Source organism: Ramlibacter henchirensis (genome assembly GCF_004682015.1).
Taxonomy (GTDB): Bacteria; Pseudomonadota; Gammaproteobacteria; order Burkholderiales; family Burkholderiaceae_C; genus Ramlibacter; species Ramlibacter henchirensis.
Genome location: NZ_SMLM01000001.1, coordinates 1,990,840 through 2,097,067, shown reverse-complemented (window position 1 = coordinate 2,097,067; position 106,228 = coordinate 1,990,840). Strand labels below are relative to the sequence as shown.

Below are 106,228 nucleotides of genomic sequence, written 5' to 3'. Positions count from 1 at the left end.
GCGCGCCATCGCGATGTTCAGCAAGCTGCGCGTGTGGGACACGGAGCAGAACAACGGCGTGCTGATCTACCTGCTGCTGGCCGAGCACGCGATCGAGGTCGTCGCCGATCGCGGCCTTGCGAACAAGGTCGATCCGGACACCTGGCAGGCCATCGTGCGCCGCATGGGCGAGGCGTTCCGTCAGGGCCAGTTCGAGGACGGGCTCACGCAGGCGCTCGAGGAGGTGTCGGCCCTGCTGGTCGAACACTTCCCCCTGCGCCCGGGCCAGGTGGACCCCAACGAGCTGCCGGACGAGCCGGTGCTCGGCTGACGAGGGCCTCGCACCAGGCCGCAGAAATAAAAAAGCCCCGCACAAGGCGGGGCTCGAAGGGCGCTGGTTTTTCTTAGCGCTTGTCTGGTGCGATCTGTCTTACTTCTTCTGCCTGTACTTGCGCAGCGCCGCGATCTGCGCGGCCATCACGGCCAGCTCCGACTGCGCCTTGGCGATGTCGATCTCGCTGTGGGCGTTCTTCAGGGCCTCTTCGGCGGCGCGGCGCGCTTCGTTGGCCTTTTCTTCGTCCAGGTCCTTGCCGCGGATGGCGGTGTCGGACAGCACGGTGACGCGATTGGGCTGCACCTCCAGGATGCCGCCGGCCACGAACACGAACTCCTCGCCGCCGTCTGCCTTTTCGATGCGCACCGAGCCGGGCCGCACGCGCGTGATCAGCGGCGTGTGGCGCGGGTAGATGCCGAGCTCGCCGGCTTCGCCGGGCAGCGCGACGAAGCGCGCCTCGCCGGAGAAGATCGACTCCTCGGCGCTCACCACGTCGACGTGAATAGTATGGGTGCTATCGACCACGTTCTTTCCTAGTCAGTCGAGGACAGAGCAACTCGCTTCGCTGCGTTGGTCTGTCCCCGAAGTCACTTCGGTGCTCGAAGCTGCCCGCTTTACGCGGCCAGCTTCTTCGCCTTCTCGAAGGCCTCGTCGATGGTGCCGACCATGTAGAAGGCCTGCTCGGGCAGGTGGTCGCACTCGCCGGCCACGATCATCTTGAAGCCGCGGATGGTCTCGGACAGCGGCACGTACTTGCCGGGCGAGCCGGTGAACACCTCGGCGACGTGGAAGGGCTGCGACAGGAAGCGCTGGATCTTGCGCGCGCGGGCCACGGCCAGCTTGTCCTCGGGCGAGAGTTCGTCCATGCCCAGGATCGCGATGATGTCGCGCAGTTCCTTGTAGCGCTGCAGGGTGGCCTGCACGGCGCGGGTGGTGGTGTAGTGGTCCTCGCCCACGACGTTGGGATCCACCTGGCGGCTGGTGGAGTCCAGCGGGTCCACCGCGGGATAGATGCCCAGCGCGGCGATGTCACGCGACAGCACGACGGTGGCATCCAGGTGCGCGAAGGTCGTCGCGGGCGACGGGTCGGTCAGGTCGTCGGCGGGCACGTACACGGCCTGGATCGAGGTGATCGAGCCGACCTTGGTGGACGTGATGCGCTCCTGCAGGCGGCCCATCTCCTCGGCCAGCGTCGGCTGGTAGCCCACGGCGGAAGGCATGCGGCCCAGCAGGGCGGACACTTCCGTGCCGGCCAGCGTGTAGCGGTAGATGTTGTCCACGAAGAACAGCACGTCGCGGCCTTCGTCGCGGAACGATTCGGCGATGGTCAGGCCGGTCAGCGCCACGCGCAGGCGGTTGCCCGGGGGCTCGTTCATCTGGCCGTACACCATGGCCACTTTCGATTCGGCCAAGTTGTCCAGCTTCACGACGCCCGAGTCGGCCATCTCGTGATAGAAGTCGTTGCCCTCGCGGGTGCGCTCACCCACGCCGGCGAACACCGACAGGCCCGAGTGCGCCTTGGCGATGTTGTTGATCAACTCCATCATGTTCACGGTCTTGCCCACGCCGGCGCCGCCGAACAGGCCCACCTTGCCGCCCTTGGCGAACGGGCAGATCAGGTCGATCACCTTGATGCCGGTTTCCAGCAGCTCCTGCGAGGGCGACAGCTCGTCGTACGCCGGCGCGCGGCGGTGGATCGGCATGCTGACCGCGCCGTCGACCGGGCCACGCTCGTCGATCGGGTTGCCCAGCACGTCCATGATGCGGCCCAGCGTGGCCTTGCCCACGGGCACCGTGATCGGCGCGCCGGTGTTGTAGACCATCGAACCGCGGCGCAGGCCGTCGGAGGAACCCAGCGCAATGGTGCGCACCACGCCGTCGCCCAGCTGCTGCTGCACTTCCAGCGTCAGCGCCGTGCCTTGCATCTTCAGCGCGTCGTACACGCGCGGCATCGCTTCGCGCGGGAACTCGACGTCCACGACGGCGCCGATGCATTGAACGATTTTTCCCTGGACGCTTGCGTTCACTTGAGTGTTCTCTTGAGCCATTCTTTGCTCCGGAAATTGTTTAAACGGCGGCGGCGCCGGACACGATCTCGGAGAGTTCCTTCGTGATCGCTGCCTGGCGCGTCTTGTTGTAGACCAGCTTGAGCTCGGATATGAGGTTGCCGGCGTTGTCCGTCGCGGCCTTCATGGCCACCATGCGGGCGGACTGCTCGGACGCCATGTTCTCGGCCACGGCCTGGTAGACCAGCGCCTCCACATAGCGAAGCAGCAGGTCGTCGATGACGGTCTTGGCGTCGGGCTCGTAGATGTAGTCCCAGCCGTGCTCGTGCGAGCCGCTGGCCTTGCTCTCGGCCTCCATCTTGGCGGCCGACAGCGGCAGCAGCGTCTCGACCACCGGCTCCTGCTTCATCGTGTTGATGAACTTGGTGTAGCAGAGGTACACGGCATTGAGCTTGCCCTCGGCGTACTGGTCCAGCAGCACCTTCACCGGGCCGATCAGGCGCTCGAGGTGGGGCGTGTCACCGAGCTGGGTGACGTGCGAGACCACCTGGGCGCCGATGCGGTTCATGAAACCCAGGCCCTTGTTGCCGATGGCCACGACCTGCGTTTTCACGCCCTGGTCCTGCAGCTCGCGCAGCTTGGTGGTGACCGCGCGCAGCACGTTGGTGTTCAGGCCGCCGCACAGCCCCTTGTCGGTGGACACCACGATGAAGCCCGCCGCCTTCACGTCGTTGGACTTCATGAAGGCGTGGGTGTACTCGGGGTTGGCCTTGCCGAGGTTGGAGGCGATGTTGCGGACCTTGTCGCTGTAGGGCCGGGCCGCGCGCATGCGGTCCTGCGCCTTGCGCATCTTGGAGGCGGCGACCATCTCCATGGCCTTGGTGATCTTCTTGGTGTTCTCCACCGACTTGATCTTGCCGCGAATCTCTTTTCCTGCAGCCACAGCTTTTCCTTGGAGTGGACTTAAGCGAAGGTCTTCTTGAACGCTTCGATGGCCTTGGCCAGTTCGGCCTCGGCATCCTTGTCCATGGCCTTGCTGGTGTCGAGCTTCTGGATCAGGCCGGAGTGCTTGTCCTTCAGCCAGGCGTGCAGCCCGGATTCGAAGGCCAGCACCTTCTTGACGTCGATGTCGTCGATGTAGCCCTTGTTCACCGCGAACAGCGAGGCGGCCATCAGCGAGATGGGCAGCGGGCTGTACTGCGGCTGCTTGAGCAGCTCGGTCACGCGCGCGCCGCGATCCAGCTGCTTGCGCGTCGCGGCATCCAGGTCGGAAGCGAACTGCGCGAAGGCGGCCAGCTCACGGTACTGCGCCAGGTCGGTACGGATACCGCCGGACAGGCCCTTGACCAGCTTGGTCTGGGCGGCGCCGCCCACGCGCGACACCGAGATGCCCGCGTTGATGGCGGGACGGATGCCGGCGTTGAACAGCGACGTCTCCAGGAAGATCTGGCCGTCGGTGATCGAGATGACGTTGGTCGGAACGAACGCGGACACGTCGCCGGCCTGCGTCTCGATGATCGGCAGCGCGGTCAGCGAACCGGTCTTGCCCTTGACCTCGCCCTTGGTGAACGCCTCGACATAGTCGGCGTTCACGCGCGCGGCGCGCTCCAGCAGGCGGCTGTGGAGATAGAACACGTCGCCGGGGTAGGCTTCGCGGCCCGGCGGGCGGCGCAGCAGCAGCGACACCTGGCGGTACGCGACGGCCTGCTTGGACAGGTCGTCGTAGATGATCAGGGCGTCCTGGCCGCGATCGCGGAAGTACTCGCCCATCGTGCAGCCGGCGTACGCGGAGACGTACTGCATGGCGGCCGACTCGGAAGCCGACGCGGCCACGACGATCGTGTAGTCCATCGCGCCGTTCTGCTCCAGCGCGCGCACGATGTTCTTGATCGTGGACGCCTTCTGCCCGATGGCAACGTACACGCAGGTCATGTTCTGACCCTTCTGGTTGATGATCGTGTCCACGGCCACGGCGGACTTGCCGGTCTGGCGGTCGCCGATGATCAGCTCGCGCTGGCCACGGCCGATGGGCACCATCGAGTCGATGGATTTCAGGCCGGTCTGCACCGGCTGGTCGACCGACTTGCGCGCGATCACGCCCGGCGCGACCTTCTCGATCACGTCCGTCATCCTGGCGTTGATCGGGCCCTTGCCGTCGATCGGCTGCCCCAGGGCGTTGACGACGCGTCCGATCAGCTCGGGGCCGACGGGCACTTCCAGGATGCGGCCCGTGCACTTGACGGTGTCGCCTTCGGAGATGTGCTCGTACTCGCCCAGGATCACGGCGCCGACCGAGTCGCGCTCGAGGTTCAGCGCCAGGCCGAACGTGGGCACGCCTTCCTTGGTGGCGGGGAATTCCAGCATCTCGCCGGCCATCGCATCGGACAGGCCGTGGATGCGGACGATGCCGTCGGTCACGGAGATCACCGTGCCCTGGTTGCGGATGTCGGCGCTGGCGGCCAGGCCTTCGATCCGGCTCTTGATCAGTTCGCTAATTTCTGCGGGATTGAGCTGCATGACTCGTTCCTTTGTGTCCTGGGGGGCGGGGACGGCTTATGCCGTCAGCGCGACTTTCATTTGCTCGAGGCGGGCCTTGACCGAGGTGTCCAGCACCTCGTCGCCGACCACCACGCGGATGCCGCCGATGAGGGACGAATCCTCCTGCACCGTGACATTGAGACGGCGGCCGAAGCGGCGTTCCAGCGTCTGCGCCACCTCGCCCAGGCGCTCGGCCGGGATCGGGAAGGCGCTGTAGACCACCGCGTCGGACGCGCCGCTCTGCGCATTCTTCATCGCGCGGAACTGCGCGGCGATCTCCGGCAGCGCGCCCAGGCGGCCGTTCTGGATCACGGTGCGCAGGAAGTTCTGCGCCGGCTGCGGCAGCGGCTCGCGCACGACGCCGCAGATCAGGTCGAACACCTGGCGGTCCGTGACCTTGGGGTTGCCGGCGTACTGCAGCAGCTGCGGATTGCCGGCCACGGCGGCCAGCGCGTCGAGCCACTGCGACGTGCCGTTCAGGTCGGCTTGCGACGACTTGAACAGGGCCTCGGCGTACGGGCGGGCGATGGTGGCGAGTTCGGCCATTCGTCTTCCCTCTACAGCTCGGTCTTGAGGCGGTTGAGCAGCTCGGCGTGCACGCCGGCGTTGACTTCCTTGCGCAGGATCTGCTCGGCGCCCTTGACCGCCAGCGCGGCGACCTGTTCGCGCAGGGCCTCGCGGGCCTGCACGGTCTGCTGCTCGGCCTCGGCGCGGGCGGCGGCGACGATCTTGTTGCCTTCCTCGGTGGCGCGGCCCTTGGCCTCTTCGATGATGGCCTGGGCGCGGCGCTCGGCATCGGCCAGCAGGGCGGCGATCTGGTTGCGCGACTTGGCCAGCTCCTCGTCGACCTTCGCATTGGCGGCGGCGAGTTCGGACTTGGCGCGGTCCGCGGCGGCCAGACCCTCGGCGATCTTGTTCGCGCGTTCGTCGAGCGCGGCGGCGATCGGTGGCCACACGTACTTCATCGTGAACCCGACCAGGATCAGGAACACGATGATCTGAATGATGAGGGTACCGGTGATGCTCACTGTTTCATCCTTGCCCGGGCGCGCGCGGCGCCCGGAACGGGTTGACGGAAGAAATCGCGATCAGCGCGCGGCCAGCTGGCCCAGGAACGGGTTGGCGGTGGCGAACCACAGCGCGATACCCGTGCCGATGATGAAGGCCGCGTCGATCAGGCCGGCCAGCAGGAACATCTTCGTCTGCAGCTCGTTCATCAGCTCGGGCTGACGGGCCGCCGACTCGAGGTACTTGCTGCCCATCACGCCGATGCCGATGCAGGCGCCGATGGCGCCCAGGCCGATGATCAGGCCGGCGGCGAGCGCGACGAAGCTGATGACTTGTTCCATTGAGAGACTCCTAAGGACTTTTGGTTGAGGAAAGGGAAAGAGGGAAAACCGGATCAGTGCGCGTCGTGGGCCTGGCCGACGTAGACCAGCGTCAGCATCATGAAGACGAAGGCCTGCAGCGTGATGATCAGGATGTGGAAGATGGCCCACGCCGAGCCGGCGATGATGTGGCCGATGGCCAGGCCGATGCCGGTGGCGGTGAGCGACCAGGCGCCGCCCATCAGCGCGATCAGCAGGAAGATCAGTTCGCCGGCGTACATGTTGCCGAACAGTCGCATGCCGTGCGAGACGGTCTTGGCGACGAACTCGATGACCTGCATCAGGAAGTTGAACGGCCACAGCAGCGGGTGGCTGCCGAAGGGCGCGGTGAAAAGCTCGTGCACCCAGCCGCCCAGGCCCTTGATCTTCACGTTGTAGAACAGGCAGACCAGCAGCACGGAGATGGAGAGGCCCATCGTGACGGACAGGTCGGCCGTCGGCACGACGCGCATGTAGGCATGGTGCGGATCGTGGCCGGTGGCGCCGTAGAAGCGGGCCCAGAGCTCGGGGATCAGGTCGACCGGCAGCAGGTCCATCGCGTTCATCATGAAGATCCAGACGAACACGGTCAGCGCGAGCGGCGCGACGAACTTGCGGCTGTTGGCGTTGTGCACGATGCCCTTGGCCTGCGAGTCCACCATCTCCACCAGGATCTCCACCGCGGCCTGGAAGCGGCCGGGCACGCCCGCCGTTGCCTTGCGCGCCGCCTTCCAGAGCAGCAGGCAGCAGATCACGCCCAACGTGATCGCCCAGAACAGCGAATCCCAGTTGAAGACGCTGAAGTCGACGACGTTCTTGGGCGGGTGGTTCTGCAGGAAGGTCAGGTGATGGACGATGTACTCGCCAGCGGTCGGTCCGTGTTCGGCAGCCATGTGTCTTGAGCCCGTTTCTTCCTAGTTCACTTTCGGGTGCGCCTGCGCGGTGCGAACGCCAGCGCGACCCAGTACACCTTCATCGCGAGCACCAGCCCGACCAGCAGCGCCGGCCAGCTGAGATCGCGAACCAGCCCTGGCGCAGCCATCAGCATGGCCACCGTCAAGGCGATCTTGACCATCTCCCACAGCAGGAACCCGAAGGCCGCCGTGCCCGCGTTGACGGAGGAGAACCGGCCGGTCAGGCCTCGCGCGAAGACGGCCGCGGGAATCGCCACGGCCAGCGCGCCATAACCGGCGGACCACCCAACGCTTGACTTGCCGGTGACGGTCCAGGCCACGAGTGCCGCGGCCAGGCCCACCACCGCCTGCCCCCCGACCACCCACCAGGGGGAAACCGGCGGATGTTCTTCGCGCAGCCTTCGCGCCTCCTCGGCGCTCAGCGGCTTGATCGGGGGTTGCTCGTCCTCCGACATTTCAGGAAGCGGGGCGACTGTTTTTCTCATCCAAAACGGCCCCGGCTTTCGGCCCTGAAATTTCACAAAGCCACTGATTATAAGTAGAAACCACGAGCCCGAGACCACGGGAGACAATCGCGGCATGAACGACACCGCCCACCTGCCCGACCTGCCCTGTTACCTCAACGGAGAGTTCAGCAAGCTGCGCGATGCACGCATCAGCGTGCTGGACCGCGGCTTCATCTTCGGCGACGGTGTCTACGAGGTCGTGCCCGTGTACCGCGGCCGTCCCTTCCGCTTCGCCGAGCACATGGCGCGGTTGGACCGCAGCCTGGGCGAGCTTCGCATTTCGAATCCGATGCCGCATGAGCAGTGGCGCGCGCTCGTGCAGGAGCTGGTGGACCGCTACGCGCGCATGAAGGGCGCGCCCGCTGCCGAGACCGACCAGATCGTCTACCTGCAGGTCACGCGCGGCGTGGCCATGCGCGACCACGTCATGCCCAAGGGCATCACGCCGACCGTGTTCGCGATGACCAACCAGCTGTACATCTACCCGGCCGAGGTGCGCGAGCGCGGCATCGCCTGCGTCACGGCCGAGGACTTCCGCTGGAAGAAGGCGCACGTCAAGAGCATCAGCCTGGCGGGCGCCGTGCTCGCCCGTCAGCTCAGCGCCGACGAGGATGCCGTCGAGACGGTGATGTTCCGCGACGGATTCCTCTCCGAAGGCTCCGGCTCCAACATCTGGGTCGTGAAGGACGGCGAGGTGCTGGGCCCGCCCACGGACAACCTGGTGCTCGAAGGCATCCGCTACGGCGTGATCGGCGAGCTGTGCCGGCAGCACGGCATCCCGTTCACCTTGCGTCGCATTACGCGTGAAGAGGTGCTGGCGGCCGACGAGATCCTCGTGTCCTCGGCCACCAAGGAAGTGCTGCCCTGCACCGTGCTGGACGGCAAGCCGGTTGGAAACGGCCGCCCCGGCCCTATCTACCAGAAGCTCTACGCCGGCTACCAGCGGGCGAAACAGGCCGCCTGACCATGACCACCCCCAAGCCCAACCCCGCTCAAGACCCGCGCAAGGAATCGCTCATCGAGTACCCCTCGCGGTTCCCGATCAAGGTGATGGGCGCGAAGGCCGAAGGCTTCGTGCACGCCGTGACCATGGTCGCCAAGCAATTCGATCCGACATTCGACGCTTCCACCGTCGAGCTGCGCGACAGCAAGGCCGGCAACTACCTCGGCATCACCATCACCATCACCGCCACCAGCCGCGAGCAGCTCGACGAGCTGTACCGCACGCTCTCGACCCATCCGATGGTCAAGGTCGTGCTGTAGGGCCCGGCATGCAGCAGCGCATGCTCGGTCGGGTCGCGTACGAGCCCACCTACCGGGCGATGCAGGAGTTCACCGCCGCGCGGCATGAGGGCACGCCCGACGAGCTCTGGCTGTGCGAGCACCCGCCCGTGTTCACGCAAGGACTGGCCGGAAAGGCCGAACACGTTCTCAATCCGGGCGCGATTCCCGTGGTGCAGACCAACCGCGGCGGGCAGGTCACGTACCACGGCCCCGGCCAGGTCGTGGCCTACCCGCTCGTCGACCTGCGCCGCCGCGGCTACTTCGTCAAGGAATACGTCTATCGGCTCGAGGAAGCGGTGATCCGCGCGCTGGCCGAATTCGGCGTCACGGGCCATCGCGTCGCGGGCGCGCCGGGCATCTATGTGCGACTGGCCGATCCGTCCTCGCACCAGGCCTTGCAGGGGCCGCGCGCACCCGGCCATGAATTCGACGGCCTCGGCAAGATCGCAGCCCTCGGAGTGAAGGTAAGCCGGCACTGCACCTACCACGGTGTCGCGCTGAACGTGGCCATGGACCTGGAACCCTTCTCGCGCATCCACCCTTGCGGCTACGCCGGGCTGGAAACAGTGGACCTTTCTACAATCGGCGTGTCCACCCCCTGGAACGAAGCGGCACAGGTCCTGGGCCAGAAGCTCACCGCCCTGCTCGCCTGAGGAAGGTCAATGAGCTCCAACCCCGTCGTGCGCGAGGCGCAATCCGTCGAGAACTACCAGGCCGGCGCCAAGCAGAAGGCCGCCGCCAAGCTCTCGCGCATCCCCGTCAAGGTGGAGCCGGGCGAGGTGCTCAAGAAGCCCGAGTGGATCCGCGTGCGGGCCGGCTCGCCCACGACGCGCTTCTACGAGATCAAGCAGATCCTGCGCGAGAGCAACCTGCACACGGTGTGCGAGGAAGCGTCCTGCCCCAACATCGGCGAATGCTTCGGCAAGGGCACGGCGACGTTCATGATCATGGGCGACAAGTGCACCCGCCGCTGCCCGTTCTGCGACGTGGGCCACGGCCGGCCCGACCCGCTGGACGTCCACGAGCCGGAGAACCTGGCCCGCACCATCGCGCGCCTGAAACTGAAATACGTGGTGATCACCAGCGTCGACCGCGACGACCTGCGCGACGGCGGCGCCGGCCACTTCGTCGACTGCATCCGCAAGACGCGCGAGCTCTCGCCCGGAACCACGATCGAGGTGCTCGTGCCCGACTTCCGCGGCCGCGACGACCGCGCGCTGGAGATCCTCAAGGCCGCGCCGCCCGACGTGATGAACCACAACCTGGAGACCATCCCGCGCCTGTACAAGGAAGCGCGGCCCGGCTCGGACTACCGGTTCAGCCTCAACCTGCTGAAGAAATTCAAGGCGCTGTTCCCGCACATCCCGACCAAGAGCGGCCTGATGGTCGGCCTGGGCGAGACGGACGAGGAGATCCTCGAGGTGATGCGCGACATGCGCGCGCACGGCATCGACATGCTCACCATCGGCCAGTACCTCGCGCCCACGCTGTCGCACCTTCCGGTGCGCCGCTACGTGCACCCGGACACCTTCAGGATGTTCGAGGCGAAGGCGCGCGAGATGGGCTTCAGCCACGCCGCCGTCGGCGCGATGGTGCGTTCCAGCTACCACGCCGACCAGCAGGCGCACGCGGCCGGCGTGACCGCCGCCTGAAGCCATGAGCGCCCGCAACGACGAAGTGCCGTCGTTGCACGACAGCCGTCCCGCTCAAGCTCGCCGCATGTCCGCCAATGTCTACGCGCTGGGCGCCATCGCCCTGTGGGCCGGCCTCGCATCGCTGGGGCTCGCGCTCAAGCACCTGCCGCCATTCCTGCTCACCGGCATCGCGCTGGTGATCGGCAGCGTGCCGGCCTGGCCGCTGCTGCGGCAGTGGAAGGTTCCGCCGGCCACCCTGGCGCTGGGCGTGTGCGGCCTGTTCGGCTATCACTTCCTGCTGTTCATCGCGTTGCGCGTCGCGCCGCCCGTCGAAGCGAACCTGGTGAACTACCTCTGGCCGCTGTTCATCGTGGTGCTGGCCCCGGTGTTCCTGCCCGGGCTCTCGCTGCGCGCCGGCCATGTGCTGGGGGCGTTGATGGGTTTCGCCGGCGCGGCGATCGCGATCCTGGGCTCGGGCAGCGCCTCGGGCACCTGGTCCTGGGGCTACCTGCCTGCCTTGGGAGCAGCCTTCATGTGGGCGAGCTATTCGCTGCTCACGCGCCGCTTGGCGGCGTTCCCGACGGCCGCGGTCGGCCTGTTCGGGCTGGTGTCGGGCCTGCTCGCGCTGGCTTGCCACGTGCTTCTGGAGCCCGCGGCCACGATCAGCTCGAGCGACTGGGTCCTGCTCGCCGTGATGGGCCTGGGTCCCCTGGGCGCCGCGTTCTTCCTCTGGGACCGCGCGCTCAAGCGGGGCGACGCACGGCAAATCGGCGTGCTGAGCTACATCACGCCGCTGGCCTCGACGGCCTTGCTGCTGCTGGTCACCGGCCGTGGTTTGAGCTGGAACATCGCGCTCGCGGCCGCGCTGATCGTCGGCGGCGCGGTGGTGGGGACGCGCACGCGCGAAGCGCCGGCACAGGCCAGCGCCGCTTGACTTCCACAAGGACCGGAGCCGCTTGCCGGCTCACCAGCGCGGCGTCAACGTGAAGCGCGCGCTCAGCGTCTCGCCCGGTTCCAGCCGCGCCCCACCCAACGCCTCCGGGCCATACCGGTCCATCAGGTTGAGCCAATCGGTGCACTGGCTTACCGGCTCGGCGCAGAAGTAGTCTAAGCCGCGCTGGCAGTACAGGACGAAGTGGTCCAGCGGCGCCTCCGCCTGCATCACCAGGCTGCGCTCCGGTCCGTGCGCGTCGGCCGGCCATTCGATGCAGGCCTCGCGCGACCAGCCGGTGAAGTTGTTGTCCGTGTGCAGGTCCGCAAGGCGCACCCCTCGCCGCAGCTGCCGCACCTCCTCCGTCTCGGCGAGCCGCGTGGGCATGACCTCCTCGTCCGCTTCCCACATCGCCTGCGCGGCCGCGGTCAGGCGCGTGCCGGGCTCGTGCGGGAAGTAGGGATGGTGGCCGATGCCCGCCGGCATCGCCGCCGTGTCCTCGTTGGTCAGTGCCATGCGCACCATCAGGCTGTCGGGCCGAAGGTCGAACGTCTGGCGTGCGGTGAAGCGCCAGGGCCAGGCCGGTCCGGCCGGCACGTCCAGCGTCAGCACGGCGCGTGAACTGCCGGCCGATTCGACTCGCCACGGCCGCTGCCAGCCGATGCCGTGCAGCGGGTGCGGCGAGTCTTCGGCCGGATGGTTGGGCGGGAAGCGGATCTCGCGGCCTTCGAACGTGGCTCGTCCGTTGCGGATGCGGTTGCAGAAGGGCACCAGCGGGAAGCTGGCCATTGCGAGCGGATGGCGCTCGGCGAGTCCTTCGGCGCCGGCGGGCCGCAGCCAATCCAGTTCGCGAAGGGCGGCTCGCTCGTGCCAGCGGCGGCGGAAACTGGCGATCGAGCCGCCGACGTCGGGGGCCAGCGCGAGATGAAGCTCACCGGCTTGCAGCTCGAGCACGGTAGCGGCCCCCATTGCCGGGGCCGCGCGTTCGGAGATGGGGACTTTCACCGCGCGCATTGTTCCGTCGGCCCCCGATGGCCTCAAGCTGAGCGGGCTGTCGCGTTCGCGCTGAGCGCCTGCGCGTGATTTTTGCAGTCCGTGAGTCTCAGCCATTGGTAGATTCCCAACAGGCTTCGCCCACGTCCGGCTGACGGACGCACGCGCATGGCGATAGCGCCGCCCCGCGCGGTCGCACGCGCGGCAGTCCTACACCCCGCCCGGCGCTGTCCCGCCTAGAGTCGCCGCGACCCGGCACAAAACGAACAGCTTGAACACCATGGCCGCCCGCGACCGGACCCCGCCCCCACCCGCGCGGCGCGCCTGGGTCCGGCGGCATCCCTGGTGGACGTTGTCGCTGGTGCTGCTGATGGCGATGGTGGCGTCGGTTGCCGTGCCCGCGTTCTATGTGATGTCGCAGGTGCCGCTCACGCCCACCATCGGCGACCTCAAGAAGCAGCAGGCCGAACATCCCAGCGTGCTGCTGACCTCGGATGGCCAGGAGCTGGCCGTGTACCGCAAGGCCAACCGCGTGTGGGTGCCGCTGCGCGACATCTCGCCGCACGTCACCGCCGCATTGCTGGCCGTCGAGGACCAGCGTTTCTACCTGCATCGCGGGCTCGACCTGCGGCGCACGGCCGCCGCCGCGTGGAACAGCCTCAACGGCCGCCTGCAAGGCGGCTCGACCATCACGCAGCAGCTCGCGCGCAACCTCTACCCGGAAGAGATCGGCCGCGCTCCGACGATCGAGCGCAAGGTCAAGGAGGCGATCACCGCGCTCAAGATAGAACAGGCCTACCGCAAGGACGAGATCCTGGAGATCTACCTCAACACGGTCCCGTTCCTCTACAACACGTACGGCATCGAGATGGCCGCGCGGACCTACTTCGACAAGAACGCGCGCGACCTCGACGTGCTGGAGAGCGCCACGCTGGTCGGGATGCTCAAGGGCACGACCTACTACAACCCGGTGCTCAATCCGCAGCGCGCGCAGCAGCGCCGCAACATCGTCCTCGCGCAACTCGCGCGGCACGGCAAGCTGGATCCAGCGCAGCTGGACGAGCTTCGGGGCCGTCCCCTGCAGCTGAATTTCGAACGGCAGGATGAACAGCTCGGCCCCGCGCCCCACCTCGCGGTGCTGATGCGCCGCTGGCTGATCGAGTGGGCCGACCGCAGGGGCTACAACGTCTACGCCGACGGCCTGGTGGTGCGCACGACCATCGACTCGCGGGCGCAGGCGTTGGCGCAGCAGGCGCTGAACGCGCAGGCCGAGAGGCTGCAGAAACTGGCGGACACGGCCCTGAACGGCCGCAACGGCTGGAACGCCCGCCGCGACCTGGTCGATGCCTTCATCCGCGAGTCGCAGCAGTTCAAGGCGGCGCGCGAGGCGGGCGCTTCCGAGACGGAGGCGCTGGCCAGGCTGCGCGCCGATGCGGCGTACATGCAGGCGCTGCGCGATGAGAAGACGCGGCTGCAGGCCGGCCTCGTGGCGATGGAGCCCGGCACCGGCTATGTGCGCGCGTGGGTCGGCAGCCGCGACTTCGCGCTGGACCAGTTCGACCACGTGCAGCAGGCGCGGCGGCAGCCCGGCTCGACGTTCAAGCCCTTCGTGTATGGGGCCGCTTTCGAACTCGGCGCACGCGCCACCGACCAGTTGATGGACAACCCGGTCGACATCCCCGACGGCCAGGGCCGCATCTGGCGGCCCAAGGACATCAGCCAGCCCACCGGCGAACCCATTGCGCTGAGGGACGCGCTCGCGTTGTCGAAGAACACGATCACCGCGCAGCTGATGCAGTACGTCGGTGCGGCGAAGGTCGCGCAGCTCGCGCAGGCCATGGGCGTGCGCGACAGCCGGCTGGAGGAAGTGCCCTCGATCGGCCTGGGCACCAGCCTCGTCTCGCTGCGCGAGATCACGGCCGCGTACGCCACGATCGCCAACGGCGGCCAGTACGTTGCGCCGGCGCTCGTGCTGCAGGTGGAGGACCGCAAGGGCAAGGTGCTCGAGGCCTTCCGTCCCGCCGCGCCGGAACCGGCGCTGAACCCGGCCGCCAACGCGGTGCTGCTGGACGCGCTGCGTGCCGCCATCGATCGCGGCACCGGTTCGCCCATCCGCGCCCGCTACAAGTTGCAAGGCGAGCTGGCCGGCAAGACCGGCACGACGCAGGAGAACACCGACGGCTGGTTCGTCCTGGCCCATCCCCGGCTGGTGACGGGCGCCTGGGTGGGATTCAACGACAGCCGCATCAGCATGCAGGACCCGTGGGGCCAGGGCTCGCGCAGCGCGCTGCCGATGGTGGGCGAATACATGCAGGCCCTGGTGCGCGCGCGCCTGGTCGATCCGAAGGCGAAGTTCCCGAAGTCACCGGAGCTGCCGCCCGACAACGGCACCGGGTGGGGCAGCCTGTTCCCGCCGCCGCCCGAACTGCAGCCGCCTCAGCCGGTCATGCCGGCGAGCGGCTCGCCCCTGCCGCCGGAGTACGGGGTAAGCGTGGGTGGCGGCTCGCTGGGCTTTCCTGCGCAGCCGGCCATCGTGGTGGCGCCGCCGCGTTCGCAACCGCCGCCAGAGGTGCTGGCGATGCCGCCGCAACGCGCGATCGTCGTGGCGCCTCCGCGGGGTGAGCCGAGCGGCGCCGCACCGGCACCGGTGCTGCCCTCCACTGGCAGCGCGGAACGGGGCTACTGACCGAGCAGCTTGCCCGGCTCTTCGGACGCGAGCACTTCCTTCGCCCAGCCTTCGAGCCGGCGCGTGTCGGCCCGCAGCACTTCCTGCTTGACCGCCAGGATCTGCGCCGGGTGCATGGAGAAGGTGCGCAGGCCCAGTCCCAGCAGCAGCCGCGTGAAGCTGATGTCACCCGCCATCTCGCCGCACACGCTGACGCCCTTGCCCTGCGCGTTGCACTCGGCGATCGTCTGCGCCACGAGCTGCAGCACCGCGGGGTGCAGCGGGTCGTACAGGTGCGCCACGGATTCGTCGGCCCGGTCGATCGCCAGCGTGTACTGGATCAGGTCGTTGGTGCCGATGGACAGGAAATCGAAGTAGCGCAGGAAGGTGCGCAGCGACAGCGCGGCCGCGGGGATCTCGATCATCGCGCCCACCTGCATCGGACCGTAGGCCACGCCCCGGTTGTCCAGCTCTGCGCGCGCGAAGTCCAGCAGCGAGAGCGTCTGGCGGATCTCGCTGGCGTGCGCCAGCATCGGGATCAGCAGGTTGACCTTGCCGTACGCCGCCGCGCGCAGCACGGCGCGCAGCTGGGTGAGGAACATCGCCGGGTCGGCCAGGCTCCAGCGGATGGCACGAAGGCCCAGCGCCGGATTCAGGTGGGCTTCCTCGCGCTGCACGTCGTCCAGCGGCTTGTCGGCTCCCACGTCGATGGTGCGGATGGTGACCGGCAGGCCCTGCATGCCTTCGACCGCGCGCCGGTACGCCTCGTACTGCTCGTCCTCGTCCGGCAGCCGGCCCCTGCGGTTCATGAACAGGAACTCGCTGCGGAACAGGCCGACGCCCACCGCGCCGGCCTCGAGCGCCGTGGGCGCGTCTTCCGGCATCTCGATGTTGGCCAGCAGTTCGACCTTGTGGCCGTCGATCGTGACGGCCGGCGTGTGGCGCAGGCGCGCGAGGCGGCCGCGCTCCAGCTCGGCCTGGCGCTGCTTGAAGCCGTATTCCGCCAGGATGATGGGCGAGGGATCGACGATGAGCACGCCGTCGTCGCCGTCGATGATCACCCAGTCGTCCTGCCGCACCAGCTGGCTGGCGCTGCGCGCGCCCACCACCGCCGGGATGTCCATGCTGCGCGCGACGATCGCCGTGTGCGAGTTGCGGCCGCCGACGTCGGTGACGAAGCCGGCGAACACGCTCTGCTTGAACTGCAGCATGTCGGCCGGCGACAGGTCGTGCGCCACCAGCACCAGCGGCACGTCGACGCTGTCGTCCAGCAGCAGGTCCTGCTGGCTCTTGCGCCGCGGCGTCGGCGCGACCGGCGAGGCCACGCCCTTCATGTAGCGCAGGATGCGTTCGGCCACCTGCTCGAGGTCGGCCTTGCGCTCGCGCAGGTACTCGTCCTCCATCTCGTCGAACTGGCGCGAGAGCTGCTCGAGCTGCGTCGTCAGCGCCCATTCGGCGTTGTAGAGGCGCTCGCGGATCCAGTACTTGACGCCGGTAATCAGGTCCTCGTCCTGCAGCAGCATCAGGTGCACGTCCAGCAGCGCGGAGAGCTCGTGCGGCGCCTCCTTCCCCATCTGCACGATGGTGTGCTGCAGGCGGTGGATCTCGTCGATCACCGCATTGCGCCCTTCGCGCAGGCGCGTGACCTCGGCGTCGACCTGCGCCGGGTCGATGAAGTAGTGCGCCACGTCCACGCGGCCGCCCATCAGCACCGCGCGGCCGATGGCGATGCCGCGCGCGACGGGGAGGCCGTGGATGGCGAAGGTCATCGTTCCGCTGCCCGGCCGCCCGAAGGCGGAACGCGGCCCCCTCGGGGCTGAGGCCCGCGGCCCCAAGCCTGCATGCGCAGGCTTGGACGGGCCGAAAAGGCGCAGACTCTGGCTGCGCCGCGGCCTGCAAGGCCAGCGAGCCACACGAAGTGGGGGAGCGTGGGGGTCCTCATTCGCCTTCCCCGAACTTGTCTTCGATAAGGGTCAAGAGCGCATTCATCGCCTCCTGCTCCCGCTCGCCTTCCGTCTCCAGCACGACTTCGCTGCCCACGCCCGCGGCCAGCATCATCACGCCCATGATGCTCTTGGCATTGACGCGCCGGTCGCCCTTGGACATCCAGACCTCGCAGGGATAGGTGCCGGCCAGCTTGGTGAGCTTGGCCGAGGCGCGGGCGTGCAGGCCCAGCTTATTGCTGATGGTCGTTTTCGTCCGGATCATGGCTGCGGCGGGGCTGGTTCTGCGGCGCGGTGACGGCCACCTGCATCACGCCCTGGGTGCCGCCGATCACGGCGCGCGAGACCAGCGCATCGAGAGGCTCATGGCGATAGCTCACCGTGCGCAGCAGCATCGGCAGGTTCACGCCGGTGATCAGGCGCGACGTCACGCCGTCCACCAGCTTCTGAGCGACGTTGCTCGGCGTCGCCCCGAAGATGTCGGTGAGCACGAGCACGCCCTTGACGCCGGGCGCCTGCGTGAGCTGCTGCATCGCGATGCGCGCCGTGGCCAGCGTCTCCTCGGGCGACAGGTTCGGCTGCACGTCGATGGCCGCCACCGACGAAGCGCAATCCGGGAACACGTGCAGCGCGCACTGCCGCAGCGCATGCGCGAGCGGTGCGTGGCCGATGATCAGGATCGCGTTCATGGCGAGGCGGGGCGGGGGTCCGTTCGATTATCGCGGCTCCCCATCAGGAACCACGCATACGACGCCGCGCTGCAGGCCAGGAACACCGCCATCGCGCCACGAAACGACGCCACGACCGACCACCCCATCGCACCGAACCCGTCGACCAGCAGCCCGATGCCCCACTGCATTACGAACACGCCCAGGAAGATGACCAGGTTGTAGGCGGACAACGCCCGGCCGGCCAGCGCCGCGGGGAAGGCCATGCCCACGGCCGGCTGGGCCAGTGACACGAAGGTGGTGGACATGCAGAACAGCGCCAGGGCGGCAGCCCCGGCGGCCGGGCCGGCCAGCACGATGCCGGCCAGCACCAGCAGGTGCCAGGGCACGCCCCAGGCGATCAGCCGGTCGGTGTCGACGCCGCGGCGCGCCAGGTACGGGTTGAGCATGCCCCAGGTCCAGAAGGTGACCAGCATGGCCAGGTTGATCGTGAACAGGCCCGCCGCCGAGGCCACCGGCTCGTAACCGGCGACGCGCACCATCCACGGGCCGGCCCAGAGCGTCTGCACCGCGATCATCCCGCCGTAGGTGAAGAAGCCCAGGGGCGTCATGCGACGGAAGTACGGGTTGCGCCAGACCTCGGCGTAGGAACCCTTCGAGGACCCGGTAGGCGCGGGCGCCGCCTGCCACCCCGGCACGCGCCAAGCGATCACGGCCATGGCCAGCGCCGTCAGGACCGCCAGGCCCCAGAACAGCGGCCGCCAGCCGACCACCGGCACCAGCCACTGCACGGGCAGCGTGGAGGCCAGCATGCCGAACGACCCGGTCATCAGCATCCACGAGTTGGCACGCAGCTGCGCGCCCGGCGTCAGCCAGCGGCGAAAGCCGGTGAGCGGCGCCATCAGGCAGGCGCTGACACCCACGCCGCAAAGCACGCGAGCGGCCAGCAGCGCCGGGAAGCTGGTCGCCATCGAGAACGCGACGCAGCCCAGCACCGCGATCAGCAGGAACGCCAGGATCACCTTCTTGGGCCCGTGCCGGTCGAGCCAGTTGCCCAGCGGCAGCTGGGTTGCCGCGAAGCCGAAGAAATAGCCGCCGGCCAGCAAGCCCAGGTCACGCGCCGTGAGGCCGAATTCGGGGGTGAGCGTCGGCGCCAGGGTCGCTGTGACGGCTCGAACGAGCGCGGAGAAGAAATAGGCGAACGCGAATGCCAGGAAGACCACGATCGCGCCGCGGCGCGACAGCAGGGTGTCGGCCAAAGCGGCGCCTGCCGGGGCGGTCGCGGTTCGGTCGGCCGGGCGGCTCATGGGAGCTTCAGTCCTTCGAAGAACGGCTGCAGCTGGTCGGGCTGGGGATCGTCGGCATACACGACGGCCTGGTAGACATGGCGGCCGCGCGCGAAGTAGGCCGCCTCGCCGCGCACCAGCGAACCGTTGGCGCGGCGGCCTTGCGCGCTCACCCGCTGCGACGAAGGCAGCGGGTCCGCTCCCGGCGGCACGAAGGACCGCGCCCGCGAGCCCTCCGCCTTCATGTTGGCCAGCGTCGCGCGGTTCCACTGGGTCAGCACCTCTTCGGCCGCCGACGGCTCGGCCAGCTCGGCTTGAAGGACCGCGAAAGTGGCGCCTCCGGTATCGCAGCCGACCACGGACAGCTCGACTTCAAGCCCAGCCATCGGGACGCGGCGCGCGCCCTTGTCCGGCTTGCACGGCAGCATCGCTTTCAGGCCGGAAGGTTCGGCGCGCACTTCGCGCCAGTTGAACGTGGGGCTGCAGCCGGTGGCCGCCGCGAGCAGCAGCAGGAGCGCTGCACAGGAACGGTGCATCGGCCGATCATACGGTCGGTTCCATCGGAGAATGAGGGCATGACATCGCTCGACGGCATCCGCATCCTCGACCTCTCGCGCGTGCTCGCCGGCCCCTGGTGCACGCAGACACTGGCGGACCTGGGCGCGGACGTGATCAAGGTCGAGCGCCCCGGCAGCGGCGACGACACGCGCAGCTGGGGCCCGCCCTTCCTGCAGGATGCCCAGGGCCGCGACACGCGCGAAGCGGCCTACTACCTGGGCACCAACCGGAACAAGCGGTCCCTGACCTGCGACATCGCCCAGCCCGCCGGGCAGGCGCTGGTGTGCGAACTCGCAAAGCACTGCCACGTCTTCGTCGAGAACTTCAAGGTCGGCGACATGGCGCGCTATGGCCTCGACTACGCCTCGATGCGCGAGTTGAACCCGAAGCTCGTCTATTGCAGCGTCACCGGCTTCGGCCAGACCGGCCCCTACCGCGAGCGTGCCGGCTACGACTACGCCGTGCAGGGCATGGGCGGCCTGATGAGCATCACCGGCGAGCGCGACGACCTCGGCGGCGGACCGCAGAAGGTGGGCGTGGCGGTCGCCGACCTGTTCACCGGCATGTACGCCAGCGTCGCGATCCTGGCGGCGCTGCGCCACGCGGAGCGCACCGGCGAGGGCCAGCACGTCGACATGGCGCTGCTGGACACGCAGGTCGCGATGCTGGCGAACCTGGGCGCCAACTACCTGGTCAGCGGCAAGGTGCCCGGGCGAGCGGGCAATGCGCACCAGAACATCGTGCCGTACCAGGTGTTCGAGGTCGCGCCCGCCGACGACGGGCACAAGGACTTCCTGATCCTCGCAGTCGGCAACGACAGCCAGTTCGCCAAGTTCTGCGAGGTGGCGGGCCGGCCGGAACTGGCGCGCGACGAGCGTTTCGCTCGCAACCAGGATCGCGTGCGGAACCGGGCGGTGCTGGTGCCGATGCTGGAAGCGGTGATGAAGACGCGGCCGAAGGCGCAGTGGCTGCCGGCGCTCGAGGCGGCCAAGGTGCCGTGCGGCGCGATCAACAACCTGGCCGAGGTGTTCGCCGATCCGCATGTGCGCGAGCGCGGCATGGTCGACGAGTGGGAGCATCCGCTCTCGCCCGGGCTGCGGCTGGTGGGCAGCCCGATCAAGCTGAGCGCGACGCCGGTAAGGCACGAGATGCCGCCGCCACTGCTGGGGCAGCACACGGACGAAGTCCTGGCCGTCGTGCTCGGCTGGGATGCCGCGCGCATCGGGGCGTTGCGGCAGGAAGGGGTGATCTGACATGGCGGACTTCGTGCTGGTCCATGGCGCGTGGCATGGCGGATGGTGCTGGCGGCGGGTCGTGGAAGCGCTCGCCCGCGAGGGCCACCGCGCTCACGCGGTGACGCTCACGGGCGTCGGCGAACGGGCCCACCTGCTCTCGCCCGCGATCACGCTGGAGACGCACATCGAGGACGTCCGGGCCGCGATCGAGGTGGAGGAGATGGACCAGGTCGTGCTCGCCGTCCACTCCTACGCCGGGATGATCGGCACCGCGATCGCCGACCGGTTCGGCGCCCGGCTGCGCCACCTGGTGTACGTGGACGCGGTCGTTCCGCGCCCGGGCGAGAGCTGGGGCAGCACGCATTCGCGCGCCGTGCGCGAGGCGCGGCTCGCGTCCGCCGAGGCTTCCGAGGACTACGCCCTACCCGCGCCCGACCCGAACAACTACGGCCTGAAGGGCGCCGACTACGAATGGGTCAAGCGCAGGCTCACGGCCCATCCGGGCCACTGCTACGACGCGCCGCTGGATTTCGATCCCTCCCGCGTCGCGGCCGTCCCGCGCACCTTCGTCAGCTGCATCCAGCCGCCGCTGCCCACCATCGACGCCATCCGGCCGCGCGTGACCGACCCGAAACTCTGGGGCGGCGAGTGGCACCGGGGCGGCGGCGCGCAGGTCGTCGAGCTGCCCACCGGCCACGACCCGATGGTGACCCTGCCGGCGGAGCTGACGCAGATCCTGCTGCGCTGCGCCTGAGCACTGCAGAGAAACCTTCCGCGGGCGGCGAGATCACACCCGCACGTACACTCCGAAAGTCATGAAGAAAGCTCTGATCGGCGCCATGGTCGCTGCCGCACTGGCGGTGGGCGCCGCCGTGGTGTGGACCACCGGGATCGAAAAAGCGCCGACCTCCACCTTCGTCCTGCTCGACGGTTCGAAGCGGACCACCGACGACCTGAAGGGCCGCGTGACGCTGGTGAATTTCTGGGCCACCAGCTGCGTCACCTGCGTCGGCGAGATGCCCAAGATCGCCGCCACCCACGACAAGTACAAGGCCCGCGGCTACGACACACTGGCAGTGGCGATGAGCTACGACCCGCCGAGCTACGTGGTGAACTTCGCCCAGACGCGCAAACTGCCCTTCCAGGTGGCGATCGACAACACCGGCGCGGTGGCCAAGGCCTGGGGCGACGTGCAGCTGACGCCCACGACGTACATCGTCAACAAGCGGGGCGAGATCGTGAAGCGCTACGTGGGGGAACCGGACTTCGCGGAGCTGCACCAGCTGATCGAGAAGCTGCTCGCGGAAACCTGAGCGAGAGCGACACCCCGGAAACGAAAAGCCCCGCGTGCGGGGCTTTCTTTCATGCGTCCCGGGAAGGGCTCACTGGTCCTTGCGGAAGTTGTCGTGGCAGTTCTTGCAGCTGCCGGAATTCGAACCCCAGGCGGCCTTGAGGTTGTCGAGGCTGCCGGTCTTGGCCGCGGCGGCGATCTTGCCCACCTCGGACACGGCCCTTTCGTGGGCCTGCTTGAACTTGGCCTCTTCCTGCCAGATCTCCGGCTTCGCGCGCGTCTCGCCCTTGTCGGTGCCCGGCGTGAAAGCGGACCAGGGCAAGGTGGAGACGAGCTGGATCACATCGGCGTGGCGCGAAGCGGCCGTGGCGTCGAACGGCGCCTTGCCGGTGGCCATGGCGCCCAGCGCGCCGTAGTGCGCCCCCATCACGCGCAGCGCGCCCTGGCGGTACTTGATGGCGTCCTCGGGCTTCTGGAACGAGACCTGCGCCAGGGCAGGTACGGCGACGGCCGCAGCGGCCGCAAGGGTCAGGGAAGCGATCAGTCTCATTGCTTTTCTCCGATCAAGAGGAACTGGGCGGGTGCTGCCAGCCTCGCGTTTGTACCAAAAGTTGTGCTCGGCACTGGCCCTAGGGAATGTACGGACCCGCGGCCCAACCGCCGATTCCACGCACAATCTGCGCCGCAAAGGAGAAGAACACATGGCATCCACGGTACGCGTCTGGGACCTGCCGACCCGCCTCTTTCACTGGGCGCTGGTGGCCTGCGTGATCGGGCTGGCGATCACGGCGTACTCGGAGACCGGCCTCGACTGGCATGCGCGGCTGGGCTACACGGTGTGCGCCCTCCTGCTCTTCCGTCTGGTGTGGGGCTTCATCGGCGGGCGCTGGTCGCGTTTCGCCTCCTTCCTGTACTCGCCGGCGAGCGTGGTGGCCTACCTGCGCGGGCGCTCGCATCCGGACCACCTGGTGGGCCACAACCCGCTGGGCGCGGGCTCGGTTTTCGCGATGCTCGCGTTCCTGATCGCGCAGGTGGGGACCGGGCTCGTAAGCGACGACGAGAGTGCGTTCACGGGGCCTCTGAACCGCTTCGTCAGCACGAGCAAGGGGCTGGCGGCCACCTGGTACCACAAGCGGGTCGGGCAGTGGATCCTGCTGGCGCTCGTGGTTCTGCACATCGTCGCGGTGCTGTACTACCTCTTCAGGAAGCGCGAGAACCTGGTTCGCGCCATGGTGGCGGGCGACAAGCAGGTGCCCGCGCCGGCGCAGCCTTCTCGGGATGACGCCGCTTCGCGCGGGCTCGCGCTGGCGGTGTTCGCCGCCTGCGCCAGCTTCGTCTGGTGGATCGTCAAGTAGCACCTGCTGAGGTTGAACCGCGCGGCGGCCTGTCGCTAAACTGGCCGGCCCGACATTTCCAAACACTGCATTGATCACGGCCGAGTTACCGGTCATCGAGCTGATGACCCCCAGCACCGCGCACGAGCTGGACGCCACCCGGGACATCTTCCGGGAATACGCGAGAGGTCTGGGCGTGGACCTTTGTTTCCAGGGATTCGAAGAGGAGCTGGCCTCGCTGCCGGGCGACTACGCCGCGCCGCGCGGCGCCCTGCTGCTGGCCAAGGTGGACGGCGCCGTCGCCGGCTGCTGCGCGCTGCGTCCGCTGGATTCGAGCGACTATCCCGGCGCCGCCGAGATGAAGCGGCTGTACGTCCGCAAGGCCTTCCGCGGCTTCGGCTTGGGGCGGCAACTGGCGGAAGCGGTGCTGGACGTCGCACGCCGCGAGGGCTACGACTGCGTGCTGCTGGACACGCTGGACGACATGGAAGCCGCGCGTGCGCTGTACGACGACTTGGGCTTCGAGGCGATCGAGCCGTACTACCACAACCCCATTCCGGGGGCGCACTACCTGAAGGTGGACCTGTAGCTCGCGCTCCCTCTCCCCGGAGGGAGAGGGGAAGTAAATCAGCCGCGCGTCTGGGCCAGCAGTGTCTCCGCGTCACTCACCTCGAACTTGCCCGGCGCTTCCACGTTCAGGCTGGCGACCTTGCCATCCTTGACCAGCATCGAATAGCGCGCGCTGCGCACGCCCATGCCCCGGGCGGACAGGTCCATCGTGAGGCCGGTGGCCTTGGCGAACTCGGCGCTGCCGTCGGCCAGCATGCGGACCTTGCCGCCGCTCTTCTGGTCGCGCGCCCAGGCGCCCATCACGAACGCGTCGTTGACGCTCACGCACCAGATCTCATCCACGCCGGCCTTCTTCAGGTCGTCGAACTTCTGGATGTAGCCGGGCACGTGCTTGGCCGAGCAGGTGGGCGTGAACGCGCCCGGCAGCGCGAACAGCGCGATGGTCTTTCCGGCGGTGGCTTCCTTCACCTTCACCGGATTCGGCCCGATGCTGCAGCCGTTGCCTTCGACTTCCGAATACTCCTGCAGCGTGACGTCCGGCAGCGGGTCTCCGACCTTGATCATGGCGATCTCCTCGTTGGGGGTGGCTGAAAAAAACAAACGGCCCACATTGTGGGCCGTTTGAGAGGCTGCATGCAGAGGCGGGATTAAACCGTCTCGGCCTTCTGGACCAGGCGGGTCGCGACCCAGTTCTTGGTCTTGGAGATCGGCCGGCTTTCGGTGATCTCGATCAGGTCGCCCACATGGAACTCGCCAGTTTCGTCATGGGCGTGGTACTTGCTGGACTTGGCAACGATCTTGCCGTAGAGCTCGTGCTTCACACGACGCTCCACCAGCACCGTCACGGTCTTGGCGCGCTTGTCGCTCACCACCTTGCCGACGAGGGTGCGCTTGAGGGAGGGTCTGGCTTCCGTCATGTTCACTCCTTGTTCGACTTGGCGGCGGATTCCGCGCGCTTCTGGACCAGGAGGGTCTTGGCGCGGGCGATGTCGCGGCGCGTGACGCGCAGCGAGGCGGTGTTGCTGAGCTGTTGCGTCGCCTTCTGCATGCGCAGCCCGAAGTGGGCGCGCTGCAGCGACTTGACCTCTTCCTCGAGGCCGGCAACGTCTTTCTGGCGCAGGTCGGCAGCTTTGGTCATGAGGTCTCTCCTTAGGCGCCGATCATGCGGGACACGAACGTGGTGCGCAGGGGCAGCTTGGCCGCGGCCAGCTTGAACGCCTCGCGCGCCAGTTCCTCGGGCACGCCCACGATCTCGTACAGCACCTTGCCCGGCTGGATCTCGGCGACGTAGTACTCGGGGTTGCCCTTGCCGTTGCCCATGCGGACTTCGGCCGGCTTCTGGCTGATCGGCTTGTCGGGGAACACGCGGATCCAGATGCGGCCGCCACGCTTGACGTGACGGGAAATCGCGCGGCGCGCGGCCTCGATCTGGCGCGCCGTGAGGCGGCCGCGGTCGGTGGACTTGAGGCCGAAGTCACCGAACGCCACGGTGTTGCCACGCGTCGCGATGCCGGTGTTGCGGCCCTTCTGCTCTTTGCGGAATTTCCGGCGAGCGGGTTGCAGCATGTTTACTCTCCTTTACCGTCGGTCGCGGGAGCGGCCGGCGCGGCGCTGACCTTGCGGGGCACGCGCTTAACGGTGGTTTTCGGCGCTTCCGCGCCTCCAGTGGCTTCCTGCGGCTTGTCGCTGCCGTCTGCGGGGGCGGCATTGCTGGTGCCGGCGCCGGCACCGCCGCGAGGACCACGCGACGGACGGCGATCACCGCCGGGGCCGCCACGGCGGTCGCCGTCGCGGCGCGGACCGCGCGGACCGCGGCGCTCTTCGCCCTCGGGACGCGGCGTGCTGTCCAGGGACGGCGCGTCGCTGCGACCCAGGGTGTCGCCCTTGTAGACCCACACCTTGACGCCGATGACGCCGTAGGTGGTCTTGGCTTCGGAGAAGCCGTAGTCGATGTCGGCGCGCAGCGTATGCAGCGGCACGCGGCCTTCGCGGTACCACTCGGTGCGCGCGATCTCGATGCCGTTCAGGCGGCCCGACGACATGATCTTGATGCCCTGCGCGCCCAGGCGCATCGCGTTCTGCATCGCGCGCTTCATCGCGCGGCGGAACATGATGCGCTTCTCGAGCTGCTGGGTGATGCTGTCGGCGATCAGCTGGGCATCGACTTCCGGCTTGCGCACTTCCTCGATGTTCACCGCGACCGGCACGCCCAGGCGGGTGGCGAGTTCCTTCTTCAGGTTCTCGATGTCCTCGCCCTTCTTGCCGATCACCACGCCCGGGCGGGCGGAGTAGATCGTGATGCGCGCGTTCTTGGCCGGGCGCTCGATCAGCACGCGCGAGACCGCGGCGTTCTTCAGCTTGGACTTCAGGTAGTCGCGGACCTTGATGTCCTCGGCCAGCATGCCGGCGAAGTCGCGGTTGTTCGCGTACCAGCGGCTGCCCCAGTTGCGGCTTACCGAAAGACGGAAGCCGGTCGGATGGATTTTCTGTCCCATATCTTTCGCCTGCGCCTTAGTTGCCGACCGTCACGTACACATGGCACGTCGGCTTGCTGATGCGGTTGCCGCGGCCCTTGGCGCGCGCGGTGAAGCGCTTGAGCGTGGCGCCCTGCTCCACGTAGATGGTCTTGACCTTCAGCTCGTCGATGTCGGCGCCGTCGTTGTGCTCGGCGTTCGCGATCGCGGACTCCAGCACTTTCTTGACGATGCCGGCGGCTTTCTTCTGGGTGAATTCCAGGATGTTGAGGGCCTGGTCCACCTTCTTGCCGCGGATCAGGTCGGCCACCAGCCGGCCCTTGTCGACCGACAGGCGGACGCCACGGAGGACTGCACGGGTTTCCATGTTGTCTGCTCCTTACTTCTTCTGGACTTTCTTGTCCGCGGGGTGACCCTTGAAGGTGCGCGTCAGGGCGAACTCGCCCAGCTTGTGGCCCACCATCTGGTCGGTGATGTAGACCGGCACGTGCTGCTTGCCGTTGTGCACGGCGATCGTCAGCCCGATGAACTCGGGCAGGATCATGGAGCGGCGCGACCAGGTCTTGATCGGCTTCTTGTCCTTGGTGGAGACGGCCTTGTCGACCTTGGCCACCAGGTGGTGGTCCACGAACGGACCCTTCTTGAGAGAACGCGTCATCTGTGCGACCCCTTACTTCTTGCGGCGCGCGACGATGAACGTCTGCGTGCGCTTGTTGTTGCGCGTGCGGTAACCCTTGGTCAGGTTGCCCCACGGATCCACCGGCGGCTTGCCCGTGCCGGTGCGGCCTTCGCCGCCGCCGTGCGGGTGGTCGATCGGGTTCATCGCGACGCCGCGCACCGTCGGGCGGATACCCATGTGGCGCTTGACGCCGGCCTTGCCCAGCTGGCGCAGGCTGTGTTCCTCGTTGGCGACCTCGCCGATGGTGGCGCGGCACTCGATGTGGATCCTGCGGACCTCACCGGAGCGCATGCGGACCTGGGCATAGGTGCCTTCGCGGGCCAGCAGCGTGGCCGACGTGCCGGCCGAACGCGCCATCTGCGCGCCCTTGCCCGGCTGCAGCTCGATGCAGTGGATGGTCGAACCCACCGGGATGTTGCGGATCGGCAGCGTGTTGCCCACGCGGATCGGGGCCTCCGAGCCGCTCACCAGCTGCGCGCCGACATCCAGCCCGCGCGGGGCGATGATGTAGCGGCGCTCGCCGTCGGCGTACACCACCAGGGCGATGTGGGCCGTGCGGTTCGGGTCGTACTCGATGCGCTCCACCTTGGCCGGGATGCCGTCCTTGTTGCGGCGGAAATCGACGACGCGGTAGTGGTGCTTGTGGCCACCGCCCTTGTGGCGGGTGGTGATGTGGCCGTTGTTGTTGCGGCCGGCCTTCTGGAACTGCTTCTCGAGCAGGGGCGCGTAGGCCTCACCCTTGTACAGGTGATCGCGCGTGACCTTGACCACGGCACGCTGGCCGGGCGAGGTCGGTTTCATCTTGACGACTGCCATGGTTTACGCAGCCTCCCCGGAGAGGTTGAGCTCCTGGCCCGGCTTGAGCGTCACGTAGGCCTTGCGAACGTTGTCGCGGCGGCCCACCGAGCGGCCGAAGCGCTTGGTCTTGCCCTTGGTGTTGACGACGGAGACGCCCTGGACCTCGACCTTGAACATCAGTTCGACGGCGGCCTTGATCTCGGGCTTGGTGGCGTTCTGCAGCACCTTGAAGGTCACCGCGTTGGTCTTGTCGGCCACGTGCGTCGCCTTCTCGGAGACCACGGGAGCGACCAGGACCTGCATCAGGCGGCCTTCGTCGAACTTGCGTTCGGCGGGAGTGGGGTTCACACGGCTCATGCGAACATCTCCTTGAGCTTGTCCATGGCGCCCTTGGTGACCAGCACCTTCTTGAAGTGCACCAGCGACAGCGGATCGGCGTAACGCGGCTCGACCACGAGCACGTTCGCCAGGTTGCGGGAAGCGAGGTACAGGTTCTCGTCGACCTCGTCGGCGATCACCAGCACCGATTCAAGGTTCATGGCCTTGAACTTGGCGGCCAGCTGCTTGGTCTTGGGCGAATCGACCTTGATGGAGTCCACCACGGCGACGCGGCCCTCGCGGGCGAGCTGGGAGAAGATGGACGCCATGCCGGCGCGGTACATCTTCTTGTTGATCTTCTGGGTGAAGTTCTCTTCCGGGCTGTTCGGGAAGATGCGGCCGCCCCCGCGCCACAGCGGCGACGAGGTCATGCCGGCGCGGGCGCGGCCCGTGCCCTTCTGCTTGAACGGCTTCTTGGTCGAGTGCTTGACCATCTGCCGGTCCTTCTGGGCGCGCGTGCCCTGGCGGGCGTTGGCCTGGAAGGCGACGACGATCTGGTGGACCAGGTCCTCGTTGTATTCACGGCCGAACACGGTCTCGGGCGCATCCACCTTGGACGCGGCCTGGCCCTGCTCGTTCAGGAGTTCGAGTTGCATAGTACTTCGCTCCTGTTACTTGGAAGCAGCCTTCGGCTGCGCGGCGGCCTTTGGCTTGGCCTTGACTGCCGGGCGCACGGTGACGAAACCGCCCTTGGCGCCGGGAACCGCGCCCTTCAGCAGGAGCAGCTGGCGCGCTTCGTCGATGCGGATGACGTCCAGGTTCTGGGTGGTGACGGTCTCGTCGCCCATGTGGCCGGTCATCTTCTTGCCCGGGAACACGCGGCCCGGGTCCTGGGCCATGGAGATCGAGCCCGGCACGTTGTGCGAACGGCTGTTGCCGTGCGACGCGCGCTGCGAGCTGAAGTTGTGGCGCTTGATCGTGCCGGCGAAGCCCTTGCCGATCGAGGTGCCCTGCACGTCGACCTTCTGGCCCACGGAGAACAGCTCGGTCACCGGCAGCGTGGCGCCCGCGGCGTACTTGCCGGCGGCCTCGGCCGTGACGTGGAATTCCCTGATGATCTCGCCGGGCTCGACGCTCGCCTTGCCGAGGTGGCCCGCCAGCGGCTTGGTCACGCGCGACGCCTTGCGCTTGCCGAACGTGACCTGCAGGGCCACGTAGCCGTCGTTCTCTTGGGTCTTGACCTGGGTGACGCGGTTGCCCGACACGTCGACCACCGTGACGGGAACAGCGTCCCCGTCATCGGTGAACAGGCGCATCATGCCCACCTTGCGGCCCAGCAACCCGAGGGAGTTGCTCTGACTCATGTTGTTGCTCCGTTGCTTGCGCCGCAGCCGCTGCAATTGGCTTCTGCGTTTGACGTCCTTCGCGGGAAGAACGGCACAAGAAGGTTGATGAAAGCCTCGCCAAAAAAGGCGAAGCCGCAAATTATAGCCCGCCCCCGGCATTGCTGCCAAGGGCGGGCACTGGCTCAGCTTCTTGTCGCGGTTACTGCAGCTTGATCTCGACGTCCACGCCGGCCGGCAGGTCGAGCTTCATCAGCGCGTCCACGGTCTTGTCGGTCGGGTCGACGATGTCCATCAGGCGCTGGTGCGTGCGGATCTCGAACTGGTCGCGCGAGCTCTTGTTGACGTGCGGCGAGCGCAGGATGTCGAAGCGCTTCATGCGTGTCGGCAGGGGCACCGGGCCCTTGACGATGGCGCCGGTGCGCTTGGCGGTGTCGACGATCTCGGCGGCGGACTGGTCGATCAGCTTGTAATCGAACGCCTTGAGGCGGATGCGGATCTTCTGTTGGGCGGTGGCCATGCTTGTTCCTAATCAGTTGGGGTCAGAGCACATCGCTTCGCGAGTGATCTGACCCCAAAGCTTCATTCCATGATCTTCGCAACGACGCCCGCACCGACGGTCTTGCCGCCTTCGCGGATGGCAAAGCGCAGGCCTTCTTCCATGGCGATCGGCGCGATCAGCTTGACGGTGATCGTCACGTTGTCGCCGGGCATCACCATCTCCTTGTCCTTGGGCAGCTCGATGGCGCCCGTCACGTCCGTCGTGCGGAAGTAGAACTGGGGACGGTAGTTGTTGAAGAACGGCGTGTGGCGCCCGCCCTCGTCCTTCGAGAGCACGTACACCTCGGCGGTGAAGTGCGTGTGCGGCTTGATCGAGCCGGGCTTGCACAGCACCTGGCCGCGCTCGACTTCCTCGCGCTTGGTGCCGCGCAGCAGGATGCCCACGTTGTCGCCGGCCTGGCCCTGGTCCAGGAGCTTGCGGAACATCTCCACGCCGGTGCAGGTGGTCTTGAGCGTGGCCTTCAGGCCCACGATCTCGATTTCCTCGCCGACCTTGATGATGCCGCGCTCCACGCGGCCCGTCACCACGGTGCCGCGCCCGGAGATGGAGAACACGTCTTCCACCGGCATCAGGAACGCACCGTCGATGGCGCGCTCGGGCGTGGGGATGTAGGTGTCCAGTGCCTCGGCCAGCTTCATGATGGCGCCTTCGCCCAGCTCGCCCTTGTCGCCTTCCATGGCCAGCTTGGCGCTGCCCTTGATGATCGGGGTGTCGTCACCGGGAAAGTCGTACTTGGACAGCAACTCGCGCACTTCCATCTCCACCAGCTCCAGCAGCTCGGCGTCGTCCACCATGTCGCACTTGTTCAGGAACACGATGATGTAGGGCACGCCCACCTGGCGGGCCAGCAGGATGTGCTCGCGCGTCTGGGGCATCGGGCCGTCGGCGGCCGAGCACACCAGGATGGCGCCGTCCATCTGGGCGGCGCCGGTGATCATGTTCTTGACGTAGTCGGCGTGGCCCGGGCAGTCCACGTGCGCGTAGTGGCGGTTGGCCGTCTCGTACTCCACGTGCGCGGTGTTGATCGTGATGCCGCGCGCCTTTTCTTCCGGAGCCGCGTCGATCTGGTCGTAGGCCTTGGCTTCGCCGCCGAACTTGCTCGACAGCACCGTCGTGATCGCCGCCGTCAGCGTGGTCTTGCCGTGGTCCACGTGGCCGATCGTGCCGACGTTCACGTGCGGCTTGGTGCGCTCGAATTTACCTTTTGCCATGTCTGTTCCTTAGAAAGAGCAATGCCCGTGTCACTGGTTTAACGTCTGCACCGCACTACCGGTTCCGCGCCACGGGCAACGCGGGGTGTTCGGTCGCAGACGAATTCGAAAAACGTACGCAGAAAACGCAGAGATCACGCAGAAAACGCCGAAGTCTTTGTTGCTTCCGCGCTTTCTGCGTTCTTCCCGCGTTTTCTGCGTACGGCTGTTCGCCGCCTTACTTGGCGCGAGCGGCGACGATCGCCTCGGCCACGTTCTTCGGAGCCTCGCTGTAGTGCTTGAACTCCATGGTGTAAGTGGCGCGGCCCTGCGACATCGAGCGCAGCGTGGTCGAGTAGCCGAACATCTCGGACAGCGGCACCTCGGCCTTGATGGCCTTGCCGCCGCCGGGCATGTCGTCCATGCCCTGCACCATGCCGCGGCGGGACGACAGGTCGCCCATCACGTTGCCGGCGTATTCCTCGGGCGTCTCGACTTCCACGGCCATCATCGGCTCGAGGATGACCGGGCTGGCCTTCCGGGCGCCTTCCTTGAAGCCGAAGATGGCGGCCATCTTGAACGCCTGCTCCGACGAGTCCACGTCGTGGTACGAACCGAAGTGCAGCGTCACCTTGACGTCCACCACCGGGTAGCCCGCCAGCACGCCGGTATTGAGCGCTTCGATGACGCCCTTTTCAACCGCCGGGATGTACTCGCGCGGCACCACGCCACCCTTGATGGCGTCGACGAACTCGAAGCCCTTGCCGGCCTCGTTCGGTTCCAGCTTGAAGACGACGTGGCCGTACTGGCCCTTGCCGCCGGACTGGCGCACGAACTTGCCTTCGGCCTCGGGCACCGCCTTGCGGATGGTTTCACGGTAGGCCACCTGCGGCTTGCCCACGTTGGCTTCCACGCCGAACTCCCGCTTCATGCGGTCGACGATGATCTCCAGGTGCAGCTCGCCCATGCCGCCGATGATGGTCTGGCCGGACTCTTCGTCGGTGTTGACGCGGAACGACGGATCCTCGGCAGCCAGTCGCTGCAGGGCGACGCCCATCTTCTCCTGGTCGGCCTTGGTCTTGGGTTCGACGGCCTGGCGGATCACCGGCTCGGGGAACACCATGCGCTCCAGCGTGACGATGGAGGTCGGGTCGCACAGGGTTTCGCCCGTGGTGACTTCCTTCAGGCCCACGCAGGCGGCGATGTCGCCGGCGCGGATCTCCTCGACTTCCTGGCGGTTGTTGGCGTGCATCTGCACGATGCGGCCGATGCGCTCCTTCTTGCCGCGCACGGGGTTGTAGACGCTGTCACCCTTGGACAGCACGCCCGAGTACACGCGCACGAACGTCAGCTGGCCCACGAACGGGTCGGTCATCAGCTTGAACGCCAGCGCCGAGAACTTCTCGTTGTCGTCGGCCTTGCGGGTGGTGGGCTGCTCGTCCTCGTCCATGCCCTTGACCGGGGGAATGTCCACGGGGGAAGGCATCAGTTCGATGACGGCGTCCAGCATGCGCTGCACGCCCTTGTTCTTGAAGGCGGTGCCGCACAGCATCGGCTGGATCTCGCCGGCGATGGTGCGCGTGCGCAGGCCCAGCGTGATCTCCTGTTCCGTCAGGTCGCCTTCCTCGAGGTACTTGTTCATCAGTTCCTCGGAAGCTTCGGCGGCCGCCTCGACCATCTTCTCGCGCCATTCCTTGGCGGTCTCCACCAGGTTGGCCGGGATTTCCTCGAAGGTGAACTTCATGCCCTGGGACGCCTCGTCCCAGATGATGGCCTTCATCTTGCGCAGGTCGACCACGCCCGTGAAGTTCTCCTCGGCGCCGATCGGGATGACGATGGGCACCGGGTTGGCTTTCAGGCGCAGCTTCATCTGATCGTAGACCTTGAAGAAGTTGGCGCCGGTGCGGTCCATCTTGTTGACGAACGCCAGGCGCGGCACCTTGTACTTGTTGGCCTGGCGCCAGACCGTCTCGGACTGCGGCTGCACACCGCCCACGGCACAGTACACCATGCAGGCGCCGTCCAGCACGCGCATGGAACGCTCCACCTCGATGGTGAAGTCCACGTGGCCGGGGGTGTCGATGATGTTGATGCGGTGCTCGGGAAAGGACATGTCCATGCCCTTCCAGAAGCAGGTGGTGGCGGCCGACGTGATCGTGATGCCGCGCTCCTGCTCCTGCTCCATCCAGTCCATGGTCGCGGCGCCATCGTGCACTTCGCCGATCTTGTGGTTCACGCCGGTGTAGAACAGGATGCGCTCGGTGGTCGTGGTCTTGCCGGCGTCGATGTGCGCCGAGATCCCGATGTTGCGATAGCGCTCAATGGGCGTTTTGCGGGCCATGATGATCTTTCCTTGAAAACGGACAGGGCCCGCTCGTGGCGGGCCCGTTCCTCAGATGGGGACGGTTGTTAGAAGCGGAAGTGGCTGAAGGCCTTGTTGGCCTCGGCCATGCGGTGCACTTCGTCCCGCTTCTTCATGGCGCCGCCACGACCTTCCGTGGCTTCCATGAGTTCGTTGGCCAGGCGCAGGGCCATCGACTTCTCGCCGCGCTTCTTCGCGGCCTCCTTGAGCCAGCGCATCGACAGCGCCAGGCGCCGCACCGGGCGCACTTCCACCGGCACCTGGTAGTTGGCGCCGCCGACGCGGCGGGACTTCACCTCGACCATCGGCTTGACGTTGTTGATGGCCATGGTGAACGCCTCGACCGGGTCACGGCCGGGGTTCTTCTTCTCGATCTGCTCGAGCGCGCCGTAGACGATGCGCTCGGCGACCGCCTTCTTGCCGCCTTGCATGATGACGTTCATGAACTTGGCGAGCTCGACATTGCCGTACTTGGGATCCGGCAGGATTTCACGCTTAGGGACTTCGCGACGACGTGGCATTTCTATTCACCTCTCAATTGCTTCAGCTGGCTGGTCCCTTCCGGGGGCCTGGGGAGCCAAATCGGGCTTCCCGCTTACTCGACCCGACAGCGGGTCACTACGCTTCGATTCGCCTGCCGAGCGAATGAAGCACCGACAAACGAAAAACTCTTTAGGCCTTCTTCGGGCGCTTGGCGCCGTACTTGGAGCGGGCCTGCTTGCGATCCTTGACGCCCTGCAGGTCCAGCGAGCCGCGCACGATGTGGTAGCGCACGCCCGGCAGGTCCTTGACGCGGCCGCCGCGCACGAGCACCACCGAGTGCTCCTGCAGGTTGTGGCCTTCGCCGCCGATGTAGGAGATGACCTCGAAGCCGTTGGTCAGGCGCACCTTGGCGACCTTGCGCAGCGCCGAGTTCGGCTTCTTCGGCGTCGTGGTGTACACACGGGTGCACACGCCCCGGCGCTGGGGGCTGTTCTGCATCGCGGGCGACTTGGATTTGGTCTTTTCGACCTCCCGCCCCTGACGCACCAGTTGGTTGATGGTTGGCATTGAAGAAAAACGTCCCTAAACGTCTGAAAAAAGGCGCGGCGCAAGAGCGTGCGGCGCGCGCGTGAATTTCCCCGCCCCAATCGCGGGAAAGCCCGCCAGTATAGCCCGCAGCGGGTCTTCCCGCAACGCTCGGCGGTGCGCCGAAGGCAGCGGCGGGGAGCGAAGGCCCTTACGGCCGGGCTACTTCACCCACAGCCGCACGGCGTCCCAGGCCCGGCCGACCACGCCGGCCTGCCCCACCGCCTCGAGGGCGACCAGCGGCACCTCGGTGACGGGCCTGTCGCCGGCGAGCACCTTCAGCGTGCCGATCTGCTGGCCCTTGGTGAACGGCGCGACGAGCGGATCCGGCCGCGCCACCGCCGTCTTCAGCTGGGTCGCCGTTCCAGCAGGGACCGCCACGACCAGCGGCTGCGGCCGGCCGAGCTTCACCTGGTTGGCCGTGCCCTTCCAGACCTCCGGCGTCACGACGGCCTGGTTCGCGTCGAACAGCTTGATGCCTTCCCACGCTGTGAAGCCCCAGTTCAGCAGCTTCTGCGATTCGTTGGCCCGCACGTTCTCGCTGCTGGTGCCCAGCACGATCGACAGCAGGCGGCGCCCCGGCAGGTTGGGGAAATCGCGCTTGGCCGTCGCGACGAGGCAGTAGCCCGCGGCTTCGGTGTGGCCCGTCTTCAGTCCGTCGACCGTGGGATCGCGGAACAGCAGCATGTTGCGGTTGGTGTCGTTGGCTGTCGGCGTGCCCTGGAACCGGTACTTGCGGATCGAGTAGTAGCTGACGAAGTCGGGGAAGTCCTGGATCAGCCGTCCGGCGAGGATGCTCAGGTCGCGCGCGGTCGTGGTGTGGCCGGGCGCCGTCAGGCCTTCGGGATTCTTGAACGAGGTGGACTTCATGCCGAGGGCCTTGGCCTGCTCGTTCATCAGCTCCACGAAGCGCTCCACCGTTCCGCCGACGCCTTCAGCCAGTGCGACGGTGGCGTCGTTGCCCGACTGGACGATCATGCCCTTGATCAGGTCTTCCACCGGCACCTGCATGCTGGGGTCGATGAACATGCGCGAGCCCGGCATCTTCCAGGCGCGCACGCTCACGGGCAGCGTCTGCTGCAGCCTGATCTTCTTCGCGCGCAGCGCGTCGAACACCAAGTACGCCGACATCAGCTTGGTGAGCGAAGCGGGCTCCACCGGCGAGTCGATCTCGCGGCCGGCCAGAACCTGGTTGGCGCTCAGGTCCACCAGCAGGTAGCTGCGGGCGGCGATCTCGGGAGGTTGCGGCGCCTGGGCGCCGGCGGCGAAGCAAAGGAGGGCGAGCAAGGGCGCGGCGAGCGCCTTGGCAAGTCGATTCATCGTGGAGGGGACCGGGTTCAGGAACGGAGGTGGCGCGCCACCAGGGTTTTCAAAAGCGGCAATTGTCCGTGAAAGAAGTGCCCGCCCCCCGGGACGACGGTGACCGGAAGTGACTGAGGCCGCGCCCAGTCCATGACGGATTGCAACGGCACCGTGTCGTCCTGCTCGCCGTGGACCACCAGCGTGCGCTCGTGCGCGTCCTGCGGCAGCGTGGAGACGGAAAAACGCGACGCCGCCGTGCCCACCAGGATGACCTTGCGCACCTCGCGGGCGCTCCAGAGCGCCTCCACCACGCGGCTCGTGACGAACGCGCCGAAGGAGAAGCCGGCCAGCGCGATCGGGCCTTCCGGCGCGATCGCCTCCACCAAGGCACGCATGTCTTCGGTCTCGCCGCGGCCTTCGTCGTGCACCCCGGCGCTCGCGCCGACGCCGCGGAAGTTGAACCGCACCGCGCTCCAGCCGCATTGCACGAAAGCGCGCGCGAGCGTCTGCACCACCTTGTTGTCCATGGTGCCGCCGAACAGCGGATGTGGATGCGCGATGAAGGCGACGCCCGCGGCGGCTTGCCCGGGATCGTCCCGCAGCACTTCGATCGCCCCGGCGGCGCCCTGCACTTGCAGCCGCTGCGTCTGCGAATTCATTGCGGCGGCGGTCAGCGACCGAGGTGCGGCGGCGTGAGCAGGCGTTCGACCACGCGGCCGTTCTTCAGGTGCGACTCGACGATCTCGTCGATGTCCTCCTGGTCCACATAGGTGTACCAGACGGCTTCGGGGTAGACCACGGCGACCGGGCCGGCCGCACAGCGGTCCAGGCAGCCGGCCTTGTTCACGCGCACCTTGCCGGGGCCCGCCAGCCCCTGCGCCTTGACCTGCGACTTGCAGCGGTCGAATGCGGCCTGCGCGTTGTGGTCGGCGCAGCAGTTCTCGCCGTTCTCGCGTTTGTTCAGGCAGAAGAAGATGTGGCGCTCGAAGTAGGAGGGCCGGTCCGGGGAACTCATTGCGGGATTCTAGGCCGCGGCTCCGAGGAGGAGACCCGCACCAGCACATAGGCCAGTGCCACGTAAGGCCACAGCCATCCCAGCCACTGCACCAGCCCATGGAAGCGGATGAAGCGGCCCTGCTCCCAGGTCTGCAACGTCTGCGTGAAGTACGCGCTGGCGGGCGCCTGGTTCAGGAGAGTCAGGTGCACCACCAGCGCCAGCAGCACGAGCGCGGCGCAGCCCCGGCGCGGCAGGGGCAGCAGCACGAAAGCGAGGGCGAGCCCGGTGAGCAGGCCCAGTCGCACCGGAAGACTCAGCCACGCCCACGCGTGCGCCGGGCCCCAGCTCAGCGCCGCGGACAGCGCGGTGGCGCCGATCCCCATCGCCACGAGGAATGCGGCGAAGATCGCGCGCCGCGGAACCGAGCTCATGACGGAATACGCCAGCAGGCAGGGCGCGAGGACGCCCAGCGCCACGCAAAGCAGCTCGCTCCCCTGGACCAGCGGCTGCAGTTCCACATCGCGCACCGGCAGCCATTCGAGGAACGGCGTGTCCATCAGCCATTCCGCCACCGCGGCCTCCAGCCGCTCGAAGACCTGGCCCAGGCCGAGCGGAACCGCGGCGGGAAAGAGCAATGCGATCGGCCACAGCGCCAGCAGCACCAGCGCGCCGCGCGCCTCCTCGACGAACCAGCGCAGGCGAAACCGGCTCCAGTGGTCGACCGCACCGAGCTTCTCGAGCGCGCCCGCAAGCGCGGCTCCGAGCAAGGTGCCCAGCGCGTTCAGGCCGAAATCCAGGTTGGACGGCACTCGCGACGGCAGGTAGGTCTGCAGGGCCTCCATGCAGAAGGCGAGCGCGGTGCCTCCCAGCGTTGCGAAAGCGATCGCGCCCCAGCTGCGCGTTGCGTCCGGCGTTTCCACCCTGCGCAGCACCGAAAGCCCGAGCAGGAATCCGAGCGGCAGGTAACCCGCGGTATTCGCGGCGAGGTCGAAGCCGGTCCAGTACCGCGGCCAGGGGCTGGAGAGAAAGGCGAAGGCCGAGATGCCCTGGTCTCGCCAGTCGTCGAACGGGTAGAGGCTCGCATAGACGATCAGCGCCGCATACGCCTGCGCGAGCGGCCATGCCGAGGTCTTGCGTGCCGTCATCCCGGCGGCCTCAGAACGGCTTGACGACCACCAGCACCACCGCGGCCAGCAACAGCAGCACCGGCAGTTCGTTGAACCAGCGGTACCAGCGATGGCTTCGCGCGGGACCACCGGCGGCGAACTTGCGCAGCATGACCGCGCACGCATGGTGATAGCCGATCACGAGCAGCACCACCGCGAGCTTCGCGTGCATCCAGCCGCTGCCGCGCCCGATGCCGTAACCGAGCCAGAGCCACAGGCCGAACGCAAGCGCCGGCACCGCCAAGAGGGTCGTGAAGCGAAGGAGCTTGCGCGCCATGAGCAGCAGCCGGTCGCGTTCGGCGCCGGAGCCCGGCGCCACCATCGCGAGGTTCACGTAGATGCGGGGAAGGTAGAAAAGCCCCGCGAACCAGCTGGCGACGAAGACGATGTGGAGGGCTTTGACCCAGAGCATGGCGCGAGAGTGTACGGAAGGGTTCCCCTGAGCCCGGCCGTGGCGCGCACAAAAAAAACCCCGGCCCAATGGCCGGGGTAGGAAGCCTTTTTGCTGTCACACATTAAGGCGCCCGCTCAGGGAGGAAAAGCGGGGGACGGCAAGCCGCCCGGGGCGTAATCTAACAAACCCCGCTACCCCTTTCAAGCTGGCCGCCGTTTCGCTCCCGGATGCGTTATCCGCGACACGTCGTGCGCCCCCGCGCGCAACACGCGACCTTCGCAGGGCAAAACGGCACAATTCCCTCCATGGTCCTGCACGCCCCCTACCCCCACGGCCGCCCGCGGCGCCTGCGCCGCGACGAGTTCACTCGCAACCTAGTTCGCGAGAACGCCCTCACGGCCCACGACCTGATCTATCCCGTGTTCGTGCTCGATGGCGCCAGGCGCCGCGAGGCCGTCGCCTCCATGCCCGGCGTGGAGCGACTCAGTCTGGACCTGCTGCTGCCCGTGGCCGAGGAATGCGTGAAGCTCGGGATTCCCGCGCTGGCGCTGTTCCCGGTGATCGATCCTTCGCTGAAGGCGCCCGATGGCCGTGAGGCCTGCAACCCCGAAGGCCTGGTGCCGCGCGTGGTGCGTGGCCTGAAGCAGCGCTTCCCGACGCTGGGCGTGATGACCGATGTGGCGCTCGATCCGTACACCAGCCACGGCCAGGACGGCCTGCTCGACGAGACCGGCTACATCCTCAACGACGAGACGGTGGAGGTGCTCACGCGCCAGGCGCTGGTCCAGGCCGAGGCCGGCGTGGACATCGTCGCGCCCAGCGACATGATGGACGGCCGCATCGGCGCGATCCGCAAGGCGCTGGAGTCGCGCGGCGCGATCCACACCCGCATCATGGCCTACAGCGCCAAGTACGCGAGCGCGTTCTACGGCCCGTTCCGCGATGCCGTGGGATCGGCCGGGAACCTGGGCAAGAGCGACAAGAAGGTCTACCAGATGGATCCGGCCAACAGCGACGAGGCCCTGCGCGAGGTCGCGATGGACATCGCCGAAGGCGCCGACATGGTGATGGTCAAGCCCGGCATGCCGTACCTGGACATCGTGCGCCGCGTGAAGGACGAATTCCGCATGCCCACCTTCGTCTACCAGGTGTCCGGCGAGTACGCGATGCTGCAGGCGGCCGTGCAGAACGGCTGGCTCGCGGGCGAAGCCGTGATGATGGAAAGCCTGCTTGCGTTCAAGCGCGCCGGGGCCGACGGCGTGCTGACCTATTTCGCGCTGGAAGCGGCGCGGCGACTGCGCGCCTGAGGGACAAGGCGGCGGATGCACATCGTCGAATTCACACGCGGCACGCTTCGCTTCCTCGACGAGGTGCCGGCCCAGGCGCCGGCCGACGGCTTCATCTGGATCTATCTCGACCGCGAGGAGCTCGCCGGAGAACTGCCCCGCGTGCAGGGGGCGGCAGCGCGACTGGGCGGCTCGCCGCTGCTGGACCTGCACGTGAAGGACCTCGCCAACCGCGCGCATCCTTCCCACTACGACTACACGTCCATCTACGACTTGGTGGTGTTCCGGCGTCTGGCCACCGCGGAGGAAGTCGACCGCGAACTGCAGGAACATCCCGCGGAGACACCGTCCGCCCTCGTGAGCTTCCATCGCATCCGCACGCGCGCGGTCTGTTTCGTCGTGTTCGACCGGCTGCTGATCACCGTTCATCCGCAGGACTGCTTCACGGCGAGGTCCTTCATCGCGCGCTACCTGTCCGATGCCGTGCAGGCCGAGAACCACGCCGGCGGCCGCAGCCGCCTGCCGTTCAGCCCGTCCGACCTGATGCTGCGCATGGTGAACGTCATGGTCGACAGCTACCTGGAACTGCGCAAGCAGCTGAGCGCGGAGATGGACGACTGGCAGCTGGAGCTGCTGCGCCCCGGCGCCGATTTCCGCGGCTGGAGTGCGCTGATGGTTGCGCGCCGCGAGCTGCACCTGCTCGAGGACCTCTGCGAGGAGCAGAACGACGCGATGCAGGAATGGCTGGACACCGCGCGCGAGCAGCCGCCGGCCCACCTCTCCCAGGCCGAGCGGGACAGCCTGATGGCCCGCGCGCGCGACGTGATCGAGCACATCCAGCGCGTGGTGCACCAGGTGCGCCGCATGGAAGAGGGCGCCGAGAGCGTGGTGCAGATCCACTTCTCCGCGCAGAGCAACCGGACCAACAACACCATGCGCGCGCTCACCGCGCTGACGGCCATCTTCCTGCCGCTGAACCTGATCACGGGCATCTTCGGCATGAACTTCGAGTTCATGCCCCTGCTGCGCAACCCGGCCGGTTTCTGGGTGACGGCGTCCACGATGCTCGCGGTCGTGGCTTCCCTGAGCCTGTTGTTCTGGCGCAGGCGCTACCTGGAACGCAGCGAACGGTGATGCGCCGGCCGGTGCGCATCGGCTGCGCCGGATGGCAGCTTCCGCTGGCCGTGCAAGCGGCCTTTCCGCCCGGCGACAGCCACCTGCGGCGTTATTCCGCCGTGTTCGGCGCCAGCGAGATCAACTCCTCCTTCCACCGGCCGCACCGCCGATCCACCTACGAGCGGTGGGCCGACAGCGTGCCCGAAGGCTTCGCGTTCTCGGTCAAGGTGCCCAAGGCGATCACGCATGAACGGCGGCTCGTGGACTGCGATGCGCTGCTGCGGGAGTTCTTCGGGCAGTGCGCGGGCCTCGGGGACCGGATGCGTTGCGTGCTGGTGCAATTGCCGCCCAGCCTGGCTTTCGACGCAGCGGTCGCGGATGGATTCTTCAGCGCGCTCGCGGACTGCTTCGGCGGCACGGTGGCCCTGGAGCCACGCCATGGCAGCTGGTTCAACGCCGAAGTCGACGAGTGGCTGGCCGAACGCCGCGTCTCGCGCGTGCTGGCCGACCCCGTGCGGCACGATGCCGGCCGCAGGCCCGGCGGATGGACTCAGCTCGTGTACCTGCGGCTGCACGGTTCGCCGCGCACCTACTACTCGTCGTATGCCGACGACGTGTTGCGACCGCTGGCCGATCGCATCACGCTCGAAGTGCAGGCCGGGCGCGAGGTCTGGTGCATCTTCGACAACACGGCCGGGCAGGCGGCGGCCGGCGACGCGCTGCGGCTGCGCGGCTTTCTCGGTCAGACGTAAGGCGGCTGCAGGCCTTCGTTGTCGAGGACGCGACGCACCGCCGGCCGCTCGAGCATCCTCAGGAGGTAAGGACCCAGGTACGCGCGCTCCCGTGCGCGGCCGCTGTCGAAGTTGCGCGTCCAGCGGCACAGCGTGAACACATAGGCATCGAGTGCCGTGTAGTGCTCGCCCATGAACCAAGGCCCGCCGCTGCGCGCCAGTTCGGCATCGAGCTGGTCGAGCAGGGTCCAGATCCTTTCCTTCGCACGCCGCCGCACCTGCGCCGCGCCGGCTGCGTTGCCTTCGTCGACCCAGCGTTCCGGATAGAAGTAGACGATCAGCGTCGCCTGCAGCGTGTTGGTGAGCCATGCGAGCCACTTGTAGAAGTGGCTGCGCTCGGTGCTTCCAACAGGCGGCGCAAGCCGCGACTGCGGATGCGAATCGCACAGGTGCAGCACGATCGCCGCCGTCTCGTACAGCACGAGATCGCCTTCCACCAGCACCGGGATCAAGCCATTCGGGTTGAGACGCAGGTAGTCCGGCTGCTTGTGCGCATCGGCCATCCGGTCGACGTGCACGCGCTCGTACGGAACGCCGATCTCCTCCAGCACGATGTGCGGCACCATGGCCGCGGTGGCCGGGTAATGGTGCAGCCGGATCATGGCTGCTGCAGCCCGAACAGGCCCGCCGCGTTGGCCCACGCCAGCTTGCGGGCGACGTCCGCGGGCAGGTCGCCGAGCCAGGTGCGGTAGGCGGCCATGAGCTGGTCGTAGTACTGCCAGCGCTGGTTGATCCAAGTGTCCGAGCCGATGACGAAGCGGTCCGGGTACTTCAGCAGGAGCCGGCGCCAATCGGGGCAGAGCTTGCCCGACTCGCAGGTGAGCCCCGGCCGGTAGGACAGCTCACCCACCAGCAGCGGGTACCTGGCCATCAGCTCGTCGACCCGCGCCACCGGCGCGCCGCCGATGCCCGTGTGTGCCCAGATCAGCCGCACGCGCTGACCCCGCGACGCGGTGTGCGCCATCAGCAGGTCCACCGCCTTGTCGTCGATGTGCGCGAGCACCGCCAGCTGCCGCTCCTCCGCGAGCTGCATCAGCTTGCGCGCGACCGGGCCGTCGGCATTGGCGCTGTCGTACAGGTGGAACTCGCCGATGCCGCGGAACGGCCCGGAGCCGGTGCCGCGCGCCAGCTCGCTCTGCACCATCGTGTAGATGCTCTCATCGCGGAACCAGTTGCCGTAATCCTCGCGGTTGCGGTACAGGCGTACGAAGGGCACGACCGTCACGCCCGCCGCACGCGTCTGGGCCGAGCCGGCCAGCGCATGCGTGCCGTCGTTCGGCCGCGAGTTGGCGATGATGCCGCGCACGCCGTTGCGCTGCATGCGCGCGAGCACGTCGCCCAGCGGGTGCGGACCCTGCGCCGCCTCTTCGTTGTAGTGCAGGTGCGCGTCGAACAGCGGTCCGGTGTAGTCGGCCGCTAGCGCCCAGGCGGCGGAAAGTGCGAGCGCCGCCAGCGCCGTCGTTCTCGCGAACAGGCGCCGCACGTCAGCCGGCAAGGTGCTGGGCGAAGAACGCCAGCGAACGCTCGCGCGCCTGCTTTGCCGCGGGCTCGTTCCACGAGCCCCGCTGGTCGCAGTTGAAGCCGTGGTCCGCCGCGTAGACGTGGACCTCGACTTCGGGATGCGCCTTGCGGAAAGCCTCCACGCCCACCAGCGGAATGAAGTGGTCCCGTTCGCCGAAGTGCGCGAGCACCGGCACCTTGGGCCGCCGCGCGGACTCGTCCGGCGTGGTCATGCCGCCGCCGTAGTAGCAGACCGCGGCCGACAGGCCGTCCAGCGTGCAGGCCGCGCGCCAGGACAGCAGGCCGCCCCAGCAGTAGCCGACGATGCCGACCTTGCCCGCCTGCGCGGCATGCTGGATGGCGGCCTGGATGTCCTGCATCACGCCTGGCGCGGGCAGCGCTTCCGCCGCGGCCTTGAGCGCGCGGCCGGCGCCCATGTCATCTTCCGAATAGCCCAGCTCCACGCCCGGCTTGAGCCGGTGGAAGGTGGAAGGCGCCACCGCGAGGTAGCCCTCCTTCGCGTAGCCGTCGGCCACCGAACGGATGTGGGAGTTGACGCCGAAGATCTCCTGCAGCACCACGACTGCACCCTTGGCCTTGGCCGCGGGCTGCGCCACATACGCCGGGAAAACGAAGCCATCGGCGGCCTTCAGGTCCACGAAAGCACCCATTCCTTGTCTCCTTGTCAGTTGATAGACCGCAGCTTGCGCTCGAGGAAGTCCAGGCGGTCCTGGCCCCAGAAGATCTCGCCGTGGACCACGTAGCTTGGCGCACCGAAGACGCCGGCGTCAATCGCGGCCTGCGTGTTCGCCTCGTAGGTCTGCTGCACGCTCGCGTCGCGGCTCTGCTCCAGCCGCGCGGCCGGCAGGCCGCATTCGGCGAGCAGTTCGCCCAGCACCTGCGCGCTGGCGATGTCGCGCTCCTGCCGCCACACCGCGCCGAAGACTGCGCCACAGAGCTTGAACGCTGCATCCGCACCATCCGCGCCTTCCACCGCGGCGATCAGGCGATTGGCATCGTCGGCGGCCACCGGGAAATGCTTCGGCTGCACGTTCAACGGAATGTCCAGGAATTGCGAGAAGCGCCTGAGCTCGACCAGCCGGTAGGCCTGCCGCTGCGGCGCGCGCTTGGGCAGCGGCAAGCCGCCGCTGACGGGAAAAACCTTGCCGTAGTCGGCCGGCCGCACCCGCACCTGCGCGCCGGCCTCGCGCGCCATGCGCACGAAACGATCGTGGCCGAGGTAGGTCCACGGGCTCTGCGCGGTGAAGTAGTAGTCGATGGCGGCCGCCATGGAGTCTCCTGTCCTTTGTTCTAATCGGCCGTTATCGTAGTCGTCCAGCGGCAAGGAGGTGCAGGTGGAACGGGTGGTCCTGATCACGGGTGCGAGCCGGGGCATCGGCGCGGCGACGGCACGGCTCGCGGCGGCGCGGGGCTGGTCGGTCGCGGTCAACTACACGGCGAACGAAGAAGCAGCGCAACAGGTGGTGGAAGCGGTGAAAGCCGCCGGCCGCCGCGCGACCGCGGTGCAGGCCGACGTCGCCGATGAGCGCCAGGTCGTGCGCATGTTCGAGCAGGTCGATTCGCAGCTCGGCCGGCTGACGGATCTCGTGAACAACGCCGGCGTCGTCGACGTCGCCGCGCGCGTCGACGAGATGAGCGGCGAGCGCCTCCAGCGCATGTTCGGCATCAACGTGATCGGCTCGATTCTCTGCGCACGCGAGGCGGTCCGCAGGATGAGCACACGGCACGGCGGAAGCGGCGGCGCGATCGTCAACGTCTCCAGCGCGGCGTCGCGGCTGGGTTCGCCCGCGCAGTACGTGGACTACGCCGCGGCCAAGGGCGCCATCGATGCGTTCACGCTGGGCCTGGCCAAGGAAGTGGCCGCGGAAGGCATCCGCGTGAACGCCGTGCGGCCGGGCCTCATCGAGACCGACATCCATGCTTCGGGCGGCATCCCCGACCGCGTGAAGCAGCTCGCGCACCACGTCCCCATGCAGCGCGGAGGCACCGCCGACGAAGTGGCGCAAGCGATCGTCTGGCTGCTCTCGCCCGAAGCGAGCTACACGACCATGAGCCTGCTCGACGTGTCGGGAGGGCGGTGATGGCGATCCGCTGGTACTGGGAAGACCTGCAGCCGGGCAGCGTGCGCGATCTCGGCAGCATCACGCCCACGGCGCAGGAGATCCGCGACTTCGCCGCCAAGTTCGATCCGCAGCCGTTCCACCTGGATGAAGAGGCGGGCCGCCGATCGGTGTTCGGCGGCCTGTGCGCCAGCGGCTGGCACACCTGCTCGATGGCCATGCGGCTGACCGTCGACAACTTCCTGCGTGAATCCAGCAGCATGGGCTCGCCCGGGCTGGAGAACATCCGCTGGATGAAGCCGGTCTACCCGGGCGACACGCTGACGCTCAAGCACCGCACGCTGGAATCGCGGCCGCTCAACAGCCGGCCCGAGATCGGCCTGGTGCGGGCCGTCTGGGAGATGTTCAACCAGCGCGGCGAGCAGGTGCTGCACATGGAAGGCTACGGCATGTTCAAGCGCCGCACGCCCGCCGCGCCCGCCGCGCCCGCCTCGACCTGAGAGCGCGGGCCGTCTCGCGGCGCTCGCCGTGGAAGTGCTGTTCCCGGCGCTCGCGGGCTGAACGCCGCGACAGCGCTCACGGAGCAACGCGCGACTGCAGCAGCCATTGGCTGATGTCCGCGGCCGCCGCATCCGTGGCTTCGGTCAGCGCCCGCACGCCGCCCGAGGCGTCCTGCGTCGGTGCCACGCCCTGCACCGCGATGCTGCGCTGCCCCAGCAGGCGCTCGCCGCCGGGGGTGCTGGCGAGAAGCGTGGCGCGCAGGCGGATGACGCCGCGGCTGTTGGTGGGCGAGTCGAACACATGGGCGAACTCTTCGAGCTCCATGCGCAGCAGGTAGAGCGCCTGCCCGGTTTCGCGGGTGAGCGTGGCGCTTTCGTCGAGGTTGAGCACCGGACGCTCGCGCCCGAGCTGCTGGCGCAGGCGCTGGCGCACCAGCTGCGGGGGCGGCGCGCTCCAGCGCGATTGCGAATAGGCGCGCAGCTGGTGGTCGTCCGCGTACGCGAGCCGGTACAGCACCGCGGAGCCTTCCAGCGCACCCGAGGCCTCGATCTCCGGCACCACCAGCGCGATGCGCGGGCCCGGCCGCTCGATCGGGGGCGTGATCGGCGGCAGCGGGCCCATGTCGAACAATGAGGGGCGCACCGGGCGGTCGACGATGTTGGCGCAGCCGGCCAGCACGGCCATCGACAGCACCGTGGCCGCGCCGCGCAAGAAGCGGCTCATCGGCTGCCTCCCGGGGCCGTGAAGCCCTGCTCGCCCGGGCCGGGGTCGATGCGGCCCGTGCCGAAGATCAGGGACTGCGGGTTGTCGTTGATGGCGTTCACCGTGCGGCTGAGCTGGCGCACCGCGCGCGACGTGTCGTCGCTCACCTGGTTCAGGCGCGGCAGCGTGGCGGTGTTGAAGGAATCGGCCGCGCGCGACAGCGCTTCCGTGCCTTCGGCCAGCCGGTCCATCGGCCCGTTCTGCGCATTGAGCCGTTGCGCCGTGCGGTTGATCTCCGCGAACGTGGAGCGGGCCGCGTCCGACGTTTCGCGCAAGGATGCAAGCGCGGCGTCGCTGCGGCGCACCAGCGACGGGATGTCGACCCGCTGCGGGCCGAACTGCGCCGTGAGCGTCGCGTCCAGGTTCTTGCTCAAGGCGGTGATGCTGGCGGCGGCCTGGGTCACGCTGTCCAGCGTGCTGGCCACCTTCTTCTCGTTGGTCTCGGACACGATGCGGTTGACCCGCGTGGTGATCTGCTCGACCTGGTCGAGGATCGCTTCGCCGCGCGATGCAAGCTTCGCCAGCAGCCCCGGGCGCAAGGGGATGCGCGGCGGCACTTCGTCGTTCGGCTCGAGCAGCGCAGAAGGCTGGCCGCTGTCGTCCAGCTGCACGAACGCCAGGCCCGTGACGCCCTGAAACGAGAGCGTCGCGAAGGTCTCGCGCGTGATCGGCGTGCCTTCCTCGATGTTCATCCGCACCAGCACGTTGCCCTGGTTCTTCGCATCGAAGCCGATGGCGGTGACCTTGCCGACGTCGACCCCGCGATAGCGCACCGGCGCCTGCTCCTGCAGGCCGGTGACCGACTCGCGGGTCGAGATCTCGTACGCGTGGCGCTCGCCGCCTTCGCGGGTCAGCCAGGCCCCCAGCAGCAGCAGCAGGGCGGCCAGGGCCAGGACGAAGAGGCCGGCGGCGAGGGCGTGGGCTCTGTTTTCCATAGCGGTTCGGCTCCTAGACGGCGAACGGGTGCTCGCGCAGAAGTTCCATGGCGCGCTGCCCGCGCTGCCCAAGGAAGAAATCATGCACAAACGGATGCTGGAACGCGATCACTTCCTTCGGCCGGCCGCTCACGATCACCTTGCGGTCGGCCAGCACCGCGATGCGAGTGGACAGCTCGAAGAGCGTATCGAGATCGTGGGTCACCATGATCACGGTCAATGCCAGGTCGCGGTGAAGCGCGCGCAGCAGCGTGACGAAGCCGTCGGAACTCTCCGGGTCGAGGCCCGCCGTCGGTTCATCCAGCAGCAGCAGCGGCGGGTCCATGATCAGAGCGCGCGCCAGCGCCACCCGCTTGATCATGCCGCCGGAGAGGTCGGCCGGCATCTTGGACGCGTCCTCGGGCTGGAGGCCCACCATCTGCAGCTTGACCATCGCGGCCTCGCGCACCAGCGGCCGGGGCAGCGTGCGCAGTTCCATGAGCGGGAACGCGACGTTCTCCAGCACGGTGAACGCGGAGAACAGCGCGCCGTGCTGGAACAGCATGCCGATGCGGCTGGCGGCGCCTCGACGGCCCAGCTGCTCGACCGGGCGTCCGAGCACCCGGATCTCGCCCGCGGCGGGCCGCTCCAGGCCCAGGATCTGCCGCAGCAGCACCGTCTTGCCCGTGCCCGAGCCTCCCACCAGCGACACCACCTCGCCGCGGTGCACGGTGAAATCCAGGTTGTCGTGGACGACGAAACGGCGGCCCGGCAGCTCGAACTCGGTGCGAAGGCCGCGGATCTCCACCATGGGCTGACCCTCCTCGGGCAGCACCGGCACGGGCGCCATCAGAAGCCCACCTCCTGGAAGGCCACCGCGAACAGGGCGTCGACCAGGATCACGACCGTGATCGACGTGACCACCGAGGCGGTGGTGCCCCGCCCGAGGCTCTGGGTGTTGGGCTCGACCTGCAGGCCGTAGTGGCAGCCGATCAACGCAATCAAGAGGCCGAACACCACCGACTTCGAAGTGGCCAGCACCAGGTTGCCGAGCTGCACCGCCTCGGGCAGTGCGTTCAGGAAGTACGTGGGCGTGATGCCCAGCGAGACGTCGGCGGCCAGCATGCCGCCGGCCAAGGCGGACAGCGTCGTCCACACGCTCACGAGCGGCATGGCGATGGCGAGCGCCATCGCGCGCGGCAGCACCAGCCGGAAGCTGTGCGAGATGCCCATCACGCTCATCGCGTCGAGCTCATCGGTCACGCGCATCACGCCGATCTGCGCGGTGATCGACGACCCCGAGCGGCCCGCCACCAGGATGGCCGCCAGCATCGGCCCCAGCTCGCGGATGAGCGCGACACCGAGGATGTTGACGATGTACGCGTCGGCGCCGAACTGGCGCAACTGCTTGGCGGTCAGGTAGGCGAGCACCACGCCGATCAGGAAGCCGACCAGCGCCGTGATGGGCAAGGCCGTCGCGCCGATGTGGTACAGGTGGCCGGAGAAATCGCGCCAGGGACCTTCGTGCGGCGCGCGCGCAAGCCGCAGGGCGTCGATCGCCAGCTGGCCGGTCAGCCGCACGAAACCGCGCAGCTGGTTGGTTTTCTCCAGCACCGCTTCGCCCAGCGCGAGATAGCGGCCGCGCCAGTCGCGCCGCTCGCGCCGCGGCGGTGCGGCGGCGAACTGCTCGACGCGCTGCAGCACCGCGCTGTGCGCCGGCAACAGCTGCAACTGGGGCGGCCGCCGGCCGCCCCAGTGGTCCCAGAGCAGCTGGGCGCCGACGTGATCCAGCTGTTCGGCCCCGCGCAGGTCCCAGGCGGCGCCTGGGCCGAAGCGCGCCAGGCTCTTGCGCAATTGCTCGAGCAGGCCCGGCCGGGCGAACTGCGCGGCCGTCCACTGGCCCAGCACCCTCGCCTTCGCGCCGCCCCCGGCGGGGGTTTCGAGGCGGGGCGTCGTGGCTTCCTGCATGAGTTACTTGGGAACTTGCAATGCTAAGGCAGTCCCTCTTGGAACGGGGCTGCGCCGGGGCCGAATGGCGGCCCTTCCGGCGCCGCCGTAGACTGGCAGGTTCCGAGACCCCGCTCCAGAACGACCATGAACGCACCCGATTCCACCCGCACCGCCGGCGCCGTGACCTCGATCGACCACTGGATCGACGGCCGCGTGGTCCCCGGCCAGAGCGGCCGCAGCGCCGACGTCTTCAACCCCGCCACCGGCCAGGTCACCGGCAAGGTGGCACTGGCCAGCAGCGCCGAAGTCGCCAGGGCCGTGGCCAGCGCGCAGGCCGCCTTCCCGGCCTGGGCCGACACGCCGCCGATCCGCCGCGCGCGCGTGATGTTCAAGTTCCTGGAGCTGCTCAACAAGCACCGCGACGAGCTGGCCCGCGCCATCACCGCCGAACACGGCAAGGTCTTCACCGACGCCCAGGGCGAGGTCACGCGCGGCATTGACATCGTCGAGTTCGCCTGCGGCATCCCGCAGTTGCTCAAGGGCCAGTACACCGACCAGGTCTCCACCGGCATCGACAACTGGACGATGCGCCAGCCGCTGGGCGTGGTGGCGGGCATCACGCCGTTCAACTTCCCCTGCATGGTTCCGATGTGGATGTACCCGGTGGCCATCGCGGCGGGCAACTGCTTCGTGCTCAAGCCCAGCCCGCTGGACCCGACGCCTTCGCTCATGATGGCCAGGCTGCTGAAGGAAGCGGGTCTCCCCGACGGCGTGTTCAGCGTCGTGCAGGGCGACAAGGACGCGGTCGACGCGCTGCTGGAGCACCCGGACGTCAAGGCGATCTCCTTCGTGGGGTCCACCACCATCGCGCAGAAGATCTACGAGACCGGCGCGCGCCACGGCAAGCGCGTGCAGGCACTGGGCGGCGCCAAGAACCACATGGTGGTCATGCCTGACGCCGACCTCGACCAGGCGGTGGATGCGCTGATCGGCTCGGCCTTCGGCTCGGCCGGCGAGCGCTGCATGGCGATCTCGCTGGGCGTGCTGGTGGGCGAGGCGGCCGACAAGATCCTGCCGCTGCTGGCCAAGCGGACCCAGCAGCTGAAGATCAAGAACGGCACCGAGATGGACGCCGAGATGGGGCCGATCGTGAGCAAGGTGGCGCACGAGCGCATCGCCGGCTACATCGGCCACGGCGTCAACGAGGGCGCCAAGCTGGTGGTGGATGGGCGGTCGTTCCAGGGCGCGAAGGCCGGCGCCGGCTGCGACAACGGTTTCTGGATGGGCGGCACGCTGTTCGACAACGTCACGCCGGACATGAAGATCTACAAGGAAGAGATCTTCGGCCCGGTGCTCGGTTGCGTCCGCGTCAAGGACCTCGCGGCCGCGGTGCAGCTGATCAACTCGCACGAGTACGGCAACGGCGTGTCGCTGTTCACGCGAGACGGCAACACGGCGCGCGAGTTCTCGCGGCGCGTGCAGGTGGGCATGGTGGGCGTGAACGTCCCGATCCCGGTGCCGATGGCGTGGCACGGCTTCGGCGGCTGGAAGAAGAGCCTGTTCGGCGACATGCACGCGTACGGCGAGGAAGGCGTGCGCTTCTACACCAAGCAGAAGTCGATCATGCAGCGCTGGCCGGAGAGCATCGGGAAAGGTGCGGAGTTCGTGATGCCCACGGCAAAGTAAGCTGAGCGGGTGAGCGACACCACCTTCGACTACATCATCATCGGCGCCGGCACGGCCGGCTGCCTGCTGGCCAACCGCCTCTCGCGCGATCCTTCCAAGCGCGTGCTGCTGATCGAAGCCGGCAGCAAGGACGACTACCACTGGATCCACATCCCGGTGGGCTACCTGTACTGCATCGGCAACCCGCGCACCGACTGGCTGTACAGGACCGAGCCCGACGAAGGCCTCAACGGCCGCCAGCTGCGCTACCCGCGCGGCAAGACGCTGGGTGGCTGCTCCAGCATCAACGGGATGATCTACATGCGCGGCCAGTCGCGCGACTACGACCACTGGGCCGAGGTCACCGGGGACGCCAACTGGCGCTGGCAGCACGTCCTGCCCTTCTTCAGGAAGCACGAGGACTACTACAAGGGCGAGGACGAGGTGCACGGCGTCGGGGGCGAGTGGCGCGTGGAGCGCCAGCGCCTGCGCTGGGACATCCTGGACGCCTTTGCCCAGGCGGCGCAGCAGGCCGGCATCCCGCACACCGAGGACTTCAACCGCGGCGACAACGAAGGCGTGGGCTACTTCCAGGTCAACCAGCGCCGCGGCTGGCGCTGGAACACGGCCAAGGCCTTCCTGCGGCCGATCTGCTACGGGCGCCCGAATTTCGAGATGTGGACCAACGCTCACGTGAAACGGCTGCACATCGTGCGCGGCGCCGATGGCGCGCTGCGTTGCGAGGGCGCGGAAGTCTGGACGGGCAACGAACTCGTGCAGGCGCGTGCCAGCTCCGAGGTGCTGCTCTGCGCGGGGAGCATCGGCTCACCGCAGTTGCTGCAGCTGTCGGGCATCGGGCCCGGCGCGCTGCTGCAGCGGCATGGCATCGAGGTGCTCCAGGACCTGCCGGGCGTGGGCGAGAACCTGCAGGACCACCTGCAGATCCGCGCGGTGTTCAAGGTGCAGGGCGTCAAGACGCTCAACACGCTGGCCAACAGCTGGCACGGCAAGGCGCGCATCGGCCTGCAGTACGCGCTGATGCGCAGCGGCCCGATGAGCATGGCGCCTTCGCAGCTGGGCGCGTTCACGCGCAGCTCGCCGGACAAGCCCTACCCGGATCTCGAATACCACGTGCAGCCGCTCAGCCTGGATGCTTTCGGCGAGCCGCTGCACCCGTTCAACGCGTTCACCGCGAGCGTCTGCAACCTGAATCCCACGAGCCGCGGCTTCGTTCGCATCCGCAGCCCGCGCTTCGAGGACGCGCCCGCCATCGCGCCCAACTACCTGAGCACGCCGCAGGACCGCCACGTCGCGGCGCAGTCGCTGCGCCTGACCCGCCGCATCTGCGCCCAACCCGCGCTGGCGAAGTTCAAGCCCGAGGAGTGGCGTCCCGGCGTGCAGTACCAGAGCGACGAGGAACTGGCGCGCCTCGCCGGCGACATCGCCACGACGATCTTCCATCCGGTCGGCACGACGAGGATGGGACGCGACGACGATCCGATGGCGGTGCTGGACTCGCGCATGCTCGTGCGCGGCGTGGCGGGGCTGCGTGTCGTCGATGCCGGCGCGATGCCCACGATCACCAGCGGCAACACCAACTCGCCCACGCTGATGATGGCGGAGAAGGCCGCCGAGTGGGTGCTGGGTGAAGCGCGGGTCTAGAAGCTGCGGCCGACGCGCAGCGTGACGTCGCGCGTGGAGAGTTCGGGCTGCCGCACCGTGGTGCCCGCCAACGGCGCGCCGCCGCGCGACACGCCCACGGCCTTGCTGGCCGGCTGCCACAGGCCGCTCCACTCGAGGCCCCATTCCCACGGCGAATCCGCCGGCGAGGCGAGCAGCCGCGCAACCAGCATCCGCTTGCGCGCGCCCTCGAAGTGCGTCCTGTCGAGCACGCCGTAGAAGTCCACGTCCAGGCGGTGCCAGACGCTCACGCGGGCTTCGGCTTCGACGCGCGCGTTCCATCCGCTCGCGGGCGCAAGTTGCGGACTGCGCCAGCGCAGGCCTGCCATCGCCGCGGTGGAGACTTCATCGAGCCCGCCGGCGATCGGCGTGCTTTCGATCACGCGCCGGTTGGCCAGCAAGCCCAGCGTGAGCCAGCCCTCGCCCCAAGGCGCCGGCGCATGCGGACGCCACATCAGGTCGGCGCCCGATTCGCCCTGGCGCGTGCGGGTGGTCAGCGGCACGCCCGCCTGGGTCTGCCCGTCGTAATCGAGGTCGCCCCCGATGAACGTGCCCCGCAGACCGAGGGCGCCGCCATCCGCGAGCGGGCGCACGGCCTGCAGCTGCAGCTGAAGCATGGGGCCGCGTTCGGTCAGCAGCCTCGCGCCCGAGGGCGCGGTCTCGATCAGCCTGCGGTAGGTCAGGCCCAGCGAGCCGGTGAGCGCCGGCTCGGAGGGCACCGTGAGTTGCGCCTGAACCTGGAGGGCCGCCAAGCCGATCGCCGCAATTGCTAACGAACGGCTCAGCGCGGGAATGCGAAAGGATTCAGTTCCTGCGGGTGGCTGCACTGGCCTCTCCCCTGATGCGGCAGCTCGTCTCGTGCGCGGCTGCGGTGGGAGCCGATCCAGTTCTCGCTTGCATGAACCCTGATGTAAAACCGGCCCTCGAAGGGCCTCGGGGCACTATAGCATCGGGGCCCGCTTAGCTCGGCCGCTCGCGAGGCTGTAGTGCGTAGTGCAGCTGAGCCATTGCATGCGATGTCGTTTGCGTGCGCCTGTGTCTGGGCCGGGAAAATCCCGATGCACTGAGCAGGTGCGCAAGCCTACAGTGCCACCACTCGCTGGCGGACACAGTCCGCCAACAGGGGCGAGGGTCCGAGGAGACAAAACAGAACACCACAACGATTGCTGCGGCATCGAAGATGCATTGAAAAGGGCGCCGGCTCACCCCGGCGCCCTTTGTTTTTGTGCGGCCGCACCAGCTCATGCGTCCGCAGGCCGCATTACGGCGTGCGCGACAATCCGCGCAATGGAATTGCTGTGGATGGCGGTCGCCTCGCTGCTGGCCGGTTTTGTGGATGCCATCGTGGGCGGCGGCGGCCTCATCCTCGTGCCGGCGCTCTTCGCCCTCCTCCCCAACGCGCATCCCGCCACCCTGCTGGGGATCAACAAGAGCGCCGCGGTCTGGGGCACGGCCATCGCGGCAGTGCAGTTCAGCCGCCGCGTCACGCTGCATTTGCATGCGATGGTGCCGGCCGCGTTCTGCGGGCTGGTCGGCGCCTTTGCTGGCGCCTGGGCGGTGACGGTGATCTCGCCGGGCTTCCTGCGCAAGCTGCTGCCCTTCGTGCTGCTGGCCGTTCTGGCCTACACGTTCATCAAGAAGCACCTGGGCCAGCACCACGCACCCACGCTGTCGCATCGCGCCGAGGCGCTGGCAGCGGGCGGCATCGGCCTCGTGCTGGGCTTCTACGACGGCTTCTTCGGGCCGGGCACCGGCAGCTTCCTCGTCTTCCTGTTCGTGCGCTGGCTGGGCTACGACTTCCTGCATGCGTCGGCCTCGGCCAAGCTGGTCAACACGGCGACCAACTTCGCCGCGCTGAGCCTCTTCGCATGGAAGGGCCACGTGTGGTGGAACTACGCGCTGGCGCTGGCCGTCGCCAACATCGCCGGCAGCGTCATCGGCGCGCGGCTGGCGCTTCGGCACGGGGCCGGTTTCGTGCGCGTGATGTTCCTGATCGTCGTGACCGCCCTCATCCTGAAGACGGGCTACGACGCTTTCGTGCGCTGAGCCGTGACGCGGCTCCCATAATGGCGCGATGGATGACATCGTCCGCCAAGCGATCGCCAAGTGGCCCAACGTGCCGCACTGCTACGGCTGGCTGGGGCTGGACGCGCGCGGCAGCTGGTACATGCGCGACGACCGCGTGCAGGCCGCGGGCCCGTTCCCGCACGCCAAGGGCGCGGTGCTGCGTCACGCCAAGCTGATCGACTTCATCCACCGCAACTACGAACGCGATGACGCAGGCTGCTGGTTCTTCCAGAACGGGCCACAGCGCGTGTACGTGGAGCTCGAGGCCGCGCCGTGGGTCCTGCGGCTCGCGGGCGATGGGCAGGTGGAGACGCACACGCAGCGGCGCGTGCAGGTGGAGCGCACCTTGGTCGACGAACAGGGGCGCCTCTTCGCCGAAACCGATGCCGGTCTCGGTCTCGTGCACACGCTCGACATGCACGTCGCGGCCGAATGGGTCGACTCGGGGCGGTGGCAGCCAGAGACCATTGCGGCGCGCGAACTGCCCGAGCGATTCGGCTTCGTGCCCAGCCCGGCGGCGGCGAAACCAGGCACCCACGCGGCCGCCGCGCGCTGACAACAAAAAAGCCGGTCAGCGACCGGCTTCTTCGTCGGGCCACGTGAAGGTCACTTCACCGTGCCGACCATGTACTCCACCGCAGCGCTCAGGTCCGCATCCGAAGCGGTGCTGCCGCCGCGCGGCGGCATCGCGCCCTTGCCCTTCACCACCGACTGCACCAGCGTCGGGACGCCTTGCGCCAGGCGCGGCGCCCAAGCGGCCTTGTCGCCCAGCTTCGGCGCGTTGGCCACTCCCGCGGCATGGCAGGCGAAGCAGGCCTGCTTGTAGATGGCCTCGCCGGCGCCACCGCCCGCAGCGGCGGCTTGCGGCGCGGCAGCGCCGGGCGCCGCGGCGACCACCTGCGGTGCGGCAGCAGGCGGCGCGGCCGGAGCGGCGGAAGAGCCGGGGGCTCCTGCAGCGCCCGCCGCTGCAGTGGCGGGCGCCGGCGCTGCATCGGCCGCGGCCTGCACCTGGGCACGCTGCGGCTCGGCGAAGTTGGCACCGGCGGCATTCGCCATGAAGGCCACGGCGCGGGCAACCTCCACGTCCTCGTGCTCGCCTCCGGCCTGCGGCGGCATGCCGCCCTTGCCCTTGAGTGCCGACGTCACCAGTGCCTCGAAGCCGGTGCGGATGCGAGCGCCCCAGGCGCCCTGGTCCCCGAACTTCGGCGCGCCGGCCACGGCCTGGTCGTGGCAAGCCGCGCACTGCGCCTTGTAGACCTCGGTGCCGGGCTTGAGCGGACGGTTGGCGTCGCGGATCTCGACGGTTCCGACCTTGCGGATGCGCTCGGTCACGCCGCGCTCCACGTCTTGCGCCGTGACACCGCCGAGCGCATAGGTCTCGATCTGCGTCGTGCCGGCCGGCTTGTTCTCCGCGACCACGTAGGCCACGAAGCCCATGATGATCAGCACCGGGACCACGAACGACAGCAACACGGCCAGCAGCAACTGCTTGGGGGTCTTGATTGGGCCTGTGTGGGCTTCTTCGTGCGTGCTCTCGCTCATGGCATCCTCAGGAAATATTCTGCGCGGGGCGGGTCAAAACAACCTTTGATTATAGGCCGTCGCCTCTGGCGCTCCTCTGCGCGAGCCGGTGCGCGGCCGTGCCGGAAGGGCCGGCGCCCGCGATGGGCGATAATGCGCGCCTCCCTCGAAGCGGCTGTAGCTCAGTGGATAGAGTATTGGCCTCCGAAGCCAAGGGTCGTGGGTTCGATCCCCGCCAGCCGCGCCAGATCCAGTTCGCCACCTGCGGGTGGCGTTCTTCTTTCCGCAGTTCCCTTCTCGCCACACCTTCTCATGCCGGGCGTAGCCCGTTGGAGCCATGCGACCGCTGCGCGGGCATCCGAAGCCTCAAGAATGACTTCATCGGCTGCGACCTTGCGGCCATGGAGTGACGAATGCATCTCTGGAAGTACTGCCTGCGCGCCGTGGCCGCAGCTTGTGTCACGCTGGTTCTCGCGGGCTGTGGAGGTGGCGGCGCAAGCGACGCCGCTGCGGGCGCGAACGTTGCGGCGGCGGCGATCACCAGCGGCAGCCCCCCGCCGGCGCGCGGCGACGCAATGAGCGGCACAGCAAACGGCGGGGCTACGCAAGGCGAATCGGCTGAGGGCGACACAAACGCGACGCCGCCTGCGCCTGCCGAACCGACGCGCCGCCCCGACGTCGCAACCGCGTCGATGGACGACATCGCCGCCTGGAACGCCGCCTGCGAGACCGACGCCTGCCGCATCGCGCTGCCCGCGCGCAGCGGCCGCAGCCTGAACTGGTGGGGCACGGACCCGCGCCTGATCGAGCAGACCAACGAGACCTGCGGACCGCAGCCGGATTGCCGCGTCCCCGACGGCGACCTGCTGGTGTGGAACTTCGACTGCTCGCCGCAGCCGTCCTGCCGCATCCGGCTGAGCCGGGCTTATTGAGCGACGGCTGCGCCGGACTCGGGTTCGATGCCCACGATGTCCGCGACCTGCTCGCGCAACCAGGTCACGCCGGTGTCACTCGCGGCGCCGGGCGACCAGCACAGCAGAGACTGGTAGCGCGGCAGCTCGAACGGCACTTCGCGGATGCACAGCTGCTCGGCGTAGTGCAATGCGACGCGGCGGCCCAGCACCGCGGCATGGTCGCTGTGCAGCAGCTGGTGGACGATCTGCCCGAAGCTGCTGACCGCGACCTGCGCGAGGCGCGCATGGCCTGACCGGCGCAGCGTCTCGTCGATCGTGTCGTCCAGCGTCGACGTGCCGTAGCCCAGGAAGACCTGGGGCGTCGAGCAGAAGGTATCCAGCGTGAGCGGCTCGCTTGCTTGCGGATGGGCGCGGCGCACGACGTGGACGTAGTGGTCCTCATAGAGCACTTGCGTCTCGATGTCGCGAGGCCGGTGGATGCGAGCGACCACGGCCAGATCCAGTTCACGTCGGTGGAGATGCTCCGCGAGCGACCATAGGCCCGGCGGCACCCAGTGAATGCGGGCCTGCGACCCCGCGTCGACCAACCTTCGTGAAAGCTCCGGCAACACGAGCCGGCTCGCGTGGTCCGATCCAGCGACGCGGAACACGCGCTGGCTGCGCGCCGGATCGAACCGGTCGCCTTCCAGCAGGCCGGCGATGTCGGCCAGCACCTTCGCGACCTGAGGACCGAGCGCATGCGCGCGCGCCGTGGGCACGATACCGTGCGACGTGCGCGTGAAAAGCGGATCGCCGAACACCTCGCGCAGGCGGTTGAGGGATGCGCTGACCGCCGGCTGGCTGAGGAACAAACGCCCCGCCGCGCGCGAGACGCTGCGCTCGCGCATCAGCGCGTCGAAGGTGCGCAGCATGGCGACGTCGAGGCTGCGGATATCACGCTGGGGCATGGCTCATATCCAAACGTTCAAATTGCATGCGGCGCGCCGCCGTTGCAACATGGGCGGTACCAACGACAGGAGACAAGTATGCAGCTCAGCAGGAGGCAGTGGATGGCCGCCGCCGGCGCAGGCCTCGCGGCGTGGTCGCTCCCGGGCCTGGCACAAAGCCCCCCGTTCCCCAGCCGCCCCGTTCGCATCGTGCCGTTCGGCACGGCCGGCGGACCAATCGACACGCTGGCGCGCGTCTACGGCGACAAGCTCGCTTCGCGCTGGGGGCAGCCCGCCGTCGTCGAACCGCGCCCGGGCGCCAGCGGCATCCTCGCCGCCGACCTGGTGGCGAAGGCGACGCCCGATGGACACACGGTGCTGATGACCTTGCCGCTCACGCACGTGAACGCCGCCATCCTGCAGCCCAAGCTGCCGTACGACCCGGTCAAGGACTTCACGCCGCTCTCGATGCTGGCGACCGGCGGCCCGATGCTCGTGGCGCGTGCCGACGCGCCGTACAGCAACGTTCGCGAGTTCGTCGAGCATGCGAAGAAGCAGCCGCGCGGCATGACATACGGAACCTGGGGCACGGGCTCCACTGCACACCTGTTCTGCGAACTGCTGCGGCGGCAGACGGGCACCAACCTGATCCACGCCGCCTACAAGTCCGAATCGTCGGCTCACAACGACCTGTTCGGCGGCGTGCTGGACTTCGCGTGGGCCAACCCTTCGAGCGCGCGCAACCACACACAGGGCGGCAAGATGAAGGTGCTGGGCATCACCGGCACCAGCCGCGTGTCCACCATGCCGCAGGTGCCCACCTTCAAGGAACAGGGCTTCCAGGGCTTCGACATCGACAGCTGGATCGGCGTGTACGGCCCGGCGCGGCTGCCCGATCCCGTGGTGCAGGCCTGGGTGACCGCTCTTCGGGAGATCACGCAGATGCCGGACATCCAGGCGCGCCTGACCGGCTACGGCTTTGAGCCGCTGGGCAACACGCCCGCCCAGTTCGTCGAGCGCTACCGCGCGGACTACCCGCGCATGGTGGAGTTGATCAAGGCCGCCGGCGTGACGGCCGATTGAGTGATCGCATGAACGACATCGCTTCCGGCGCGCCGCGGCGCGTCATCCCGATCGAGATCGACAGCGGCACGGCCTACGGCAAACCGGCCCCGGCGCATCGCAAGGACCTCACCGAGGTTGGCCCGGGCACGCCCATGGGCGAGCTGCTGCGGCGCTACTGGCACCCGGTGGGCCTTTCATCCGACGCGACGGACACGCCGCGGCAGGTCCGCGTGCTGGGCGAGGAGCTGATCCTGTTCCGCGACAAGACCGGACGGCCCGGGCTCGTCTATCCGCACTGCGCTCATCGCGGCTCTTCGCTGTTCTACGGCAAGGTGGAAGAGCGCGGGATCCGCTGCTGCTACCACGGCTGGCTGTTCGACGTGCAGGGCCGCTGCGTGGAGCAGCCGTGCGAGCCGCAAGGCGGCCGCGCGCGCGACAAGGTGCGCCAGCCCTGGTACCCCGTGCAGGAGCTGTACGGACTGGTGTGGGCCTACATGGGCCCGCCGGATCGCAAGCCGGTGCTGCCGCGCTACGAATGCCTGGAGAAGCTCGAGGACGGCGAATTCCTCGAAGCCAACGCCAACAGCATCGGCGGCGGGGGGCCGCAGATCATTCCCTGCAACTGGCTGCAGCACTACGAGAACCTGGTGGATCCCTTCCACGTGGTCATCCTGCATTCGTCTTTCAGCGGCACGCAGTTCGTGGAGCAGATGACGCTGATGCCGCAGGTCCAATGGGAAGTGCAGCCGCACAGCGTGCGGACGATCTCGGTACGCAAGATGCCCGACGGCAAGACCTTCCGCCGCATCAGCGAAGCAGGCCTGCCGACGTTGCGCGTGATCCCCAGTCCGCGCGTGGGGCGCTACGGCCCGGTCGAATCGCTCGGCTGGGTGCTGCCCATCGACGACCACCACTTCCGCATCTACGTGGTCGGCCGCGTTCGCGAGCAGGGCGAACTCACGCGCATGCGTTCGCGGCTGAACGGCAAGCTGTGGGAGGAGCTCTCCGCAGAGGAGCACCAGCAGTTCCCCGGCGACTACGAGGCGATGGTGAGCCAGGGCGCGATCGCCAGGCACTCCGAAGAGCACCTGGCCACGAGCGACCGCGGCATCGTGATGCTGCGCCGGCTGCTGCAGCAGCAGCTGGAGGTCGTGGCAGCGGGCGGCGACCCTGCCGGCGTGTTCTTCGATCCGGATGCGCCGCCGGTGGTGTTCACTGCCGGCAACTTCCTCGAGGACTGACCCCCCGCCTTCGCCTAGATCGCGCCCGCGGCGGCCGTGACGCCCTTGAGCGGTGCATTCGAGGAAGACTGCGTCGTCAGCGCAGCGTGGCCGTCGCGGCCATGGTGAGCCAGCCTTCGTGGTCCTGCGCCCAGAGGCGCACCGAACGTCCATCCTCAGAAGGCCGTGCGTTGACGTGGAAGGGATGCAGGTCGAAGGTGGGCCGGGTGGCGCGGAACCGGAACGACGCCACGTCGGCATCGGGCTGCTCGCGCCGCAGCAGGTCCATCAGCAGCGTGGCGATCAGCGGACCGTGCACGATGAGCCCGGGGTAGCCCTCCACCTCGGTGACGTAGCGGCGGTCGTAGTGGATGCGATGCCCGTTGAACGTCAGCGCCGAATAGCGGAACAGCAGCACGTCGTCGGGCACGATCTCGCGCCGCCACGCGGGCGAGTCCTGCGGCTTCTGCGGCGGCGGCTCGACGTCGCCCGGCTTGCGCGCCTCGCGGTAGACGATGTCGTGGTGCTCGGTCAGCGCGGGGGCGGCCGAGCCATTGCAGAACACCTCGTGCCGCACCGTCACGAACACCAGCGGCCCGGTGCGGCCGGCCTTCTGCGTTACGTCTTCGATGGTGGACCGGCGCTCGACCGCATCGCCGATGCGGATGGGTGAGTGAAACTGGAATCGGCCCGCGGCCCACATGCGCCTGGGCAGCGGAACGGGCGGCAGGAATCCGCCGCGCTTCGCGTGCCCGTCTTCGCCGATCTCGGATTGCCTGTGGCGCGGCAGGAAGTAGAGCCAGTGCCACAGCGGCGGCAAGGGTGCGCCGGGTTCTGCGGCCGGCTCGCGATCGAGCGTCGCGTTCAGCTGCATCACCGGCGTGGGATGGATCGCGTCGCGGACCGTCTCTGTCCTGCCGACCCACTCACGCCAGACCTGCTCGTCTGCCGCCATTTGCACCTCCGCGTCGAGCCACCAATGAAAACGCCCACCAAGGTGGGCGTTCGGATTTGGTTGCGCGGGCAAGATTTGAACTTGCGACCTTTGGGTTATGAGCCCAACGAGCTACCAGGCTGCTCCACCGCGCGTCAGAGAGGGAAGATTATAGGCTATTGCGCGTTGTTCTGCTCGCCGGCGGGAGCCTCGGTGGGCTCGGGACGGTCGACCAGTTCGACGAGCGCCATCGGCGCGTTGTCGCCGACGCGAAAGCCCATCTTCAAGATGCGCGTGTAGCCGCCCGGACGGGCCTTGTAGCGCGGGCCCAGTTCGGTGAACAGCTTGGCGACGATGTCGCGATCGCGCAGGCGGTCGAACGCCAGCCGCTTGTTGGCCAGCGTCGGCTCCTTGCCAAGCGTGATCATGGGCTCGACCACGCGGCGCAGTTCCTTCGCCTTGGGCACGGTGGTCTTGATCACCTCGTGCTCGATCAGCGAATTCATCATGTTGCGCAGCATGGCGAGGCGGTGCTCGCTGGTGCGATTGAGTTTGCGAAGGCCGTGGCCGTGACGCATGGTGATTTCCTTTCGTTATCTAAAAGGCGGCCGGATCAGGTACCGCCAGTTTCACCAAGGGCGAAGCTGCGAAGCAGCCTCGTTTTCCTCTGCTTAACGCTTGTCGAGGCCGGCCGGGGGCCAGCTCTCGAGCTTCATGCCGAGCGTGAGCCCGCGCGAAGCCAGCACTTCCTTGATCTCGTTGAGCGACTTGCGGCCCAGGTTCGGGGTCTTGAGCAGCTCGTTTTCGGTGCGCTGGATCAGGTCGCCGATGTAGTAGATGTTCTCGGCTTTCAGGCAGTTGGCCGAGCGGACGGTGAGTTCCAGCTCGTCCACCGGGCGCAGCAGGATCGGGTCGAACTGCTGCGAGCTGCGCTGCACCGGCTGGTCGAAGGCGGCCAGTTCGCTGCCCTCGAGCTGCGCGAACACGGCCAGCTGCTCGACCAGGATCTTGGCCGAGGCGCGCACCGCGTCTTCGGCGGTGATGGCGCCGTTGGTCTCGATCTCGACGACCAGCTTGTCCAGGTCGGTGCGCTGCTCCACGCGCGCGCTCTCAACCGTGTAGCTCACGCGCTTGACCGGCGAGAACGAGGCGTCCAGCACGATCCGGCCGATGGACTTGGTCGGCTCGTCGGCGTAGCGGCGCATCGTGCCCGGCACGTAGCCGCGGCCCTTCTCGACCTTGATCTGCATGTCGATCTTGCCGCCCTGCGAGAGGTGGGCGATGACATGGTCGGGATTGATGATCTCGACGTCGTGCGGCGTCTGGATGTCGGCGGCGGTGACCACGCCCTCGCCGTCCTTGCGCAGCGACAGTGTGACCTCGTCGCGGTTGTGCAGCTTGAAGACCACGCCCTTGAGGTTCAGCAGGATGCTGACCACGTCTTCCTGGACGCCGTCGATCGACGAGTACTCGTGAAGCACACCGGCGATGGTGACTTCGGTTGCCGCATACCCGACCATCGAGGAGAGCAGCACGCGGCGCAGGGCGTTGCCCAGCGTGTGGCCGTAACCGCGCTCGAACGGCTCCAGCGTCACCTTGGCCCGGTTGGGGCCAAGCTGTTCCACGTTGATGGCTTTGGGTTTCAGCAGGTTGGTTTGCATGCAGGACTTCCTCTCAATACCCCCGGCTCGTTACACCGGTAAGGCTGGTGAAGTCCCCGGTTGCGGTGCCCCGCAACAAGGGAACGAAAAATCTTCGAAGGACGAGGCTGCACGGCAGCCTCGTTTTCCTTTTGGGTGCTCGCTTTAACGCGAGTACAGCTCAACGATCAGCGATTCGTTGATGTCGGCGCCGAATTCGTCGCGGTCCGGCACCTTCTTGAACGTGCCTTCGGCCTTGTCGGCGTTGACTTCCACCCATGCCGGGATGCCGACTTGCTGCGCCAGCTGCAGTGCCTCGACCACGCGGTTCTGCTTCTTGGACTTGTCGCGCACGGCGACCACGTCGCCCGCCTTGACCAGGAACGACGGGATGTTGACCGGCTGGCCGTTGACCGTGATCGCCTTGTGGCTGACCAGCTGGCGCGCTTCGGCGCGGGTGGAGCCGAAGCCCATGCGATAGACCACGTTGTCCAGGCGGCACTCGAGCAGGAACAGCAGGTTCGCGCCGGAGTTGCCCTTGCGGCGGTTGGCCTCTTCGAAGTAGCGGCGGAACTGCTTTTCCAGCACGCCGTACATGCGCTTGACCTTCTGCTTCTCGCGCAGCTGCAGGCCGAAGTCGCTGGTGCGCTGGCCCGAGGTGCGGCCATGCTGGCCGGGCTTGGAGTCGAACTTGGCCTTGTCGCTGATCGAGCGGCGGGCGCTCTTGAGGAACAGGTCCGTGCCTTCGCGGCGGGAGAGTTTGGCCTTGGGGCCGAGATAACGTGCCACTTGTCTTTCCTTTGCTTCATCTGCCGCGGCCTGTTGCCGCGGGAGCCATCAGCCGTGGGCTGGTGGCAGTGGGCTTGGTTGAACGAAAACCTTAGATCCGGCGGCGCTTCTGCGGGCGGCAGCCGTTGTGCGGCACCGGCGTCACGTCGGAGATCGACGTGATGCGGATGCCCAACGCGGCCAGCGCGCGCACCGAGGACTCGCGACCCGGGCCGGGACCCTTGATCTCGACGTCCAGGTTCTTGATGCCCTGCTCGATCGCGGCGCGGCCGGCCACTTCCGAGGCCACCTGGGCGGCGAACGGCGTGGACTTGCGCGAGCCCTTGAAGCCCTGGCCGCCGGAAGACGCCCAGGAGAGCGCGTTGCCCTGGCGGTCGGTGATCGTGATGATGGTGTTGTTGAAGGACGCGTGCACGTGCGCGACGCCGTCGGACACGTTCTTGCGGACCTTCTTGCGCACTCGCTGCGCGGCGTTGTTGACGGGAGCCTTGGCCATGTCTGTTCTCTTTCCCGGTTATTTCTTGAGCGCCTGCGCAGCCTTGCGCGGACCCTTGCGGGTGCGGGCGTTGGTGCGCGTGCGCTGGCCGCGCAGCGGCAGGCCGCGGCGGTGGCGGAAGCCCCGGTAGCAGCCGATGTCCATCAGACGCTTGATGTTCATCGTGGTCTCGCGGCGCAGGTCGCCCTCGATCGTGATCTTGCCGATCTGGTCGCGGATCTTCTCGAGGTCGGCGTCCGACAGGTCCTTGACCTTCTTGGAATACGCAATGCCGCAGGCCTCGCAGATCTTGCGGGCGCGGGTGCGGCCGATGCCGAAGATGGCCGTCAGACCGATCTCGGCGTGCTGGTGCGGCGGAATGTTGATGCCGGCGATACGTGCCATGTCTTTTCCTTAACCTGTCCTGTTGGCTCAGCCCTGGCGCTGCTTGTGGCGCGGATCGGTGCAGATCACGCGCACGACGCCCTTGCGGCGGATGATCTTGCAGTTGCGGCAGATCTTCTTGACGGAAGCCGAAACTCTCATTTGTCTTTCTCCTAAAGCTTTCCCCGCGCCTTACTTGGCCCGGAACACGATGCGTGCCCTGGACAAGTCGTAGGGCGTCAATTCAACGGTGACCTTGTCACCCGGCAGGATGCGGATGTAGTGCATGCGCATCTTTCCGGAGATGTGCCCGAGCACCACGTGCCCGTTTTCCAGCTTCACCCGGAAGGTGGCGTTGGGAAGGTTTTCGACCACCTCCCCCTGCATCTGGATCACGTCGTCCTTGGCCATCTCCCGTCAACCGCCGAGTGAAGTCTTGAAGTTCGCCTTCTTCAGCAGCGACTCGTACTGCTGGCTCATCATGTAGTTCTGCACCTGGGCCATGAAGTCCATCGTGACCACCACGATGATCAGCAGCGAGGTGCCCCCGAAATAGAACGGCACGTTGTATTTCAGGATCAGGAACTCGGGCAGCAGGCACACGATGGTGATGTACACCGCACCGGCCAGCGTCAGGCGCAGCAGGATCTTGTCGATGTAGCGCGCCGTCTGGTCGCCCGGGCGGATGCCCGGGATGAAGGCGCCGCTCTTCTTCAGGTTGTCGGCGGTCTCGCGGCTGTTGAACACGAGCGCCGTGTAGAAGAAGCAGAAGAACACGATCGCGGCCGCGTACAGCATCACGTAGATCGGCTGGCCCGGCGAAAGGGTCGAGGCCAGGTCCCGCAGCCAGCGCATGGAATCGCCGGTCGAGAACCAGCTCACCACCGTGGCGGGCAGCAGGATGATCGACGACGCGAAGATCGGCGGGATCACGCCGGCCATGTTCAGCTTCAGCGGCAGGTGCGACGACTGGCCGCCGTAGACCTTGTTGCCGACCTGTCGCCGCGCGTAGTTGACCAGGATCTTTCTCTGCCCCCGCTCGATGAACACCACAGCGTAGGTGACCAGCCCGACGACGACCACGATGAAGATGGCGATCAGGATGCTCATCGCACCCGTGCGCACCAGCTCCAGCAGGCCGCCGATGGCGCTGGGCAGTCCCGCGGCGATGCCGGCGAAGATCAGGATCGAGATGCCGTTGCCCAGCCCGCGCTCGGTGATCTGTTCGCCCAGCCACATCAGGAACATGGTGCCGGCCGTGAGGCTGACCACCGCGGTCATGCGGAAGCCGAAGCCCGGCTGGATCACCAGGCCCGGCGAGCCTTCCAGCGCCAGCGCGATGCCCAGCGACTGGAAAAGAGCCAGGCCCAGGGTGCCGTAGCGCGTGTACTGCGTGATCTTGCGGCGGCCGGCCTCGCCCTCCTTCTTCAGCTGCTCGAACGTGGGGACCACGTACGTGAGCAGCTGCATGATGATGGAGGCCGAGATGTACGGCATGATCCCCAGCGCGAACACCGTGAACCGCGACAGAGCGCCACCCGAGAACATGTTGAACAGGCTCAGGATGCCGCCCTGCTGGCCCTTGAACAGCTGCTGGAGCTGTCCCGGGTCGATGCCGGGCACGGGGATGTGCGCGCCGATGCGGTAGACCACCAGCGCGAGCAGCAGGAAGACCAGCCGCCGGCGCAGGTCGCCGAACTTGCCGGTCTTCGCGAGTTGGGCTGCGTTCGTCGCCAACTTCGTGCTTCCGTTCGTGCGCGTCAGGCCAGGCTGCCGCCAGCCGCCTCGATGGCGGCCTTGGCCCCGGCGGTCGCGCCGATGCCGGTCAGCTTGACGGCGCGCTTGAGCTCGCCGGACTTGATGACCTTGACGTTCTTGATCATTTCGCCGACCAGGCCGGCCTGCTTCAGCGTGAGCAGGTCGACTTCTGCCGCGCCCAGCTTCTCCAGCGAGGTCAGCGTGACCTCACCGTTGAACTTGAGCGACTGCGACTTGAAGCCGCGCTTGGGCAGGCGGCGCTGCAGCGGCATCTGGCCGCCTTCGAAGCCGACCTTGTGATAGCCGCCGGCGCGGGACTTCTGGCCCTTGTGGCCGCGGCCCGCGGTCTTGCCCAGGCCCGAGCCGATGCCGCGTCCGACGCGGCGGCGCGCCTTGCGGGCGCCCGGGGCGGACTTGAGGTTGTTCAGTTCCATGTCAGAGCACCTTCACCAGGTAGCTGATCTTGTTGATCATCCCGCGCACCGCCGGCGTGTCCTGCAGCTCGGAGACCGAGTTGAGCTTGCGCAGGCCCAGACCGCGCACCGTGGCGCGATGCGATTCCTTGGTGCCGATGGGGCTGCGCACCAGCTGCACCTTGACCGTGTTTTGTTGGGTCGCCATGTCGTTCGTTCCTTCGCTCAGGCGGCGAACAGGTCTTCGACCGACTTGCCGCGCTTGGCCGCCACTTCCGAGGGTGTGGTGGAGTTCTTCAGCGCGTCGAGGGTCGCCCGGACCATGTTGTACGGGTTGGTCGAACCATGGCTCTTGGCCACGATGTCGGTGATGCCCATGACTTCGAACACCGCGCGCATCGGGCCGCCGGCGATGATGCCGGTGCCCTTGGGGGCCGGCGCCATGATCACGTGCGCGGCGCCGTGGCGGCCGACCACGTTGTGGTGCAGCGTGCCGTTCTTGAGCGACACCTTGCGCATGTTGCGGCGGGCCTCTTCCATGGCCTTCTGCACGGCCGCGGGCACTTCCTTGGACTTGCCCTTGCCCATGCCGACGCGGCCGTCGCCATCGCCCACGACGGTCAGCGCGGCGAAACCGAGAATCCGGCCGCCCTTGACCACCTTGGTGACGCGGTTCACCGCGATCATCTTTTCCCTGAGGCCGTCCTCCGGACCCTCAGCCTGCCGGTTCGCTTGAATCTTTGCCATGTTCAGTATCCGTGTCCGTTAGAACTGCAGGCCCGCTTCACGGGCGGCATCGGCCAGCGCCTTGACGCGGCCGTGGTAGGCAAAGCCCGAGCGGTCGAATGCGACCTGCTCGACGCCCGCGGCCTTGGCGCGCTCGGCGATCAGCTTGCCCACGCGCTGGGCCGCGGCGGTGTTGCCGCCCTTGCCCGAGCCGCCCAGCTCCTTGCGCAGGTCGGCCTGGGCCGTCGACGCGGCGGCCAGGACCTTGCTGCCGTCGTCGGAGATGACCTGGGCGTAGATGTGCAGGTTCGTGCGGTTGATCGTCAGCCGGGCAACGCCCTGCGTGGCGATGCGGATGCGGGTCTGGCGGGACCGGCGGAGGCGCTGCTCTTTCTTGTTCAACATCGTCCGCTCCTTACTTCTTCTTGGTTTCCTTGATCACGATCTTCTCGTCCGCGTAACGGATCCCCTTGCCCTTGTAAGGCTCGGGCGGACGGATGGCTCGGATCTCGGCGGCAACCTGGCCGACCTTCTGGCGGTCGGCGCCCTTGACCACGATCTCGGTGGGCGCCGGCGTCTGCACGGTGATGCCCGCGGGCATGTCCTTGTTGACGGGGTGCGAATAGCCCACCGACAGGTTCAGCTTGGCGCCCTGCGCGGTGGCCTTGTAGCCCACGCCCACCAGGCTCAGCTTCTTCTCGAAGCCCTTGGTGACGCCCAGCACCATGTTGTTCACCAGCTGACGCATGGTGCCGCTCATGGCGTTGGCTTCGCGCGATTCGTCGGCCGGCTCGAACGACAGCTTGCCGTCCTTGCTGCTCACCTTGACCAGCGCGTTCTGCGCGAGCGACAGCGTGCCGCCCGTGCCCTTGACGCTGATCTGGTCGTCCTTGATCTGCACGTCCACGCCCTGCGGGACGGCGACCGGCATCTTTCCTACTCGGGACATTTCCTGTTCCTTCCCTTTAGGCCACGTAGCACAGCACTTCGCCGCCCACGCCGCTGGCGCGCGCCTTGCGGTCGGTCATCACGCCCTTGGGGGTGGTGACGATGGCGACGCCCAGGCCGTTCTGCACCTGCGGAATGGCGTTGCGGCCCTTGTAGATGCGCAGGCCGGGGCGGCTGACGCGCTCGATGCGCTCGATGACGGGACGGCCGGCGTAGTACTTCAGCGAGATCTCGAGCTCGCTCTTGTTGCCGTCCTTCTTGACCTCGAAACCGTCGATGTAGCCCTCGTCCTTCAGGACCTGGGCGATCGCGACCTTGAGGTTGGACGCCGGCACGCTCACCGACGGCTTGGCCACCATCTGCGCGTTGCGGATGCGGGTCAGCAGGTCGGCGATGGGATCACTCATGCTCATGTCTTGTCTCTCCTCGCCGCTTACCAGCTGGCCTTGATCACGCCCGGGATGTCGCCCGTGAAGGCCATCTCGCGGATCTTGTTTCGGGCCAGGCCGAACTGGCGGAAGGTGCCGCGCGGGCGGCCCGTGATCTCGCAGCGGTTGCGCTGGCGGGTCGGGTTGGCGTTGCGCGGCAGCTTCTGCAGGGCCAGGCGCGCGGCGGCGCGCTCTTCCTCGCTCTTCTTCACATCGCCGGCGGTCGCCTTCAGTTCCGCGTACTTCTTCGCGTACTGGGCGACGAGCTTGTCACGCTTGAGTTCGCGCTGGATCAAAGCAGTTTTTGCCACGATGTACCTTCAGTTCTTGAACGGGAAACGGAAGCCCTGGAGGAGCGCCTTGGCTTCCTCGTCGGTCTTGGCCGTGGTGGTGATGCTGATGTTCAGGCCGCGCAGGGCGTCGACCTTGTCGTACTCGATCTCGGGGAAGATGATCTGTTCCTTCACGCCGATGTTGTAGTTGCCGCGGCCGTCGAAGGCGCGGCCGGAGATGCCGCGGAAGTCGCGCACGCGCGGCAGGGCCACGGTGACGAAACGGTCGAGGAACTCGAACATCTTCTCGCCGCGCAGGGTGACCATGCAGCCGATCGGCTGGCCTTCGCGGATCTTGAAGCCGGCGATGGCCTTCTTGGCCTTGGTGACCACGGGCTTCTGGCCGGCGATCTTGGTCAGGTCGCCGACGGCGTTGTCCATGACCTTCTTGTCGGCCACCGCCTCGCTCACGCCCATGTTCAGCGTGATCTTGGTAAGGCGCGGGACCTCCATCGGCGACTTGTAGCCGAACTTCTGGGTCAGCTCGGGGACAAGCTTCTCGCGGTAATGCTGCTGCAGTCGTGCCATGGTCATGCCACCTTGATTTCTTCGCCGCTGGACTTGAAGACGCGCACGCGCTTGTCGCCCTGGACCTTGACGCCGACCCGGTCGGCCTTGCCGGTGGCGGGATTGAAGATCGCCACGTTGGACTGGTGGATCGGCATGGCCTTCTCCACGATGCCGCCGGTCGTGCCCTTCATCGGGTTGGGCTTGGTGTGCTTCTTCACCAGGTTGATGCCCTCGACCACCACGCGGTCGTCGTCCTTGCGCAGGATGACCTTGCCGCGCTTGCCCTTGTCGCGGCCCGCGAGGACGATGACCTCGTCGCCTTTGCGAATCTTGTTCATGGCTTGCGTTCCTTAGAGGACTTCGGGCGCCAGCGACACGATCTTCATGAAGCGCTCGGTGCGCAGCTCGCGCGTCACCGGGCCGAAGATGCGGGTGCCGATCGGCTCCAGCTTGTTGTTGAGCAGCACGGCGGCGTTGCCGTCGAACTTCACGAGCGAGCCGTCGCCGCGGCGGATGCCCTTGGCGGTGCGCACCACGACGGCGCTGTAGACCTCGCCCTTCTTGACGCGGCCGCGCGGGGCCGCTTCCTTGATGCTCACCTTGATGATGTCGCCCACGCTGGCGTAGCGACGCTTGGAGCCACCGAGCACCTTGATGCAAAGCACGGACTTCGCGCCCGTGTTGTCGGCGACTTCGAGCCGGGATTCAGTCTGGATCATTTGTGTATTCCCAACTTTTCCCCGAGGGCCCGCCGAACCGGAGGCTTGGGCTCCGATTCCCGTGGCGGGACATCAGGTCAGTCTTGGGCCTGTCGTCGGCGCCGGCGGATTGCTCCGCTTTTGCTGGCGCCTCCGGGAAGGCAGATAGCTCGCCCAAAAACAGGCGAGCCCGCGATTATGCCTTATCCACAGGCTTTGTCAAACCTCGGCCTCGGTGGCGGGGCTCAGGCCGGCTGGCGTTGGGGCAGGTAGCCGGCCGCGAGCCGGGCGAAATCGACTTCGCGCGGGTCGGATCCGGTTTCCTCGCGCAGCAGCCGCGCCACCGCCGGTCCGAGGCGCATCGCCAGCGCCGCGTCCAGGAACAGCAGGCGCGAGCGCCGCGCCAGCACGTCTTCCACCGTGCGGGCGTATTCCTCGCGCGCGGCGAACCGCACCATCGCCTCCGTCAGGCCGCCGCCCAGTTCGGCGCCGGCGCCCGGCAGCGCCTGCACCCGGGGCGCCTCGGAGCCGTAGCCGTGCAGGCCCGGCGGGTCGCACACCGGCACCGCGGCGCCTTGCGCGACATCGCCGCCGACCAGCTTCAAGTTGGTGGTCACTCCCGCCTTGGCTCGCGTCAGGAGCCGCGCGGCGAAGCACCGCTCCAGCACGTCTTCGGCCATTGCGCGGTAGGTGGTCCACTTGCCGCCCGTCACCGTGACCAGCCCCGAGCGGCTGACCAGCACGGTGTGCTCCCGGCTGATCGACTTGGTGGCGGCCCCGTCGTCGCCGTTCGGCCGGACCAGCGGCCGCAGCCCGACCCACAAGCTGCGAATGTCCGACAGCGTCGGCGCGGTCGCCAAGTACCGCTTCGCTTCGCCCAGGATCAACGCCAGCTCCTCCTCGAACGGCTGCGGCTCGCGCGGCAGGTCGGCGCGAGGCGTGTCGGTCGTGCCCAGGATCACCTTGCCCAGCCAGGGCACGCCGAACAGCACGCGGCCGTCGGCGGTCTTGGGCACCATCAGCGCATGCCGCCCGGGCAGGAACTTGCGGTCGACGACGACGTGCACCCCCTGGCTGGGGGCCACCATCGCGCGAACCGGCCGGCCGAGCGCCTGGCCATCGAGCTGCCGGAGGTGATCGACCCAGACGCCGGCAGCGTTGATCACGCAGCGGCCGCGGACCTCGCCGCTGCGGCCCGACTCGCGGTCCTCGCAGCGCACGCCCACGGTCCGGCCGCCCTCGTGCACAAGCCCGGTCACCGCGCAGTAATTGAGCAGCACCGCGCCCTGTTTTTCGGCGGTGCGGGCCAGCGTCACCGCGAGCCTTGCGTCGTCGAACTGGCCATCCCAGTACTCGACCCCGCCCTTCAGGCCGGCAGGCTGCGCCGTCGGAAGCGCCTGCAGCGTCTCGGCGCGGCTCAGGAAGCGAGTCGGCGCGAGCCCCGCCCTGCCGGCCAGCGCGTCGTAGAGCTTCAGGCCCGCGCCATAGAACGGCGTCTCCCACAGCTTGTACGAGGGCATGACGAAGGCCAGCGGCTGCGCAAGGTGCGGCGCGTTGCGCAGCAGCACAGTGCGCTCGTGAAGCGCCTCGCGCACCAGCGCGATGTTTCCCTGCGCCAGGTAGCGCACGCCGCCGTGCAGCAGCTTGGTGGCGCGCGACGACGTGCCGCCGCCGAAGTCGTGCGATTCGAGCAGCGCCACCGAAAATCCGCGTGCGGCCGCGTCCAGCGCGACGCCCAGGCCCGTCGCACCGCCCCCCACCACCAGCACGTCGAAGGGCCCGGCCGACGACAGCCGGGCCCACGTTTCTTCTCGAGTCATCGCGACCGATTGTCCCCCAGCGTGCACGCGGGCCCGATCGGCTGGGCGACTTCCGCGGCAGGACTAGACTGCCCGCCTGCCGCACCGAAGCGGCGAGCCAACACAGGACGACGCATGAACTTCCAGGACACGGCCATCGCCTTCGTAGGCGGCGGCAACATGGCCACCGCCATCCTCGGCGGACTGCTGAAGAAGGGGCTGCCCGCCGCGCGCGTGCAGGTGGTCGAGCCGTGGGCGGAGGCGCGCGAGCGGCTCTCGCGGGATTTCGGCGTGGCTGCCAGCGAGCAGGCTGGCCCCGCGTTGGCGCAAGCGAACCTCGTCGTGTGGGCCGTCAAGCCGCAGACCTTTCGCGATGCGGCGGCCGCCGTCGCGCCACATGCCCGGGGGGCCCTGCACCTGAGCGTCGCGGCCGGCATCACTTCGGACAGCATGGCGCGTTGGCTGGGCACCGAGCGAATCGTGCGCTCCATGCCCAACACACCCGCGTTGGTCGGGCGCGGCATGACGGCCTTGTTCGCACGCGCTGCCGTGTCCGCTCCCGATCGCGCGCTGGTCGAGCAGGTCCTCGCGCCCACCGGGGCCACACTGTGGGTCGATGCCGAAGCGCAGCTCGACGCGGTCACAGCCCTCTCCGGCTCCGGTCCGGCCTATGTCTTCTATTTCATCGAAGCGATGACCCGCGCCGGTCAGGAAATGGGACTGCCCGCCGGAACGGCGCAGCAACTTGCCATCGGAACGTTCTGCGGGGCTTCGGAGCTCGCACGCGCGTCGAGCGAACCACCGTCGGTGCTGCGCGAACGCGTGACCTCCAAGGGCGGCACGACGCACGCCGCGCTGACGTCGATGGAGCAGTCCGGTGTCGCCGACCGCTTCGTGCAGGCGATGCACGCCGCCTGCAAGCGCGCCTCCGAACTGGGCGCCGAATTCGGCCGCGACAGGCCCGCTACTTGACCGCGTAGCCGGCCGCGATGCCGGCGAACACCGCAAAACCTACCCAGTGGTTGAGGCGGAAGGCCTTGAAGCAGCCGTCGCGCGTGCGCTCGCGGATCAGCTGCCAGTGCCACAGCGCCTGCGCCACTGCTGCAACGATGCCGATGTAGAACGGCGCGCCCAGCTCACGCGGCGCCAGCGCGAGCAACCAGATCGCCAGGAACGCGCCGTAGCAGGCCATCACCACCGGCACGTCGGCGCGGCCGAGCGTGATCGCCGAAGTCTTGATGCCGATCCTCAAATCGTCGTCGCGATCCACCATCGCGTACTCCGTGTCGTACGCCAGCACCCAGAACAGGTTGCCCAGCAGCAGCACCCACGCCAGCAGCGGCACGCGCGATTGCGCCGCGGCGAAGGCCATCGGGATGCCGAAGCTGAAGGCGATGCCCAGCACGGCCTGCGGCATCGAGACGAATCGCTTGGCATAGGGATAGAGCATTGCGATCGCGAGGGCGGCGAACGACCACAGGATCGCGGCCGTGTTGGTCGTCAGCACCAGCGCGAACGCCACCAATGCGAGCACCGCGCCCACAGCCAAGGCCTCGCGCACGCTGACCCGCCCCGACGTCACCGGCCGCTGCGCCGTGCGCTTGACGTGCCTGTCGTATTCGCGGTCCGCCACGTCGTTGACGCAGCAGCCCGCGCTGCGCATCAGAACGGTCCCGAGCGTGAACACCGCCACAAGGTGCCAGCCCGGAAAGCCGTCCGCAGCCACCCACAGGGCACTGAGAGTCGGCCACAGGAGCAGCAGCCAGCCCGCCGGTCGGTCCCAGCGGATCAGGTCCAGCCAGAGACGAATGCGCTCACCCACGCTCAGGACAGTCCCAGGCCGAGCCCGCGCAGATCGAGCCGGTCCTCGCGCATCGGAGGGCACCAGTAGTAGGCGCCGTTCACCGGCTTGCTGATGCGGAAGAGCGCGTCGACGACGCCGTCGTCGTGGCCGGCCATGCGCCGCATCTGCGCTTCGAACGCGGCGTGCGACTTGCCGAAGGCGACGAACATCAGCCCGGCCTGCATGCTCATCATCCACGGCATCGAACGGCGCAGGACAAAGGCCTCGGGATCGAAGCTTTCCTGCGCCGTGCGCTTGACGTGCGCGGTCTCCGGCGCGTCCTCGATCTCCTCGTTGTCCGAAAGGCGCCGGCCGAAGTGGTGGTCGCGCTCCATGTCGCCCAGCGCCTCGAACGCGTCGAGGTCGTGCACCCACTGCTGCACCGCCACGTAGCTGGAGCCGTCCACGCCCTCGCCTTTCCCCTGCGCGAAAGCCGCCTCCTCGGCGTCCTCGCCCTTCGGGTTCTCGGTGCCGTCCTCGAAGCCGGTCAGGTCGCGGCCATGGCCGCTTTCGCCCATCGCATGGCGGAAGCCGTCGACCACGTGGCGAACGTGGAAGGCCGGCGCCAGCGCCTTCTGCACTTTGCGCGTGTGGTGCAGCAGGTGCCCCAGGTCCTCGCCGCGCACCCAGCACCACAGCGGGCCCGGGGTCGAGGGCACCTTGACGCCTTCGCGCGAGAAGTCGGGGAACTCGTGCAGCTCGGGGATCTCGGCCCCGAGCGCCCGCACGAGCGATGGCCCGATGCCGAGCACGACCGCACTGCCGTCCACCAGCGGGGTCAGACGCGTCAGCGCCTCCTTGATGGCGGCCGCGTCGACGCTGGGGTCGGCCAGGGTGAACGAAACGAAGCGTGCTACGGCGGGCACCGGCTCGAGGATGCCGGGCTGGTACAGCTGTTCCTTGGGTTGCATGCCCAAATGTTAGGGCAGCGCCGCGGCCGCGTCGTCAGCCGCTGTTCAGGAGAGCCGCTTGACCCCCGGAAGCTCGCACGCATAGATGGCATTGCGCAGCGCGGCGATGGCCTCGTAGCGCGTGAAGCTGCGGCGCCAGGCCAGCACGACGCGGCGCATCGGCGGATCCCCATCGAACGGGATGTAGCGGACGAACGCCTGGTCCTCGCTGCGCCGCTTGGGCTTGGGATCGAGCGCGCCTTTCGGCACCGAGAGCCGCGGGACCAGCGTGATGCCCATGCCCGCCGCCACCATGTGCTTGATCGTCTCCAGCGAGGAACCCTCGAAGCTCTTGCGGATGCCTTCCGCGTCGCTGGAAAAGCGCGCGAACTCGGGGCAGACCTCCAGCACGTGGTCGCGGAAGCAGTGGCCGGTGCCCAGCAGCAGCATGGTCTCGCTCTTGAGCTCCTGCGCGGTGAGCGTCTTGCGCTCGGCGAAGTGGTGGTTGCTCGGCACCGCCGCCATGAACGGCTCGTCGTAGAGGCCTGCGAGCGCCAGCCCCGTGTCGGGGAAGGGTTCGGCCATGATCGCGCAGTCGATCTCGCCGGTGCGCAGCATCTCCAGCAGCTTGACGGTGAAGTTCTCCTGCAGCATCAGCGGCATCTGCGGCGTGCGCGCGATGGCCTGGCGAACCAGGTCCGGCAGCAGGTAGGGACCGATGGTGTAGATCACGCCCAGCTTCAGCGGGCCGGCCAGGGGATCCTTCCCCCGCTTGGCGATCTCCTTGATCGAGGCGGCCTGCTCCAGCACGCTCTGCGCCTGCCGCACGATCTCCTCGCCCAAGGGGGTTACGCTGACCTCGTTGGCGCTGCGTTCGAACAGCTTGACCTCGAGTTCGTCCTCCAGCTTCTTGATCGCCACCGAGAGCGTGGGCTGCGAGACGAAACAGCCTTCCGCCGCCTTGCCGAAGTGCTTCTCGCGGGCGACGGCCACGATGTACTTGAGTTCGGTCAGCGTCATGGCGTGTTCAGGCCTTCAGGTATTCCGATTTTCCACCCAACCAGCGCGAGACGTGGCGCCGGGCGTCGTCGGGGAAGCGATCCAGCATCAGCGGTGCCAGTGCGCGGGCGGCCTGCAGCAGGTGCGTGTCGGTCGCCAGGTCCGCGAAGCGCAACAGTGGCGCGCCCGACTGCCGCGCGCCGAGGAACTCGCCGGGGCCGCGGATCTCCAGGTCGCGGCGTGCGATCTCGAAACCGTCGTTCGTCTCCGCCATGGCCTTCAGGCGCGCCCGCGCCGTCTCGCCAAGCCTCCCGTTCTCGCCGGGCGAATACAGCAGCACGCAAGCCGAAGCCGCGGCGCCGCGTCCGACCCGGCCGCGCAGCTGGTGCAACTGCGAAAGGCCGAAGCGCTCCGCATGCTCGATCACCATCAGGGAGGCATTGGGGACGTCGACGCCGACTTCGATCACGGTGGTGGACACCAGCACGCCCATCTGCGCGCCTGCAAACAGCGACATCACCGCCTTCTTCTCCGCGGGCGGCATGCGCGAGTGCAGCAGGCCGACCATCACGCCCGGCAGCGCGGCCTGCAGCGCTTCATGGGTGGCCGTGGCGTTCGTGAGGTCCAGCGCCTCGCTCTCCTCGATCAGCGGACAGACCCAGTAGACCTGGCGGCCTTCCGTCAGCTGCGACCGGATGCGCTCCACCACCTCCTCGCGCCGGCTGTCGGCCACCACCTTGGTAATGACGGGCGTGCGGCCGGGCGGCAGCTCGTCGAGCGTGGACACGTCCAAGTCGGCGTAGTAGCTCATCGCCAGCGTGCGCGGGATGGGCGTGGCCGACATCATCAGCAGATGCGGCTCCTGGCCCGGCTCGTTCATCTTGCCGCGCAACGCCAGACGTTGCGCGACGCCGAAGCGGTGCTGCTCGTCGATGATGGCCAGCGCCAGCCGCTTGAACTGCACCTGCTCCTGGATCACAGCATGCGTGCCGACCACCAGCGCCGCCTCGCCGCTGGCGATGCGCTCCAGCATCTCGGTGCGTTCCTTTTTCTTCTGTCCGCCGGTAAGCCACGCCACCGTGAGGCTCCGGGGCGTCAGCAGCGGCTCCAACCAGCCGATGAGCTTTCGGAAATGCTGTTCGGCGAGGATTTCGGTCGGCGCCATCAGCGCGCACTGCCAGCCGGGGTCGATGGCCACGGCCGCTGCCAGCGCCGCCACGACGGTCTTCCCCGAGCCCACGTCGCCCTGCAGCAGGCGGTGCATCGGAACGGGCCGCCCGAGGTCGGCCGCGATCTCCTCACCCACGCGCCGTTGGGCCGACGTCAGCGCGAAGGGCAGCGCCTTGAGCAGCTGCTCGTGCAGCCCGCCGGCCTTCGCCGCAAGGCGAGGCGCCCGCAGCTCGTCGCGCTCGCGCTTGCTTTCCAGCTGCGACAGCTGCTGCGCGAGCAACTCCTCCGCCTTCAGGCGCTGCCAGGCCGGGTGGCTGCGGTCTTCCAGCGCCGCAAGCGACACGTCGGGGCCGGGATGGTGCAGGAACTGCAATGCGTCCCGCAGCGTCCACGCCTCGCGCAGCCCCAGCTGCGGCAGCAATTCCGCGGGCACTGTCTCGGACAGGTCGGCCCGCACGAGGCCGCTCTGCACCGCCTTGCGCAAGTAGGCCTGCGGCAGGCTGGCCACCGTCGAATAGACCGGCGTGAGCGCTTCCGGCAACGCCCCGCCGGCGGCACGGCAACTCGGATGCACCATGGACCAACCCATGAAGCCGCCCTTGAGCTCGCCCCGAACGACGACACGATTGCCCACGGCCAGGGCCTTCTGCTGCGAGGGATAGAACGAGAAGAAGCGCAGCACGCAGGTGTCGCTGCCGTCGTCCACGGTCACCACCAGCTGCCGGCGCGGGCGAAAGGCGACGTGGTTGTCCGTCACCGTGCCCTCGAACTGCACCGTCTCGCCTTCGCGTGCATCGCGCAGCTTCACGATGCGGGTCTCGTCCTCGTAACGCAGCGGCAGGTGCAGCGCGAGGTCGATGTCGCGCACCAGTCCCATCTTCTGCAGGGCCTTCTGCGGGGCCGACAGGGTCGCGGTGGCGGGCATGGGACAATTCTGCCCTCACAAGAACTTGGAACGGGTCATGTCCGGCCCTCAAGCATGCGTGCCTTCACCCTGGGCGATTTCGACTTCGCCCTACCCCCCGAACTGATCGCCCAGCATCCCGCGCCCGAGCGCAGCGCCTCGCGCCTGCTCGATGGCCGGCACCTGCCGCCTGCGGACCGCGTGTTTCGCGAGCTGCCCGCGCTGCTCACCCCGGGCGACCTGCTGGTGTTCAACGACACGCGCGTGCTCAAGGCGCGCCTGTACGGCGGGAAGCCTTCCGGCGGCAAGCTCGAACTGCTGGTCGAACGCGTGCTGGCGGGCGGCGAGGTCGTGGCCCACATGAAGGTGAGCAAGAAGCCGCCGGTGGGCACCGTGCTCGCGATGGAGGGTGGCTTCACCGCCACGCTCCTGGGCCGCTGGCCCGATGCCGAGGGGCCTCTGTTCCGCCTGGCGTTCAGCGACGACCCGTATGCGCTGATGGAGCGCCACGGCCACGTGCCGCTGCCGCCCTACATCGAGCACGCCGACACCGAGCAGGACGTCGAGCGCTACCAGACCGTGTTCGCCCGCACGCCGGGCGCCGTCGCCGCGCCGACGGCCGCACTGCATTTCGATCCGCAGGTGCTGGCCAGCCTCGATGCGTGCGGCATCCGCCGCGCCAGCCTCACCCTGCACGTGGGCGCGGGCACCTTCCAGCCGGTCAAGACCGAGAACATCGCCGAACACCGCATGCACAGCGAGTGGTACGACGTCCCTGCGGCCACGCAGGAAGCGGTGGCACGCACGCGAGCGCAGGGCGGACGCATCGTCGCGGTGGGCACCACCACGGTCCGCACGCTGGAAAGCTGGGCGCTCACCGGCCAAGCGAGAGGCGATACCGACATCTTCATCACGCCCGGCTTCCGCTTCCGCCTGGTCGACCTGATGGTCACCAACTTCCACCTGCCGCGCTCCACGCTGATGATGCTGGTGAGCGCCTTCGCGGGCCACGACCGCATCACCGCCCTGTACCGCCACGCGGTGGCGCACCGCTACCGCTTCTTCAGCTACGGCGACTCGATGCTCCTCGAGCGCGCCCCGACCTGACATGCTTCGATTCGACCTCCTGGCCACCGAAGGCCTGGCCCGCCGCGGCCGCCTCACCCTCAACCACGGCGTGGTGCAGACGCCGATCTTCATGCCCGTGGGTACCTACGGCACGGTCAAGGGCGTGACGCCGCGATCGCTCGAGGAGATGGGCGCGCAGATCATCCTGGGCAACACCTTCCACCTGTGGATGCGGCCGGGCCTGGACGTGCTGGCGCAGTTCGGCGGGCTGCACCGCTTCGAACGATGGGAACGGCCCATCCTCACCGACTCCGGCGGGTTCCAGGTCTGGAGCCTGGGCGAGATGCGCAAGATCAGCGAGGAAGGCGTGAAGTTCGCGTCGCCCGTCAACGGCGACCGCCTGTTCCTCACGCCCGAGGTGTCGATGCAGGTGCAGACCGCGCTCAACAGCGACATCGTCATGCAGTTCGACGAGTGCACGCCGTACGAGACCAAGGGCCACGTCACGACCGAAGCCGAGGCCCGGTTCTCGATGGAGCTGAGCCTGCGCTGGGCCGCGCGCTGCAAGACCGAGTTCGCGCGACTGGAGAACCCGAACGCGCTGTTCGGCATCGTGCAGGGCGGCATGTTCGAGCACCTGCGCGAGGCCTCCCTCGCCGCGCTAGTGGACATGGACTTCCCCGGCTACGCCATCGGCGGTGTCAGCGTGGGCGAGCCCAAGGAGGACATGCTGCGCATCATGGCGCACACGCCGCACCGCCTGCCCGCGCACAAGCCCCGCTACCTGATGGGCGTGGGCACGCCGGAGGACCTGGTAGACGGTGTCGCTCAGGGCGTCGATTTGTTCGACTGCGTCATGCCCACGCGCAATGCGCGCAACGGCCACCTGTTCACCCGCTTCGGCGACCTCAAGATCCGCAACGCGCGCCATCGCAGCGACGAGCGGCCGCTGGACGAGACCTGCACCTGCTACGCGTGCAAGGGCGAGACCCGCCCCGACGGCACCGTGAGCGGCGGCTTCTCGCGCGCCTACCTGCACCACCTGGAGCGCTGCGGCGAGATGCTGGCGCCGATGCTGGCCAGCATCCACAACCTGCACTTCTATCTGAACCTGATGCGGGAGATCCGGGAGGCGTTGGAGGCCGGGCGGTTCGCCGAACTTGCGCGGCAGTTCCGGGCCGATCGCGCGCGCGGCATCTGAACGCCGCAGACGTTCCTGAAGCGCCTCAGCCGCCGAACACCGTCAGCACACCCGTGTACCCATACAGGTGGTGCCGAGCGATCTCGCCGCCGGCGAAGAAGCCGACCAGCGGCACATCGCCCAGCGCACGCCGCACGATCTGCAGCTCCGCGCTCGGGCCACCGAAGTGCGGACCGCCGCGGCCGGCGCAGCTGACGTACACCGCGCCGGCGATGCGCCGCTGCGGATTGGGCGCGGACTGCGCCTCGGGCGCCGCCAGCGCTGCGGCCGCCGTCAGCGGCATCTCCTGCGGCTCGAGTTCCTCCCGGATCTCGGCGCAGATGCGCATCAGGTCGGCGCGCGCGGCCTGCGCGTTGCGGTTGCAGAAAGCCATGCGCATGCCGGTCTCGACCTTGCTGGCCACCGCCACGCCGCGCCGGCCCGGATCGAGGCCGATGATGTGGCGCACCTCGACGTCGGCGCCGAAGGTGCCGGTGCGGCCGATCACGTCGGCGCCCGGCGAAGTCAGGCCGACCAGCGTCGCGCGCAACGTCGACATCGCGGCCTGCGGGCGCTCCAGGGAGATTCGCGCTTCATCGAGCAGCACGTCGAGCGCGGGCTCGTCGTCCAGCGTGAGCAGCACGTTGCCCTCCGCCCCGGTGACCACGCGCTCGCGCCCCAGCGGCTGGCAGCCTTGCGTGACGCGCGAGACGAGCCGCACGCTTTCAGCGAAAGCGACGCCCGACAGACCGCCGCGGAACACGCCCCCGGCATGGCCCTGCCCCTTGATGTTGCCGTTGCCGCCGATCGCAAACTGCACCGCCGAGCTGCGGCTGGCGGCAAGTCCTCCGAACAGGTAGCCCGTGGTCGTGCGCGCGGCCATCTCCGCGATCAGCTCGCCGACGTCGGGCGTGCTCGCATCGGCATGGACCAGCGCGGTGTGCGGCTCGAAGCCCATGCCCTCGCCCGTGCCCAGCGGAGCGACGCCGGAGAAGACGCGGTACTGGTGCGGCGGCACGGCGCACAGCATCACGGCCAGCGCAGGCTCGTCGAAGTACTCGATGTTGCTGGAGGAGATGCCGATGCCCACGGTGCCGGACCAGTCGGTGATCTCGGGAAGCTCCGCGCCCAGGTGGTCGAGGATGTCGTGCGCGTGGGGCGCGTAGTGGTCGGTGATGTACAGCAGCGCCAGCGTGGGCGACGCCGCGTATTCGGGCAGCGCCATCTGCGCGCGCAGCTGCGCCAGCACCAGCCCAGCGGCCATCGGCCACTGCGGATGCGTGGCATGCGCGAACGGGAACAGCTTCATGTCTTGTCGGCTGCGGAGCGGCGGCGCGAGGGTGCCTTGCGGGCCTTCTTGGCCGGAGTCGATCTGGCAGCGGTCGTGGTCTTGGCCTCACCCTCGACAGCGCCGCTCTTGGAGGACTCCTTGGCCGCTGTCGTCGCCATGTTGCGTGCGGCGTCCGTGCCGGTGCGAGTGGCGTCCTTCAACGCATCGGCCGCGATCTGCTGGAACTGCTGCGTCAGCGCCGTCCACCATTGCAGCGGATCGACGACGCCGTTGGATGCCGGCCTGGCGGCTGCGCCGTCCTGGGCCGCGGCCTTGCCGCGCGGCGTTTTCGCGGCACCGGAAGCCGCACCCCCGGCATTCGCGGCCGCCTCGGTTCCCTTCTGCATCGCGGCCTCGGAACCCTTCTGCATCGCCGCCACTGCATCGGCGGTCTTCAGACGCAGCGCCTCCGCCATCTCGTTCATGTTGAAGTTCATGCTCTTGAGCGTCGCCAGGGTCATCTTCTGGACTTCGAGCGCCTGGATGGTGGCGCTCAGCGCCTTGGAGTTCTGGTCCAGCCAGAAGTGCACCGCCCGCAGTTCGCCGATGCGCTTTTCCAGCTCCTCGACGTTGAGTGTGGGCGCCACCCAGTTCGACAGGCTGGGCATCTGGGGAACCGTCTGGCTCGCGCCCTTGGCCAGGTTCTGCAGGAAGTCGAAACCGGGAACGAACTTGGTGAAGCCCATCGGGGCGTTGTCGTCGCTCATGGCGGCCTCCGGTCGAGGGGGATGAACGCCAGCTTAGCAGGCCGTCGCGCGCACAGCCGGCGCGGCAGCCCGCCAAAGCGAAAGCATCGGTGTCAATGCTTGTGGTGGCTTCCGTGGGCGCCGGCTTCCTTCGGTGGCGTGGTCGACACCGGCACCTGAACGGCCAGCTGGCGCTGCTCGCCCGACGCGGTCTTGAACGTCAGCGTGACCGGGATGCTGGTGTTGGGCGCGAGCGGGGCCTTGAGCTGCATCAGCATCAGGTGGTAGCCGCCGGGCTTGAGCTGCAGCGGCTCCCGCGACGTCATCGGGATCGAATCGACCTGGCGCATGCGCATCACGTCGCCCTCCATCTTCATCTCGTGCAGCTCGGCCGAGCCCGCCACGGGCGTCGACGCGCCCACCAGCGTGAGCGGCTCCTTCGCCACCAGCGTCATGAAGGCGCCGGAGGCGCGCTGCCCCTGCACGCTGGCGCGCGCCCAGGGTGCAAGCACGGTCACGGGCGCGGAGGACTGCGCCCACGCGGCCGCGCCGCATGCGATGGCCGTGGCGGCCAGCAAGGTCTTGATCGTCTTCATGTCGGCTCCTTAGTGACGGTGCCCGCCGCTCCCCGCGGCCGGCATGATTTCGAGGGCGGCCGCGGGGGCCTTCAGGTCGGAGAGCTTGCGGCCTTCGCGCGGGATTTCCACCCAGTCGATGCGGCCGCTCTCGCAGACCTGGTTCACCGGCCAGTAGATCGTGCCCGCCGTGCCGGGCGTGCGCGCCACCAGCACGAACTCGTCGTAATGATTCGTCGCCAGCATGTCGGCCGGCGTGCGCGCGGTCCACGTCACGCGCACCACGTCCTCGGTGATCGTGCGGCCGTGCGACGTGACCGGCTGCGCCAGCTTGCCGTACTGCACGTCGAGCAACCAGCCCGGCTTGGGCATCGGCCGCGCGCCGGTCACGCCGGCCGGGATGATGACGCTCACCTGCCGCGTCGGCCATTGCTCGCAGCCGTGGCCGACCTTGAAGGTCGCCTTGTAGCTGCTGTCGGCGGGCGCCACCTGGTATTCGAGCACCACATGCGCCGAAGCGGCGCCGGTCGCGCCGAGGGCGGCGGCAAGCAAGGGGATCAGGAGTGGGGTTTTCATAGGTCGGCCTTGAGTTCGGCGAAGAAGGTTCGCTGGGGGTAGGGGTGGAAGTTCCAGTACGTCTTGTTGTTCAGGTTGTCGATGCCGAAGGCGGCGCTCAGGCGCTTGTCGATCTGCACCCGGGCGCGCACGTCGATCACGTACAGGCGGCTCACGCCCATGTACGAATAACCGTTGATGTCGCTGTTGTCCAGCGTGCGGAACTGGCGGCTGCTGTACCGCGCGCCCACCGAGGTGGTCCAGCGCTCGTTCCAGCGGTAGTCGGCCACCGCCGTCGCGCGCCAGCGTGGGATGTTGGGCTGGCGCTTGCCGACCGTGTCGCCCGGCGTCGTGACGAAGCCGGCGTTCTCGCGGATCTCCGAGTGCGCGAAGGTCGTGCTCGCGTTGACGTTCAGGCCGGGCAGCGCCACGTCCGTGGCGCTCCACGCGAACTCAAGACCCTGCGTGGCGATGCGCCCCACGTTCTGCACGCGGGTGACGTTGCGGTTGGCGGCAGCGTCGAACACGGTCTGGTTGTACAGCGCGTCGCGCGTCTCCTCGGCGAAGTACGTCAGCCGCAGCAGCCCGTTCGCGAGTTCCTTCTCGGCCGTGAGCTCCCCCGTCCAGGAGCGTTCGGGCCGCAGATCCGGGTCGTTGATGAACTGCGCGTTCGCCGTGGAGGTCGCCCCGTAGAGCTCGGCCACGGTGGGGAAGCGCAGTGCACGTCCCAGCGACGCCTTGAGCACTGTGTCGGGCCGCCACTGCCACGACACCGCGATCTTCGGTGAGACATGGGTGTCGCTGCGATCGGGCCAGGCCGTGTCGACGGCAGGCGTGATCACGGTGAAGCCGGAGAAGGCCCGCCAGCGTTCCAGCCGCGCCCCCAGCACCGTCTTCCAGCGAGGCGCGAACGACCAGGCGTCCTGCGCCCACATGCTGGTGAGCTGCGTGCGGCCGCCGACGTTGCTGGCCACGCTGCCCGGCGGGTCCGCGCGCCACTGGCCCGCGATGTTGGACGTCAGGTAGGCGAGCTCGAAGTCGTCGCGCTGCAGGCCGAAGTCGACGATGTGCGCGCCGCGCATCCCGTCCGGCCGCCACGTGCCGCGCAGCGCCAGCGTGGTCCAGCCGGTGCCGCCACCGTCCGCCAGGGTGCCGGGCCCGCCGCTCTCCGCGGCGGGCGGGGGATTGCCGGCGGCGTTCTGGCGCTTGTGGTCGCGGTGGTAGTCGTAGCGGCTTGCGGCAACCTCCCAGTCGAACACGCCCTGCGTCCGGCTCTTCACCGAGAGGCCATGCATGTAGTGCGTGAGGCGCTCGTCGGTGAGCGGGAAATCGGCTCCGGTCAGCGGCGCGAACGAGAGCCCGTCGATGCGCACCGGGCCGCTGGTCACCGCGTTGCCACCCGCATCACGCAGGTGCGAGGCCGAGCGCCCGCGTGTCGTGTTCTCCCACCAGCCCAGCGTGTAGGCCGCGCGGATCGATCCGGGGAAGTCATACGCCAGCTTGGCCTTCAGGTGGTCCTGGCGGCTCGCGTACTCCGTGGCGCTGCCCAGCACGTACCAGGGCTGGCCGGCGCTGTTGCGCGTGAGCACCACGCCCGTGACCGGGACACCGGCCCCGGCGGCCGTTCCGCTGGAGACCAGCCGCGTCGGAAAGGTCAGCGGCTGCCCTTCGCTGTCCTGCCGGTTCACGTTGAACCACCACGTCCAGTCCCCCGCCCGGTTGCCCAGCGAGGCGCTGGTCTGCCAGGTGCGGTAGGTCGTGGCCGTGCCGTACAGCTCGAAGGGGTGCAGCGAGTAACTCGCCGCCGCGTGCGCCTCGAACCGGCGCGGCAGGCGCGTGACGTACTCCACCACCGCGCCCACCGAGTTGCCCGGGTAGGCGGCGGAGAACGGGCCGTACATCACGTCGACGCGTTCGATCTCCTCCGGCGTCACCAGCCCCCAGCGCGGCGGGAAACTCAGGCCGCCGACGCCGTTGCCGAGCAGGTTGGACAGCAGGATGCCGTCCGCGTAGACCAGCGAGCGGGCGCTGTTGCCGGTGCCGGACGCGCGGCTGGACAGGATGGCGTGGTTGTAGTCGCCGGGATAGCGCTTGCGCACCAGCAGGCTCGGGAAGTAGCGGAGCACGTCCCCGCTGTCGGTCGCGTTGATGGTGCGCTCGATCTGCTCGCGGTCGATGCCCTCCATGGTGGTGGGGATCTGCGTCGGCAACGAGGTCGGCTGGCCCCCGGTGACGGTGACCACGCCCAGCGAGCGCGCCGGAGCGTCCTGCGGCCACGCCGGCGGCGCGCAGATGAAGGGGGATGCGGCCGCCAGCGCGGCGGCCGCGCGTGTTCGGATCACGGCAAGCTCCTCTGACCGGAAACGGGGGCCACGCCCGCCTTCTTGCGGGCGGCGCGTGGAACGCTTTCAGCGGATCAGGAGAGCGAAGGCGGCCCGCGAGCGGGCAGGGGTGCGCCGATGCGCGCGGCCAGGCGCGCGGCGGCGACCGGCTCGACGGCATGCGCCAGCGGCGAGGGCTTCTCGAGCGCGATGCTCACGGGAGGCGGCGCGGCCGTCGTGGCGCACAGCGGGCAGTCCGGCGCGTGCGACGTGGCCGGCTCGTCCGCTTCGCCATGCACCATCAGCTTCATGGTGCCGCCGCTGCACACCAGCTCGGTGGACTTGGGCTGCACCACCGGAGACGCGACAGCCACACCGATCGCCAGCGCGAACCACGCCAGCACGAGGCGGGCGAGGAAGCGGGCTTGGCGCAGGCGCTGCATGGCGGCCATTATGGGTTTCGCGACGCGCGTGTGGCGCGACAGCAAACAAGAAAGTACGCCAGGTCCGCTGGTCGAGCTCGACCGTGACATCACGCGCCGGGGAACCGCGGCGCGCGCTTGTCCCGCAGCGAAGCGATGCCTTCGCGCACGTCCGGCCCGCCGAATCCCATGAATTCCAGCGCGAGCGAGGTGTCGAAATTGGGGCCGGCCTGCCGCAGCCAGTTGTTGAGCGAGTACTTGGTCCAGCGGATCGCGCTCTGGCTGCCCTGCGCCAGCCGGTCCGCGATTTCATAGGCCTTGGGCAGCAGCTGCTCGCGCTCGACCGCCAGTGCGACGAGGCCGATGCGCTCGGCCTCCTCGCCGCTGACCGGCTCGCACAGCATCAGGTAGTACTTGGCCTTGGCCAGGCCGCACAGCAGCGGCCAGACGATGGCCGCGTGGTCGCCGGCCGCGACGCCCAGGCGGGTGTGGCCGTCGACGATCTTCGCGTCGCGCGCGGCGATCGGGATGTCGGCCAGCAGCCCGGCCACGAGGCCGGCGCCGACCGCCGGGCCGTGCAGCGCGCTGACGATCGGCTTGTCGCAGTTGATCACGTTGTAGACCAGGTCGCGCGCTTCCTTCCACACGCGGCTGCGCACCTCGAAGTCGCCGGCCATGTCCTGCACCAGCGACAGGTCGCCGCCACCCGAGAAGCCCTGGCCCTCGCCGCGCAGCACGGCGCAGCGCACGCTGTCGTCGGCCGACACATCGCGCCAGATCTCGGCGAGTTCGCGGTGGCCTTCATGGCCCGCGGTCGGCAGCTTGCCGTTGGCCGCGCGCATGACGATGTCCAGCACCGAATCGCCGGGCCCGCGGCGGCTGATCGAAAGCGTGCTGTAGCGCGAGTAGTCCATCATGGTGTGCGGTCGTCTTGCGGGACGGAAAGCTTATTCCACCTCGAAGCCCTGACCTTCTGCGCAAGCGCATCGGGCTGTAGGAGCGCTCCTACCGCTTGAGACGGCCCGCGGGGCTGCCGTCCTCCAGCCCGCAGTGTTACGGTCGCTATCCATGAATTTCGTGGACATCCTGAGTCCGGCCTGCGCGCTGTTCCTGGACTTCGACGGCACGCTGGTGGACATAGCGCCGGAACCCGGCGCGGTGGTGGTCCCCTCCAGCCTCGTGCCCACGCTCAGCACCCTGCAGCAGTACCTCGGGGGCGCCGTGGCGGTGGTCAGCGGCCGCCCGATCCGCGAGATCGACCAGTTCCTGCACCCGCTGCACCTTCCCGTGGCCGGCGTGCATGGCGCCGAGCGGCGCGCGGCGGACGGAGCCGTCGATCTGATGCCGCCGCATCCACTCGATGCCGTAGAGCGCGCCGCCGCCGCACTCGAGGCGCGGCATCCGCAGCTGCTGGTCGAACACAAGGACCGGTCGATCGCGGTGCACTACCGGCAGGCGCCGCACCTGGAACAGGAGTGCCTCGATGCGCTGCAGGAGGCCGTCGAGCGCTCCCCCGGCCTGACGCTGCTGCGCGGCAAGATGGTCGTGGAAGCCAAGCCGGGCGGCGCCACCAAGGGCAGCGCGATCGAGGCCTTCCTGCGCGAAGGGCCGTTCGCGGGGCGCATCCCGGTCTTCGTGGGCGACGACGTCACCGACGAGGCGGGCTTCGCCGCGGTGCAGCGGCTGGGCGGCCTCGGCGTGAAGGTCGGCGAAGGCCCCACGGTCGCCTGGCAGCGCCTGCCCAACCCCGGCGCGCTGCACCTCGAATTCGAGAACGCGGTGGCCATGAAGGTCGCCCGGAAAGCTTCGGCATGAAAGCCAATACCTCGATCCAGAACCTGAACCTGGGCGTCATCGGCAACTGCGGCTTCAGCGCGCTGGTCGACGAGCGCGGCAGCATCGTCTGGTGCTGCCTTCCGCGCTTCGACGGCGACCCGGTGTTCAACGGCTTGCTGGACCCGAGCGAGAACGCTTCGTTGTGGGCCTTCGAGCTGGAGGAGTTCGAGCGCAGCGAGCACCACTACGAGCCCAACACGGCCATCCTGCACACCCGGCTCTACGACCGGCAGGGCCAGGGCATCGAGATCACCGATTTCGCGCCGCGCTTCTGGAGCCGCGGCCGCACCTTCCGGCCGCTGACGCTGATCCGGCGGGTTCGCGTGCTGGGCGGCACGCCGCGCATGCGGGTGGTGCTGCGGCCCAAGTTCGACTGGGGCCGGCACAAGCCCGACGTCACCCGCGGCAGCACCCACATCCGCTTCGTCGGCACGGCGCAGACGCTGCGCGTGAACACCGACGCGCCGATCGACTACATCCTGTCCGAGACCTTCTTCGTCGTCGACCGTCCGCTGAACTTCATCATGGGGCCGGACGAGACGCTCACCGGCGGCATCGAGGAAACCGCGCGCTCGTTCGAGCAGGACACCGCGGCCTACTGGCGCAACTGGTCGCGCGCGCTGGCGGTGCCGCTGGAGTGGCAGGACGCGGTGATCCGCGCGGCGATCACGCTGAAGATGTCGCTGTTCGAGGACACCGGCGCCATCATCGCCGCGATGACCACCAGCATCCCGGAGGCGGCCAACAGCGGACGCAACTGGGACTACCGCTACTGCTGGCTGCGCGACGCGTTCTTCGTCGTGCGGGCGCTGAACAGCATCTCCGAAGTGGCGACGATGGAGGAGTACCTGCGCTGGCTGACGAATGTCATCGTCCGCTCGCGCGGCGGCCACATCCAGCCGCTGTACGGCGTGGGGCAGGAGGAGCAGCTGCCGGAAGCGATCCTCGAGCACCTGCCCGGTTACCGCGGCATGGGCCCGGTGCGTGTGGGCAACCAGGCGGCCGAGCACTTCCAGCACGACGTGTACGGCAACATCGTGCTGGGCGCGGCCCAGGCGTTCCACGACCACCGCCTGCTGCGCCGCGCCGGCCGCGCCGAGTTCGCCTCGCTCGAAGCGGTGGGCGAGCAGGCCTTCCGCATCTACGACACGCCCGATGCCGGCATGTGGGAGCTGAGGACGCGGGCGCGCATCCACACCTCCTCGGCGCTCATGAGCTGGGCGGCATGCGACCGGCTCGCCAAGGTGGCCTCCACGCTGGGGCTGAAGGACCGTTCCAACTACTGGGCCGAGCGCGCGCACACGATCCGCGAGCGCATCCTGCGCGAGGCGTGGAACGAGCAGCGCAAGGCTTTCGCCGAAAGCTTCGGCGGCCGCGACCTCGACGCCAGCGCGCTGCTGATGGCGGAGGTGAACTTCATCGACCCGCGCGATCCGCGCTTCGTGTCGACCGTCGACGCGCTGGAGACGACGCTGTGCGACGGGCCGTACATGCGTCGCTACGAGGCCGCGGATGACTTCGGCAAGCCCGAGACCGCGTTCAACGTGTGCACCTTCTGGCGCATCGACGCGCTCGCGCGCATCGGCCGCAAGCCGCAGGCGCGCGAGATCTTCGAGGTGATGCTCAAGTGCCGCAATCCTCTGGGGCTGCTGTCCGAGGACATGCACGCCGAGACGGGAGAGATGTGGGGCAACTTCCCGCAGACCTATTCGATGGTCGGCCTGATCAACGCCGCGGTGCGCCTGTCGGCGCCCTGGGATACGGTGATTTGATGAGCGACGCACGGCCGCCCGAAGTCGCGAAGGCCCCCTCGGGGGGCAGCGCACTACACGAAGTGAGAAGCGTGGGGGCCCTGTGACCATGTCGCGGCTGGTCGTCGTCTCCAATCGTGTCGCGGACCCGCGCAAGACCGCCGCGGGCGGACTGGCCGTGGCGCTGGGCGAGGTGCTGAACAACAGCGGCGGCCTGTGGTTCGGCTGGAGCGGCAAGCTCGCCGAGGGCGATGCGGAGCCGCAGCTGAACGTGCAGCAGGCCGGGCCCGTGACGCTGGCTACGGTGGACCTCGATCGCGAGGACTACGAGGCCTACTACGTCGGCTACTCCAACGGCGTGCTCTGGCCGGTGTTCCACTACCGGCTGGACCTCGCCGACTTCGACGCGGGCTACATCGAAGGCTACCGCCGCGTGAACCAGATGTTCGCGCGCAGGCTGCTGCCGATGCTGCAGCCGGACGACGTGATCTGGGTGCACGACTACCACCTGATCCCGCTGGCCGCGGAGCTGCGCGCGCTGGGCTGCACGCAGCGCATCGGCTATTTCCTGCACATCCCGCTGCCGCCGCCGCTGATCCTGGCGGCCATTCCCGGCCACGACTGGCTGGTCAAGGGCCTGTGCTCGTACGACGTGGTCGGCTTCCAGAGCGAGGCGGACCACGAGCACTTCTGCGACTACATCCAGGCCGAGGCCAAGGCGCAACCCGCGGGCGAAGGCCGCTGGCGCGTGTTCAACCGCACCATCCATGCGGGCGCGTACCCGATCGGCATCGACGTGCAGGAGTTCAGGGGCGTCACCGAAGCGCCCGAGGCGGCCGAGATGTACGAGCGCATGAAGCGCGAATACTCGCGCCGCAAGCTGCTGGTGGGCGTGGACCGGCTGGACTACTCCAAGGGACTGCCGCAGCGCATGCGCGCCTTTCGCGAGCTGCTGCGGCGCTATCCCGAAACGCGGCAAAGCGCCACGCTGATCCAGATCGCGTCACCGAGCCGCGAGGACGTCAGCGCCTACACCGACATCCTGCACGAGCTGGAGAGCCTGTGCGGCTCGATCAACGGCAACTACGGCGAGCTGGACTGGATGCCGGTGCGCTACATGCACCGCACCGTGGCGCGCGCGCGTTTGCCCGGGCTGTACCGCGCCAGCCGCGTGGCGCTGGTGACGCCGCTGCGTGACGGCATGAACCTGGTGGCCAAGGAGTTCATCGCGGCGCAGGACCCGGAGGACCCGGGCGTGCTGGTGCTTTCGCGATTCGCCGGGGCGGCGGAACAGCTCAAGGAAGCGCTGCTGGTGAACCCGTACGACACCGAGGGCACGGCAGCGGCGATCCACCTGGCGCTGCAGATGCCGCTGGAGGAACGCCGCGAACGTCACCAGTCGCTGCTGGCGACGCTCACGCGCTACGACGTGCACTGGTGGTGCGATTCGTTCCTGCAGACGCTGGGGCAGGCGGAAGCCGAGGAGACCGGCACGCCATGGTTGCGGCTCTGATAGCCGTCATCCGCGATCGCCGTCATTCCCGCGAAGGCGGTAATCGAGTGCGTCCGCCTTCAGCGGACCACCGGGAGCCCTGGATCCCCCCTTCCCGGGGATGACGTGGACGAATCAGACCTGCGGCGGCGCGATCTTGTAGTCGATCGCACGAGGATCGTCTGGCCGTCCTGGCCCTTCATCTCGATGCGGATGGTGTCGCCGAACTTCATGAACTGGGTCGGGGACTTGCCGTCCTGGATGGTCTACTGACACGTGGCGCTACAAAGCCACTCGAGGAACGGGGTGAGCGGCAGTAGGCCCTCCCCCGCACACTGCAGCGCACCGACCTGCCTGTCAGGCGGCGAGGCTGACTACGATCAAACCTGATGGACCGGATCCGGCAGCGACCGGTATCCCGAGCGGCTCCAGTGCGCCGCTGGCTTGATTGATGGTGTAAGCGGCAATGGTATTAGCCGCCCCGTTCGCCACGTAGACGAACTTGCCCGAGGGATCCACAGTCAAAGAAGCCGGCGATGGTGTCGTGACCGCTCCCGCACTGCTCAACTCTCCTGAGTCCCCGATGACGAATGCCTCAACCTTGTTGAGATTCGGCATCGCAGCATAGGCAAAACGCCCCATCGGATCAACGGCCACGAAGAACGCGCCAACTACCGGAGCGGACCTCCCACTTCCCAATGCTCCCGTGACAGCATCGACCGGATAGATCGTCATGAAATTGAAGACATTACAGACATACGCGAAATTGCCAGTTGGCGTGATCGCAATGTCGAAGGGGTTTGGAACCGCAGGCGCGCTCTCGCGCAGGATCAATCGGAGGTTGGCCTGATCGAACTCGAACCTCAGAACGACACCATCTCCCGGAGATCCGTAATAAACGGAGGTTCCGGAAGGATGCATGGCAATGCGTGTCACCGTCGCTCCAGCATGCAGTCGGTGCTTCTCCTCCAAATCACCCGTCGCACCATCAATGCTGTAAAGCCCGATGTTTCCGATGCTGGTGGTGGACACGAAGGCAAATTGTCCGGATGGGTGAATCAGCATTTGCTCCGGTCGCGCACCTGTGCCGAACTCTCGCCGAAAGGAGAGCCCGCCGCTGTCCGCATCGAGTTCATACAGACCGATGCTGTTGGATCGCGAGTTCAGGGCATATGCAAACTTGCCGGATGGGTGGATTGCAACTGAGCTTACTTCTTGGCCAGCGGCAACTGCCGGCCCCACAGGATCGAGAGACCCGTCGACATTCAGCTGAAAGATCGATATGTCCGAGGAATCGCGGTTCGCGACGTAGAGGAACGACGGCAATGTCGCATTTGGCGCAGGCGGCGGAGCAGGAGGCGCCGGGGCGGGACCGACGGGGTCACTTCCGCCTGAACCTCCACACGCCCCCACAAGAACACCCAGCGGCAACGATGCAAGGAGACGCAGCATAGAACGTCGCATGTCATGCTTCCTTTCAAGAGCGCATGACTGTGATTGCGCGACTGAGGAGTGTGAAGTGACGTGGGGCACAGTGCCGCGACTGCCGCGGAGGCAGACGCGCTGAATGCCCGGGTTGTGGAACGAAGTTGAAGGACGCCGGAAAGGCCCTTGCGCCTCAACCCTGCGGACCCGCGATCTTCTGGTCGATCGCCCCGAAGATCGTCTGCCCGTCCCTGCCCTTCATCTCGACGCGGATGGTGTCGCCGAACTTCATGAACTCGGTCGACGGCTTGCCGTCCTGGATCGTCTCGATCGCACGCTTCTCGGCGATGCAGCTGTAGCCCTTGGGCCATTCCATCCGGCCGTTCTGCTCCACGCCCTTGTTGCTCACGGTGCCGGATCCCACGATGCTCCCGGCGCGAACGTTGCGCGTCTTGCAGATGTGGGCGATCAGCTGGCCGAAGTGGAACGTCATCTCGGGGCCGGCCTCGCACATGCCGACGCGGCGACCGTTCCAGGTCGATTGCAGCGTGAGGTGCACGCGCCCGCCCTGCCACGTGTCGCCCAGCTCGTCGAGCGTCACGGCCACCGGGCTGAAGGCCGTCGCGGGCTTGCTCTGGAAGAAGCCGAAACCCTTGGCCAGTTCGGCCGGGATCAGGTTGCGCAGGCTCACGTCGTTGGCCAGCATCACCAGGCGGATGCCCTCGAGCGCCTGGTCCGGCGTGGCGCCCATCGGCACGTCGCCGGTGACCACCGCGATCTCGGCCTCGAAGTCGATCCCGAACTCCTCGCTGGGCACGATCACGTCGTCGCAGGGGCCCAGGAAGTCGTCGCTGCCGCCCTGGTACATGAGCGGGTCGGTGTAGAAGGTCTGGGGCACTTCCGCCTTGCGCGCGGCGCGCACCAGTTCCACGTGGTTGATGTACGCGGAGCCGTCCGCCCACTGGTACGCGCGCGGCAGCGGCGCCATGCAGCGCTGCGGCTCGAACGGGAACGCGTGGCGGGCCTTGCCGCCGTTCAGCGTCTCGTACAGGTCCTGCAGTTGCGGCGCGATGAAGCCCCAGTCGTCCAGCGCCTGCTGCAGCCGGCCCGCGATGCCGGTCGCATAATGGGCCGTCGCCAGGTCGCGCGACACCACCACCAGCTGGCCGTCTCGGGAACCGTCCTTGTACGTCGCGAGCTTCATCGGGATTGCCTTTTCTTCGCGTGCTGCGCTAGAGTCGAGCCCCGACTCGGCGTTACGCATAGTGAAATGAATTTACCTAATCGAAATTCTAGCCGACGCCTTCCCGCATGAAGGAGCGCGCCGGGATCCAGTCGGTGGAGGTCGGGTTCGCGCTGCTCGACGCATTGGGCAAGGCGCCCGGGCCGCTGATGCTGCGCGACCTCGCGGCGGCCGCAGGCATGAGCGCCGCCAAGGCGCACCGCTACCTGGTGAGCTTCCAGCGCCTGCAGCTGGTGGCGCAGGACCCCGCGACCACGCGCTACGACCTCGGACCGGCGGCGCTCAAGCTCGGTCTGGCTTCCCTCTCGCGGCTGGATGCGGTCAAGCTGGCGCGCGTGCGTGTCACGGCGCTGATGGAGCGAATCGGCCACACGCTGGCGCTGGCGGTGTGGGGCAACCACGGCCCGACCATCGTGCATTGGGAGGAGTCGCCGTCAGCCGTGACGGTGAACCTGCGTTTGGGGGATGTGATGCCCCTGCTCTCCTCCGCCACCGGCCGCTGCTTCGCGGCCTACGCCTCGCGCGAGGCGATCCTGCCCATGCTGCGGGAGGAGCTCTCGCGCGCGCAGAAGCAGGGCCGAAGCGACGTGCCCGCCAGCATGGCGCAGGTTCGCGCGATGCTCGACGAAGTGCGCGCGCGCGGCGCGGCGCGGGTGGTCGATGTGCTGCTGCCCGGCATCGTGGGCTTCTGCGTGCCGGTGTTCGACGCCGACGGCCACATGGCCCTGGGCATCGTCGCCCTGGGTCCCACCGGCACGTTCGATCCCGAATGGGACGGCACGGTGCACGGCGCGCTGCGCGAGGCGGCGGCGCAGCTGTCCAGCGACCTGGGCTGGCGCGGATGAGTGTGCGGCCGGGCGTTCCGCCGCGGCCGCTGCTGGTCCTGTCTGTCGTGGTGCTGGTGCTGCACGGGCTGTTGCTGAAGGCGGGACCCGGGACGTTCGCGTGGATGGAAGCGCGCCGGGCCGGTCAGCTTGCGCGTGCTGGCTATGGCGGAGATGCAAGCGCCAGAGGAGCGGGCGCAGGAGTCGCCTGACGCACCGCCTGCGAAACCCAGGGTCGAGCGAGGCACGAGGCCTCGCGCCCTTTCGCCGGCCGCATCGCCCCGAAGTGACACGAAAGCGCAGGCGACTCCGGATGCCGCTGCCCGCAACGCCCCGTTGCCCCCCGTCGCCATCCCCGGCATGGCTCACTGGCACTACACCGTCGCCGCCCTCCACCGCGGCATGCTGATCACGGGGCGCGCCGAGCTCGCCTGGTGGCACGACGGCGCGCAGTACGAAGCTTCGCTGCGCGTGGACGCGCCTCCCCTGCCCGCCCGCGTCCAGCGCAGCATCGGCACGCTTCACCCGCAGGGCCTGGCGCCGTTGCGCTTCTCCGACCGGCTTCGCAGCGAAGAGGCCGCGCACTTCGACCGCGAACGCGGCCGCGTCGTGTTCAGCAGCCAGGCCGCCGCGTCGCCGCTTCATCCGGGCGCCCAGGACCGCCTGAGCGTGCTGCTGCAACTGGCCGCGCTGCTGCCGGCCCGGCCGCAGGGCTGGTCGGCCGGCGACACGCTCGTGGTGCAGACGGCCACCACGCGTGAGGCGCAGGACTGGCGGTTCACCGTGGAAGGTCCCGAAAACCTCTCGCTGCCGGGCGGCGTCACGGCAGCGCTCAAGGTGACGCGGGAGCCCCAGCGCGAATGGGATCCGCGCCTCGAACTCTGGTTCGTCCGCGGGGCGGATTACGGTCTCGTGCGCCTGCGTCTGACACCGCCGAATGGCGAATGGCTCGACATGCAGTGGTCCGGCACCGACAAAGGCTGAGCCAGCCAGTGCCTACTCTGGAGGCCATGCAAACCGCGGACGCGTACGGGTCGCCTTGAAACAGCTCAGGACGCTGCCATCTGGTGCCAAAGGATCCAACCATGCAAATGCTCTATGACTCCGACTCGTTCGTCGTCGTGCACATGCAGGCGAACGAGCCCGCCGAAGGCGATCCGCCGCCCCGCATCGTGCGCCATGGCTTCGAGATCGTCGACAAGCGCACCAACAAGGAGGTCTACCTGGACGGCTCCTGGGCCGAGGCATTCCAGCGCCAGATCAACGCCTGGCAGCTGAACACCCCGACGCAGGAAGAAGTCGAGGAAACGCTGGACGGCTACGCCGAACTGGCGCAGAACCCCCTGGTGATGCACTGACCCGACAGCGGGCCGGCCCAGCCGGCCTTTTTTTTTGCGGCCGCCTTCAGCGCAGCCAACCCCATCGGTGGAGCGGCTCCACCAGCATCAGCACCGCCACCAGCCGGCAGACCTGGAAGGCGGTCACCACCGGCACCCCCAGCTGGAGCACCTTGGCCGTGATGGCCATCTCCGCGATTCCGCCCGGCGACGTTCCCAGCACCAGGGTCGCGGCGCTCAGTCCCGTGGCCCAGGCCAGCAGGGCCGCGAAACCCACGCACAACGCGATCATCCCCAGCGTTCCGACCGCGACCGCCGCCAGCCAGCGCGGCGCGGTGTGCAGGAACTCGGCGCGAAAGCGCACGCCCAGGCTCACGCCGATGATGAGCTGGGCCGCGTTGGTCAGGGCCTGCGGCATGGCCGAGAGTTCGAGGCCGGCCATGGTCAGGCCCATCGCCACCGCCAGCGCGCCCAGGAACCAGGGATTGGCGCGGCGTGTGCGCGAGAGCAGCCAGGCTCCCGCCGCGGTGGCGAGCAGGAGCACGGCCAGCCCCGGCAGGCGCACGTCCCGCGCGCCGGGCAGGCTGGGATCGGTGCCGTGCAGCCCGGTCCAGGTGAACGCCACCGGCAGGATCACCGTGACCAGCAGCAGCCGCAGGCTGTGCGCCGCCGCGACCAGGTCGGTGCGGGCGCCGGCGCGCTCGGCCAGCAGCGTCATCTCCGAAGCGCCGCCGATCGCGCCGGCGAAGTAGCTGGTCGCGCGCCGCTCGGAGGCGCTGCCCGGCATCCGGTCGCGCACGACGCGCTGCAGCCAGTGGCCGAAACCCCAGCCCAGCAGCAGCGCCCACACGATCGCCAGCAGGATCGCCCACCACAGCTGCAGGACCAGCGCCGTGACTTGCGGCGTGAAGTACAGGCCCAGCGCGGCGCCGATCGCCCACTGGGCTGCGTTGCGCGCGGGTGTCCAGCTCTGCGTGGGCGCGCCCATGAGCGAGAGCGCCGAGGTGGCGATCAGCGGCCCCAGCATCCAGGGCAGCGGCGTCTTCAGCCAGACGCACAGCAGCGCGGCGGCCAGCGCGGCGGCCAGCGTCGCTGCGGCGCGCATGAAAAGTCGGGCATCCATCGGTGGGGAATGCGGGCCCGCGAAGCGCGGCCGCAGCTTAGTATCGCCCGATGCGCACCGCCCTCACCGCCGCGGCGCTCGCCGCGCTGGCCGCCGTTGTCAACCTGTCAGGTTGCGCGTCGGGGGCGCCGGCCGCCGACGCGCTGTCGGGAGCCGACGTGGTGCTGCTGGGCGAACGCCACGATGACGCGGGGCATCAGCGCCACCACCGGGACATCGTGCAGTCGCTCGCTGCGCGCGGTCGCCTGGCCGCGCTCGCGATCGAGATGGCCGAACAGGGCCGAAGCACCGCCGGCCTTCCGCGCAACGCCGAGGAAGGCGAAGTCCGCGCGGCGCTGAACTGGAACGAGGACGCCTGGCCCTGGCGTGCTTACGGTCCTGCGGTGATGGCAGCGGTGACCGCCGGCGTTCCGGTGCTCGGCGCCAACCTGCCGCGCGATCGCATGCGCGAGGCCATGGGCGATGCCTCGCTCGACGACACCCTGGACGCGACGACGCTGGCCGCGCAGCGCGAAGCGATCCGCACCGGGCACTGCGACCTGCTGCCGCAGCAGCAACTCGCGCCGATGACGCGGGTGCAGATCGCGCGCGACCGCGCGATGGCGCAGACGCTGGTGCGGGCCGCGGTGCCCGGCCGCTCGGTGCTGTTGGTCGCCGGGGCCGGCCATGTGTCACCCGATCTCGGCGTGCCGCGGCACCTGCCGCCCGCTCTGGCCGTCAAACCGCTGGTGCTGCCGCCCAGCGGGCCGGCCGGTGCGTCCGCGCCGGACTACTGCGCGGAGCTGCGCGAGCGCATGCAGCGCCGCTGAGGCGCCCGCGCGCAAGCCCACCCGATCAGGCGTGGCGCTTGACCGAGTCGGCCAGCGTGTTCACCAGCTGGTCGATGTGCGACTTCTCCACGATGTAGGGCGGTGCGATCACCAGCACGTCGCCGGCCGGCCGCACCAGCGCGCCCTTGTGGAAGCAGTCGATGAAGATGTCGTACGCACGCTTGCCCGGCGAACCGGCGATGGGCGCCAGCTCCACCGCGGCGGCCAGGCCCAGGCTGCGGATGCCGATCACGTTCGGCAGGCCCTTGAAGGTGGAATGGAAGGCGTCGCCCAGCACCTTGCCCATCTCGCCGGCGCGCGCGAACAGGTTCTCCTGCTGGAACAGCTCGAGCGTCGCGATCGCCGCCGCGCAGGCCACCGGGTGGCCCGAATAGGTGTAGCCGTGGAAGAACTCGACGACGTGCTCGGGCGCGTCGGTCTTCATCATCGCGTCGTAGATCCTGTCGCGGCAGATCACGCCGCCCAGCGGGATCACGCCGTTGGTGACGCACTTGGCGAAGTTCAGCATGTCGGGCACCACGCCGTAGAAGTCGGCCCCGAAGTTCGTGCCCATGCGGCCGAAGCCGGTGATGACCTCGTCGAAGATCAGCAGGATGCCGTGCTTGTCGCAGATCTCGCGCAGGCGCTTCAGGTAGCCCTTGGGCGGCAGGTACCAGCCGGCCGAACCGGCCACCGGCTCCACGATGATGGCCGCCACGTTGCTCGGGTCGTGCAGCGGCAGGATGCGCTGCTCCAGCTCCAGCAGCGGGTCTTCCTTCCACTCCGGTTCCTGGTTATGGATCCAGGCGTTGTTCACCGGGTCGTGGATGAACCGCATGTGGTCCACCCGCGGCAGCAGCGAGGTGCCGAACACCTTGCGGTTGGCCGGGATGCCGCCCACGCTCATGCCGCCGAAGCCCACGCCGTGGTAGCCGCGCTCGCGGCCGATGAACACGTTGCGGTGACCCTCGCCGCGCGCGCGGTGGTAGGCCAGCGCCACCTTCATCGACGTGTCGGCCGCCTCCGAACCGGAGTTGCAGAACAGCACCTTGTTGAGGTCGCCCGGCGCCATCGCCGCGATCATTTCGGCGGCCTTGAAGGCCTTGTCGTTCGAGGCCTGGAACGCGGTGGCGTAGTCCAGCGTGTCCAGCTGCTGCTTGATCGCCTCGTTGATGGGCTTGCGGTTGTGGCCGGCGCCCACGCACCACAGGCTGGAGATGCCGTCGATGACCTTGCGTCCGTCGTGCGTGGTGAAGTGCATGCCGTCGGCGCCGACGAACACGCGGGGGTCCTTGCGGAAGCTGCGGTTCGGCGTGAACGGCAGCCACTGGTTGTCCATGTTGAAGTCGTTGTAGGCCATGGGGCGGGCTCTCCTTCGGGTGTCGAAAGCTGATTTTGCGCTGAATGCGAGCGCGACGGCGGGCACCGGCCCGGGCGGGCCTACTTCAGCGCGCCGAACACCTTGCGCAGGATGGCACTGCCGGCGCCGAGCGGGTCCTGGCGCAGCTTCTTCTCCTCTTCCCCGATCACGAGGTAGAGGCCATCGAGCGCCTTGCGCGTCACGTACTGGTCGATGCTCGCGTCTTCGGCCTTCAGCAGCCCGAAGCCGGCGGCCTTGCCGGCCAGACGGTCGTACTTGGCCGCGAGGCCGACCTTGGAAGTCGCCTGCTTCACCACGGGCAGGAACTGGCCCGACAGCGGGTTGCGGGTCCTGTCCTCGAAGAACATCGTCACCGACGTGTCGCCCCCGGTCAGGATGTTCTTGGCGTCCGCGACGGACATGGTGCGGACGGCATTCACCAGCAGGTTCTTCGCCAGCGGCACCGCGTTCTCGGCCGCCCGGTTGATCGTCACTTCCAGTTCGTCGATCTGGCGCCCCTGGCCCATGGCCCGCAGCAGGCGCGACGCGTCCTGCAACGCGCTGGGCAGCGGGATGCGCACCTTGGGATTGGCGAGGAAGCCGTCCCGCACGCCGAGCAGGCGCACCGCGGTCAGCGCGCCCTGCTCCAGGGCCGTCTTCAGGCCGCGGTTGGCCTCGGCATCCGACAAGGAGGCCAGGCCGCCGGCCTGTGCGGGCCGGGCCAGCATCAACGCGACCGGAGTGGAAAGAAGGGCGAGGGAAAAACCGCGTCGGTACATGGGGGACGGAACGGAACAACGGGAACCCGATGATGCCCCGCCGCGGTGAACGGGGCAATGCGCCGGATGTGTTTGCGACAATCGCCGCTCCCATGAAGCACGCCTACATCCTCACGCTCTCCTGCCCCGACCGCCCGGGCATCGTGCACGCCGTCTCCGGATTCCTGTTCGAGCGCGGCGGCAACATCGAGGAGGCGGCGCAGTACAACGACCCGGACACCGGGCTGTTCTTCATGCGGGTGCAGTTCGCCTGCGACCAGCTCACCTTCGAAGACCTGCAGGCGCAGCTGCGCTTCTTCGGCGAGCCTTTCCGCATGGCCTGGAAGCTGCACGCCACGCGCCAGCCGATGCGCACCGTGATCCTGGTCAGCAAGGAAGGCCATTGCCTGAACGACCTGCTGTTCCGCTGGCGCAGCGGCCTGCTGCCGGTGGAGATCGCGGCCATCATCTCCAACCACCGGGACTTCTACCAGCTGGCCGCCAGCTACAACGTGCCGTTCCACCACGTCCCGGTGAGCTCCGCCACCAAGCCGCAGGCCGAGTCGCGCCTGTTCGAGATCATCGAGAGCGAGCGCGCCGAACTCGTGGTGCTGGCCCGCTACATGCAAATCCTCTCCAACGAGCTGTGCTCCAGGCTGGCGGGCCGCGCCATCAACATCCACCACAGCTTCCTGCCGAGCTTCAAGGGCGCCAAGCCGTACTACCAGGCGCACGACCGCGGCGTGAAGCTCATCGGTGCGACCGCGCATTACGTGACTGCCGATCTGGATGAAGGACCGATCATCGAACAGGATGTGGCGCGTGTTGATCATGCACACACCGTCGAAGACCTCACCGCGGTCGGCCGCGACACCGAGAGCCAGGTCCTGGCCCGCGCGGTGAAATGGCACGGCGAACACCGCGTCCTGCTCAACGGACACAAGACCGTCATCTTCCGCTGAGCCGGGGCAAGAGGCCCAACCTGTCCCATCGGATTCCGCCGGTCCAGTGCCTGCTCACCTTCGAGGCGCTGGCGCGGCTGCGGTCCGTGACGCTGGCGGCCGACGAACTGTTCGTCACGCCCAGCGCGGTCAGCCACCGCGTGCGCCAGCTGGAAGAGATGCTGGGCACCAAGCTGTTCGGCCGCACCGACTTTTCGCTCACCACCGAGGGCACCGAATACCTGGGCCATGTGCGGGAGGGACTCGCAAGTCTGGAGCGCTTTCCCGGCCGCGACGCCGCACAAGGCGATCGCAAGCTGCGCGTTTCCGTCACGCCCACCTTCTCCCGCTCGATCCTGATGCCGCGGCTGCGCGGCTTCATCGAGACGTATCCGGAGATCGACCTCACGCTGCAGGTCTCGATCCCGCTGCTGGACGTCGCGGAGGACGCCGACCTGATGATCCGCTTCGGCACCGGCCGCTACGCGGACGTCGAGCACGTCTGCCTGCTGACCGACGAGGTCACGCCGCTGGCTTCGCCCCTGTTCCTGCGCGAGCATGGCCCGTTCGACACGATGCAGGAGCTGCGCGCGGCCAAGCTGATCAAGAGCCCGCTCGAACCCTGGCGAACCTGGTTCCTGGCCCACGGGCTCGATGCCGTGGAACCGCCGAAGGGTCTTCCTTCAACGACATCGGCCTGATGTGCGACGCCGCGGCGCAGGGGCTGGGCATCGCCCTCGTGCGGCTGAAGCTCGGCCAGCCTTGGCTGGAAACCGGCGCACTGGTGCGCCTGTACGACCGCAACGTGCCCAGCCCGCACGCCCACTATCTCTGCTGGCGCACCGGCACGATGGACCGCTGGGAGTGCGCCGCGTTCGCCGACTGGCTCAAGGCCAGCCTGCGCTGACCCGCGCCGAAGCGGCTGCGCGGCGCGCCGTCGCACAATCGGGCCATGAACGCGCCGCTCGCCCCCGAAATCGCTTCACAGGCCGCGCTGCTCGAGCAGCTGCTGCCGGCGCTGCGCGCCGTGCTGCCGCAGCACGCGCTGCTCTGGCATGCCGAGGAGACGCGGCCCTATGAATGCGACGGTCTCACCGCCTACCGGGAGCGCCCGCTCGCCGTGGCGCTGCCCGAGACCGAAGAGCAGGTGCAAGGCGTGCTGCGCGTGTGCCACCGCCTGGGCGTGCCGGTGGTGGCGCGCGGGGCGGGCACCGGGCTCTCGGGCGGGGCGATGCCGAACAAGGTGGGCGTCACGCTCTCGCTCGCCAAGTTCAACCGCATCCTCGCGGTCGATCCCGTCAGCCGCACGGCGCGCGTGCAGTGCGGCGTGCGCAACCTGGCCATCAGCGAAGCGGCGGGCTCGTTCGGCCTGTACTACGCACCCGATCCTTCCAGCCAGATCGCCTGCACCATCGGCGGCAACGTGGCGGAGAACTCGGGCGGCGTGCACTGCCTCAAGTACGGCCTGACGCTGCACAACGTGCTGCAGGTGCGTGGCTTCACCGCGGACGGCGAGCCGGTGGTGTTCGGCAGCGAGGCTCTGGACACCGCGGGCTACGACCTGCTCAGCGTGATCGTGGGCAGCGAAGGCATGCTGGCCGTCACCACCGAGGTCACGGTGAAGCTGGTGCCCAAGCCGCTGCTGGCGCGCTGCATCATGGCCAGCTTCGACGACATCCGCAAAGCGGGCGACGCAGTGGCGGCCGTCATCGCGGCCGGCATCATCCCGGCCGGCCTGGAGATGATGGACAAGCCGATGACCGCCGCGGTGGAGGACTTCGTCCACGCCGGCTACGACCTCTCCGCCGAGGCCATCCTGCTGTGCGAGAGCGACGGAACGCCGGAGGAAGTGGAAGAGGAGATCGGCCGCATGAGCGAAGTGCTGCGCGCCGCGGGCGCCACCGCCATCGCGGTCAGCCGCGACGAAGCCGAGCGGCTGCGTTTCTGGAGCGGGCGCAAGAACGCCTTCCCCGCCTCCGGCCGCATCAGCCCCGACTACATGTGCATGGACTCGACCATCCCGCGCAAACGGCTGGCGGACATCCTGCTGGCGATCCAGGCCATGGAGAAGAAGTACGGGCTGCGCTGCGCCAACGTGTTCCACGCGGGCGACGGCAACCTGCACCCGCTGATCCTGTTCGATGCCAACGATGCGGACCAGCTGCACCGCTGCGAGCTGTTCGGCGCCGACATCCTGGAGACCAGCGTTGCCATGGGCGGCACGGTCACCGGGGAGCACGGCGTGGGCGTGGAGAAGCTCAACTCCATGTGCGTGCAGTTCAGCCCCGAGGAGCGCGAGCAGATGTTCGGCGTCAAGCGCGCGTTCGATGCGCGCGGCCTGCTCAATCCCGGCAAGGTGATCCCGACGCTGACGCGCTGCGCCGAGTACGGCAAGGTGCTGGTGCGGGGCGGCCGCCTGGCCCACCCCGACTTGCCGCGCTTCTAGTCCGAAGCGATCAGCCGCGCGGCTTGCAGGACGTTTCGGTGAGGACGATGTCGTCCTTGCCGGCGCGCTCTTCCCCTTCCTTGCGCTGCTCGGTGAACTGCTCCGCGAACGCGACCACCTCGCCGGCGGTCTGCTGCGTCGTGCCGTCGGTAGCCGGCACCGGCGCCGGCGCAACGACGGGGGCCGGGGCAGGAGCCGGCGCTGGAGGCAGCGGAGCAGGCGGCAGCCCGGCGACGACCGCGAACGGATTCGACGAGGACACGGTCCAGAGGGCCGGCAGCGCGTACGTGGGCGAAGAACCCGAGGCGGACACCGGCTGGAAGGTGCCGGACAGCTTGCCGCCGGTGAGATCGAGCACCTTGAGGCCGGTGGTCGGGTCCGTGCTGACCACCCCGCCCGCGACGATCTGGTCGAACGAGGTGAGCGAAGCCACCTCGAGTTCCGCCGTGCCGGTGCCCCGGAAGCTGAGGTTGCCCGAAGCCCGGGCCATGCCGATGGCGCCGAGTCCGCCCGGCTTGACCTTGCCGTACACGTCCGTCTGCGGCGCGTTGAACTGGATCGTGGGCGCGCTCACGAGTGAGGTGGACTGGACCACGACGCTGCTGCCGCTGGTCAGCGAGACCAGGTTGCCGGCGATCACGTTGGCGATCAGGTCCACGCCGCCGGCGGGGCTCGGGCCCATGGCGCTCAGTTGGACGACATCGCCGGTGATCACCTGGTTGACCGTCAGCTTGCCCCCGCTCGTGATCGTCGCCGACGGCGGCGACGCCGGCGCGACCTTGCCGGACCGCAGCTGCACGCCGGCGATGCCGTCGACGGTGTCGATGGCCAGCGCGCTGCCGCTGTTGAACGTGAACGCCGTGTCGTAGCGGCCGGAAACGCGGTTGACCGCATTGGCTCCGGAAACCGTCACGGAATTCGCATCCAGGTTCACGCCGTCCACCGTCAGCGTGCCCGTGCTCTGCGTGATCGACGATGACGTGATCAGGCTCAGCTCCTGCACCTTGAGCGGGTTGAACGCGATGTCGCCGCTCAGGGTGATCGCGTTCGGCGAGGCGCCGTTGCCCACCACCAGCGTCTTCGCCTCGATCTGGCCCAGCGCCGCAGCGCCGAGGCCGAAGCTCCCGGTCGGCGCCGTGCCACCGATGCCCACCAGCGCGATGCCCGAAGCATTCGGCGTCATCGGGTTCACGACGACCCGCCCGCCGGTCGATTGGAGCGACGTGCCCGCGGAGTTGGCGAGATTGAGGCCGTCCACGACGACGTTGATGTCGCCGGGGCCGGTGCGTTTCAACACGCCGGAGCCGATCACGTCGAGGCTCTGGGCGCGGACTTCGATCCCGCCCGCGCCTGCGTCCACCACGCCCTGCACCAGCAGGCTGCTGCCGCCCACATCGGATTTCAGCGACTGCAGCTTCACCAGCCCGCCGCCGCTGCCGATGGTGCCGGTGGAGTTGATGTAGATGGCGCCTTCCGAATCGATCGTGCCGCTCTCCAGCGCGACTTGGCCGCCTTGCGAGTTGATCGCGGCATCGAGCGAGAGGTACCGGCCGGCCTTGGCCGTGACACTGCCGCCCGCCGAAGCGGTGATGGCCGCGCCAAGACTCAGATCATTGGCGGAGGACACCTGCACCGTCGCGGCGCTGATGCCCGTGCCGCCGCCCCAAGCGGTGTTCACGGTCCCGACGGCGAGATCCTGGTTGCTGTTGACCGAGAAGCTTGCGCCGGTGCCGGTGGCCTGGCCCGCGACGGTTCCCACTGCATGGTTGGTCGAGGTGAGCACCACGGAACCGTTGGTCGCGGAAGCGTAGACCTCCGGCATGATGATGGTGCCGGTGCCGCCATCCCGAATGCTGCCGTTTTTGGCGTTCAGGTGCAGGCCCGCGCCGGTTCCCGATCCCTGGATCGTGCCCAGGATGTCGATACCCTTGTCGGCTTCGAGCGCCAGATCGTTGCCGTTGCTCCACTGCACGATGGCGGCCGCGTCGACCGTGATCTGGCCGCCGATGCCGCTCGCGGCGGCGGCGGAATCGGTCTTCACGATCACGTTGGCGGTCGCGAGCTGCGCATTGATATGCGAATCCGCGATCTGGGCGGGGCCGGAACCCGGTTCGAAGAGAAGGCCGCCGACGGTTCCGGTGACAACGTTGAGCAGGTCGAGCAGCAAGTTCGGATCGCGACGCACGATGGTCACGTCCTGCGGATCCAGCAGCAGCGTGCCCGTCGCGCCCTGCGGCGCGCGCAGGTCCACCAAGCCGGTGTAGTCCAGGTACTGCTTGCCGGAGACTTCCGCGAAGCCGCCGTCGCCGCCCTGCGCACCGCCGCGCGCGGAGATCTGCCCGTGCATGCGGGTCACTTCGTCCGACCAGACGATCACGCGGCCGCCGTCGCCCTGCTGCACGGCATCCGCCTTGATCGATGCGGCCGCATCGACGTACGTGCGCGCCGCGTTCGGCAC

121 protein-coding genes, 2 tRNA genes and 2 pseudogenes (2 of these 125 running past the window's edge) are annotated in these 106,228 nt (G+C 68.3%); 38 read left to right on the top strand and 87 right to left on the bottom strand.

Annotation, left to right across the window (positions count from 1 at the left end; genetic code table 11):
• Positions 1-310, top strand: the 3' portion of a protein-coding gene (locus EZ313_RS10410; RefSeq protein ID WP_135263082.1) for a TPM domain-containing protein. The gene continues 200 nt to the left of window position 1, outside the view; the window shows 310 of its 510 coding nt (coding positions 201-510); the start codon falls outside the window, past its left edge; its stop codon occupies positions 308-310.
• Positions 311-409: 99 nt separating this feature from the next.
• Here the strand turns inward: EZ313_RS10410 and EZ313_RS10405 are convergent, their stop codons facing one another.
• From EZ313_RS10405 to EZ313_RS10365, 9 genes are all read right to left on the bottom strand, one after another.
• Positions 410-838: a F0F1 ATP synthase subunit epsilon gene (locus EZ313_RS10405; RefSeq protein ID WP_135263081.1), complete on the bottom strand. Its 429-nt coding sequence runs from the start codon at positions 836-838 to the stop codon at positions 410-412.
• 89 nt (positions 839-927) lie between these two features.
• The gene (gene atpD, locus EZ313_RS10400) at positions 928-2,361 is read right to left on the bottom strand and encodes a F0F1 ATP synthase subunit beta (protein WP_135263080.1); all 1,434 of its coding nucleotides are present in this window, start codon (positions 2,359-2,361) and stop codon (positions 928-930) included.
• 19 nt (positions 2,362-2,380) lie between these two features.
• Positions 2,381-3,262, bottom strand: a complete 882-nt coding sequence (atpG, locus tag EZ313_RS10395; RefSeq protein ID WP_135263079.1) for a F0F1 ATP synthase subunit gamma — start codon at positions 3,260-3,262, stop codon at positions 2,381-2,383.
• Between the two features lie 20 nt (positions 3,263-3,282).
• A complete protein-coding gene (gene atpA, locus EZ313_RS10390) occupies positions 3,283-4,836 on the bottom strand; it encodes a F0F1 ATP synthase subunit alpha (RefSeq protein WP_135263078.1) in 1,554 nt (517 codons plus the stop codon).
• A gap of 36 nt (positions 4,837-4,872) precedes the next feature.
• A complete protein-coding gene (locus EZ313_RS10385; protein ID WP_135263077.1) occupies positions 4,873-5,403 on the bottom strand; it encodes a F0F1 ATP synthase subunit delta in 531 nt (176 codons plus the stop codon).
• 11 nt (positions 5,404-5,414) lie between these two features.
• Entirely contained in the window at positions 5,415-5,885 is a 471-nt protein-coding gene (locus tag EZ313_RS10380) for a F0F1 ATP synthase subunit B (protein ID WP_135263076.1), read from the bottom strand.
• Between the two features lie 60 nt (positions 5,886-5,945).
• A complete protein-coding gene (gene atpE, locus EZ313_RS10375; protein WP_135263075.1) occupies positions 5,946-6,206 on the bottom strand; it encodes a F0F1 ATP synthase subunit C in 261 nt (86 codons plus the stop codon).
• Positions 6,207-6,259: 53 nt separating this feature from the next.
• Entirely contained in the window at positions 6,260-7,117 is an 858-nt protein-coding gene (gene atpB, locus EZ313_RS10370; RefSeq protein ID WP_135263074.1) for a F0F1 ATP synthase subunit A, read from the bottom strand.
• 26 nt (positions 7,118-7,143) lie between these two features.
• Positions 7,144-7,593 carry an ATP synthase subunit I gene (locus tag EZ313_RS10365; protein ID WP_240788582.1) on the bottom strand — a complete coding sequence of 150 codons (450 nt, stop codon included), beginning with the start codon at positions 7,591-7,593 and terminating at the stop codon, positions 7,144-7,146.
• Positions 7,594-7,717: 124 nt separating this feature from the next.
• Between EZ313_RS10365 and EZ313_RS10360 the strand changes: the two genes are divergently transcribed.
• The 5 genes from EZ313_RS10360 to EZ313_RS10340 all read left to right on the top strand — a co-directional run bounded on the left by EZ313_RS10360 (position 7,718) and on the right by EZ313_RS10340 (position 11,496).
• Entirely contained in the window at positions 7,718-8,608 is an 891-nt protein-coding gene (locus EZ313_RS10360) for a D-amino acid aminotransferase (protein ID WP_135263072.1), read from the top strand.
• Between the two features lie 2 nt (positions 8,609-8,610).
• Positions 8,611-8,907, top strand: a complete 297-nt coding sequence (locus EZ313_RS10355) for a YbeD family protein (protein WP_135263071.1) — start codon at positions 8,611-8,613, stop codon at positions 8,905-8,907.
• An 8-nt stretch (positions 8,908-8,915) separates the two neighbouring features.
• Complete coding sequence (gene lipB, locus EZ313_RS10350; protein ID WP_135263070.1) at positions 8,916-9,581, top strand: lipoyl(octanoyl) transferase LipB; 666 nt, start codon at positions 8,916-8,918, stop codon at positions 9,579-9,581.
• Between the two features lie 9 nt (positions 9,582-9,590).
• Entirely contained in the window at positions 9,591-10,580 is a 990-nt protein-coding gene (gene lipA / locus EZ313_RS10345) for a lipoyl synthase (protein ID WP_135263069.1), read from the top strand.
• A gap of 67 nt (positions 10,581-10,647) precedes the next feature.
• Positions 10,648-11,496, top strand: coding sequence for a DMT family transporter (locus EZ313_RS10340; RefSeq protein ID WP_135263637.1), 849 nt, complete (start codon positions 10,648-10,650; stop codon positions 11,494-11,496).
• Between the two features lie 30 nt (positions 11,497-11,526).
• Here EZ313_RS10340 and EZ313_RS10335 read toward each other — a convergent pair whose 3' ends face one another.
• The gene (locus EZ313_RS10335) at positions 11,527-12,498 is read right to left on the bottom strand and encodes an aldose 1-epimerase (protein WP_240788581.1); all 972 of its coding nucleotides are present in this window, start codon (positions 12,496-12,498) and stop codon (positions 11,527-11,529) included.
• 268 nt (positions 12,499-12,766) lie between these two features.
• Between EZ313_RS10335 and EZ313_RS10330 the strand changes: the two genes are divergently transcribed.
• On the top strand, positions 12,767-15,172 hold the full coding sequence (locus tag EZ313_RS10330; RefSeq protein ID WP_135263068.1) for a penicillin-binding protein 1A: 2,406 nt from the start codon (positions 12,767-12,769) through the stop codon (positions 15,170-15,172).
• Here the strand turns inward: EZ313_RS10330 and ptsP are convergent.
• The 5 genes from ptsP to EZ313_RS10305 all read right to left on the bottom strand — a co-directional run bounded on the left by ptsP (position 15,166) and on the right by EZ313_RS10305 (position 19,584).
• Positions 15,166-16,920, bottom strand: coding sequence for a phosphoenolpyruvate--protein phosphotransferase (gene ptsP, locus EZ313_RS10325; protein WP_135263067.1), 1,755 nt, complete (start codon positions 16,918-16,920; stop codon positions 15,166-15,168). The genes EZ313_RS10330 and ptsP overlap by 7 nt on opposite strands.
• 169 nt (positions 16,921-17,089) lie before the next feature.
• Positions 17,090-17,359 (bottom strand): HPr family phosphocarrier protein, encoded by a 270-nt coding sequence (locus EZ313_RS10320; protein WP_135263066.1) that lies wholly within the window; start codon positions 17,357-17,359, stop codon positions 17,090-17,092.
• On the bottom strand, positions 17,328-17,783 hold the full coding sequence (locus EZ313_RS10315; RefSeq protein ID WP_135263065.1) for a PTS sugar transporter subunit IIA: 456 nt from the start codon (positions 17,781-17,783) through the stop codon (positions 17,328-17,330). Before EZ313_RS10315 ends, EZ313_RS10320 begins: the two co-directional genes overlap by 32 nt.
• Positions 17,780-19,069: an MFS transporter gene (locus EZ313_RS10310; RefSeq protein WP_135263064.1), complete on the bottom strand. Its 1,290-nt coding sequence runs from the start codon at positions 19,067-19,069 to the stop codon at positions 17,780-17,782. The genes EZ313_RS10315 and EZ313_RS10310 overlap by 4 nt, the downstream gene beginning before the upstream one ends.
• Positions 19,066-19,584, bottom strand: a complete 519-nt coding sequence (locus tag EZ313_RS10305; RefSeq protein ID WP_135263063.1) for a hypothetical protein — start codon at positions 19,582-19,584, stop codon at positions 19,066-19,068. Before EZ313_RS10305 ends, EZ313_RS10310 begins: the two co-directional genes overlap by 4 nt.
• Before the next feature lie 39 nt (positions 19,585-19,623).
• On the opposite strand from EZ313_RS10305, the gene EZ313_RS10300 reads away from it, so the two are divergent.
• The 3 genes from EZ313_RS10300 to EZ313_RS10290 all read left to right on the top strand — a co-directional run bounded on the left by EZ313_RS10300 (position 19,624) and on the right by EZ313_RS10290 (position 22,154).
• Positions 19,624-20,859: a CaiB/BaiF CoA transferase family protein gene (locus tag EZ313_RS10300; protein WP_135263062.1), complete on the top strand. Its 1,236-nt coding sequence runs from the start codon at positions 19,624-19,626 to the stop codon at positions 20,857-20,859.
• Position 20,860: 1 nt separating this feature from the next.
• A complete protein-coding gene (locus EZ313_RS10295; protein WP_135263061.1) occupies positions 20,861-21,595 on the top strand; it encodes an alpha/beta hydrolase in 735 nt (244 codons plus the stop codon).
• Positions 21,596-21,656: 61 nt separating this feature from the next.
• Positions 21,657-22,154 carry a TlpA disulfide reductase family protein gene (locus EZ313_RS10290; RefSeq protein ID WP_135263060.1) on the top strand — a complete coding sequence of 166 codons (498 nt, stop codon included), beginning with the start codon at positions 21,657-21,659 and terminating at the stop codon, positions 22,152-22,154.
• A 69-nt stretch (positions 22,155-22,223) separates the two neighbouring features.
• Here EZ313_RS10290 and EZ313_RS10285 read toward each other — a convergent pair whose 3' ends face one another.
• Positions 22,224-22,682, bottom strand: a complete 459-nt coding sequence (locus tag EZ313_RS10285; protein WP_135263059.1) for a c-type cytochrome — start codon at positions 22,680-22,682, stop codon at positions 22,224-22,226.
• Positions 22,683-22,833: 151 nt separating this feature from the next.
• Between EZ313_RS10285 and EZ313_RS10280 the strand changes: the two genes are divergently transcribed.
• Positions 22,834-23,487: a cytochrome b/b6 domain-containing protein gene (locus tag EZ313_RS10280; RefSeq protein ID WP_135263058.1), complete on the top strand. Its 654-nt coding sequence runs from the start codon at positions 22,834-22,836 to the stop codon at positions 23,485-23,487.
• A 103-nt stretch (positions 23,488-23,590) separates the two neighbouring features.
• Positions 23,591-24,055, top strand: coding sequence for a GNAT family N-acetyltransferase (locus EZ313_RS10275; RefSeq protein WP_135263057.1), 465 nt, complete (start codon positions 23,591-23,593; stop codon positions 24,053-24,055).
• Positions 24,056-24,093: 38 nt separating this feature from the next.
• On the opposite strand, the gene EZ313_RS10270 is transcribed toward EZ313_RS10275, so the two are convergent.
• From EZ313_RS10270 to EZ313_RS10170, 21 genes are all read right to left on the bottom strand, one after another.
• Complete coding sequence (locus tag EZ313_RS10270; protein WP_135263056.1) at positions 24,094-24,600, bottom strand: peroxiredoxin; 507 nt, start codon at positions 24,598-24,600, stop codon at positions 24,094-24,096.
• A gap of 83 nt (positions 24,601-24,683) precedes the next feature.
• Complete coding sequence (gene rpsQ, locus EZ313_RS10265; protein WP_135263055.1) at positions 24,684-24,953, bottom strand: 30S ribosomal protein S17; 270 nt, start codon at positions 24,951-24,953, stop codon at positions 24,684-24,686.
• Between the two features lie 2 nt (positions 24,954-24,955).
• On the bottom strand, positions 24,956-25,174 hold the full coding sequence (rpmC, locus tag EZ313_RS10260) for a 50S ribosomal protein L29 (protein ID WP_135263054.1): 219 nt from the start codon (positions 25,172-25,174) through the stop codon (positions 24,956-24,958).
• 11 nt (positions 25,175-25,185) lie between these two features.
• Positions 25,186-25,602: a 50S ribosomal protein L16 gene (gene rplP, locus EZ313_RS10255; RefSeq protein ID WP_135263053.1), complete on the bottom strand. Its 417-nt coding sequence runs from the start codon at positions 25,600-25,602 to the stop codon at positions 25,186-25,188.
• Positions 25,603-25,604: 2 nt separating this feature from the next.
• Complete coding sequence (rpsC, locus tag EZ313_RS10250) at positions 25,605-26,531, bottom strand: 30S ribosomal protein S3 (protein ID WP_135263052.1); 927 nt, start codon at positions 26,529-26,531, stop codon at positions 25,605-25,607.
• Positions 26,532-26,547: 16 nt separating this feature from the next.
• Positions 26,548-26,877, bottom strand: a complete 330-nt coding sequence (gene rplV / locus EZ313_RS10245; RefSeq protein ID WP_135263051.1) for a 50S ribosomal protein L22 — start codon at positions 26,875-26,877, stop codon at positions 26,548-26,550.
• A 12-nt stretch (positions 26,878-26,889) separates the two neighbouring features.
• On the bottom strand, positions 26,890-27,168 hold the full coding sequence (gene rpsS, locus EZ313_RS10240; RefSeq protein ID WP_135263050.1) for a 30S ribosomal protein S19: 279 nt from the start codon (positions 27,166-27,168) through the stop codon (positions 26,890-26,892).
• Positions 27,169-27,180: 12 nt separating this feature from the next.
• On the bottom strand, positions 27,181-28,005 hold the full coding sequence (gene rplB / locus EZ313_RS10235; RefSeq protein WP_135263049.1) for a 50S ribosomal protein L2: 825 nt from the start codon (positions 28,003-28,005) through the stop codon (positions 27,181-27,183).
• Positions 28,006-28,008: 3 nt separating this feature from the next.
• Complete coding sequence (rplW, locus tag EZ313_RS10230) at positions 28,009-28,344, bottom strand: 50S ribosomal protein L23 (protein ID WP_135263048.1); 336 nt, start codon at positions 28,342-28,344, stop codon at positions 28,009-28,011.
• Positions 28,341-28,961 (bottom strand): 50S ribosomal protein L4, encoded by a 621-nt coding sequence (gene rplD / locus EZ313_RS10225; protein WP_135263047.1) that lies wholly within the window; start codon positions 28,959-28,961, stop codon positions 28,341-28,343. The genes rplW and rplD overlap by 4 nt, the downstream gene beginning before the upstream one ends.
• 15 nt (positions 28,962-28,976) lie before the next feature.
• A complete protein-coding gene (rplC, locus tag EZ313_RS10220; protein ID WP_135263046.1) occupies positions 28,977-29,669 on the bottom strand; it encodes a 50S ribosomal protein L3 in 693 nt (230 codons plus the stop codon).
• A 181-nt stretch (positions 29,670-29,850) separates the two neighbouring features.
• Entirely contained in the window at positions 29,851-30,168 is a 318-nt protein-coding gene (gene rpsJ / locus EZ313_RS10215; RefSeq protein WP_013899628.1) for a 30S ribosomal protein S10, read from the bottom strand.
• 62 nt (positions 30,169-30,230) lie between these two features.
• A complete protein-coding gene (tuf, locus tag EZ313_RS10210; RefSeq protein WP_135262685.1) occupies positions 30,231-31,421 on the bottom strand; it encodes an elongation factor Tu in 1,191 nt (396 codons plus the stop codon).
• A gap of 217 nt (positions 31,422-31,638) precedes the next feature.
• Positions 31,639-33,741: an elongation factor G gene (gene fusA / locus EZ313_RS10205; RefSeq protein ID WP_135263045.1), complete on the bottom strand. Its 2,103-nt coding sequence runs from the start codon at positions 33,739-33,741 to the stop codon at positions 31,639-31,641.
• A 68-nt stretch (positions 33,742-33,809) separates the two neighbouring features.
• Complete coding sequence (gene rpsG / locus EZ313_RS10200; protein ID WP_055894768.1) at positions 33,810-34,283, bottom strand: 30S ribosomal protein S7; 474 nt, start codon at positions 34,281-34,283, stop codon at positions 33,810-33,812.
• Between the two features lie 151 nt (positions 34,284-34,434).
• Positions 34,435-34,812 carry a 30S ribosomal protein S12 gene (gene rpsL, locus EZ313_RS10195; RefSeq protein WP_027477404.1) on the bottom strand — a complete coding sequence of 126 codons (378 nt, stop codon included), beginning with the start codon at positions 34,810-34,812 and terminating at the stop codon, positions 34,435-34,437.
• Positions 34,813-34,992: 180 nt separating this feature from the next.
• Positions 34,993-36,150, bottom strand: coding sequence for a D-alanyl-D-alanine carboxypeptidase family protein (locus EZ313_RS10190; RefSeq protein WP_135263044.1), 1,158 nt, complete (start codon positions 36,148-36,150; stop codon positions 34,993-34,995).
• Positions 36,151-36,167: 17 nt separating this feature from the next.
• Positions 36,168-36,791: an alpha/beta hydrolase gene (locus tag EZ313_RS10185; protein ID WP_135263043.1), complete on the bottom strand. Its 624-nt coding sequence runs from the start codon at positions 36,789-36,791 to the stop codon at positions 36,168-36,170.
• Between the two features lie 11 nt (positions 36,792-36,802).
• Positions 36,803-37,147, bottom strand: coding sequence for a (2Fe-2S) ferredoxin domain-containing protein (locus tag EZ313_RS10180; RefSeq protein ID WP_135263042.1), 345 nt, complete (start codon positions 37,145-37,147; stop codon positions 36,803-36,805).
• Positions 37,144-38,274, bottom strand: a complete 1,131-nt coding sequence (locus tag EZ313_RS10175) for a VanZ family protein (RefSeq protein ID WP_135263041.1) — start codon at positions 38,272-38,274, stop codon at positions 37,144-37,146. Before EZ313_RS10175 ends, EZ313_RS10180 begins: the two co-directional genes overlap by 4 nt.
• Before the next feature lie 10 nt (positions 38,275-38,284).
• Complete coding sequence (locus EZ313_RS10170) at positions 38,285-38,707, bottom strand: CopD family protein (RefSeq protein ID WP_135263040.1); 423 nt, start codon at positions 38,705-38,707, stop codon at positions 38,285-38,287.
• Positions 38,708-38,994: 287 nt separating this feature from the next.
• Between EZ313_RS10170 and hemB the strand changes: the two genes are divergently transcribed.
• From hemB to EZ313_RS10155, 3 genes are read left to right on the top strand one after another with little or no spacing between them, the layout of a single operon-like run.
• Positions 38,995-39,996 (top strand): porphobilinogen synthase, encoded by a 1,002-nt coding sequence (gene hemB, locus EZ313_RS10165; protein WP_135263039.1) that lies wholly within the window; start codon positions 38,995-38,997, stop codon positions 39,994-39,996.
• A 15-nt stretch (positions 39,997-40,011) separates the two neighbouring features.
• Positions 40,012-41,109: a magnesium transporter CorA family protein gene (locus EZ313_RS10160; RefSeq protein ID WP_135263038.1), complete on the top strand. Its 1,098-nt coding sequence runs from the start codon at positions 40,012-40,014 to the stop codon at positions 41,107-41,109.
• Complete coding sequence (locus tag EZ313_RS10155; RefSeq protein WP_135263037.1) at positions 41,109-41,843, top strand: DUF72 domain-containing protein; 735 nt, start codon at positions 41,109-41,111, stop codon at positions 41,841-41,843. Before EZ313_RS10160 ends, EZ313_RS10155 begins: the two co-directional genes overlap by 1 nt.
• On the opposite strand, the gene EZ313_RS10150 is transcribed toward EZ313_RS10155, so the two are convergent.
• The 4 genes from EZ313_RS10150 to EZ313_RS10135 are packed head-to-tail and all read right to left on the bottom strand — an operon-like array spanning position 41,834 to position 44,673.
• Positions 41,834-42,484 (bottom strand): glutathione S-transferase family protein, encoded by a 651-nt coding sequence (locus EZ313_RS10150; protein ID WP_135263036.1) that lies wholly within the window; start codon positions 42,482-42,484, stop codon positions 41,834-41,836. The genes EZ313_RS10155 and EZ313_RS10150 overlap by 10 nt on opposite strands.
• Entirely contained in the window at positions 42,481-43,356 is an 876-nt protein-coding gene (locus EZ313_RS10145; RefSeq protein ID WP_240788632.1) for an amidohydrolase family protein, read from the bottom strand. Before EZ313_RS10145 ends, EZ313_RS10150 begins: the two co-directional genes overlap by 4 nt.
• A gap of 10 nt (positions 43,357-43,366) precedes the next feature.
• Positions 43,367-44,053, bottom strand: coding sequence for a dienelactone hydrolase family protein (locus tag EZ313_RS10140; protein WP_135263035.1), 687 nt, complete (start codon positions 44,051-44,053; stop codon positions 43,367-43,369).
• Positions 44,054-44,067: 14 nt separating this feature from the next.
• The gene (locus tag EZ313_RS10135; RefSeq protein ID WP_135263034.1) at positions 44,068-44,673 is read right to left on the bottom strand and encodes a 2-hydroxychromene-2-carboxylate isomerase; all 606 of its coding nucleotides are present in this window, start codon (positions 44,671-44,673) and stop codon (positions 44,068-44,070) included.
• Positions 44,674-44,737: 64 nt separating this feature from the next.
• Here EZ313_RS10135 and EZ313_RS10130 point away from each other — a divergent pair, with 64 nt between their 5' ends.
• Together EZ313_RS10130 and EZ313_RS10125 are read left to right on the top strand one after the other, a co-directional pair.
• A complete protein-coding gene (locus EZ313_RS10130) occupies positions 44,738-45,484 on the top strand; it encodes an SDR family oxidoreductase (protein WP_135263033.1) in 747 nt (248 codons plus the stop codon).
• Positions 45,484-45,963 carry a MaoC family dehydratase gene (locus EZ313_RS10125; protein ID WP_135263032.1) on the top strand — a complete coding sequence of 160 codons (480 nt, stop codon included), beginning with the start codon at positions 45,484-45,486 and terminating at the stop codon, positions 45,961-45,963. Before EZ313_RS10130 ends, EZ313_RS10125 begins: the two co-directional genes overlap by 1 nt.
• Positions 45,964-46,039: 76 nt before the next feature.
• Here EZ313_RS10125 and EZ313_RS10120 read toward each other — a convergent pair whose 3' ends face one another.
• Genes EZ313_RS10120 through EZ313_RS10105 form a run of 4 tightly spaced genes read right to left on the bottom strand, consistent with a single transcriptional unit; the run spans position 46,040 to position 49,608 of the window.
• Positions 46,040-46,687 (bottom strand): ABC-type transport auxiliary lipoprotein family protein, encoded by a 648-nt coding sequence (locus EZ313_RS10120; RefSeq protein WP_135263031.1) that lies wholly within the window; start codon positions 46,685-46,687, stop codon positions 46,040-46,042.
• Positions 46,684-47,661, bottom strand: coding sequence for an MlaD family protein (locus EZ313_RS10115; RefSeq protein ID WP_135263030.1), 978 nt, complete (start codon positions 47,659-47,661; stop codon positions 46,684-46,686). Before EZ313_RS10115 ends, EZ313_RS10120 begins: the two co-directional genes overlap by 4 nt.
• A 13-nt stretch (positions 47,662-47,674) precedes the next feature.
• Complete coding sequence (locus EZ313_RS10110; protein WP_135263029.1) at positions 47,675-48,490, bottom strand: ABC transporter ATP-binding protein; 816 nt, start codon at positions 48,488-48,490, stop codon at positions 47,675-47,677.
• Complete coding sequence (locus EZ313_RS10105) at positions 48,490-49,608, bottom strand: MlaE family ABC transporter permease (protein WP_135263028.1); 1,119 nt, start codon at positions 49,606-49,608, stop codon at positions 48,490-48,492. Before EZ313_RS10105 ends, EZ313_RS10110 begins: the two co-directional genes overlap by 1 nt.
• 126 nt (positions 49,609-49,734) lie before the next feature.
• Between EZ313_RS10105 and EZ313_RS10100 the strand changes: the two genes are divergently transcribed.
• Together EZ313_RS10100 and EZ313_RS10095 are read left to right on the top strand one after the other, a co-directional pair.
• Positions 49,735-51,276, top strand: coding sequence for a CoA-acylating methylmalonate-semialdehyde dehydrogenase (locus EZ313_RS10100; RefSeq protein WP_135263027.1), 1,542 nt, complete (start codon positions 49,735-49,737; stop codon positions 51,274-51,276).
• Positions 51,277-51,285: 9 nt separating this feature from the next.
• The gene (locus EZ313_RS10095) at positions 51,286-52,917 is read left to right on the top strand and encodes a GMC family oxidoreductase (protein WP_135263026.1); all 1,632 of its coding nucleotides are present in this window, start codon (positions 51,286-51,288) and stop codon (positions 52,915-52,917) included.
• Here EZ313_RS10095 and EZ313_RS10090 read toward each other — a convergent pair.
• Positions 52,914-53,687 carry a hypothetical protein gene (locus tag EZ313_RS10090; RefSeq protein WP_135263025.1) on the bottom strand — a complete coding sequence of 258 codons (774 nt, stop codon included), beginning with the start codon at positions 53,685-53,687 and terminating at the stop codon, positions 52,914-52,916. The two genes, EZ313_RS10095 and EZ313_RS10090, sit on opposite strands and share 4 nt — an antisense overlap.
• Before the next feature lie 535 nt (positions 53,688-54,222).
• Between EZ313_RS10090 and EZ313_RS10085 the strand changes: the two genes are divergently transcribed.
• Positions 54,223-54,981 (top strand): sulfite exporter TauE/SafE family protein, encoded by a 759-nt coding sequence (locus tag EZ313_RS10085; RefSeq protein WP_135263024.1) that lies wholly within the window; start codon positions 54,223-54,225, stop codon positions 54,979-54,981.
• Positions 54,982-55,009: 28 nt separating this feature from the next.
• The gene (locus EZ313_RS10080; RefSeq protein WP_135263023.1) at positions 55,010-55,558 is read left to right on the top strand and encodes a DUF2946 family protein; all 549 of its coding nucleotides are present in this window, start codon (positions 55,010-55,012) and stop codon (positions 55,556-55,558) included.
• A gap of 50 nt (positions 55,559-55,608) precedes the next feature.
• On the opposite strand, the gene EZ313_RS10075 is transcribed toward EZ313_RS10080, so the two are convergent.
• Positions 55,609-56,544, bottom strand: a complete 936-nt coding sequence (locus EZ313_RS10075; protein WP_135263022.1) for a c-type cytochrome — start codon at positions 56,542-56,544, stop codon at positions 55,609-55,611.
• Between the two features lie 150 nt (positions 56,545-56,694).
• Between EZ313_RS10075 and EZ313_RS10070 the strand changes: the two genes are divergently transcribed.
• Both EZ313_RS10070 and EZ313_RS10065 read left to right on the top strand, forming a co-directional pair.
• A tRNA-Arg gene (locus EZ313_RS10070) sits at positions 56,695-56,770 on the top strand.
• Between the two features lie 166 nt (positions 56,771-56,936).
• Positions 56,937-57,455: a hypothetical protein gene (locus EZ313_RS10065; protein WP_135263021.1), complete on the top strand. Its 519-nt coding sequence runs from the start codon at positions 56,937-56,939 to the stop codon at positions 57,453-57,455.
• On the opposite strand, the gene EZ313_RS10060 is transcribed toward EZ313_RS10065, so the two are convergent.
• Positions 57,449-58,384, bottom strand: coding sequence for a LysR family transcriptional regulator (locus EZ313_RS10060; protein WP_135263020.1), 936 nt, complete (start codon positions 58,382-58,384; stop codon positions 57,449-57,451). The genes EZ313_RS10065 and EZ313_RS10060 overlap by 7 nt on opposite strands.
• 78 nt (positions 58,385-58,462) lie before the next feature.
• On the opposite strand from EZ313_RS10060, the gene EZ313_RS10055 reads away from it, so the two are divergent.
• On the top strand, positions 58,463-59,446 hold the full coding sequence (locus EZ313_RS10055; protein WP_135263019.1) for a Bug family tripartite tricarboxylate transporter substrate binding protein: 984 nt from the start codon (positions 58,463-58,465) through the stop codon (positions 59,444-59,446).
• 8 nt (positions 59,447-59,454) lie between these two features.
• Positions 59,455-60,669, top strand: a complete 1,215-nt coding sequence (locus tag EZ313_RS10050; protein ID WP_135263018.1) for an aromatic ring-hydroxylating dioxygenase subunit alpha — start codon at positions 59,455-59,457, stop codon at positions 60,667-60,669.
• Positions 60,670-60,745: 76 nt separating this feature from the next.
• Here the strand turns inward: EZ313_RS10050 and EZ313_RS10045 are convergent, their stop codons facing one another.
• The 21 genes from EZ313_RS10045 to EZ313_RS09945 all read right to left on the bottom strand — a co-directional run bounded on the left by EZ313_RS10045 (position 60,746) and on the right by EZ313_RS09945 (position 72,503).
• Positions 60,746-61,603: an HTD2 family dehydratase gene (locus EZ313_RS10045; protein ID WP_135263017.1), complete on the bottom strand. Its 858-nt coding sequence runs from the start codon at positions 61,601-61,603 to the stop codon at positions 60,746-60,748.
• 57 nt (positions 61,604-61,660) lie between these two features.
• Positions 61,661-61,737: transfer RNA gene (locus tag EZ313_RS10040), tRNA-Met, on the bottom strand.
• A gap of 21 nt (positions 61,738-61,758) precedes the next feature.
• Positions 61,759-62,160 carry a 50S ribosomal protein L17 gene (gene rplQ / locus EZ313_RS10035; protein ID WP_135263016.1) on the bottom strand — a complete coding sequence of 134 codons (402 nt, stop codon included), beginning with the start codon at positions 62,158-62,160 and terminating at the stop codon, positions 61,759-61,761.
• A gap of 93 nt (positions 62,161-62,253) precedes the next feature.
• Positions 62,254-63,243 (bottom strand): DNA-directed RNA polymerase subunit alpha, encoded by a 990-nt coding sequence (locus tag EZ313_RS10030; protein ID WP_055894694.1) that lies wholly within the window; start codon positions 63,241-63,243, stop codon positions 62,254-62,256.
• Positions 63,244-63,387: 144 nt separating this feature from the next.
• Positions 63,388-64,011 (bottom strand): 30S ribosomal protein S4, encoded by a 624-nt coding sequence (gene rpsD / locus EZ313_RS10025; protein ID WP_135263015.1) that lies wholly within the window; start codon positions 64,009-64,011, stop codon positions 63,388-63,390.
• Positions 64,012-64,102: 91 nt separating this feature from the next.
• Positions 64,103-64,507: a 30S ribosomal protein S11 gene (gene rpsK, locus EZ313_RS10020; protein ID WP_135263014.1), complete on the bottom strand. Its 405-nt coding sequence runs from the start codon at positions 64,505-64,507 to the stop codon at positions 64,103-64,105.
• Between the two features lie 18 nt (positions 64,508-64,525).
• Positions 64,526-64,891 carry a 30S ribosomal protein S13 gene (rpsM, locus tag EZ313_RS10015; protein WP_135263013.1) on the bottom strand — a complete coding sequence of 122 codons (366 nt, stop codon included), beginning with the start codon at positions 64,889-64,891 and terminating at the stop codon, positions 64,526-64,528.
• A 27-nt stretch (positions 64,892-64,918) separates the two neighbouring features.
• Complete coding sequence (gene rpmJ / locus EZ313_RS10010; protein WP_011481465.1) at positions 64,919-65,032, bottom strand: 50S ribosomal protein L36; 114 nt, start codon at positions 65,030-65,032, stop codon at positions 64,919-64,921.
• Between the two features lie 30 nt (positions 65,033-65,062).
• Positions 65,063-65,281, bottom strand: a complete 219-nt coding sequence (gene infA, locus EZ313_RS10005) for a translation initiation factor IF-1 (RefSeq protein WP_012734373.1) — start codon at positions 65,279-65,281, stop codon at positions 65,063-65,065.
• A gap of 6 nt (positions 65,282-65,287) precedes the next feature.
• Positions 65,288-66,607 (bottom strand): preprotein translocase subunit SecY, encoded by a 1,320-nt coding sequence (gene secY / locus EZ313_RS10000; protein WP_135263012.1) that lies wholly within the window; start codon positions 66,605-66,607, stop codon positions 65,288-65,290.
• A gap of 23 nt (positions 66,608-66,630) precedes the next feature.
• Positions 66,631-67,062, bottom strand: a complete 432-nt coding sequence (gene rplO / locus EZ313_RS09995) for a 50S ribosomal protein L15 (protein WP_135263011.1) — start codon at positions 67,060-67,062, stop codon at positions 66,631-66,633.
• A 1-nt stretch (position 67,063) separates the two neighbouring features.
• A complete protein-coding gene (gene rpmD, locus EZ313_RS09990) occupies positions 67,064-67,249 on the bottom strand; it encodes a 50S ribosomal protein L30 (RefSeq protein WP_135250181.1) in 186 nt (61 codons plus the stop codon).
• A gap of 17 nt (positions 67,250-67,266) precedes the next feature.
• Complete coding sequence (rpsE, locus tag EZ313_RS09985; protein ID WP_135263010.1) at positions 67,267-67,788, bottom strand: 30S ribosomal protein S5; 522 nt, start codon at positions 67,786-67,788, stop codon at positions 67,267-67,269.
• 18 nt (positions 67,789-67,806) lie between these two features.
• Positions 67,807-68,172 (bottom strand): 50S ribosomal protein L18, encoded by a 366-nt coding sequence (rplR, locus tag EZ313_RS09980; protein ID WP_135263009.1) that lies wholly within the window; start codon positions 68,170-68,172, stop codon positions 67,807-67,809.
• A 10-nt stretch (positions 68,173-68,182) separates the two neighbouring features.
• On the bottom strand, positions 68,183-68,716 hold the full coding sequence (gene rplF / locus EZ313_RS09975; RefSeq protein WP_135263008.1) for a 50S ribosomal protein L6: 534 nt from the start codon (positions 68,714-68,716) through the stop codon (positions 68,183-68,185).
• Between the two features lie 16 nt (positions 68,717-68,732).
• Positions 68,733-69,128, bottom strand: coding sequence for a 30S ribosomal protein S8 (gene rpsH, locus EZ313_RS09970; RefSeq protein ID WP_135263007.1), 396 nt, complete (start codon positions 69,126-69,128; stop codon positions 68,733-68,735).
• 20 nt (positions 69,129-69,148) lie between these two features.
• A complete protein-coding gene (rpsN, locus tag EZ313_RS09965; RefSeq protein ID WP_135263006.1) occupies positions 69,149-69,454 on the bottom strand; it encodes a 30S ribosomal protein S14 in 306 nt (101 codons plus the stop codon).
• Positions 69,455-69,463: 9 nt separating this feature from the next.
• Complete coding sequence (rplE, locus tag EZ313_RS09960) at positions 69,464-70,003, bottom strand: 50S ribosomal protein L5 (protein ID WP_135263005.1); 540 nt, start codon at positions 70,001-70,003, stop codon at positions 69,464-69,466.
• Positions 70,004-70,005: 2 nt separating this feature from the next.
• Positions 70,006-70,323 carry a 50S ribosomal protein L24 gene (rplX, locus tag EZ313_RS09955; protein ID WP_135263004.1) on the bottom strand — a complete coding sequence of 106 codons (318 nt, stop codon included), beginning with the start codon at positions 70,321-70,323 and terminating at the stop codon, positions 70,006-70,008.
• 12 nt (positions 70,324-70,335) lie between these two features.
• Positions 70,336-70,704 carry a 50S ribosomal protein L14 gene (gene rplN, locus EZ313_RS09950; protein WP_006297881.1) on the bottom strand — a complete coding sequence of 123 codons (369 nt, stop codon included), beginning with the start codon at positions 70,702-70,704 and terminating at the stop codon, positions 70,336-70,338.
• 224 nt (positions 70,705-70,928) lie between these two features.
• Entirely contained in the window at positions 70,929-72,503 is a 1,575-nt protein-coding gene (locus EZ313_RS09945) for a glycerol-3-phosphate dehydrogenase/oxidase (protein WP_135263003.1), read from the bottom strand.
• A 114-nt stretch (positions 72,504-72,617) separates the two neighbouring features.
• Between EZ313_RS09945 and proC the strand changes: the two genes are divergently transcribed.
• Positions 72,618-73,454 (top strand): pyrroline-5-carboxylate reductase, encoded by an 837-nt coding sequence (proC, locus tag EZ313_RS09940; protein WP_135263002.1) that lies wholly within the window; start codon positions 72,618-72,620, stop codon positions 73,452-73,454.
• On the opposite strand, the gene ubiA is transcribed toward proC, so the two are convergent.
• Genes ubiA through recG form a run of 4 tightly spaced genes read right to left on the bottom strand, consistent with a single transcriptional unit; the run spans position 73,447 to position 78,309 of the window.
• A complete protein-coding gene (gene ubiA / locus EZ313_RS09935; RefSeq protein ID WP_420849307.1) occupies positions 73,447-74,310 on the bottom strand; it encodes a 4-hydroxybenzoate octaprenyltransferase in 864 nt (287 codons plus the stop codon). The genes proC and ubiA overlap by 8 nt on opposite strands.
• The gene (locus EZ313_RS09930; protein ID WP_135263000.1) at positions 74,307-75,236 is read right to left on the bottom strand and encodes a Dyp-type peroxidase; all 930 of its coding nucleotides are present in this window, start codon (positions 75,234-75,236) and stop codon (positions 74,307-74,309) included. The genes ubiA and EZ313_RS09930 overlap by 4 nt, the downstream gene beginning before the upstream one ends.
• A gap of 45 nt (positions 75,237-75,281) precedes the next feature.
• Complete coding sequence (locus EZ313_RS09925) at positions 75,282-76,235, bottom strand: LysR substrate-binding domain-containing protein (RefSeq protein ID WP_135262999.1); 954 nt, start codon at positions 76,233-76,235, stop codon at positions 75,282-75,284.
• Between the two features lie 7 nt (positions 76,236-76,242).
• A complete protein-coding gene (gene recG / locus EZ313_RS09920) occupies positions 76,243-78,309 on the bottom strand; it encodes an ATP-dependent DNA helicase RecG (protein WP_135262998.1) in 2,067 nt (688 codons plus the stop codon).
• A 54-nt stretch (positions 78,310-78,363) separates the two neighbouring features.
• Between recG and queA the strand changes: the two genes are divergently transcribed.
• Complete coding sequence (gene queA / locus EZ313_RS09915; protein WP_135262997.1) at positions 78,364-79,395, top strand: tRNA preQ1(34) S-adenosylmethionine ribosyltransferase-isomerase QueA; 1,032 nt, start codon at positions 78,364-78,366, stop codon at positions 79,393-79,395.
• 1 nt (position 79,396) lies between these two features.
• The gene (gene tgt, locus EZ313_RS09910; protein WP_135262996.1) at positions 79,397-80,557 is read left to right on the top strand and encodes a tRNA guanosine(34) transglycosylase Tgt; all 1,161 of its coding nucleotides are present in this window, start codon (positions 79,397-79,399) and stop codon (positions 80,555-80,557) included.
• A gap of 25 nt (positions 80,558-80,582) precedes the next feature.
• Here the strand turns inward: tgt and EZ313_RS09905 are convergent, their stop codons facing one another.
• The 7 genes from EZ313_RS09905 to EZ313_RS09875 all read right to left on the bottom strand — a co-directional run bounded on the left by EZ313_RS09905 (position 80,583) and on the right by EZ313_RS09875 (position 87,339).
• On the bottom strand, positions 80,583-81,845 hold the full coding sequence (locus EZ313_RS09905; RefSeq protein ID WP_135262995.1) for an FIST signal transduction protein: 1,263 nt from the start codon (positions 81,843-81,845) through the stop codon (positions 80,583-80,585).
• Positions 81,842-82,573: a PhaM family polyhydroxyalkanoate granule multifunctional regulatory protein gene (locus tag EZ313_RS09900; protein WP_135262994.1), complete on the bottom strand. Its 732-nt coding sequence runs from the start codon at positions 82,571-82,573 to the stop codon at positions 81,842-81,844. The genes EZ313_RS09905 and EZ313_RS09900 overlap by 4 nt, the downstream gene beginning before the upstream one ends.
• 92 nt (positions 82,574-82,665) lie before the next feature.
• A complete protein-coding gene (locus EZ313_RS09895) occupies positions 82,666-83,148 on the bottom strand; it encodes a copper chaperone PCu(A)C (RefSeq protein ID WP_135262993.1) in 483 nt (160 codons plus the stop codon).
• Positions 83,149-83,157: 9 nt separating this feature from the next.
• On the bottom strand, positions 83,158-83,703 hold the full coding sequence (locus EZ313_RS09890; RefSeq protein ID WP_135262992.1) for a YcnI family copper-binding membrane protein: 546 nt from the start codon (positions 83,701-83,703) through the stop codon (positions 83,158-83,160).
• Positions 83,700-86,021 carry a TonB-dependent receptor gene (locus EZ313_RS09885; RefSeq protein WP_420849306.1) on the bottom strand — a complete coding sequence of 774 codons (2,322 nt, stop codon included), beginning with the start codon at positions 86,019-86,021 and terminating at the stop codon, positions 83,700-83,702. Before EZ313_RS09885 ends, EZ313_RS09890 begins: the two co-directional genes overlap by 4 nt.
• A gap of 77 nt (positions 86,022-86,098) precedes the next feature.
• Positions 86,099-86,446 (bottom strand): DUF2946 family protein, encoded by a 348-nt coding sequence (locus EZ313_RS09880; protein WP_205960354.1) that lies wholly within the window; start codon positions 86,444-86,446, stop codon positions 86,099-86,101.
• A gap of 89 nt (positions 86,447-86,535) precedes the next feature.
• On the bottom strand, positions 86,536-87,339 hold the full coding sequence (locus EZ313_RS09875; protein ID WP_135263634.1) for an enoyl-CoA hydratase/isomerase family protein: 804 nt from the start codon (positions 87,337-87,339) through the stop codon (positions 86,536-86,538).
• Positions 87,340-87,493: 154 nt separating this feature from the next.
• Here EZ313_RS09875 and otsB point away from each other — a divergent pair, with 154 nt between their 5' ends.
• The 3 genes from otsB to otsA all read left to right on the top strand — a co-directional run bounded on the left by otsB (position 87,494) and on the right by otsA (position 91,525).
• Entirely contained in the window at positions 87,494-88,240 is a 747-nt protein-coding gene (otsB, locus tag EZ313_RS09870) for a trehalose-phosphatase (RefSeq protein WP_135262989.1), read from the top strand.
• The gene (locus tag EZ313_RS09865; RefSeq protein WP_135262988.1) at positions 88,237-90,033 is read left to right on the top strand and encodes a glycoside hydrolase family 15 protein; all 1,797 of its coding nucleotides are present in this window, start codon (positions 88,237-88,239) and stop codon (positions 90,031-90,033) included. Before otsB ends, EZ313_RS09865 begins: the two co-directional genes overlap by 4 nt.
• 88 nt (positions 90,034-90,121) lie before the next feature.
• Complete coding sequence (gene otsA, locus EZ313_RS09860; RefSeq protein WP_135262987.1) at positions 90,122-91,525, top strand: alpha,alpha-trehalose-phosphate synthase (UDP-forming); 1,404 nt, start codon at positions 90,122-90,124, stop codon at positions 91,523-91,525.
• Between the two features lie 114 nt (positions 91,526-91,639).
• Here the strand turns inward: otsA and EZ313_RS23585 are convergent.
• From EZ313_RS23585 to EZ313_RS09845, 3 genes and pseudogenes are all read right to left on the bottom strand, one after another.
• Positions 91,640-91,770: pseudogene (locus tag EZ313_RS23585) on the bottom strand (fumarylacetoacetate hydrolase family protein); the annotation flags it as partial.
• A gap of 91 nt (positions 91,771-91,861) precedes the next feature.
• Positions 91,862-92,830, bottom strand: coding sequence for a lactonase family protein (locus EZ313_RS09850; protein ID WP_167772556.1), 969 nt, complete (start codon positions 92,828-92,830; stop codon positions 91,862-91,864).
• 292 nt (positions 92,831-93,122) lie between these two features.
• Positions 93,123-94,133, bottom strand: coding sequence for a fumarylacetoacetate hydrolase family protein (locus EZ313_RS09845; protein WP_135262985.1), 1,011 nt, complete (start codon positions 94,131-94,133; stop codon positions 93,123-93,125).
• A 107-nt stretch (positions 94,134-94,240) separates the two neighbouring features.
• Here EZ313_RS09845 and EZ313_RS09840 point away from each other — a divergent pair, with 107 nt between their 5' ends.
• The 3 genes from EZ313_RS09840 (at position 94,241) to EZ313_RS09830 (ending at position 96,354) form a co-directional block, all read left to right on the top strand.
• Complete coding sequence (locus EZ313_RS09840; protein ID WP_135262984.1) at positions 94,241-95,017, top strand: IclR family transcriptional regulator; 777 nt, start codon at positions 94,241-94,243, stop codon at positions 95,015-95,017.
• 315 nt (positions 95,018-95,332) lie between these two features.
• The gene (locus tag EZ313_RS09835) at positions 95,333-95,980 is read left to right on the top strand and encodes a DUF3108 domain-containing protein (protein ID WP_167772555.1); all 648 of its coding nucleotides are present in this window, start codon (positions 95,333-95,335) and stop codon (positions 95,978-95,980) included.
• 101 nt (positions 95,981-96,081) lie between these two features.
• Positions 96,082-96,354, top strand: a complete 273-nt coding sequence (locus EZ313_RS09830; protein WP_135262982.1) for a BTH_I0359 family protein — start codon at positions 96,082-96,084, stop codon at positions 96,352-96,354.
• A 46-nt stretch (positions 96,355-96,400) separates the two neighbouring features.
• Here EZ313_RS09830 and EZ313_RS09825 read toward each other — a convergent pair whose 3' ends face one another.
• The gene (locus tag EZ313_RS09825) at positions 96,401-97,456 is read right to left on the bottom strand and encodes an AbrB family transcriptional regulator (protein ID WP_135262981.1); all 1,056 of its coding nucleotides are present in this window, start codon (positions 97,454-97,456) and stop codon (positions 96,401-96,403) included.
• A 50-nt stretch (positions 97,457-97,506) separates the two neighbouring features.
• Here EZ313_RS09825 and EZ313_RS09820 point away from each other — a divergent pair, with 50 nt between their 5' ends.
• The gene (locus tag EZ313_RS09820) at positions 97,507-98,265 is read left to right on the top strand and encodes a ChaN family lipoprotein (protein ID WP_135262980.1); all 759 of its coding nucleotides are present in this window, start codon (positions 97,507-97,509) and stop codon (positions 98,263-98,265) included.
• A gap of 25 nt (positions 98,266-98,290) precedes the next feature.
• On the opposite strand, the gene aptA is transcribed toward EZ313_RS09820, so the two are convergent.
• Together aptA and EZ313_RS09810 are read right to left on the bottom strand one after the other, a co-directional pair.
• Entirely contained in the window at positions 98,291-99,625 is a 1,335-nt protein-coding gene (aptA, locus tag EZ313_RS09815) for an omega-aminotransferase AptA (protein WP_135262979.1), read from the bottom strand.
• An 80-nt stretch (positions 99,626-99,705) separates the two neighbouring features.
• On the bottom strand, positions 99,706-100,404 hold the full coding sequence (locus EZ313_RS09810) for a DUF4197 domain-containing protein (RefSeq protein WP_135262978.1): 699 nt from the start codon (positions 100,402-100,404) through the stop codon (positions 99,706-99,708).
• A 92-nt stretch (positions 100,405-100,496) separates the two neighbouring features.
• On the opposite strand from EZ313_RS09810, the gene purU reads away from it, so the two are divergent.
• From purU to EZ313_RS09795, 3 genes and pseudogenes are all read left to right on the top strand, one after another.
• Positions 100,497-101,345 carry a formyltetrahydrofolate deformylase gene (purU, locus tag EZ313_RS09805; protein WP_135262977.1) on the top strand — a complete coding sequence of 283 codons (849 nt, stop codon included), beginning with the start codon at positions 100,497-100,499 and terminating at the stop codon, positions 101,343-101,345.
• A 20-nt stretch (positions 101,346-101,365) separates the two neighbouring features.
• Positions 101,366-102,231: pseudogene (locus tag EZ313_RS09800) on the top strand (LysR substrate-binding domain-containing protein).
• A 45-nt stretch (positions 102,232-102,276) separates the two neighbouring features.
• Positions 102,277-103,770, top strand: a complete 1,494-nt coding sequence (locus EZ313_RS09795; RefSeq protein ID WP_135262976.1) for an FAD-linked oxidase C-terminal domain-containing protein — start codon at positions 102,277-102,279, stop codon at positions 103,768-103,770.
• 10 nt (positions 103,771-103,780) lie between these two features.
• Here the strand turns inward: EZ313_RS09795 and EZ313_RS09790 are convergent, their stop codons facing one another.
• On the bottom strand, positions 103,781-106,228 hold the 3' portion of the coding sequence (locus tag EZ313_RS09790) for a two-partner secretion domain-containing protein (protein ID WP_420849305.1). It continues 927 nt past the right edge of the window; only the last 2,448 of its 3,375 coding nucleotides appear in the window; its start codon lies off the right edge, out of view; it ends in the stop codon at positions 103,781-103,783.

What these genes read in the sequence shown, in the direction of transcription:
- atpD (WP_135263080.1), bottom strand. Translation starts at nt 2,361, where the DNA reads ATGGCTCAAGAGAACACTCAAGTGAACGCAAGCGTCCAGGGAAAAATC.
- atpA (WP_135263078.1), bottom strand. Translation starts at nt 4,836, where the DNA reads ATGCAGCTCAATCCCGCAGAAATTAGCGAACTGATCAAGAGCCGGATC.
- EZ313_RS10385 (WP_135263077.1), bottom strand. Translation starts at nt 5,403, where the DNA reads ATGGCCGAACTCGCCACCATCGCCCGCCCGTACGCCGAGGCCCTGTTC.
- atpE (WP_135263075.1), bottom strand. Translation starts at nt 6,206, where the DNA reads ATGGAACAAGTCATCAGCTTCGTCGCGCTCGCCGCCGGCCTGATCATC.
- atpB (WP_135263074.1), bottom strand. Translation starts at nt 7,117, where the DNA reads ATGGCTGCCGAACACGGACCGACCGCTGGCGAGTACATCGTCCATCAC.
- EZ313_RS10365 (WP_240788582.1), bottom strand. Translation starts at nt 7,593, where the DNA reads ATGTCGGAGGACGAGCAACCCCCGATCAAGCCGCTGAGCGCCGAGGAG.
- EZ313_RS10360 (WP_135263072.1), top strand. Translation starts at nt 7,718, where the DNA reads ATGAACGACACCGCCCACCTGCCCGACCTGCCCTGTTACCTCAACGGA.
- EZ313_RS10355 (WP_135263071.1), top strand. Translation starts at nt 8,611, where the DNA reads ATGACCACCCCCAAGCCCAACCCCGCTCAAGACCCGCGCAAGGAATCG.
- lipB (WP_135263070.1), top strand. Translation starts at nt 8,916, where the DNA reads ATGCAGCAGCGCATGCTCGGTCGGGTCGCGTACGAGCCCACCTACCGG.
- lipA (WP_135263069.1), top strand. Translation starts at nt 9,591, where the DNA reads ATGAGCTCCAACCCCGTCGTGCGCGAGGCGCAATCCGTCGAGAACTAC.
- EZ313_RS10340 (WP_135263637.1), top strand. Translation starts at nt 10,648, where the DNA reads ATGTCCGCCAATGTCTACGCGCTGGGCGCCATCGCCCTGTGGGCCGGC.
- EZ313_RS10330 (WP_135263068.1), top strand. Translation starts at nt 12,767, where the DNA reads ATGGCCGCCCGCGACCGGACCCCGCCCCCACCCGCGCGGCGCGCCTGG.
- ptsP (WP_135263067.1), bottom strand. Translation starts at nt 16,920, where the DNA reads ATGACCTTCGCCATCCACGGCCTCCCCGTCGCGCGCGGCATCGCCATC.
- EZ313_RS10320 (WP_135263066.1), bottom strand. Translation starts at nt 17,359, where the DNA reads ATGATCCGGACGAAAACGACCATCAGCAATAAGCTGGGCCTGCACGCC.
- EZ313_RS10315 (WP_135263065.1), bottom strand. Translation starts at nt 17,783, where the DNA reads ATGAACGCGATCCTGATCATCGGCCACGCACCGCTCGCGCATGCGCTG.
- EZ313_RS10310 (WP_135263064.1), bottom strand. Translation starts at nt 19,069, where the DNA reads ATGAGCCGCCCGGCCGACCGAACCGCGACCGCCCCGGCAGGCGCCGCT.
- EZ313_RS10305 (WP_135263063.1), bottom strand. Translation starts at nt 19,584, where the DNA reads ATGCACCGTTCCTGTGCAGCGCTCCTGCTGCTGCTCGCGGCGGCCACC.
- EZ313_RS10300 (WP_135263062.1), top strand. Translation starts at nt 19,624, where the DNA reads ATGACATCGCTCGACGGCATCCGCATCCTCGACCTCTCGCGCGTGCTC.
- EZ313_RS10295 (WP_135263061.1), top strand. Translation starts at nt 20,861, where the DNA reads ATGGCGGACTTCGTGCTGGTCCATGGCGCGTGGCATGGCGGATGGTGC.
- EZ313_RS10290 (WP_135263060.1), top strand. Translation starts at nt 21,657, where the DNA reads ATGAAGAAAGCTCTGATCGGCGCCATGGTCGCTGCCGCACTGGCGGTG.
- EZ313_RS10285 (WP_135263059.1), bottom strand. Translation starts at nt 22,682, where the DNA reads ATGAGACTGATCGCTTCCCTGACCCTTGCGGCCGCTGCGGCCGTCGCC.
- EZ313_RS10280 (WP_135263058.1), top strand. Translation starts at nt 22,834, where the DNA reads ATGGCATCCACGGTACGCGTCTGGGACCTGCCGACCCGCCTCTTTCAC.
- EZ313_RS10275 (WP_135263057.1), top strand. Translation starts at nt 23,591, where the DNA reads ATGACCCCCAGCACCGCGCACGAGCTGGACGCCACCCGGGACATCTTC.
- EZ313_RS10270 (WP_135263056.1), bottom strand. Translation starts at nt 24,600, where the DNA reads ATGATCAAGGTCGGAGACCCGCTGCCGGACGTCACGCTGCAGGAGTAT.
- rpsQ (WP_135263055.1), bottom strand. Translation starts at nt 24,953, where the DNA reads ATGACGGAAGCCAGACCCTCCCTCAAGCGCACCCTCGTCGGCAAGGTG.
- rpmC (WP_135263054.1), bottom strand. Translation starts at nt 25,174, where the DNA reads ATGACCAAAGCTGCCGACCTGCGCCAGAAAGACGTTGCCGGCCTCGAG.
- rplP (WP_135263053.1), bottom strand. Translation starts at nt 25,602, where the DNA reads ATGCTGCAACCCGCTCGCCGGAAATTCCGCAAAGAGCAGAAGGGCCGC.
- rpsC (WP_135263052.1), bottom strand. Translation starts at nt 26,531, where the DNA reads ATGGGACAGAAAATCCATCCGACCGGCTTCCGTCTTTCGGTAAGCCGC.
- rplV (WP_135263051.1), bottom strand. Translation starts at nt 26,877, where the DNA reads ATGGAAACCCGTGCAGTCCTCCGTGGCGTCCGCCTGTCGGTCGACAAG.
- rpsS (WP_135263050.1), bottom strand. Translation starts at nt 27,168, where the DNA reads ATGACGCGTTCTCTCAAGAAGGGTCCGTTCGTGGACCACCACCTGGTG.
- rplB (WP_135263049.1), bottom strand. Translation starts at nt 28,005, where the DNA reads ATGGCAGTCGTCAAGATGAAACCGACCTCGCCCGGCCAGCGTGCCGTG.
- rplW (WP_135263048.1), bottom strand. Translation starts at nt 28,344, where the DNA reads ATGAGCCGTGTGAACCCCACTCCCGCCGAACGCAAGTTCGACGAAGGC.
- rplD (WP_135263047.1), bottom strand. Translation starts at nt 28,961, where the DNA reads ATGCAACTCGAACTCCTGAACGAGCAGGGCCAGGCCGCGTCCAAGGTG.
- rplC (WP_135263046.1), bottom strand. Translation starts at nt 29,669, where the DNA reads ATGAGTCAGAGCAACTCCCTCGGGTTGCTGGGCCGCAAGGTGGGCATG.
- rpsJ (WP_013899628.1), bottom strand. Translation starts at nt 30,168, where the DNA reads ATGGCCACCGCCCAACAGAAGATCCGCATCCGCCTCAAGGCGTTCGAT.
- tuf (WP_135262685.1), bottom strand. Translation starts at nt 31,421, where the DNA reads ATGGCAAAAGGTAAATTCGAGCGCACCAAGCCGCACGTGAACGTCGGC.
- fusA (WP_135263045.1), bottom strand. Translation starts at nt 33,741, where the DNA reads ATGGCCCGCAAAACGCCCATTGAGCGCTATCGCAACATCGGGATCTCG.
- rpsG (WP_055894768.1), bottom strand. Translation starts at nt 34,283, where the DNA reads ATGCCACGTCGTCGCGAAGTCCCTAAGCGTGAAATCCTGCCGGATCCC.
- rpsL (WP_027477404.1), bottom strand. Translation starts at nt 34,812, where the DNA reads ATGCCAACCATCAACCAACTGGTGCGTCAGGGGCGGGAGGTCGAAAAG.
- EZ313_RS10190 (WP_135263044.1), bottom strand. Translation starts at nt 36,150, where the DNA reads ATGAATCGACTTGCCAAGGCGCTCGCCGCGCCCTTGCTCGCCCTCCTT.
- EZ313_RS10185 (WP_135263043.1), bottom strand. Translation starts at nt 36,791, where the DNA reads ATGAATTCGCAGACGCAGCGGCTGCAAGTGCAGGGCGCCGCCGGGGCG.
- EZ313_RS10180 (WP_135263042.1), bottom strand. Translation starts at nt 37,147, where the DNA reads ATGAGTTCCCCGGACCGGCCCTCCTACTTCGAGCGCCACATCTTCTTC.
- EZ313_RS10175 (WP_135263041.1), bottom strand. Translation starts at nt 38,274, where the DNA reads ATGACGGCACGCAAGACCTCGGCATGGCCGCTCGCGCAGGCGTATGCG.
- EZ313_RS10170 (WP_135263040.1), bottom strand. Translation starts at nt 38,707, where the DNA reads ATGCTCTGGGTCAAAGCCCTCCACATCGTCTTCGTCGCCAGCTGGTTC.
- hemB (WP_135263039.1), top strand. Translation starts at nt 38,995, where the DNA reads ATGGTCCTGCACGCCCCCTACCCCCACGGCCGCCCGCGGCGCCTGCGC.
- EZ313_RS10160 (WP_135263038.1), top strand. Translation starts at nt 40,012, where the DNA reads ATGCACATCGTCGAATTCACACGCGGCACGCTTCGCTTCCTCGACGAG.
- EZ313_RS10155 (WP_135263037.1), top strand. Translation starts at nt 41,109, where the DNA reads ATGCGCCGGCCGGTGCGCATCGGCTGCGCCGGATGGCAGCTTCCGCTG.
- EZ313_RS10150 (WP_135263036.1), bottom strand. Translation starts at nt 42,484, where the DNA reads ATGATCCGGCTGCACCATTACCCGGCCACCGCGGCCATGGTGCCGCAC.
- EZ313_RS10140 (WP_135263035.1), bottom strand. Translation starts at nt 44,053, where the DNA reads ATGGGTGCTTTCGTGGACCTGAAGGCCGCCGATGGCTTCGTTTTCCCG.
- EZ313_RS10135 (WP_135263034.1), bottom strand. Translation starts at nt 44,673, where the DNA reads ATGGCGGCCGCCATCGACTACTACTTCACCGCGCAGAGCCCGTGGACC.
- EZ313_RS10125 (WP_135263032.1), top strand. Translation starts at nt 45,484, where the DNA reads ATGGCGATCCGCTGGTACTGGGAAGACCTGCAGCCGGGCAGCGTGCGC.
- EZ313_RS10120 (WP_135263031.1), bottom strand. Translation starts at nt 46,687, where the DNA reads ATGAGCCGCTTCTTGCGCGGCGCGGCCACGGTGCTGTCGATGGCCGTG.
- EZ313_RS10115 (WP_135263030.1), bottom strand. Translation starts at nt 47,661, where the DNA reads ATGGAAAACAGAGCCCACGCCCTCGCCGCCGGCCTCTTCGTCCTGGCC.
- EZ313_RS10110 (WP_135263029.1), bottom strand. Translation starts at nt 48,490, where the DNA reads ATGGCGCCCGTGCCGGTGCTGCCCGAGGAGGGTCAGCCCATGGTGGAG.
- EZ313_RS10105 (WP_135263028.1), bottom strand. Translation starts at nt 49,608, where the DNA reads ATGCAGGAAGCCACGACGCCCCGCCTCGAAACCCCCGCCGGGGGCGGC.
- EZ313_RS10100 (WP_135263027.1), top strand. Translation starts at nt 49,735, where the DNA reads ATGAACGCACCCGATTCCACCCGCACCGCCGGCGCCGTGACCTCGATC.
- EZ313_RS10085 (WP_135263024.1), top strand. Translation starts at nt 54,223, where the DNA reads ATGGAATTGCTGTGGATGGCGGTCGCCTCGCTGCTGGCCGGTTTTGTG.
- EZ313_RS10080 (WP_135263023.1), top strand. Translation starts at nt 55,010, where the DNA reads ATGGATGACATCGTCCGCCAAGCGATCGCCAAGTGGCCCAACGTGCCG.
- EZ313_RS10075 (WP_135263022.1), bottom strand. Translation starts at nt 56,544, where the DNA reads ATGAGCGAGAGCACGCACGAAGAAGCCCACACAGGCCCAATCAAGACC.
- EZ313_RS10065 (WP_135263021.1), top strand. Translation starts at nt 56,937, where the DNA reads ATGCATCTCTGGAAGTACTGCCTGCGCGCCGTGGCCGCAGCTTGTGTC.
- EZ313_RS10060 (WP_135263020.1), bottom strand. Translation starts at nt 58,384, where the DNA reads ATGCCCCAGCGTGATATCCGCAGCCTCGACGTCGCCATGCTGCGCACC.
- EZ313_RS10055 (WP_135263019.1), top strand. Translation starts at nt 58,463, where the DNA reads ATGCAGCTCAGCAGGAGGCAGTGGATGGCCGCCGCCGGCGCAGGCCTC.
- EZ313_RS10050 (WP_135263018.1), top strand. Translation starts at nt 59,455, where the DNA reads ATGAACGACATCGCTTCCGGCGCGCCGCGGCGCGTCATCCCGATCGAG.
- EZ313_RS10045 (WP_135263017.1), bottom strand. Translation starts at nt 61,603, where the DNA reads ATGGCGGCAGACGAGCAGGTCTGGCGTGAGTGGGTCGGCAGGACAGAG.
- rplQ (WP_135263016.1), bottom strand. Translation starts at nt 62,160, where the DNA reads ATGCGTCACGGCCACGGCCTTCGCAAACTCAATCGCACCAGCGAGCAC.
- EZ313_RS10030 (WP_055894694.1), bottom strand. Translation starts at nt 63,243, where the DNA reads ATGCAAACCAACCTGCTGAAACCCAAAGCCATCAACGTGGAACAGCTT.
- rpsK (WP_135263014.1), bottom strand. Translation starts at nt 64,507, where the DNA reads ATGGCCAAGGCTCCCGTCAACAACGCCGCGCAGCGAGTGCGCAAGAAG.
- rpsM (WP_135263013.1), bottom strand. Translation starts at nt 64,891, where the DNA reads ATGGCACGTATCGCCGGCATCAACATTCCGCCGCACCAGCACGCCGAG.
- rpmJ (WP_011481465.1), bottom strand. Translation starts at nt 65,032, where the DNA reads ATGAGAGTTTCGGCTTCCGTCAAGAAGATCTGCCGCAACTGCAAGATC.
- infA (WP_012734373.1), bottom strand. Translation starts at nt 65,281, where the DNA reads ATGGCCAAGGACGACGTGATCCAGATGCAGGGGGAGGTGGTCGAAAAC.
- rplO (WP_135263011.1), bottom strand. Translation starts at nt 67,062, where the DNA reads ATGGAACTGAACAACCTCAAGTCCGCCCCGGGCGCCCGCAAGGCGCGC.
- rpmD (WP_135250181.1), bottom strand. Translation starts at nt 67,249, where the DNA reads ATGGCGACCCAACAAAACACGGTCAAGGTGCAGCTGGTGCGCAGCCCC.
- rpsE (WP_135263010.1), bottom strand. Translation starts at nt 67,788, where the DNA reads ATGGCAAAGATTCAAGCGAACCGGCAGGCTGAGGGTCCGGAGGACGGC.
- rplR (WP_135263009.1), bottom strand. Translation starts at nt 68,172, where the DNA reads ATGTTGAACAAGAAAGAGCAGCGCCTCCGCCGGTCCCGCCAGACCCGC.
- rplF (WP_135263008.1), bottom strand. Translation starts at nt 68,716, where the DNA reads ATGTCCCGAGTAGGAAAGATGCCGGTCGCCGTCCCGCAGGGCGTGGAC.
- rpsH (WP_135263007.1), bottom strand. Translation starts at nt 69,128, where the DNA reads ATGAGCATGAGTGATCCCATCGCCGACCTGCTGACCCGCATCCGCAAC.
- rplE (WP_135263005.1), bottom strand. Translation starts at nt 70,003, where the DNA reads ATGGCACGACTGCAGCAGCATTACCGCGAGAAGCTTGTCCCCGAGCTG.
- rplX (WP_135263004.1), bottom strand. Translation starts at nt 70,323, where the DNA reads ATGAACAAGATTCGCAAAGGCGACGAGGTCATCGTCCTCGCGGGCCGC.
- rplN (WP_006297881.1), bottom strand. Translation starts at nt 70,704, where the DNA reads ATGATCCAGACTGAATCCCGGCTCGAAGTCGCCGACAACACGGGCGCG.
- EZ313_RS09945 (WP_135263003.1), bottom strand. Translation starts at nt 72,503, where the DNA reads ATGACTCGAGAAGAAACGTGGGCCCGGCTGTCGTCGGCCGGGCCCTTC.
- proC (WP_135263002.1), top strand. Translation starts at nt 72,618, where the DNA reads ATGAACTTCCAGGACACGGCCATCGCCTTCGTAGGCGGCGGCAACATG.
- EZ313_RS09930 (WP_135263000.1), bottom strand. Translation starts at nt 75,236, where the DNA reads ATGCAACCCAAGGAACAGCTGTACCAGCCCGGCATCCTCGAGCCGGTG.
- EZ313_RS09925 (WP_135262999.1), bottom strand. Translation starts at nt 76,235, where the DNA reads ATGACGCTGACCGAACTCAAGTACATCGTGGCCGTCGCCCGCGAGAAG.
- recG (WP_135262998.1), bottom strand. Translation starts at nt 78,309, where the DNA reads ATGCCCGCCACCGCGACCCTGTCGGCCCCGCAGAAGGCCCTGCAGAAG.
- queA (WP_135262997.1), top strand. Translation starts at nt 78,364, where the DNA reads ATGCGTGCCTTCACCCTGGGCGATTTCGACTTCGCCCTACCCCCCGAA.
- tgt (WP_135262996.1), top strand. Translation starts at nt 79,397, where the DNA reads ATGCTTCGATTCGACCTCCTGGCCACCGAAGGCCTGGCCCGCCGCGGC.
- EZ313_RS09905 (WP_135262995.1), bottom strand. Translation starts at nt 81,845, where the DNA reads ATGAAGCTGTTCCCGTTCGCGCATGCCACGCATCCGCAGTGGCCGATG.
- EZ313_RS09900 (WP_135262994.1), bottom strand. Translation starts at nt 82,573, where the DNA reads ATGAGCGACGACAACGCCCCGATGGGCTTCACCAAGTTCGTTCCCGGT.
- EZ313_RS09895 (WP_135262993.1), bottom strand. Translation starts at nt 83,148, where the DNA reads ATGAAGACGATCAAGACCTTGCTGGCCGCCACGGCCATCGCATGCGGC.
- EZ313_RS09890 (WP_135262992.1), bottom strand. Translation starts at nt 83,703, where the DNA reads ATGAAAACCCCACTCCTGATCCCCTTGCTTGCCGCCGCCCTCGGCGCG.
- EZ313_RS09880 (WP_205960354.1), bottom strand. Translation starts at nt 86,446, where the DNA reads ATGCAGCGCCTGCGCCAAGCCCGCTTCCTCGCCCGCCTCGTGCTGGCG.
- EZ313_RS09875 (WP_135263634.1), bottom strand. Translation starts at nt 87,339, where the DNA reads ATGGACTACTCGCGCTACAGCACGCTTTCGATCAGCCGCCGCGGGCCC.
- otsB (WP_135262989.1), top strand. Translation starts at nt 87,494, where the DNA reads ATGAATTTCGTGGACATCCTGAGTCCGGCCTGCGCGCTGTTCCTGGAC.
- EZ313_RS09865 (WP_135262988.1), top strand. Translation starts at nt 88,237, where the DNA reads ATGAAAGCCAATACCTCGATCCAGAACCTGAACCTGGGCGTCATCGGC.
- otsA (WP_135262987.1), top strand. Translation starts at nt 90,122, where the DNA reads ATGTCGCGGCTGGTCGTCGTCTCCAATCGTGTCGCGGACCCGCGCAAG.
- EZ313_RS09845 (WP_135262985.1), bottom strand. Translation starts at nt 94,133, where the DNA reads ATGAAGCTCGCGACGTACAAGGACGGTTCCCGAGACGGCCAGCTGGTG.
- EZ313_RS09840 (WP_135262984.1), top strand. Translation starts at nt 94,241, where the DNA reads ATGAAGGAGCGCGCCGGGATCCAGTCGGTGGAGGTCGGGTTCGCGCTG.
- EZ313_RS09830 (WP_135262982.1), top strand. Translation starts at nt 96,082, where the DNA reads ATGCAAATGCTCTATGACTCCGACTCGTTCGTCGTCGTGCACATGCAG.
- EZ313_RS09825 (WP_135262981.1), bottom strand. Translation starts at nt 97,456, where the DNA reads ATGGATGCCCGACTTTTCATGCGCGCCGCAGCGACGCTGGCCGCCGCG.
- EZ313_RS09820 (WP_135262980.1), top strand. Translation starts at nt 97,507, where the DNA reads ATGCGCACCGCCCTCACCGCCGCGGCGCTCGCCGCGCTGGCCGCCGTT.
- aptA (WP_135262979.1), bottom strand. Translation starts at nt 99,625, where the DNA reads ATGGCCTACAACGACTTCAACATGGACAACCAGTGGCTGCCGTTCACG.
- EZ313_RS09810 (WP_135262978.1), bottom strand. Translation starts at nt 100,404, where the DNA reads ATGTACCGACGCGGTTTTTCCCTCGCCCTTCTTTCCACTCCGGTCGCG.
- purU (WP_135262977.1), top strand. Translation starts at nt 100,497, where the DNA reads ATGAAGCACGCCTACATCCTCACGCTCTCCTGCCCCGACCGCCCGGGC.
- EZ313_RS09795 (WP_135262976.1), top strand. Translation starts at nt 102,277, where the DNA reads ATGAACGCGCCGCTCGCCCCCGAAATCGCTTCACAGGCCGCGCTGCTC.